100 protein-coding genes and 1 pseudogene (2 of these 101 running past the window's edge) are annotated in these 115,343 nt (G+C 36.3%); 77 read left to right on the top strand and 24 right to left on the bottom strand.

Features of this window, described 5'->3' with window-relative positions:
• From V8G61_RS04105 to rpmH, 3 genes are all read right to left on the bottom strand, one after another.
• Nucleotides 1-363, bottom strand: partial view of a T9SS type A sorting domain-containing protein gene (locus tag V8G61_RS04105; RefSeq protein WP_394874166.1) — the 5' portion only. It extends 1,824 nt beyond the left edge of the window; the window shows 363 of its 2,187 coding nt (coding positions 1-363); the start codon lies at nucleotides 361-363; its stop codon lies off the left edge, out of view.
• 135 nt (nucleotides 364-498) lie between these two features.
• Nucleotides 499-3,351 carry a carbamoyl-phosphate synthase large subunit gene (gene carB / locus V8G61_RS04100; protein ID WP_394874164.1) on the bottom strand — a complete coding sequence of 951 codons (2,853 nt, stop codon included), beginning with the start codon at nucleotides 3,349-3,351 and terminating at the stop codon, nucleotides 499-501.
• Nucleotides 3,352-3,465: 114 nt separating this feature from the next.
• Nucleotides 3,466-3,627, bottom strand: coding sequence for a 50S ribosomal protein L34 (rpmH, locus tag V8G61_RS04095; protein WP_394874163.1), 162 nt, complete (start codon nucleotides 3,625-3,627; stop codon nucleotides 3,466-3,468).
• A gap of 297 nt (nucleotides 3,628-3,924) precedes the next feature.
• Between rpmH and V8G61_RS04090 the strand changes: the two genes are divergently transcribed.
• Nucleotides 3,925-4,503: a DUF2892 domain-containing protein gene (locus tag V8G61_RS04090; protein ID WP_394874162.1), complete on the top strand. Its 579-nt coding sequence runs from the start codon at nucleotides 3,925-3,927 to the stop codon at nucleotides 4,501-4,503.
• 3 nt (nucleotides 4,504-4,506) lie between these two features.
• On the opposite strand, the gene cls is transcribed toward V8G61_RS04090, so the two are convergent.
• The 3 genes from cls to V8G61_RS04075 are packed head-to-tail and all read right to left on the bottom strand — an operon-like array spanning nucleotide 4,507 to nucleotide 7,607.
• Nucleotides 4,507-5,964, bottom strand: a complete 1,458-nt coding sequence (gene cls / locus V8G61_RS04085; RefSeq protein WP_394874161.1) for a cardiolipin synthase — start codon at nucleotides 5,962-5,964, stop codon at nucleotides 4,507-4,509.
• An 8-nt stretch (nucleotides 5,965-5,972) separates the two neighbouring features.
• The gene (locus V8G61_RS04080) at nucleotides 5,973-6,893 is read right to left on the bottom strand and encodes a lytic transglycosylase domain-containing protein (RefSeq protein WP_394874160.1); all 921 of its coding nucleotides are present in this window, start codon (nucleotides 6,891-6,893) and stop codon (nucleotides 5,973-5,975) included.
• A gap of 51 nt (nucleotides 6,894-6,944) precedes the next feature.
• Nucleotides 6,945-7,607, bottom strand: a complete 663-nt coding sequence (locus V8G61_RS04075) for an alpha/beta hydrolase (RefSeq protein ID WP_394874159.1) — start codon at nucleotides 7,605-7,607, stop codon at nucleotides 6,945-6,947.
• Between the two features lie 121 nt (nucleotides 7,608-7,728).
• Here V8G61_RS04075 and V8G61_RS04070 point away from each other — a divergent pair, with 121 nt between their 5' ends.
• Nucleotides 7,729-8,025 (top strand): N-acetyltransferase, encoded by a 297-nt coding sequence (locus V8G61_RS04070; RefSeq protein ID WP_394874158.1) that lies wholly within the window; start codon nucleotides 7,729-7,731, stop codon nucleotides 8,023-8,025.
• A gap of 62 nt (nucleotides 8,026-8,087) precedes the next feature.
• On the opposite strand, the gene V8G61_RS04065 is transcribed toward V8G61_RS04070, so the two are convergent.
• Nucleotides 8,088-8,603, bottom strand: coding sequence for a hypothetical protein (locus tag V8G61_RS04065; RefSeq protein WP_394874157.1), 516 nt, complete (start codon nucleotides 8,601-8,603; stop codon nucleotides 8,088-8,090).
• A 112-nt stretch (nucleotides 8,604-8,715) separates the two neighbouring features.
• Nucleotides 8,716-10,047 carry a tRNA (N(6)-L-threonylcarbamoyladenosine(37)-C(2))-methylthiotransferase MtaB gene (mtaB, locus tag V8G61_RS04060; RefSeq protein WP_394874156.1) on the bottom strand — a complete coding sequence of 444 codons (1,332 nt, stop codon included), beginning with the start codon at nucleotides 10,045-10,047 and terminating at the stop codon, nucleotides 8,716-8,718.
• Between the two features lie 91 nt (nucleotides 10,048-10,138).
• Here mtaB and V8G61_RS04055 point away from each other — a divergent pair, with 91 nt between their 5' ends.
• Entirely contained in the window at nucleotides 10,139-11,758 is a 1,620-nt protein-coding gene (locus tag V8G61_RS04055; protein ID WP_394874155.1) for an ABC transporter substrate-binding protein, read from the top strand.
• A gap of 47 nt (nucleotides 11,759-11,805) precedes the next feature.
• On the opposite strand, the gene V8G61_RS04050 is transcribed toward V8G61_RS04055, so the two are convergent.
• Together V8G61_RS04050 and V8G61_RS04045 are read right to left on the bottom strand one after the other, a co-directional pair.
• On the bottom strand, nucleotides 11,806-12,981 hold the full coding sequence (locus tag V8G61_RS04050) for a GlmU family protein (protein WP_394874154.1): 1,176 nt from the start codon (nucleotides 12,979-12,981) through the stop codon (nucleotides 11,806-11,808).
• Nucleotides 12,982-13,126: 145 nt separating this feature from the next.
• Nucleotides 13,127-13,378, bottom strand: coding sequence for a type B 50S ribosomal protein L31 (locus tag V8G61_RS04045; protein ID WP_394874153.1), 252 nt, complete (start codon nucleotides 13,376-13,378; stop codon nucleotides 13,127-13,129).
• Nucleotides 13,379-13,532: 154 nt separating this feature from the next.
• Here V8G61_RS04045 and V8G61_RS04040 point away from each other — a divergent pair, with 154 nt between their 5' ends.
• The 7 genes from V8G61_RS04040 to V8G61_RS04010 all read left to right on the top strand — a co-directional run bounded on the left by V8G61_RS04040 (nucleotide 13,533) and on the right by V8G61_RS04010 (nucleotide 20,528).
• Nucleotides 13,533-14,063 (top strand): DUF4199 domain-containing protein, encoded by a 531-nt coding sequence (locus V8G61_RS04040; protein ID WP_394874151.1) that lies wholly within the window; start codon nucleotides 13,533-13,535, stop codon nucleotides 14,061-14,063.
• 45 nt (nucleotides 14,064-14,108) lie between these two features.
• Nucleotides 14,109-15,056, top strand: a complete 948-nt coding sequence (locus V8G61_RS04035) for a glycosyltransferase family 2 protein (protein WP_394874150.1) — start codon at nucleotides 14,109-14,111, stop codon at nucleotides 15,054-15,056.
• A 106-nt stretch (nucleotides 15,057-15,162) separates the two neighbouring features.
• Nucleotides 15,163-16,893 (top strand): phospho-sugar mutase, encoded by a 1,731-nt coding sequence (locus tag V8G61_RS04030; RefSeq protein WP_394874149.1) that lies wholly within the window; start codon nucleotides 15,163-15,165, stop codon nucleotides 16,891-16,893.
• Nucleotides 16,893-18,722: an ABC transporter ATP-binding protein gene (locus tag V8G61_RS04025; protein WP_394874148.1), complete on the top strand. Its 1,830-nt coding sequence runs from the start codon at nucleotides 16,893-16,895 to the stop codon at nucleotides 18,720-18,722. The genes V8G61_RS04030 and V8G61_RS04025 overlap by 1 nt, the downstream gene beginning before the upstream one ends.
• Before the next feature lie 280 nt (nucleotides 18,723-19,002).
• On the top strand, nucleotides 19,003-19,545 hold the full coding sequence (locus V8G61_RS04020) for an RNA polymerase sigma factor (RefSeq protein WP_394874147.1): 543 nt from the start codon (nucleotides 19,003-19,005) through the stop codon (nucleotides 19,543-19,545).
• Nucleotides 19,546-19,575: 30 nt separating this feature from the next.
• The gene (locus V8G61_RS04015) at nucleotides 19,576-20,076 is read left to right on the top strand and encodes a hypothetical protein (RefSeq protein ID WP_394874146.1); all 501 of its coding nucleotides are present in this window, start codon (nucleotides 19,576-19,578) and stop codon (nucleotides 20,074-20,076) included.
• Between the two features lie 5 nt (nucleotides 20,077-20,081).
• Nucleotides 20,082-20,528: a hypothetical protein gene (locus V8G61_RS04010; protein WP_394874145.1), complete on the top strand. Its 447-nt coding sequence runs from the start codon at nucleotides 20,082-20,084 to the stop codon at nucleotides 20,526-20,528.
• 11 nt (nucleotides 20,529-20,539) lie between these two features.
• Here V8G61_RS04010 and V8G61_RS04005 read toward each other — a convergent pair whose 3' ends face one another.
• Nucleotides 20,540-21,583, bottom strand: a complete 1,044-nt coding sequence (locus V8G61_RS04005) for a WD40/YVTN/BNR-like repeat-containing protein (protein WP_394874144.1) — start codon at nucleotides 21,581-21,583, stop codon at nucleotides 20,540-20,542.
• Nucleotides 21,584-21,757: 174 nt separating this feature from the next.
• Here V8G61_RS04005 and V8G61_RS04000 point away from each other — a divergent pair, with 174 nt between their 5' ends.
• From V8G61_RS04000 to purL, 3 genes are all read left to right on the top strand, one after another.
• Nucleotides 21,758-22,972 carry an RsmB/NOP family class I SAM-dependent RNA methyltransferase gene (locus V8G61_RS04000; protein WP_394874143.1) on the top strand — a complete coding sequence of 405 codons (1,215 nt, stop codon included), beginning with the start codon at nucleotides 21,758-21,760 and terminating at the stop codon, nucleotides 22,970-22,972.
• 31 nt (nucleotides 22,973-23,003) lie between these two features.
• A complete protein-coding gene (locus tag V8G61_RS03995) occupies nucleotides 23,004-23,864 on the top strand; it encodes a fructosamine kinase family protein (RefSeq protein ID WP_394874142.1) in 861 nt (286 codons plus the stop codon).
• Between the two features lie 239 nt (nucleotides 23,865-24,103).
• Complete coding sequence (purL, locus tag V8G61_RS03990; protein WP_394874141.1) at nucleotides 24,104-27,760, top strand: phosphoribosylformylglycinamidine synthase; 3,657 nt, start codon at nucleotides 24,104-24,106, stop codon at nucleotides 27,758-27,760.
• Nucleotides 27,761-27,835: 75 nt separating this feature from the next.
• On the opposite strand, the gene ppdK is transcribed toward purL, so the two are convergent.
• Nucleotides 27,836-30,565 carry a pyruvate, phosphate dikinase gene (ppdK, locus tag V8G61_RS03985; protein ID WP_394874140.1) on the bottom strand — a complete coding sequence of 910 codons (2,730 nt, stop codon included), beginning with the start codon at nucleotides 30,563-30,565 and terminating at the stop codon, nucleotides 27,836-27,838.
• A gap of 218 nt (nucleotides 30,566-30,783) precedes the next feature.
• Between ppdK and V8G61_RS03980 the strand changes: the two genes are divergently transcribed.
• The 8 genes from V8G61_RS03980 to V8G61_RS03945 all read left to right on the top strand — a co-directional run bounded on the left by V8G61_RS03980 (nucleotide 30,784) and on the right by V8G61_RS03945 (nucleotide 42,477).
• Complete coding sequence (locus V8G61_RS03980) at nucleotides 30,784-32,553, top strand: AMP-dependent synthetase/ligase (RefSeq protein ID WP_394874139.1); 1,770 nt, start codon at nucleotides 30,784-30,786, stop codon at nucleotides 32,551-32,553.
• Nucleotides 32,554-32,705: 152 nt separating this feature from the next.
• Complete coding sequence (locus tag V8G61_RS03975; RefSeq protein WP_394874138.1) at nucleotides 32,706-33,098, top strand: hypothetical protein; 393 nt, start codon at nucleotides 32,706-32,708, stop codon at nucleotides 33,096-33,098.
• 136 nt (nucleotides 33,099-33,234) lie between these two features.
• Entirely contained in the window at nucleotides 33,235-33,681 is a 447-nt protein-coding gene (locus tag V8G61_RS03970) for a MarR family winged helix-turn-helix transcriptional regulator (protein WP_394874137.1), read from the top strand.
• A gap of 8 nt (nucleotides 33,682-33,689) precedes the next feature.
• Nucleotides 33,690-36,098: a 3-hydroxyacyl-CoA dehydrogenase/enoyl-CoA hydratase family protein gene (locus tag V8G61_RS03965; RefSeq protein WP_394874136.1), complete on the top strand. Its 2,409-nt coding sequence runs from the start codon at nucleotides 33,690-33,692 to the stop codon at nucleotides 36,096-36,098.
• A gap of 32 nt (nucleotides 36,099-36,130) precedes the next feature.
• Nucleotides 36,131-37,321 carry an acetyl-CoA C-acyltransferase gene (locus V8G61_RS03960; protein WP_394874135.1) on the top strand — a complete coding sequence of 397 codons (1,191 nt, stop codon included), beginning with the start codon at nucleotides 36,131-36,133 and terminating at the stop codon, nucleotides 37,319-37,321.
• A gap of 85 nt (nucleotides 37,322-37,406) precedes the next feature.
• Complete coding sequence (locus V8G61_RS03955; protein WP_394874134.1) at nucleotides 37,407-39,218, top strand: acyl-CoA dehydrogenase family protein; 1,812 nt, start codon at nucleotides 37,407-37,409, stop codon at nucleotides 39,216-39,218.
• Between the two features lie 231 nt (nucleotides 39,219-39,449).
• Entirely contained in the window at nucleotides 39,450-40,784 is a 1,335-nt protein-coding gene (locus tag V8G61_RS03950; protein WP_394874133.1) for a M28 family peptidase, read from the top strand.
• A 49-nt stretch (nucleotides 40,785-40,833) separates the two neighbouring features.
• Nucleotides 40,834-42,477 carry a M1 family metallopeptidase gene (locus V8G61_RS03945; protein WP_394874132.1) on the top strand — a complete coding sequence of 548 codons (1,644 nt, stop codon included), beginning with the start codon at nucleotides 40,834-40,836 and terminating at the stop codon, nucleotides 42,475-42,477.
• A gap of 18 nt (nucleotides 42,478-42,495) precedes the next feature.
• Here V8G61_RS03945 and V8G61_RS03940 read toward each other — a convergent pair whose 3' ends face one another.
• The 6 genes from V8G61_RS03940 to V8G61_RS03915 all read right to left on the bottom strand — a co-directional run bounded on the left by V8G61_RS03940 (nucleotide 42,496) and on the right by V8G61_RS03915 (nucleotide 50,423).
• Entirely contained in the window at nucleotides 42,496-43,377 is an 882-nt protein-coding gene (locus V8G61_RS03940; protein WP_394874131.1) for a carbohydrate kinase family protein, read from the bottom strand.
• A 9-nt stretch (nucleotides 43,378-43,386) separates the two neighbouring features.
• Nucleotides 43,387-44,667 (bottom strand): glycosyltransferase, encoded by a 1,281-nt coding sequence (locus tag V8G61_RS03935; protein ID WP_394874129.1) that lies wholly within the window; start codon nucleotides 44,665-44,667, stop codon nucleotides 43,387-43,389.
• A 15-nt stretch (nucleotides 44,668-44,682) separates the two neighbouring features.
• Nucleotides 44,683-46,770, bottom strand: coding sequence for an HAD-IIB family hydrolase (locus tag V8G61_RS03930; RefSeq protein ID WP_394874127.1), 2,088 nt, complete (start codon nucleotides 46,768-46,770; stop codon nucleotides 44,683-44,685).
• A gap of 283 nt (nucleotides 46,771-47,053) precedes the next feature.
• Entirely contained in the window at nucleotides 47,054-48,520 is a 1,467-nt protein-coding gene (locus V8G61_RS03925) for a magnesium chelatase (protein ID WP_394874126.1), read from the bottom strand.
• A gap of 18 nt (nucleotides 48,521-48,538) precedes the next feature.
• Entirely contained in the window at nucleotides 48,539-49,666 is a 1,128-nt protein-coding gene (locus V8G61_RS03920; RefSeq protein ID WP_394874125.1) for a VWA domain-containing protein, read from the bottom strand.
• A 79-nt stretch (nucleotides 49,667-49,745) separates the two neighbouring features.
• The gene (locus V8G61_RS03915; protein ID WP_394874124.1) at nucleotides 49,746-50,423 is read right to left on the bottom strand and encodes a Crp/Fnr family transcriptional regulator; all 678 of its coding nucleotides are present in this window, start codon (nucleotides 50,421-50,423) and stop codon (nucleotides 49,746-49,748) included.
• Between the two features lie 98 nt (nucleotides 50,424-50,521).
• Here V8G61_RS03915 and V8G61_RS03910 point away from each other — a divergent pair, with 98 nt between their 5' ends.
• The 12 genes from V8G61_RS03910 (at nucleotide 50,522) to V8G61_RS03855 (ending at nucleotide 64,521) form a co-directional block, all read left to right on the top strand.
• Nucleotides 50,522-52,900: a heavy metal translocating P-type ATPase gene (locus tag V8G61_RS03910; protein ID WP_394874123.1), complete on the top strand. Its 2,379-nt coding sequence runs from the start codon at nucleotides 50,522-50,524 to the stop codon at nucleotides 52,898-52,900.
• 74 nt (nucleotides 52,901-52,974) lie between these two features.
• Nucleotides 52,975-53,169 (top strand): cbb3-type cytochrome oxidase assembly protein CcoS, encoded by a 195-nt coding sequence (gene ccoS, locus V8G61_RS03905; protein ID WP_394874122.1) that lies wholly within the window; start codon nucleotides 52,975-52,977, stop codon nucleotides 53,167-53,169.
• A 2-nt stretch (nucleotides 53,170-53,171) separates the two neighbouring features.
• A complete protein-coding gene (gene ccoN / locus V8G61_RS03900; RefSeq protein WP_394874121.1) occupies nucleotides 53,172-55,367 on the top strand; it encodes a cytochrome-c oxidase, cbb3-type subunit I in 2,196 nt (731 codons plus the stop codon).
• A gap of 16 nt (nucleotides 55,368-55,383) precedes the next feature.
• On the top strand, nucleotides 55,384-55,590 hold the full coding sequence (locus tag V8G61_RS03895) for a CcoQ/FixQ family Cbb3-type cytochrome c oxidase assembly chaperone (protein WP_394874120.1): 207 nt from the start codon (nucleotides 55,384-55,386) through the stop codon (nucleotides 55,588-55,590).
• A 36-nt stretch (nucleotides 55,591-55,626) separates the two neighbouring features.
• Nucleotides 55,627-56,541, top strand: a complete 915-nt coding sequence (locus tag V8G61_RS03890; RefSeq protein ID WP_394874119.1) for a cbb3-type cytochrome c oxidase N-terminal domain-containing protein — start codon at nucleotides 55,627-55,629, stop codon at nucleotides 56,539-56,541.
• A 30-nt stretch (nucleotides 56,542-56,571) separates the two neighbouring features.
• The gene (ccoG, locus tag V8G61_RS03885) at nucleotides 56,572-57,993 is read left to right on the top strand and encodes a cytochrome c oxidase accessory protein CcoG (RefSeq protein WP_394874118.1); all 1,422 of its coding nucleotides are present in this window, start codon (nucleotides 56,572-56,574) and stop codon (nucleotides 57,991-57,993) included.
• 142 nt (nucleotides 57,994-58,135) lie between these two features.
• Nucleotides 58,136-58,582, top strand: a complete 447-nt coding sequence (locus V8G61_RS03880; protein ID WP_394874117.1) for a FixH family protein — start codon at nucleotides 58,136-58,138, stop codon at nucleotides 58,580-58,582.
• Nucleotide 58,583: 1 nt separating this feature from the next.
• Nucleotides 58,584-59,285 (top strand): sulfite exporter TauE/SafE family protein, encoded by a 702-nt coding sequence (locus V8G61_RS03875; protein WP_394874116.1) that lies wholly within the window; start codon nucleotides 58,584-58,586, stop codon nucleotides 59,283-59,285.
• Nucleotides 59,286-59,422: 137 nt separating this feature from the next.
• The gene (locus V8G61_RS03870; protein WP_394874115.1) at nucleotides 59,423-60,097 is read left to right on the top strand and encodes a TetR/AcrR family transcriptional regulator; all 675 of its coding nucleotides are present in this window, start codon (nucleotides 59,423-59,425) and stop codon (nucleotides 60,095-60,097) included.
• A 2-nt stretch (nucleotides 60,098-60,099) separates the two neighbouring features.
• Nucleotides 60,100-61,770 (top strand): peptidase domain-containing ABC transporter, encoded by a 1,671-nt coding sequence (locus V8G61_RS03865; protein ID WP_394874114.1) that lies wholly within the window; start codon nucleotides 60,100-60,102, stop codon nucleotides 61,768-61,770.
• Nucleotides 61,763-63,115 carry an HlyD family secretion protein gene (locus tag V8G61_RS03860; RefSeq protein WP_394874113.1) on the top strand — a complete coding sequence of 451 codons (1,353 nt, stop codon included), beginning with the start codon at nucleotides 61,763-61,765 and terminating at the stop codon, nucleotides 63,113-63,115. The genes V8G61_RS03865 and V8G61_RS03860 overlap by 8 nt, the downstream gene beginning before the upstream one ends.
• A gap of 2 nt (nucleotides 63,116-63,117) precedes the next feature.
• Entirely contained in the window at nucleotides 63,118-64,521 is a 1,404-nt protein-coding gene (locus V8G61_RS03855) for a TolC family protein (RefSeq protein WP_394874112.1), read from the top strand.
• Nucleotides 64,522-64,549: 28 nt separating this feature from the next.
• On the opposite strand, the gene V8G61_RS03850 is transcribed toward V8G61_RS03855, so the two are convergent.
• A complete protein-coding gene (locus V8G61_RS03850; RefSeq protein WP_394874111.1) occupies nucleotides 64,550-65,383 on the bottom strand; it encodes a universal stress protein in 834 nt (277 codons plus the stop codon).
• A 20-nt stretch (nucleotides 65,384-65,403) separates the two neighbouring features.
• Complete coding sequence (hemN, locus tag V8G61_RS03845) at nucleotides 65,404-66,768, bottom strand: oxygen-independent coproporphyrinogen III oxidase (RefSeq protein WP_394874110.1); 1,365 nt, start codon at nucleotides 66,766-66,768, stop codon at nucleotides 65,404-65,406.
• 129 nt (nucleotides 66,769-66,897) lie between these two features.
• Between hemN and V8G61_RS03840 the strand changes: the two genes are divergently transcribed.
• The 20 genes from V8G61_RS03840 (at nucleotide 66,898) to V8G61_RS03745 (ending at nucleotide 86,652) form a co-directional block, all read left to right on the top strand.
• Nucleotides 66,898-67,488, top strand: coding sequence for a superoxide dismutase family protein (locus tag V8G61_RS03840; RefSeq protein WP_394874109.1), 591 nt, complete (start codon nucleotides 66,898-66,900; stop codon nucleotides 67,486-67,488).
• Nucleotides 67,489-67,580: 92 nt separating this feature from the next.
• A complete protein-coding gene (locus V8G61_RS03835; protein WP_394874108.1) occupies nucleotides 67,581-68,111 on the top strand; it encodes an RNA polymerase sigma factor in 531 nt (176 codons plus the stop codon).
• Between the two features lie 69 nt (nucleotides 68,112-68,180).
• Nucleotides 68,181-68,981: an anti-sigma factor domain-containing protein gene (locus tag V8G61_RS03830; protein ID WP_394874107.1), complete on the top strand. Its 801-nt coding sequence runs from the start codon at nucleotides 68,181-68,183 to the stop codon at nucleotides 68,979-68,981.
• Between the two features lie 676 nt (nucleotides 68,982-69,657).
• The gene (locus V8G61_RS03825) at nucleotides 69,658-70,449 is read left to right on the top strand and encodes a DUF6090 family protein (protein ID WP_394874106.1); all 792 of its coding nucleotides are present in this window, start codon (nucleotides 69,658-69,660) and stop codon (nucleotides 70,447-70,449) included.
• A 590-nt stretch (nucleotides 70,450-71,039) separates the two neighbouring features.
• The gene (locus V8G61_RS03820; RefSeq protein WP_394874105.1) at nucleotides 71,040-72,689 is read left to right on the top strand and encodes a serine hydrolase domain-containing protein; all 1,650 of its coding nucleotides are present in this window, start codon (nucleotides 71,040-71,042) and stop codon (nucleotides 72,687-72,689) included.
• Between the two features lie 187 nt (nucleotides 72,690-72,876).
• Nucleotides 72,877-73,620 (top strand): DUF6090 family protein, encoded by a 744-nt coding sequence (locus tag V8G61_RS03815; protein WP_394874104.1) that lies wholly within the window; start codon nucleotides 72,877-72,879, stop codon nucleotides 73,618-73,620.
• A 79-nt stretch (nucleotides 73,621-73,699) separates the two neighbouring features.
• Nucleotides 73,700-74,506, top strand: a complete 807-nt coding sequence (locus V8G61_RS03810; RefSeq protein ID WP_394874103.1) for an alpha/beta fold hydrolase — start codon at nucleotides 73,700-73,702, stop codon at nucleotides 74,504-74,506.
• Nucleotides 74,507-74,697: 191 nt separating this feature from the next.
• Nucleotides 74,698-75,567, top strand: coding sequence for a helix-turn-helix domain-containing protein (locus V8G61_RS03805; RefSeq protein ID WP_394874102.1), 870 nt, complete (start codon nucleotides 74,698-74,700; stop codon nucleotides 75,565-75,567).
• 113 nt (nucleotides 75,568-75,680) lie between these two features.
• Nucleotides 75,681-76,235: an OsmC family protein gene (locus V8G61_RS03800; protein WP_394874101.1), complete on the top strand. Its 555-nt coding sequence runs from the start codon at nucleotides 75,681-75,683 to the stop codon at nucleotides 76,233-76,235.
• A gap of 391 nt (nucleotides 76,236-76,626) precedes the next feature.
• Entirely contained in the window at nucleotides 76,627-77,613 is a 987-nt protein-coding gene (locus V8G61_RS03795) for an alpha/beta fold hydrolase (RefSeq protein ID WP_394874100.1), read from the top strand.
• Between the two features lie 119 nt (nucleotides 77,614-77,732).
• The gene (locus V8G61_RS03790) at nucleotides 77,733-78,902 is read left to right on the top strand and encodes a serine hydrolase domain-containing protein (protein ID WP_394874099.1); all 1,170 of its coding nucleotides are present in this window, start codon (nucleotides 77,733-77,735) and stop codon (nucleotides 78,900-78,902) included.
• 150 nt (nucleotides 78,903-79,052) lie between these two features.
• Complete coding sequence (locus tag V8G61_RS03785; protein WP_394874098.1) at nucleotides 79,053-79,757, top strand: hypothetical protein; 705 nt, start codon at nucleotides 79,053-79,055, stop codon at nucleotides 79,755-79,757.
• Nucleotides 79,758-80,030: 273 nt separating this feature from the next.
• On the top strand, nucleotides 80,031-80,927 hold the full coding sequence (locus V8G61_RS03780; protein WP_394874097.1) for an alpha/beta fold hydrolase: 897 nt from the start codon (nucleotides 80,031-80,033) through the stop codon (nucleotides 80,925-80,927).
• Nucleotides 80,928-81,126: 199 nt separating this feature from the next.
• On the top strand, nucleotides 81,127-81,633 hold the full coding sequence (locus V8G61_RS03775) for a hypothetical protein (protein WP_394874096.1): 507 nt from the start codon (nucleotides 81,127-81,129) through the stop codon (nucleotides 81,631-81,633).
• Between the two features lie 170 nt (nucleotides 81,634-81,803).
• Nucleotides 81,804-82,568: a DUF6090 family protein gene (locus V8G61_RS03770; protein ID WP_394874095.1), complete on the top strand. Its 765-nt coding sequence runs from the start codon at nucleotides 81,804-81,806 to the stop codon at nucleotides 82,566-82,568.
• Nucleotides 82,569-82,756: 188 nt separating this feature from the next.
• The gene (locus V8G61_RS03765; RefSeq protein WP_394874094.1) at nucleotides 82,757-84,031 is read left to right on the top strand and encodes an amidohydrolase family protein; all 1,275 of its coding nucleotides are present in this window, start codon (nucleotides 82,757-82,759) and stop codon (nucleotides 84,029-84,031) included.
• Nucleotides 84,032-84,190: 159 nt separating this feature from the next.
• The gene (locus V8G61_RS03760) at nucleotides 84,191-84,691 is read left to right on the top strand and encodes a VOC family protein (RefSeq protein WP_394874093.1); all 501 of its coding nucleotides are present in this window, start codon (nucleotides 84,191-84,193) and stop codon (nucleotides 84,689-84,691) included.
• A gap of 271 nt (nucleotides 84,692-84,962) precedes the next feature.
• A complete protein-coding gene (locus V8G61_RS03755; RefSeq protein ID WP_394874092.1) occupies nucleotides 84,963-85,508 on the top strand; it encodes a DUF2975 domain-containing protein in 546 nt (181 codons plus the stop codon).
• Between the two features lie 2 nt (nucleotides 85,509-85,510).
• Nucleotides 85,511-85,717 carry a helix-turn-helix domain-containing protein gene (locus V8G61_RS03750; RefSeq protein ID WP_394874091.1) on the top strand — a complete coding sequence of 69 codons (207 nt, stop codon included), beginning with the start codon at nucleotides 85,511-85,513 and terminating at the stop codon, nucleotides 85,715-85,717.
• A gap of 164 nt (nucleotides 85,718-85,881) precedes the next feature.
• Nucleotides 85,882-86,652 carry a DUF6090 family protein gene (locus tag V8G61_RS03745; RefSeq protein WP_394874090.1) on the top strand — a complete coding sequence of 257 codons (771 nt, stop codon included), beginning with the start codon at nucleotides 85,882-85,884 and terminating at the stop codon, nucleotides 86,650-86,652.
• A 201-nt stretch (nucleotides 86,653-86,853) separates the two neighbouring features.
• Here the strand turns inward: V8G61_RS03745 and V8G61_RS03740 are convergent, their stop codons facing one another.
• Nucleotides 86,854-87,264 (bottom strand): hypothetical protein, encoded by a 411-nt coding sequence (locus tag V8G61_RS03740; protein WP_394874089.1) that lies wholly within the window; start codon nucleotides 87,262-87,264, stop codon nucleotides 86,854-86,856.
• Nucleotides 87,265-87,682: 418 nt separating this feature from the next.
• Between V8G61_RS03740 and V8G61_RS03735 the strand changes: the two are divergent.
• The 4 genes and pseudogenes from V8G61_RS03735 to V8G61_RS03720 form a co-directional block, all read left to right on the top strand.
• Nucleotides 87,683-87,793, top strand: a pseudogene (locus V8G61_RS03735) (helix-turn-helix domain-containing protein); the annotation flags it as partial.
• Between the two features lie 72 nt (nucleotides 87,794-87,865).
• Nucleotides 87,866-88,033 carry a hypothetical protein gene (locus V8G61_RS03730; RefSeq protein ID WP_394874487.1) on the top strand — a complete coding sequence of 56 codons (168 nt, stop codon included), beginning with the start codon at nucleotides 87,866-87,868 and terminating at the stop codon, nucleotides 88,031-88,033.
• Nucleotides 88,034-88,443: 410 nt separating this feature from the next.
• Nucleotides 88,444-88,788 (top strand): cupin domain-containing protein, encoded by a 345-nt coding sequence (locus V8G61_RS03725; protein ID WP_394874088.1) that lies wholly within the window; start codon nucleotides 88,444-88,446, stop codon nucleotides 88,786-88,788.
• Nucleotides 88,789-88,792: 4 nt separating this feature from the next.
• Nucleotides 88,793-89,218: a group III truncated hemoglobin gene (locus V8G61_RS03720; RefSeq protein ID WP_394874087.1), complete on the top strand. Its 426-nt coding sequence runs from the start codon at nucleotides 88,793-88,795 to the stop codon at nucleotides 89,216-89,218.
• A gap of 263 nt (nucleotides 89,219-89,481) precedes the next feature.
• On the opposite strand, the gene V8G61_RS03715 is transcribed toward V8G61_RS03720, so the two are convergent.
• Entirely contained in the window at nucleotides 89,482-89,676 is a 195-nt protein-coding gene (locus tag V8G61_RS03715; RefSeq protein ID WP_394874086.1) for a cold-shock protein, read from the bottom strand.
• A gap of 891 nt (nucleotides 89,677-90,567) precedes the next feature.
• On the opposite strand from V8G61_RS03715, the gene V8G61_RS03710 reads away from it, so the two are divergent.
• Nucleotides 90,568-91,506, top strand: coding sequence for a TerC/Alx family metal homeostasis membrane protein (locus tag V8G61_RS03710; RefSeq protein ID WP_394874085.1), 939 nt, complete (start codon nucleotides 90,568-90,570; stop codon nucleotides 91,504-91,506).
• 234 nt (nucleotides 91,507-91,740) lie between these two features.
• On the opposite strand, the gene V8G61_RS03705 is transcribed toward V8G61_RS03710, so the two are convergent.
• Nucleotides 91,741-92,301: an OsmC family protein gene (locus tag V8G61_RS03705; RefSeq protein ID WP_394874084.1), complete on the bottom strand. Its 561-nt coding sequence runs from the start codon at nucleotides 92,299-92,301 to the stop codon at nucleotides 91,741-91,743.
• A 172-nt stretch (nucleotides 92,302-92,473) separates the two neighbouring features.
• On the opposite strand from V8G61_RS03705, the gene V8G61_RS03700 reads away from it, so the two are divergent.
• The 18 genes from V8G61_RS03700 (at nucleotide 92,474) to V8G61_RS03615 (ending at nucleotide 113,567) form a co-directional block, all read left to right on the top strand.
• Nucleotides 92,474-94,381 (top strand): sigma 54-interacting transcriptional regulator, encoded by a 1,908-nt coding sequence (locus V8G61_RS03700; RefSeq protein WP_394874083.1) that lies wholly within the window; start codon nucleotides 92,474-92,476, stop codon nucleotides 94,379-94,381.
• Between the two features lie 247 nt (nucleotides 94,382-94,628).
• Nucleotides 94,629-95,384 (top strand): DUF6090 family protein, encoded by a 756-nt coding sequence (locus V8G61_RS03695; RefSeq protein ID WP_394874082.1) that lies wholly within the window; start codon nucleotides 94,629-94,631, stop codon nucleotides 95,382-95,384.
• A 191-nt stretch (nucleotides 95,385-95,575) separates the two neighbouring features.
• On the top strand, nucleotides 95,576-96,364 hold the full coding sequence (locus tag V8G61_RS03690) for a DUF6090 family protein (RefSeq protein ID WP_394874081.1): 789 nt from the start codon (nucleotides 95,576-95,578) through the stop codon (nucleotides 96,362-96,364).
• A 163-nt stretch (nucleotides 96,365-96,527) separates the two neighbouring features.
• Nucleotides 96,528-97,298: a DUF6090 family protein gene (locus V8G61_RS03685; RefSeq protein WP_394874080.1), complete on the top strand. Its 771-nt coding sequence runs from the start codon at nucleotides 96,528-96,530 to the stop codon at nucleotides 97,296-97,298.
• A 37-nt stretch (nucleotides 97,299-97,335) separates the two neighbouring features.
• Nucleotides 97,336-98,097: a DUF6090 family protein gene (locus V8G61_RS03680; RefSeq protein ID WP_394874079.1), complete on the top strand. Its 762-nt coding sequence runs from the start codon at nucleotides 97,336-97,338 to the stop codon at nucleotides 98,095-98,097.
• 53 nt (nucleotides 98,098-98,150) lie between these two features.
• Nucleotides 98,151-98,933 carry a DUF6090 family protein gene (locus V8G61_RS03675; RefSeq protein WP_394874078.1) on the top strand — a complete coding sequence of 261 codons (783 nt, stop codon included), beginning with the start codon at nucleotides 98,151-98,153 and terminating at the stop codon, nucleotides 98,931-98,933.
• A gap of 372 nt (nucleotides 98,934-99,305) precedes the next feature.
• Nucleotides 99,306-100,109, top strand: coding sequence for a hypothetical protein (locus V8G61_RS03670; protein ID WP_394874077.1), 804 nt, complete (start codon nucleotides 99,306-99,308; stop codon nucleotides 100,107-100,109).
• Between the two features lie 284 nt (nucleotides 100,110-100,393).
• Nucleotides 100,394-101,710 carry an aminotransferase class I/II-fold pyridoxal phosphate-dependent enzyme gene (locus V8G61_RS03665; protein ID WP_394874076.1) on the top strand — a complete coding sequence of 439 codons (1,317 nt, stop codon included), beginning with the start codon at nucleotides 100,394-100,396 and terminating at the stop codon, nucleotides 101,708-101,710.
• Between the two features lie 284 nt (nucleotides 101,711-101,994).
• Nucleotides 101,995-102,738: a glycosyltransferase gene (locus tag V8G61_RS03660; protein WP_394874075.1), complete on the top strand. Its 744-nt coding sequence runs from the start codon at nucleotides 101,995-101,997 to the stop codon at nucleotides 102,736-102,738.
• Nucleotides 102,725-104,122 (top strand): ArnT family glycosyltransferase, encoded by a 1,398-nt coding sequence (locus V8G61_RS03655; protein ID WP_394874074.1) that lies wholly within the window; start codon nucleotides 102,725-102,727, stop codon nucleotides 104,120-104,122. Before V8G61_RS03660 ends, V8G61_RS03655 begins: the two co-directional genes overlap by 14 nt.
• 223 nt (nucleotides 104,123-104,345) lie before the next feature.
• Complete coding sequence (locus tag V8G61_RS03650) at nucleotides 104,346-106,823, top strand: zinc-dependent metalloprotease (protein WP_394874073.1); 2,478 nt, start codon at nucleotides 104,346-104,348, stop codon at nucleotides 106,821-106,823.
• Nucleotides 106,824-107,010: 187 nt separating this feature from the next.
• Nucleotides 107,011-107,490, top strand: a complete 480-nt coding sequence (locus tag V8G61_RS03645; protein WP_394874072.1) for a cupin domain-containing protein — start codon at nucleotides 107,011-107,013, stop codon at nucleotides 107,488-107,490.
• 139 nt (nucleotides 107,491-107,629) lie between these two features.
• The gene (locus V8G61_RS03640; RefSeq protein WP_394874071.1) at nucleotides 107,630-108,124 is read left to right on the top strand and encodes a VOC family protein; all 495 of its coding nucleotides are present in this window, start codon (nucleotides 107,630-107,632) and stop codon (nucleotides 108,122-108,124) included.
• Nucleotides 108,125-108,288: 164 nt separating this feature from the next.
• Nucleotides 108,289-108,750, top strand: a complete 462-nt coding sequence (locus tag V8G61_RS03635) for a hypothetical protein (protein ID WP_394874070.1) — start codon at nucleotides 108,289-108,291, stop codon at nucleotides 108,748-108,750.
• A 129-nt stretch (nucleotides 108,751-108,879) separates the two neighbouring features.
• Nucleotides 108,880-110,583, top strand: a complete 1,704-nt coding sequence (locus tag V8G61_RS03630; RefSeq protein WP_394874069.1) for an arylsulfatase — start codon at nucleotides 108,880-108,882, stop codon at nucleotides 110,581-110,583.
• Between the two features lie 194 nt (nucleotides 110,584-110,777).
• Nucleotides 110,778-111,239: a hypothetical protein gene (locus V8G61_RS03625; RefSeq protein ID WP_394874068.1), complete on the top strand. Its 462-nt coding sequence runs from the start codon at nucleotides 110,778-110,780 to the stop codon at nucleotides 111,237-111,239.
• A 273-nt stretch (nucleotides 111,240-111,512) separates the two neighbouring features.
• Nucleotides 111,513-112,880 (top strand): alpha-amylase family glycosyl hydrolase, encoded by a 1,368-nt coding sequence (locus V8G61_RS03620; RefSeq protein ID WP_394874067.1) that lies wholly within the window; start codon nucleotides 111,513-111,515, stop codon nucleotides 112,878-112,880.
• Nucleotides 112,881-113,039: 159 nt separating this feature from the next.
• Nucleotides 113,040-113,567 (top strand): RidA family protein, encoded by a 528-nt coding sequence (locus V8G61_RS03615; protein ID WP_394874066.1) that lies wholly within the window; start codon nucleotides 113,040-113,042, stop codon nucleotides 113,565-113,567.
• A gap of 2 nt (nucleotides 113,568-113,569) precedes the next feature.
• On the opposite strand, the gene V8G61_RS03610 is transcribed toward V8G61_RS03615, so the two are convergent.
• Nucleotides 113,570-114,796: an aminotransferase class V-fold PLP-dependent enzyme gene (locus V8G61_RS03610; protein WP_394874065.1), complete on the bottom strand. Its 1,227-nt coding sequence runs from the start codon at nucleotides 114,794-114,796 to the stop codon at nucleotides 113,570-113,572.
• Nucleotides 114,797-114,991: 195 nt separating this feature from the next.
• Here V8G61_RS03610 and V8G61_RS03605 point away from each other — a divergent pair, with 195 nt between their 5' ends.
• Nucleotides 114,992-115,343, top strand: partial view of an alpha/beta fold hydrolase gene (locus V8G61_RS03605; RefSeq protein ID WP_394874064.1) — the beginning only. It continues 497 nt past the right edge of the window; 352 of the gene's 849 nt are visible here — the first part of the coding sequence; its start codon is at nucleotides 114,992-114,994; its stop codon lies off the right edge, out of view.

Raw genomic sequence — 115,343 nt, 5'->3', positions numbered from 1 at the left:
TGTATTATTTAAGATCTGTAGTCCCTTTAGAACATCATCATGTGACATATTGGATCCAACGCCTATTGGCTCACCCACATGCATAACATGTACCACTACCGGAATTTTGTATATGGTATTGGATGATAATTTTTGTTTACTAATTTTATTTATGCTTTCTCGGTTTTTGAGAAAGTGCTCCTTGTAAACCGGGTCCGAATTCATGAGACGTTCGTGAACGATGCTGGAGCCGCAGACTTCAGGAGGTAATTCCTGAGTGTTTTGATTGGAAATTATTCCTGAAAATGTGGTTTGACAATTTGCATAAAAACAAATAAAAAGGAAAATAAATAGGGTATTGAGGGTAATACTCGTAGGTTTCATGAAGTAAGGGATTTGGTTCAGCTAAGATAAAATTCTTTTTAAAAAACCCTCTAAAAAAGCGATTAAAAGACCTGAAAACCTGCGCTTTATCGAAATAATCATAAAAAAAACCGCTTTCCAGCGGCTTTTTTATTTTTATTTACTTAGGTACATTTTACGTCTAGAATATAAATCGTAAAATTCATCATCCTTCAAGCTATCTATAAACAAGATACTTTCCCCGGTACTTTTCATTTCTGGTCCTAGTTGTTTATTCACATTAGGAAACTTATTAAATGAGAATACAGGTTGTTTTATTGCGTAACCTTCGAGTTGAGGATTAAAATTGAAATCCTTAATTTTCTTTTCACCCAGCATGAGTTTAGTAGCATAATTCACATATGGTTCACCATAAGCTTTAGCAATAAACGGCACTGTTCTAGACGCTCTTGGGTTAGCCTCAATTATATATACCATATCGTCTTTTATAGCGAACTGTATATTTATTAAACCAACCGTATTTAAAGCCAAGGCAATCTTCTTGGTATGATCTTTAATTTGCTGTAAAACGAACTCACCTAGATTGAATGGTGGTAGCGTGGCATTACTGTCTCCCGAGTGAATACCGCAAGGTTCAATATGTTCCATGATACCTATAATATAAACCTCCTCACCATCACAAATAGCATCGGCTTCAGCTTCAATAGCGCCTTCCAAATAATGGTCTAACAACAATTTATTATTTGGAATTTTTTGCAGTAAATCAACTACATGCTCTTCAAGATCTTTTTTGTTGATTACAATTTTCATACCCTGACCACCCAACACGTAAGATGGTCTTACAAGAATTGGGAAGTCTAGCTTATCGGCCACAGCAAGGGCTTCGTCAGCGGTTTCTGCCGTATCGAATTGCGGGTAAGGAATATTATTTTCTTTCAATAAGGTTGAAAAACTTCCACGATCTTCAGCAAGATCTAAAGATTCGAAGCTGGTTCCTATAATTTTAACGCCATATCGTGACAATTTCTCGGCAAGCTTTAAGGCTGTTTGTCCTCCTAACTGAACAATAACGCCTTCCGGTTTTTCGTGTTTGATGATATCATAGATATGTTCCCAGAATACCGGCTCAAAGTATAATTTATCAGCAGTATCAAAATCTGTAGAAACAGTTTCTGGGTTACAGTTGATCATGATCGTTTCATAACCACATTCAGCTGCGGCTAAAACACCATGAACACAACAGTAATCAAACTCTATACCCTGTCCGATTCGGTTAGGACCCGAACCCAGAACAACAATTTTCTTTCTATTGGTAACAATACTTTCGTTTTGAGAAAACCGCTCTCCATCAGCAGTTTCCATATCACTTTCAAAAGTAGAATAATAATAAGGCGTTTTTGCTTCAAATTCAGCGGCGCAGGTATCTACCAATTTATAGACCCTGTTAACATTAAGTTCTTCTCGCTTGTTGTACACTTCACTTTCAAAACAGTCTAACATATGTGCTATCTGACGATCACCAAAACCTTTCTGTTTTGCTTCCAGTAACAATTCTTTTTCAATAGTATCAATAGTGAAGGTGGAAATTTCCTTTTCTAAGAAATATAATTCTTCAAATTGTTTTAAGAACCACATATCGATCTTGGTGATCTCATGAATTCTGGATAAAGGAATACCCATTTTTATGGCATCATGAATTATAAAAACGCGATCCCATGAAGCATAGGTTAGTTTTTCTATGATCTGATCGTAATTTTTATTTTCCTTGCCATCGGCTCCTAAACCATTTCGCTTGATCTCAAGCGATTGGGTTGCTTTGTGCAAGGCTTCCTGGAAAGAACGGCCAATGCCCATTACCTCACCAACAGATTTCATTTGTAGACCCAATTGACGATCGGATCCTTCAAATTTATCAAAATTCCAACGTGGAATCTTAACGATCACATAGTCTAAAGTAGGCTCAAATAATGCCGATGTAGATTTCGTGATCTGGTTATTTAATTCATCAAGATGATATCCTAATGCCAATTTAGAGGCCACTTTAGCAATCGGGTATCCTGTTGCTTTACTCGCCAAGGCAGAGGAACGCGATACACGCGGGTTGATCTCAATAGCAATAATATCTTCTTTTTCATCCGGAGACACTGCAAACTGAACATTACACCCTCCGGCAAAATCTCCAATACTACGCATCATATGAATTGCCATATCTCGCATGCGCTGGTAGGTTCTATCGCTTAAGGTCATTGCAGGTGCTACCGTAATGGAATCTCCTGTGTGAATCCCCATAGGATCCATGTTTTCAATGGAACATATGATTACCACATTATCATTGGAATCCCGAAGTAACTCTAACTCATATTCTTTCCATCCAATCAATGCTTTGTCAATCATAACCTCATGAATTGGTGACTCCTCCAATCCTCGGGTTAATAATTCATCAAAATCTTCTTCTCTATACACAAAAGAAGCTCCAGCCCCACCAAGTGTAAAGGACGCTCTGATAACCAAGGGGAAACCAAACCTTTGGGCAATCTCTTTACCCTTCAAATAAGATGTTGCTGTTGCCTGAGGCGCCATGGGAATGCCAATCTTGAGCATGAGTTCTCTAAACTTCTCTCGATCCTCGGTAATATTTATTGCATCGATATCTACACCAATAATTTCAACACCAAAATCTTCCCAAATACCTTTTCCATCAGCTTCAATACAGAGGTTTAGAGCTGTTTGTCCACCCATTGTTGGCAACACAGCATCAATTTGAGGATGTTCCTTCAGTATTTTTATAATGGATTTTGTAGTTAATGGTAATAAATAAACGTGGTCGGCCATAGACGGGTCGGTCATAATCGTTGCCGGATTTGAATTGATCAAAACTGTCTCGATACCATCCTCACGAAGAGATCGCAAGGCCTGAGACCCGGAATAATCGAATTCACACGCTTGTCCAATTATAATCGGACCAGAACCAATAATTAAAATAGATTTAAGTTTAGAATTTTTCGGCATTTTATTTGTTAATATAGGTTGTCGTTAAAATTGATACAAAAATAGTAATCACTAGATATAAAAAAAGGCGTTACCATTAAGTAACACCTTTATATTATCAACAATTGTTAATCATTATTTCTTATGTCTTGGATCAGATGACACAGATAATCTCTTTCTACCTTTAGCTCTTCTACGTGCTAAAACTTTTCTACCATTAGCAGAAGCCATTCTCTCTCTAAAACCATGCTTGTTTCTTCGCTTTCTTTTTGAAGGCTGAAATGTTCTTTTACTCATTATCTTATATCTTTAATATCTGAAATTTACTTTACAATATAGCTTCCCTGAAACTGTGGGCAAATATACAAAGCCTTTTTAATTTGACAAACGATATTTTAAAAATATTTTTAGATCTGTTTTACATCTCTTTTAGATGGTTTAAACACTGATTTTAATAGTGTTTTTAGGTATTGGATTCTTGATTTTCAATAGCTCTTTTTACATAAAAATTTAGTTTCTTTGCAGTGTAGAACGACGAAGTAGTGCGATTTGAGGAAGAACTGCTTCACAATTTAATAAAATTTAAGACATATTATGTACAATAAAATTTTCAAACTCATTATTGCGGTTGCTATTATAGCCTATGCTATTTACGAATTTAGTGAAGGTTTCATTGGTAATGGTATCATGTATATTTTACTATCCGGAATTTTTATATTTCTTTATTTTAAGAATGAATTCATTTTATTGGCTTTTTTGAGGCTGCGTAAACAAGATTTTGAAGGTGCTAAGAAGTGGTTAAGTAAAATAAAGAAACCAGAAACTGCTTTGGTAAAAAAACAGCAGGGCTATTATTACTATTTACATGGCATTATGGTTTCTCAAACCAACATGAATGAAGCCGAAAAATATTTCAAGCAAGCCGTTGCTCTTGGTTTAAATATGAAGCACGATATGGCTATGGCTAAACTTAACTTAGCCGGAATCGCCTTTTCCAAACGTCGCAAGCAAGAAGCCAAAATACTACTTTCAGAGGCCCAGAAGTTGGATAAACAAGGGATGCTTGCCGATCAAATCAAAATGATGAAGGAAAATATGAAACGTGCACAAATGCCAAATCAGCATTTTGGTGCCGGAGCTTCAATTAGAGCCCAAAAACGTCGTGGTAAATAATACCTAAATAAGTGTAGACCACAATCTGCAAAAAGACTCTAATAGCCTCGTTGACTTAGACCGGTTTTGGTGGGTGGTATAATCCATTTCTCTACAGTGTTTTAAATCCGTTAAAAAATCAGATTTAAAATGCGCTGCTTTATCTGGGTTATAAACCATTACATTAATTTCAAAATTTATATTGAAACTTCGGTAATCCATATTGGTGGTTCCTGTTGATGCGAAAGTATCGTCTACTACTATGGTTTTCGCATGTAAAAATCCCTTTTCATACTTATAAACCTTCACTCCTGCTCTTAGTAAGGTTTCTAAATAGGAATCGGAGGCCTTCATGACTACCCAAGAATCTGATTTTAGCGGAACCATTAAACGTACATCAATACCACTTTTTGCTGCAATCTCCATAGCCGTCATAATTTGCTCGTTAGGCACAAAATAAGGTGTCGCGATATACACATATTTTTTAGAAGTTACGATAGCAGTAAAAATGGCCTCCATAATGTTTGGCCTGTCAGAATCTGGTCCGCTAGCTGCTATTTGAAGTGCCACAAGCGGCTCTTTAACCATGTTTTCCGGGAAGAAATCCTGATAAACTTTCATATCTTCATCAGATACAAAATCCCAGGTAGTTAAAAAATGAATTTGTAATGAATTCACCGCTTCACCCTCCATACGTAAATGTGTATCCCTTAAAAAAACTTCTGAATTTTCACTATTCCTATAGTTGTCTGAAATATTGATTCCACCTACATATCCTATTTTCCCATCGATTATTGCAATTTTTCGGTGATTTCTGTAATTCATTTTTCCGGTAAACCTCGGAAAAAAAACAGGCATGAAGGGATGATGTAAAACTCCTGATTGGGATAGCCTATTTTTCATTTTTTTTGAAATTGAACTTCCCACATCATCATAAATCAATCGCACCTCTATACCATTTTCAGCTTTTAAACAAAGGATATTTAAAATTTCCTCACCAATAACATCATCTTTTATAATGTAGTATTCCAAATGAATGTGATTCTCGGCATTTTTTAAATCCGCAATTAAGGCATCAAACTTAGCTTTTCCGTTTTTTAATATCTCTAAATTATTATTTAGGGTTAATGGAAAAACGGGATTTGAGTTTAAGAACTTTGCAACGGCCTTTTGTTCGCCTAAAACATCACAAAAGTCTTCTATATCTTTTGAATTAACTTTCAGTTCCTTCTGAATGGATTTAACTACACTTTTATTTAAAATGTGCTTTTTATTGAAAATTTTATTCTTTCGATAATCTTGTCCGAATAAATAATAAACTACAATTCCTAGAAAAGGGAAAAACACCAACACAATAACATATGTTAATGTTCTATTTGGATTCGAATTCTTGAGTAAAATAGAAATAACAGCGCTAACTACTATGATGTAGTTCACAAGGAGTAATACATACCAGTAGTTTTCAATAAATAGCGCTACCATAGTTTAACTTATTGGTAGTGTCCCGGTTCTGGAATTTCAATTTCGTATAATTTTCCTGATTTGTTATTCAGATGAGGCTCGCGTAACCAAGGATTGTGAATTTTAAGAATCTTATAGTTAATCTTAAATTGGGTAGCAAATTTTGTAAAATCAGTCACTGCCGTATCTACAGGCACTTTGTAGGTAGGTACTGGTTTATACAAATCTTTTTCTCTGAAATTAAATCCGTATTTAGTAGGATTCGATAAAATTTCCTTTACCGCTAATACTCGAAATACATAACGGCCGGTTTCCTCCCCTAGCAACAAATCGTAATAACTGGAAACATTTTGTTCTTCCAAGCGCTTACTCATACCATAATTTCCGGCATTATAGGCTGCCGCGGCAAGAGTCCAGCTACCAAGATCTTCCTTAGATTTCAAAAGGTATTTACATGCCACTTCCGTAGCCTTTTCCAAATTATAACGTTCATCTACATTGTCATTAATCTCCAAACCGTTTTCTTTACCTGTTGCACTCATTATTTGCCAAACACCTCTGGCGCCGGCTGGAGATACAGCATTAGTCAAACCACTTTCAATAACAGCGAGATATTTAAAATCATTAGGAACACCATACTTTTCCAAAATGGGTTCAATAACCGGAAAATATTTATTGGCCCTTTTAAATAATAGTAGGCCATTAGACTGCCAATAGGTATTTACGAGTAGTTCCCGGTCCATGCGTTCAAAAATATCAGGATTTTCAAGCGGTGCAGGTTCTCCTGCAAAATCTAAATTTTGAGGGATCTGTAAGGCATAAACATTATAATCGTTGAATAATTTTTTCTCAAAATTCTCATCCGTAGGAGCATCTTTAAGGGCATAAATAAATAGTCCACATAAACTTAAAAGTCCTATAAAGGCAAATATTCTTTCTACAATTTTCATCACATTAAGTTTTGGTTAAAATTACTAAATAAAACGATACTAATGGCTGGTCTAATCTAAAATTATTTGTGGCAAATGCGCATTAAACCATCTGTATTTATTCAGGATCATGGTATGAGTACCCCCTGAAATAGGTAAACAACCGTTAATATATTTGATTGGGAAAACAGAATCTTTATCGCCATGAATATGAACGATATTATGAATGATATTATGATGTTCCCAATTTACCATTTTTTCAACCGCCCAATTTAAATACCGGATATCACTTACAGTTAAATATGTTTTATATAGTTCCAAGCGTTTTTTCACCCCTTTCCCTACGGCATATTTCGCCAATAAGTCAACATTACTAGCCAATTGCATAGGCAAAAGCTTATAGGCTTTGGTCGTTTTTGCGAGGATCATGTGCGGAGGGATCTCTTGAGTACATTTAACACTCGAAACAATAATCAATTTTCTTATGGATAAAAAGGGCAACATTTCCTGAACTAAAACACCCCCAAAAGACACCCCAAGCAACACAATATTTTGATGTTTAACACGATCGGACATGCGCTCAGCATAGGCCTTAAGAGACTCATTTTCAAGTGGAATAACCCATTCTAATAGGTGAATTTTGAATTGGTTTTCAGGCAATTTTATGTACTGAAATATTTTAGGACTTGCGGCCATTCCAGGCATTAAATATACGTGTATTAGTTCCTGAGACATAAGGTTTTAACTGTTAAAAGCTTTTAAATTGGTAATAATTTTTGTACTTTTGCATGGTAAATCTACTAAACTACTGTGAAAGTAGTCTATACTATTCCTTTGAAATTAAAAATTTAAACTCATGACTGAAGCTGCTGAATTAATTGATAATGAATTTTTACGTCAATTTGAACTAAAAGTTGAAGATCAATTAGCCAAAATTGAATATTCTTTACAAGAGCGAAAAATCTTTTTAACAAAGTTAGTAATCCCTGATAGTATTACCGATGAAAATTTTAAAACCAACTTTTTAAAATTGGTTTTTGAAGAAATTGAATCTCGCAATTTAAGCGTGATGCCTACCTCTCCAGCAATTGCAAAATTTGTGCGAAGTAACAGAAAATATAAACGTATGCTTCCGGTTGGAGTGCGCATATAACGTTATATGGTATAACTAATAAAGCCAAAGCCTACAACTTTGGTTTTTTTTATGCTTCGTTTTCACAATTTGGTATAAACGGCATCAACATCCTTTGTAACCACAATTTTAGACATATCAGCATCAAATACTTTTAGCTTATCCTTACGCTGAATGGTAATTTGATCACCACTGATAATGGCAGTTTCCGAACCTAATGTTATAATGTTACCATTTTTAGAATACGTTGTCGCTGCACCAATTACTCCAGGATTACAAATAATATTGGCTCTCAGGCTTTCGAGCAAACTATTCTGGCTTATTATTTCTAAACTTGGGTTGAAGGTATTGTTGAATAGCGCAATACCCGAAGAATCAAATTCAAGGATTTCATTATTTGAACAAGAAATTTCATTTAAAAGATTGTTACTAGCAACTCCGTCATTATTCATATCCAAAGCCTCTGACACATTCCAGGCAGTAAGTTGCCAAACACCGTCCATGAATTCGGCTTCTGCAGTTTTAGAATTATCTTCAGTACAAGCAAATAGTGTGGTTAGAATACAAGTAATTAAAATTACCCGAGGGAAGTTATTCATTTTGAGAGTGGTTTTAAGTCAATTGTGATTAAAGGCATTTACTTTTTGGTTAAAATGTAAAATGCTTAATTTTGTACATGGCTTTCATTAAATATTCTATATGATCAACAAATTAGCTAGATAATTGCAGTTTTGAAACAAATTCGAATCGCACCAAACCATCCGGATCTATTTCTGTGAGTTTTACATCCTGTAGGGTATTCACCAGTTCTGGATTCCAAGGTGCTTTGACCTTTACATAGTTTTCAGTAAATCCGTGAATATAGCCTTGTTTATTTTCACCCTCGAATAATACTGTAAACATATCTCCTATTTGACCTTCATAAAACGCACGACGCTTTTTTGCCGATAGACCACGGAGCATTTTACTGCGTTTGTGGCGTACTGATTTAGGAACAACACCTTCCATTTTAGCAGCTTCCGTATTATCCCGCTCGGAATAGGTAAATACGTGTAAATAGGAAATATCTAATTCATTTAAAAAATTATAGGTTTCCAGGAAATGATCTTCTGTCTCACCCGGAAACCCAACAATAACGTCTACACCAATACAGGCATGTGGCATCACCGACTTGATTTTAGCGACACGATCTTGATACAATTCCCGCATGTAGCGCCTTTTCATTTTTTTGAGTAAAGCATTACTACCAGACTGTAAAGGTATATGAAAGTGTGGCACAAATGCTCTGGAATTAGCCACCAACTCTATAGTTTCATTTTTAAGTAAGTTGGGTTCGATCGACGAGATTCTCAAACGCTCTATGCCTTCAACTTTATCCAACTCGGTTACCAGATCCAAAAAGGTGTGCTCATGTTTTTTATTTCCGAATTCTCCTTTTCCATAGTCCCCAATATTAACGCCAGTTAATACAATTTCTTTTATGTCCCGTTCAGAGATTTCTCGGGCATTTTGCAACACGTTTTCCATTGTATCACTTCGCGAAATACCCCGAGCCAGAGGAATTGTACAGTATGTACATTTATAATCACAACCATCTTGAACCTTCAAAAAGGCCCGTGTTCTATCTCCTATGGAATAAGATCCTACATAAAAATCAGCATCATCAATATCACAGGAATGAACCTCACCAAAATCATTTTTGGTAAGATCATTCAAATAGTCGGTAATTTTAAATTTTTCAGTAGCACCCAATACCAGATCAACACCATGAACATCTGCTAATTCCTGAGGTTTCAATTGGGCATAACAACCTACGGCTGCTACAAAAGCTTCTTCATTATGCTTCTGTGCTTGTTTTACAATAGTTTTAAACCGCTTATCTGCATTTTCAGTCACCGAGCAAGTATTGATCACATAAATATCTGCCTTTTCAGAAAAATCAACCCTTTCAAACCCTTCATCCTTAAAACTTCTTGCAATTGTAGAAGTCTCTGAAAAATTTAGTTTACAGCCTAAAGTATAAAACGCAACTTTTTTACTCATTTAATTTTATTTCCTGAGCTTGTATCAGGATGTATTTACAGTTATATTTACCTTTCTTTATTAGGGCTGCAAATTTACGATTATAAATGATATGATAAAACAGATTACAAAACTAATACTCAAGATATTAACTCTGACTTGCGTATTGGCCTTGTGTTATTCGTGTTCAAAAGATGTAAACAACGAACGCGAAAATCTTGTTTTTCGCTATAATGAATTTGCCAATATAAATACCTTAGACCCTGCGTTTTCTAGAACATTACAAGATAATTCAATATGCAATCAGTTGTTTAACGGATTGGTTCAATTGGACGACCAATTAAATATTCTGCCTTCTATCGCAAAGGATTGGACGATTTCAGAAAATGGCCTGGTGTATACCTTCACTTTGCGTGATGCTATATATTTTCACAAACATCCCTTGTTCGGGTCTGATTCAACGCGCGTGGTCACAGCACAGGACTTCACCTTTAGCTTCAACCGATTAAGAGATAAAAAACTGGCTGCCCCGGGAAGCTGGGTATTAAACAAGGTGGATGATTTTAAAGCTTTAAATGACAGCACATTTCAAATTAAATTAAATCAACCTTTTCCCGCCTTTCTGGGTTTACTCTCCATGAAGTATTGCTCCGTCGTACCGAAGGAAATTGTACATTATTATGGCGATGAATTTCGGTCGCATCCAATAGGTACCGGTCCTTTTAAATTTAAACGATGGGAAGAGAATATAAAGTTGGTTCTTAGACGAAATGAACTTTATTTTGAAAAGGATAATCAAGGTCGGCAATTACCTTACCTAGAGGCTGTAGCGCTCACTTTTTTACCGGATAAACAAAGTGAATTTTTACAATTTGCACAAGGTAATATTGATTACATCTCCGGTTTGGATGCCTCGTACAAAGATGAACTTTTATCTGCTGATGGTCGTTTGAGGCCACGATATGCTAAAACAGTGAACATGACCCGCGGTCCATATCTAAACTCGGAATACCTTGGGTTTTATCTGGAATCAAAAACCCCTGAAATTCAGTCGAAACTTATTCGTCAGGCAATAAATTATGGCTTCGACCGGAAAAAAATGATGATTTATTTGCGAAATGGCGTAGGAATTCCCGCGACAGGCGGATTTATTCCAAAAGGGCTTCCCGGCCACAGTGGCTCAATTGGTTACACGTATCAGCCGGAAAAAGCAAAAGCACTGGTAAAACAATTTAAAGAAGAGACAGGGATAGAAAATCCTGAAATTACACTTCAGACCTCCAGTAATTATTTAAGTTTTTGTGAATTCATTCAGCGCGAACTGGAAAAGGCTGGGCTCACTATTAATGTTAACGTTATGCCGGAATCAACATTGCGCTCTGCCCGTTCAAATGGAAAAATTGATTTGTTCAGAAGCTCCTGGGTAGCCGATTATTTAGATGCCGAAAACTACTTATCCATCTTTTATAGTAAAAACTTTACACCGGATGGTTCAAATTACTTCCATTTTAGAAATAAAGAGGTTGATAGCCTCTATAACAAGGCGTTTCTCATTAACGATATTCAGAAACGAAAATTACTGTATACCAAAATTGATTCTATTGCCATGCAAAACGCCATTATGATTCCTTTGTTCTATGATGAAGTACTTCGTTTTACACAAAAAAAAGTAAAAGGTCTGGGCATCAATCCAATAAACCTTTTAGATTTGCGCCAAGTTTACAAGGAGTAATCTTTAGAATATGACATTACGATTGTCTCGTATGTAATAAAATATATCTATCCGCGGCGATATTCCGAAGTGACTTCAAAAATATGATTAAGTATGGCACGATCCTGATCTGTAAACTCAACATTTCGTCGCGCCATGACCACCTGGCACACTTCAAAGGCTTTTTTAGTAAGATAGGTGGTAAACCCACTGCTTCCTCCCCAACTAAAGCTTGGCACAAAATTTCGAGGAAAACCACTACCGTAAATATTAGAACTCACACCAACAACGGTACCCGTATTAAACATGGTATTGATACCACATTTACTATGGTCGCCCATCATCAAGCCGCAAAATTGAAGACCTGTTTTTGCAAAACTCTGGGTTTTATAATCCCACAAACGCACAGGAGCATAATTGTTTTTAAGATTGGATGTATTGGTATCAGCGCCTAAATTGCACCATTCACCAATAACCGAATTCCCCAAAAATCCATCATGGCCTTTATTGGAATAGCCAAAAAGCACGCAATTGTTTACCTCTCCCCCTACTTTACTATGCGGACCAATGGTTGTAGGTCCGTAAATTTTTGATCCCAGTTTCAGTGTCGCATGTTCGCATAGAGCCAATGGTCCACGAATAATGGATCCCTCCATAATCTCGGCCCCTTTACCTATATAAACCGGCCCTGTGCTGGCATTAATAGTCGTAAACTCTAATTTAGCACCGGGTTCAATAAAAATATTTTCAGCTCCAATAATATTATTACTCTCAGGGATAGGTTCGGAAGTCTTGCCTTTAGTTAATAAATCAAAGTCTTCCTTTATGGCTACACCATTTTTTACAAATATATCCCAGGTGTTATCAATTTTTAATAAGGGCTCCTTGAATTCGACCACATCATAATTTGAAACTTCGAAACGTTTTTTAGGATTTTCAGTTACATAAGCCACAACCTGATCACCACTCATAATCGCCTGCCCTTTCTTAAGTGCTTTAACCCTCTTTATTAGTGGCGTATTTGGACCAAAAGCCGAATGGATCATAACATTGGTTTCGCCAGTTACCAGTGGAAATTTTTCTGATAAATAATGCTCTGTGAGTGAAGAGGTCTTAGTTTTTAAAAAAAGTTCCCATTTTTCCCGAAGAGTCAAAATACCAACACGAATATCCGCTAAAGGGCGCGTGTATGTAAATGGTAAAAGATTATCGCGAAAAGGACCGTCAAATAGGATGTAGTTCATGTGTTTTTTAAAGATAACAATTTAAACTTAGGGTATATTAAAAATAACCCGATTTAAATTCCGGTTACCAACAAAAATAGACGAATTGATTAAAATAAAAAAGCCTTTCATTTCTGAAAGGCTTCTATATAATGCTGTATTCAAATTATTTTTTGAATTTTGCGTATTTATTTTTGAATTTATCAATACGTCCGGCAGAATCTACCAATTTAGATTTCCCAGTGTAGTATGGATGTGACGTTCTAGAAATCTCCATCTTAACAAGTGGGTATTCTTCGCCATCAACTTCAATAGTTTCGTTCGTTACCGCAGTAGACTTGGTTAAGAAGATATCGTCATTCGACATATCTTTAAACGCTACTACTCTATAATTATCCGGATGTATTCCTTTTTTCATCACTTAAAAATTTTATGCGTGCTTTTTTAGAGGTGCAAATTTAAGTATTTTTTACAAATGAACAATCTTTTTTTATATTTTTTATTTAACTGATTAAATACTTCAATTTGGTATCTTTACCCACAAAACAAATGAGATTGTAAGGTCTAAAATTATGGATAAATCATTAAAAAAAGTAGCCAGCACGTACGGCTTATATTTAGGAGCTATTTTAAGTGTCATGGCAATTTTGGCATTTACCAAAAATCTGGATTTATTCTTAAAACCATGGTTTGGCCTCATTATATACGCGTTATGTCTACTTGCAGGATTTGTATCTCTTATTAAAATTAAAATATCAACAGGTGGGTATTTAACGTTTAGACATAGTTTCGCTTCCTATTTTATTGCCGTTCTTGTTGGCATAACCATGTTCACATTGGTGACTTTTATCCTTTTTAATTACGTAGACGCCGATGCCTCCAATTATTTAAAGAAAATGTCGATCGACAAAAACATTGAAGTTCTAAAAAGCATTGGTACGAGTCCTGAAAAATTGACTGAAACAAGAACTAATTTAGAGTCTGAAAATTTATTTTCTCTCGGAAATGCGATTCAAACCCTGATTATCACGTACATCATTCCTTTAAGTATTATTGGTTTGCTTGTTGCCGCAACCTTTAAGAAAAATCCGCCACAGAATTAATAATTCCTTATTTTTGAATGCGGTAACGTTTAAATTCCAAAGTCAATGAATATTTCAGTAGTCATACCACTACTTAACGAAGAAGAATCTTTAATCGAGTTACATGACTGGATCGAAGACGTTATGAAAGCACATTATCTAACCTACGAAATTATATTTATTGACGACGGAAGTACCGACAGTTCCTGGGAAATCATTTCAAAATTAGTATCAAAAAACAAAGCTGTAAAAGGCATTCGATTCACAAAAAATTTTGGTAAATCGCAGGCATTACACGCCGGTTTTGAAAAAGCCAAGGGCGACGTTGTAATTACAATGGATGCCGATTTACAAGATAATCCAAACGAAATTCCTGAACTGTTCAACATGATCACTAAGGAAAACTACGATTTGGTTTCCGGTTGGAAAAAGGTCCGTTATGACGCAGTGCTGACCAAAAACCTACCATCTAAACTATTCAATTGGGCTGCAAGAAAAACTTCGGGTGTGCATTTACATGATTTTAATTGTGGCCTGAAAGCTTACAGAAGCGACGTTGTAAAAACTATTGATGTTCATGGCGAAATGCATCGCTATATTCCTGTGCTCACTAAAAATGCCGGTTTCACCAATATTGGAGAAAAAGTGGTGCAACATCAGGCACGGAAATACGGGGTAACAAAATTTGGGATAAATCGTTTTATCTATGGTTTTCTAGACCTTATTACCATTTGGTTTATTTCCCGTTTTGCCCGGCGACCCATGCACCTTTTTGGCGCTTTGGGTGTCCTTATGTTCATTGTTGGGCTAGGGTTTTCTCTGTATCTAGGAATCGATAAATTATTTTTAAATCCGGCAGGACGTCTAATCACCCAGCGGCCACCATTCTACATTGCTCTGGTAACCATGATTATCGGAACCCAATTTTTTGTTGCCGGCTTCTTAGGGGAACTGATCCTTAGAACCAAAGAGAACAGAAAACGCTATTTGATTCAGAAAGAACTTAACTTTTGAAGAATTCGGTAGAAAATCTAATCAAATACGTTCAAAAATTTAACATGGCGAAGGCTATTCGAGACCAATTGTTTATTTTTGAATTAACAATTATTGCCAATAAATTATGATACACATTGAACCAAAAATTTTAGATCGTATAAACAGTTGGTTAACGCCAACTTTTGATGAAGAAACTCAAGAAACCATCAAAGAAAGCATTGCTAAAAACCCTAAAGACATTCAGGAAAGTTTTTATAAGGATCTGGAATTTGGCACCGGTGGTATGCGCGGAGTTATGGGCGTAGGAACCAACCGAATTAATAAATATACACTTGGCAGAAGTACGCAGGGCTTAAGTGATTATTTGCATCAGGCTATTACAAATGAAACTCCTAAAGCTGTGATCGCTTACGACTGCCGACACAACAGTAAAATCCTTGCAAAAGTGGTGGCTGATGTATTTTCGGCAAATGGCATTGAGGTATTTTTATTTGAAGATCTGCGACCAACACCGGAATTATCTTTCGCGGTAAAGCACCTGAAGTGTCATTGTGGCATCGTTCTTACTGCATCACATAACCCGCCGGAATATAACGGTTATAAAGTGTATTGGCAGGATGGCGGACAATTGGTACCACCACAAGATGGTGAGATCATAAACGTTATCAATTCAACGGATTACGCAAACATAAAATTTGAAGCCAATGAAGATCTTATCCATTACATTGGGCAGGACGTAGATCAGGCTTTTATCGAAGCATCTGTAAGTAATGGCAGTGTTGGTGCCACTCAAAACGCCAAAGACGATTTAACGATTGTGTTTACATCGCTTCATGGCACGTCCATTACGGCCGTTCCCGAAACGTTAAAGCGCGCCGGTTATAAAAATGTGCATATTGTTGAAGAACAAAAAGTTCCAGACGGTGATTTTCCAACAGTAGCTTCTCCAAACCCTGAAGAACCTGCGGCACTTAAAATGGCATTAGAACTGGCAGATAAAGTAGGTGCTGATATCGTTATAGGAACTGATCCAGATTGTGATCGTTTGGGAGTTGCCGTGCGGAATACGGATGGTAACCTTCAGTTATTGAACGGAAATCAAACCATGGTAATGATGACCGACTTCCTTTTGAAAAAATGGAAATCAGAAAATAAAATTAAGGGTAAAGAATTTATTGCGACTACTATTGTCTCAACACCCATGCTGAACCAACTAGCGGATGCCTATGGCGTTGAAAATAAAATAGTATTAACTGGGTTTAAATGGATCGCCAAATTAATTAAAGATTATCCCCAATTGGATTTTATTGGTGGTGGTGAAGAGAGTTTTGGGTACATGGTAGGCGATTTTGTGCGTGATAAAGATGCTGTAACCTCAACCCTATTAGCTTGCGAGATCGCAGCAATTACAAAATCTGAAGGAAGTTCCTTCTTTAAAGAACTTGTAACTTTATATACGAAACATGGCTTCTATAAAGAAAAATTAGTGTCCTTAACTAAAAAAGGTATTGAGGGGGCCGAAGAAATAGAACAAATGATGGTAGATGCTCGGGAAAATCCTGTTAAAACCATAAACGGTTCAAAAGTGGTGAAGATTGAAGATTACCAGTTATCAATTGCAAAGCATGCCGAAACGGGAAAAGAAACGTCTATCGAGGTACCGAAATCGAATGTGATTATTTATTACACCGCAGATGGTAGTCAGGTGGCTTTGCGCCCTAGTGGAACAGAACCAAAAATTAAGTTTTACGTAAGTGTTAATACTACTTTAGACAGTTCGGAAAACTTTAAATCAACCGAGGTAGAACTCGATAAAAAGGCCGAAGCCATTTTAAAAGACATGAACTTTATTTAATGAATCATTTTCTAAACATATTAAGGTATGCCAAACCTTATAAAAAACTGGCCTTAGGACACATTATTTCTAATGTGTTTTTTGCTTTATTTGGTGCCCTGTCCTTCGTGGCACTTATTCCTATGCTGGATATTTTATTTCAGAAAAAGGAAGCAGTTACTTCTATAACCAAACCCGTTTATACCGGATTAAGCAACTTAAAAGATTTCTATAAGGATTATTTGGCCTATCAGGTTCACTTATATGCTGAAGACGATCCGCAAAAGGCCTTGCTGCTAGTCATCGGATTAATAATAACCTTGTTCCTTTTAAAAAATATCTTTGGGTATTTGGCCAATTATTTTATGGTCTTTCTAAGGAATGGTGTGGTACGCGATTTACGAAACGCAGTATATAAAAAAACCGTAGAGTTACCCTTATCCTATTTCTCAGAACAGAAAAAAGGCGACATTATGGCACGTGTAACTAATGATGTTTCAACCTTGCAATATTCGATGTTACCCGTATTGGAGCTCATTGCTCGAGAGCCACTGGCTATAATTTTTACACTAATAGCCATGCTGATTATTAGTGCGAAACTCACCTTATTCGTCTTTATATTTATTCCACTTTCAGGAATTGTGATTTCCAGAATTGGAAAAAGTTTAAAACGAAAATCTGATCGGGTTCAAAAAGAACAAGGTACGATTCTATCTATTTTAGAAGAAACACTTAGCGGACTCCGCATCATAAAAGGATTTAATGCTCAAGAAAAATTTGACGTCAAGTTCAGAGATGCCTCAGGGCGATTTTACCACTTTTCAAACAAATTATTGAACCGTCAAAATTTAGCATCACCAATAAGCGAGGTTTTGGGTATTATCGTGATATCCATTTTACTCTGGTATGGTGGTCAATTAGTATTGATCGATAAATCCCTGGATGGTGCTTCCTTTATCGCTTACATGGGATTAGCCTATAATATTATGGTTCCGGCCAAAGCTATCTCCAGAGGTTTATATAATATTAAACAGGGTAATGCTGCCGCCGAACGTATTCAGGAAATCATCGATACACCAAACCCCCTAAAAGACCTTCCTGACGCACAGGAAAAATTGAGTTTCGATGCTGAAATTGAATTTAGAAATGTATCCTTTAAATATGAAAAAGAATACGTTTTAAAGGATTTTTCACTGACTATTCCCAAAGGAAAAACAGTGGCTTTGGTTGGACAATCCGGAAGTGGAAAATCAACTATCGCCAATCTAATAACACGATTTTATGACGTGAATGAAGGCAGTATTTTAATTGATGGTATTGACATAAGAAAATTAACCACCGCCTCTTTACGACAACAGCTTGGTATTGTAACCCAGGATGCGATTTTATTCAATGACAGTATCTCTAACAACCTTAAACTTGGTAATGACAAAGCTTCGGAAGGTGACATTATTAAGGCACTTGAGATTGCTAATGCTATGGAATTTGTATCGGTACTACCAGAAGGTATAGAGACCAATATCGGAGATTCAGGCAATAAATTGTCGGGAGGCCAGAAACAACGCCTGAGTATCGCAAGAGCTGTTCTAAAAAACCCACCGATCATGGTTTTGGATGAAGCTACCTCAGCATTGGATACTGAAAGTGAGCGTTTGGTTCAAATTGCCTTGGAAAACATGATGAAAAATAGAACATCCATCGTTATAGCGCACCGTTTATCAACCATTCAAAATGCAGATGAAATTGTTGTTTTAAATAAAGGCGAAATTGTCGAGCGCGGTAAACACAATGAACTCATTGCCAAAAAAGGCGTTTATAAAAAGCTTGTTGATATGCAGAGTTTTGAGTAGAAAATTCTGAAGTAATGAAAATAAAAAAAGGATAGAGATTTGGGTTTCTATCCTTTTTTAGTTTGTGTTAGACTTGGGGACGACTAACATTAAGTAGGTTTCTGTTACAAACATAAAGCATAAATACAATTATTACAACAAAAAGTGCATTTAATCGTTACTAAATAGCATTTCGTCGATGTTTTTTTATCTAGTTTATTGATTATTAAGACTTTAAAAATTAACTGTTTTTTAGATTAAACTTTTACTAATTTTAGCAGTCAAACCTAGAAAGAAAGTCGTGACAGACGAAACGCAATTAGTAGAACTTTTAAAATCGGATACCCAAAAAGATGAGGCCTTTAGGCTTTTGGTTTCTGATTACAAAGAACGACTGTATTGGCATATTCGAAATATCGTAAAAAGTCACGACGATGCAGACGATGTGTTACAAAACACATTTATAAAAGTGTATAAGAACATCCATAATTTTAAGGGCGATAGTAAATTATTTTCCTGGATGTATCGCATCGCTACAAACGAATCGATAACGTATATTAATAAGGAGGCGAAGCGACAGCACATATCAAATGAGGCGGTACAGCAACTTGCCATACAAAATCTGAGCGCAGACGTTTATTTTGAAGGAAGTGCCATCCAACTTAAATTACAGAAGGCCATTGCAACCTTGCCACAAAAACAACAGTTGGTGTTTAACATGAAATATTTTGAGGATTTAAAATATAAAGATATGGCTGCTATCCTGGAAACGAGTGAGGGCGCCTTGAAAGCTTCGTATCATTTAGCTGTAAAAAAAATTGAAGCCTATCTCACTGAGGATTAAACTTTTTAGAATTTTTTGAGTCTAAACTATATGATGAAAAAGAATAAATTAAATACTATTAAAAAAACAGGATTTAAAGTTCCCGAAGATTATTTTAATAATCTGGAAGAACAACTTTTAAGTGCTGCAAAACTTAGAGATAAAAATCCATCTTCAGGATTTGGTGTTCCTGATGGTTATTTTGAAACCCTCGAGGAACGCATCATGCAGCAGGTTCCCGAAGCACAGGATTCAAAAGTTATATCTTTATTCCGTAATAAATATGTACTTTATACAGCAGGTATCGCAGCATCCATTTTATTGTTGTTTAATCTCTCTATTTTTGATCATCAAACAAGCTGGGAGGATATTGATACTGAAACAGCAGAAAATTATGTGATTAACGAAAATATTGGTACCTATGAAATTGCTTCGTTATTAGAATTAGAAAATATTGATGAAACCAATTTTTTAGAACTTGATATCAAGGAAGAGCAATTGGAAACCTATTTAGAAAATAATGCCGAAATTGAAACTTTATTGATTGAATAAAATTTATGAAAATGAAAACCTACATACTCGCTTTTGGATTCCTTTTACTAGGTTTGGGTGTTATAGCGCAACCTAATCGGGATCAAATCCGGTCTTTAAAAGTAGCTTTTATTACAGAGCGTTTAAATTTAACACCAAAAGAAGCACAAGAATTTTGGCCCGTTTATAATGCCTATGATGATCGAATGGTTAAAATTAAATTCGAAGAACTGCGTGGTATTCGTCGGGCGATTAAAAAAAATGTAGAAACTGTGGACGACGTAGAAGCTAAAATTTTATTAGATAATTTAGTCAATGCTGAAAACAAGCTACATGAGCAAAAAGTTGGTTTAATTATAAGCCTTAAAAAGGTTATTTCTCCTCAAAAAATATTACTGTTGAAAATAGCCGAGGAAGATTTTAATCGTAAGCTTTTTGAACAATTTCGCAAAAAACGTGAACAACGTCCCTAGAAAAAAGCCACTTACTCTTTAAATATTAATTTTGAAATGCCTCCTTGCCCTGCTGCAAACGCTTCATGATCATTAATAAAACGTAAGGTATAAAATCCGGTATCACTTAAATGTTTCCAGGTATTTCCGGCATCAGCACTTAAATCAATACCATTAAATCCAACAACTACGAGACCCTTGCCTCCGCTGTTCGGGAAATATTGCACACAACTACGATAGCCCGGGTTTTGACCCACAGCTACAAGCTCCCAGGTTTTTCCGCCATCCCGAGTTCTTATTTTATTTTTAGAATGAGCCTCAGGGTTGGTATAGTCGCCTCCAATGGCAAATCCATTCTCAGCATCATAAAAAGCTAATGAATAAATACCCTCTGTGGGCTTCGCTTTAATTATAGGCGTATCAGATACCTGCCAGGATTGTCCCTTATCCGCTGAATAATAAATTCGGCCTGTGTTAGTAGCTACCCAGGTTTTATCACCTACTATGGCAATATTCGTATTACTCGCAGCAAAGGCACCTTCTTCAGGTAAGCCCTCAGGTAAATCTTCACAATCTAGTTTATTCCATGTGGCGCCACCGTTGCGGGTAATTATAATAGATATACATCCTCCTATACTATCACCAATAGCCATTCCTTCCTGGTCATTCCAAAAATCCATGGCATCATAAAACACACCTTGACCTTCTTCTTTATAAACCAATTCCATTCTCCCCGAATCTCCGGTTTTATACAATAAGCCAGGCGTATCGATAGACAACATAAAAAAGTCCGTTTTCGTATGTGCCACAGCTCTAAACTGAAGGGTTAAACTATCGTAGTTTTGAACTGCCGTTTGCCAAAGTTGCTTTTTGACGTCGTACAAACCATAAGCCCCATTATTCGCAGCAAAGGCTAGGTTGCCGTCATCAAGAATTTCGATGGCCCGAATACTCAATGTCGAATCCTGTAACACGGGTTCTATTTGAACCGATTTAAATTGGATGGGTTTAAATTCAGGTGATTGTTTACATGAGGCAAAAATCAGAATGAGTAATGCGGAAAGAAGATATTTCATAAAAAATATTTTTATAAAAATAGAAAAGCTATTCAAACCTAACAGTCTCTTTTATTGAAAGTTTGAATTTTATTAAATTTAAAAAAAAGGAAACCTTTCTAACCTTTTAATTAATATGCAAAAAATCAAATAATTATAAGGAAAACTGTACCTTTGCACCCTTATAAAAAAACGATGCGATTACACCGAAATTTATGCTATGCCGTAATTGATGGCCTTCTTTTAATCTTTAATGAAGGACAATATGCCGATAAGGTTATTCAGTCCCTTTTGAAGCGTGATAAACGCTGGGGATCACGAGACCGAAGTTTTGTTGCTGAAACGACTTATGATATTGTACGTTGGAAGCGCTTATATGCTGAAATTGCAGAAGTTAAAGAGCCTTTCGATCGCGATAATATTTGGCGCATGTTTGCTGTTTGGGCAACTTTAAAAGGCATCAAACTTCCGGATTGGAAATATTTTGAAAACACACCTTCCCGAAAAATCAAAGGACGCTTTGACGAATTATCTAAAATCAGGAAGTTCCGTGAATCCATTCCCGACTGGATAGATCAACTTGGGATGCAGGAATTAGGCGAAGCTGTTTGGACCAAAGAAATAGCCAAACAAAATGAACAAGCCGATGTTATCCTGCGGGTGAATACTTTAAAAACTACTAAAGAAGAGCTTCAAAACCAGTTGTTTGATGAAGGTATTGAAACTGAATTTATCAAAGGTTATGATTCAGCTTTAAAACTGAAAGAGCGCGCTAATATTTTCGTTACCAAGGCTTTTAAAGATGGCTTATTTGAAGTTCAGGATGCTTCGTCGCAATTGGTAGCGGATTTTCTGGATGTTGAACCTGGAATGCGGGTGGTAGATGCTTGCGCCGGTGCCGGCGGGAAGACCCTACATTTAGCATCGTTGATGCAAAACAAAGGACAGATCATTGCCATGGATATTTACGAGAGTAAGTTGAAAAAACTCAAGATCAGAGCGCGTCGTAATGGTGTTCATAATTTTGATATGCGTGTGATCGATTCTACCAAACCGATAAAAAAATTATACCAAAAAGCCGATCGTGTTTTGATTGACGCACCTTGTTCGGGACTAGGCGTATTACGTAGAAATCCGGATGCTAAATGGAAACTGGAACCGGAATTCATAGATCGTATTCGTGGTACACAGCAGGAAGTGTTACAACAATATTCTAGCATGGTAAAACCCGGTGGCAAACTGGTTTATGCAACTTGCTCCGTATTGCCTTCTGAAAACCAGAATCAGGTTGTGGCTTTTTTGAAAACTGAGGCCGGAGCTGACTTTAAATTTCTGAAGGACAAAAAAATACTAGCACATGAAGCTGGTTATGACGGTTTTTATATGGCTTTGATGGAGCGCACAAAATAGCGTTATTTAATATTTTTTTATCTTCATAGGTATGACAGATACCTTTAAAGCCAAACTTTCTGAAGTTCTAAACGAACCCATTAAAAACATGTCGGCCGTTCTCGGCGGAGACATCTCTGACGCCTTTAAGTTAGAAACGGCTTCAAATATCTATTTTCTAAAATGTCATAACGGTCCCGATGCATTTAGCATGTTTGAGACAGAGTCTCAAGGATTAAACCTTTTGTCAAAAACCCATAGTGTTAAAACACCTGAAGTCATTGCCTTTGATACCTTTGAAAAACTATCCTTCTTATTATTGGAATTTATTCCTTCGAAATCACCTAATTCTCAAGATTACGAGGTTTTTGGAACACAACTCGCAAACCTGCATCTAAATACTACAGATGCGTTTGGATTGGATCATGATAATAAGATTGGACGCTTAGCACAAAGTAATTCTCAACATAAAACCTGGTGTTCTTTTTATACTTATGAAAGGTTATTACCTCAACTAAATCTTGCCTTACAAAAAGGTTTATTGCAGGATCAAGACTGCCCGAGTGTCGAGCGCATGACAACCGTATTAAGCGGTTTCTTTTCAAATGTAACACCGGGATTGCTTCACGGTGATCTGTGGAGCGGAAATTTTTTGATCTCGGAAACAGGAATACCTTATTTGATAGATCCTGCAGTTTATTACGGAGACGGTTTGGTGGATATTGCTATGAGCAAACTATTTGGAGGTTTTGGTCCTGAATTTTACGACGCTTATCATGATATCATTCCTAAAGATAACGCTTACGCGGAACGTATCGATTTGTATCAGTTGTATTATTTATTGGTACATTTGAATTTGTTTGGAGCTTCGTATCGCCCGGGAGTAAAACGAATTTTATCCCGGTATTTTTAAAGTTTTAAGTTTTGATGAAGCCCGCATTAGGGATTGAACGGCCTGTTTGAGCTCCCGCAGCAGCGCGAGGAAGCGAGTAGTGAAAGCCCGACGGGCACGCCCCAAAGCGTGGCCGGAATGCCCAAAAACAGACTGTTGAAAATACTGTTAATAACAGGCGGCTGTTTACCAAAAAAAGTAGGATGAAATGGGTAAAAAAGTGTAAATTTGCACTTTAATTTAAATCAAACTTCGACCTCATGATTCATTTCTTTGGAAGTGTGACCGGAACCGTTTTTGCGGTGCAAACCACGAAAGATTTAACGCCTGAAAACATTTCGAAACTGACATGGCTTTTTGGCAACCAACCTAAAATTGAGCAAGCATCTTTGGATGCTTTTTTTGTTGGCCCCCGTAAAGCTATGATTACGCCCTGGAGTACAAATGCCGTGGAAATTACACAAAACATGGGTGTTGAAGGAATTTTGAGAATCGAGGAATTTACGGCTGTAAGTACTGATTTTGAGGCTTACGACCCTATGATCTCTGAGAAATTTAGTGGGTTAAATCAGGAATCGTTTACTATAAATATTGAACCGGAACCGATCTTGAATATTGATGATATTGCTGCGTATAATGCGCAGGAGGGTTTGTCGTTAAGTGAAGAAGAGGTTGCATATTTGGAAGGTGTTTCTGAAAAAATCGGTCGGCCGTTAACGGATTCCGAAGTATTTGGGTTTTCGCAGGTGAATAGTGAGCATTGTCGCCACAAGATCTTTAATGGAACTTTTGTGATCGATGGCGTTGAAAAACCAACCTCTCTTTTTAAACTCATTAAAGAAACGTCGAAGCAAAATCCCAACGATATTGTTTCAGCTTATAAAGATAATGTAGCCTTTATTAAAGGGCCCGTAGTAGAGCAGTTTGCACCGAAACGCGCTGACGTTCCGGATTTTTATAGAACTGAGAATTTTGAATCTGTTATCTCGCTGAAAGCGGAAACACATAATTTCCCTACCACAGTGGAACCTTTTAACGGGGCGGCTACTGGATCAGGTGGTGAGATCAGAGACCGTTTGGCCGGTGGTAAAGGATCGATTCCTTTGGCGGGAACGGCCGTGTATATGACATCCTACTCGCGATTGGAAGAAAATCGTCCCTGGGAACAAGCTATGGCGGAACGCCCATGGTTGTACCAAACACCCATGGATATCTTGATAAAAGCTTCTAATGGCGCGTCAGACTTTGGGAATAAATTTGGGCAACCCTTGATTTGTGGCTCAGTATTAACCTTTGAACATGAGGAGGATGCTAGAAAACTTGGTTTTGATAAAGTGATCATGCAGGCCGGCGGAATAGGTTACGGCAAAACGAGTCAGGCAATTAAAGGTGAACCGCAACCCGGTGATAAAATAGTGATCCTTGGTGGTGAGAATTACCGTATTGGAATGGGTGGTGCTGCAGTATCTTCGGCTGATACAGGAGAATTTGCTTCGGGCATTGAATTGAATGCTGTGCAACGATCTAATCCGGAAATGCAAAAACGTGCTGCTAACGCGGTGCGCGGGATGGTGGAAAGTGAGGAAAACTTTATTGTTTCTATTCATGACCATGGTGCCGGAGGCCACCTCAACTGTTTATCGGAACTGGTGGAAGATACCGGCGGAAATATTGATCTGGATAAATTACCGGTGGGTGACCCTACCCTCTCGGATAAAGAAATAATTGGTAACGAATCACAGGAACGTATGGGGCTTGTGATCTCGGAGAAACATATTGCAACCTTAAAAACCATAGCCGAACGGGAACGCTCCCCGATGTACACGGTTGGTGACGTAACGGGTGATCAGCGTTTTACATTCAAATCGAAATCCAAAGGTAATACCCCTATGGACCTCGCCCTTGATGACATGTTTGGAAGCTCGCCAAAAACGATCATGAACGATGTTAGTGTGAATCGTAAATACAAGGATGTAAGTTACGATTCTAAAAATTTCATGAACTATTTACATCAGGTTTTACAGTTGGAAGCCGTGGCTTGTAAAGATTGGCTAACTAACAAAGTTGACCGCTGTGTTGGAGGTAAAGTCGCGAAACAACAATGTGCTGGCCCTTTACAATTACCACTTAACAATGTTGGTGTGATGGCCTTGGATTTTAAAGGCACAGAAGGTATCGCAACCACTATTGGACACTCCCCGGTCTCTGGACTTATTAATCCGGTAGCGGGAAGTCGAAACAGTATTACAGAGGCTCTAACGAATATAATTTGGGCACCATTAAAGGATGGGTTAAAATCAGTATCGCTATCTGCTAACTGGATGTGGCCCTGTAAAAATGAAGGTGAAGATGCACGACTTTACCAAGCCGTTGAAGCCATTTCGGAGTTTGCCATTGGTTTAGGCATTAATGTCCCCACCGGAAAGGATTCTCTTTCCATGAAACAGAAATATCCTAACGAAGAAGTGATCGCTCCGGGAACGGTTATCATTTCTGCTGCCGCACATTGTGATGCTATTACAAAAATAGTTGAGCCTGTTTTCAAAAAGAATGGTGGACCTATCTATTATATCAATATCTCACAGGACGATTTTAAATTGGGCGGTAGTTCATTTGCTCAAATTACGAACAAAATTGGTGCTGATGCACCCTCTGTAATAAATGCAGATTACGTAAAAAAGGTATTTAACACCTTGCAAGGTTTGATCCGAAACGATCTTATTTTAGCTGGACATGATGTGGCCTCGGGCGGATTAATTACAAGCCTTTTGGAGTTGTGTTTTGCAGACAACAACCTGGGAGCAGATCTTGATCTAAGCGCCCTCAATGAATCAGACAATTTTAAATTATTATTTGCTGAAAATGCAGGAATCGTTTTCCAAGCGAAAGATGCCAGTGTTGAAACTGTTTTAACCGAGGCTTCTATTTCCTTTATAAATATTGGAGAAGTAACAACTTCGAATAGCTTAAAAATTATAAACGGTAAGGATCATTTTGACTTCCCTGTTTCAGAATTACGAGATGTCTGGTACAAGACCTCTTTCTTATTAGACCAAAAGCAAACGTCAAACGGATTAGCTGAAGCGCGATTCAACAATTACAAAGAACAACCGTTAGTATACGAATTCCCAAAACAATTTACTGGTGAATTCAAACCTTTTGAAGGCAAACGCCCTAAAGCTGCTATTTTAAGAGAAAAAGGATCAAACTCAGAGCGTGAAATGGCTAATGCCATGTATTTAGCCGGGTTCGATGTGAAAGATGTCCACATGACCGATTTGATCTCTGGTCGTGAAACCTTGGAGGATATTCAATTTTTAGGAGCCGTTGGCGGGTTCAGTAATTCCGATGTTTTAGGCTCTGCCAAAGGTTGGGCCGGTGCTATTAAATACAATGAGAAAGCCAACAAGGCCATTAAACAATTCTTTGAACGCACAGACACCCTTTCCGTGGGCATTTGTAATGGCTGCCAGTTGTTCATGGAATTGGAAGAAATCAATCCTGAACATGAGATTCATGGTAAAATGGTTCATAACGATTCAAAAAAACACGAAAGCACTTTTACCTCTGTAAAAGTTCAGGAAAATAATTCTATAATGTTGTCGACTTTAGCTGGTAGCACTCTAGGGGTTTGGATATCACATGGTGAAGGGAAGTTCAAATTACCGCATGCAGAAGACCAATATCATATTGTAGCTAAGTACAGTTATGATGCTTATCCGCATAATCCTAATGGTTCAGATTACAACACAGCCATGCTTTGTGATAAAACTGGCAGGCATTTAGTCACCATGCCACATATTGAACGGTCGACCTTCCCCTGGAACTGGGCACATTACCCGGATAACAAGAAAGATTCAGTTTCTCCTTGGCTGGAAGCATTTATTAATGCACGCCTTTGGATCGAAAAACACTAATTACACAAAATTGATGATAAAAAAATCCCCGGGAACCTTACGGTCCTCAGGGATTTTACATTTAAAATAAAAATATTAATACTTGGCTTTTATGGCTGCCTGGGCCGCTACTAATCGAGCTATAGGGACACGGTAAGGAGAACAACTTACATAATCTAAACCACTGTTATAGAAAAATTCTACTGAACTTGGTTCACCACCATGCTCGCCACAAACCCCTACTTTTAGTTTGGGTTTAGAACTTCTACCGCGCTCGGTTCCTAGTTTTACTAATTGACCTACACCTTCCTGATCCAGTACTTCAAAAGGATCGGCTTTCAAAATACCTTTTTCAATATAAATCGGTAAAAATTTACCGGCATCATCACGAGAATATCCAAAAGTCATTTGTGTTAGATCATTTGTTCCAAAAGAGAAGAAATCGGCTTTTTCGGCTATTAAATCAGCCATCAACGTAGCTCTGGGCACTTCAATCATGGTCCCCACTGAAAATTCAATTTTGTCATTTCGTTCTTTAAAAACAGCTTCCGCAGTATCCCGAATAATCCGGTCCTGAGCTTCAAATTCAGCAAGCGTTCCAACGAGAGGAACCATAATTTCAGGTCTACTGGTAATACCACGCTCTTTTAAGTTCAGTGCCGCTTCAATAATGGCCCGGGTTTGCATTTCGGTAATTTCCGGATAGGTGTTTCCTAAGCGACAACCTCTATGCCCTAACATCGGATTGAACTCTGCCAGTTCAGCGACTTTATTTTTAACAGCCTGAAGCGATATGTGCATATCGTCAGCAAGCTCCTTTTGGGTGGCTAACTCGTGAGGCACGAACTCATGTAATGGAGGATCTAACAACCGGATGGTAACAGGCAGGCCTTGCATCGCTTCAAAAATTCCTTCAAAGTCAGAACGTTGCATGGGCAGTAATTCATTCAAGGCTGCTATTCTTCCCTTAACAGTATCGGCCAGTATCATTTCACGCATCGCTTTGATACGGTCTATCTCAAAGAACATGTGCTCGGTACGTGTAAGACCAATACCCTCAGCACCAAAACTACGGGCTATTTTAGCATCATTAGGTGTGTCAGCGTTGGTTCTTACCTGCATATCACGATATTTATCCGCCAGTTTCATTATGATCGCAAATTCACCACTCAATTCGGGTTCCTTAGTAGCTACTTTGCCTTCAATAATATTACCGGTAGAGCCATTTAGAGAGATCCAATCACCTTCATGATACTCATGACCATTTACGGTAAGTGTTCTGGCTTTGTAATTTATTTTAAGGGCACCAGCTCCTGAAATACAACATTTACCCATACCACGCGCTACTACTGCCGCATGTGATGTCATTCCCCCTCGTGCTGTTAAAATACCCTTGGCAACATGCATCCCTTCAAGGTCTTCCGGAGAAGTTTCGATACGCACCAAAATACTATTCTTAAACTTGTTAGCTTCATCAGCAAAGAATACAATCTTACCGGTTGCGGCGCCCGGTGAGGCAGGTAAACCCTGAGCAATTACATTTGCTGTTTTCAAGGCTTTGGGATCAAATATAGGATGTAATAACTCATCGAGTTTATTGGCTTCAATCCGCAGCAAAGCTTCCTTATCATCAATTAAACCTTCATTCATAAGATCCACCGCTATTTTTACCATAGCCGCTCCGGTACGTTTACCATTACGTGTTTGTAAGATCCAAAGTTTCCCATCCTGAATAGTGAACTCCATGTCCTGCATATCGCGGTAATGGTTTTCCAGCTTTTTCTGAATACCATCAAGTTCTTTATAAAGTTCAGGCATAACCTCCTCAAGAGAAGGATAGGTTTCGGCCCGTTCTTCTTCATCGACTTTGGCCAATTCGGCCCAGCGTATAGATCCTAATTTTGTAATTTGTTGGGGTGTTCTAACACCGGATACGACGTCTTCACCTTGAGCATTCATGAGATATTCCCCATTGAAAACATTCTCACCTGTTCCAGCATCACGGGTAAAACAAACTCCTGTGGCAGAGGTATCGCCCATATTACCAAACACCATGGCTTGCACGTTTACAGCTGTACCCCAATCTGATGGGTACCCATTCATGGTTCTATAATATACGGCGCGATCTCCATTCCAACTATTAAAAACAGCTATAACGGCACCCCAAAGTTGATCCCATGGATTTGTTGGAAAATCATGTCCGGTACGTTTTTTTACAGCATCTTTAAAATCATAAACCAAATCTTTTAGGTCCTGAATAGTAAATTCTGTATCTAATGAAATACCACGTTTTTCTTTAAGGTGTTCCATGATCTCTTCGAAAGGATCGATATCGTCCTTGGAGGCGGGCTTCATTCCTAAAACTACCCCACCATACATTTGTATAAAACGGCGGTAAGAATCCCATGCAAATTTTGGATTCCCCGTTTTTTCAACCAAACCTAATACAGCTTCATCATTGAGTCCCAAATTTAAAACTGTATCCATCATCCCAGGCATGGATACCCGCGCTCCGGAACGCACTGAAAGCAATAAGGGATTCTCTTTGCTTCCAAATTCAGTTCCCATGGAAGTTTCAATTGTTTTAATAGACTGCTCTACATCTGATTTAATCATGTCTATAACAGCTTCTTTCCCTAAGCTATTGTAGGCGGTACAAACTTCTGTTGTAATTGTAAAACCGGGTGGCACAGGAATTCCCAAGGCACTCATTTCAGCCAAATTAGCACCTTTACCCCCAAGCAAATTCTTCATTTGTCGATTGCCATCGGCAGTTTTATTCCCAAAATTGTAAACCCTTGCCTTTACGTCTTCTATAATGTTCATAATTCTGATATTTAAAATATTATAAACATAAAATTAGGGACTAAAAACGGCCTATTGTATGACTTAAATCATATTCCACATTTTTTTAAGAAGCATTATTTTTTTCAATATTCTTAAATGTAGTCGTCAAAATTTCGTTTTTATCACTTTTAAGTCATGTTATTTGAAAATCTCATTAAATTTCATACTTTGCGATGTAAAATTTGTTCCAAAAGAAAATGATAGAAATAAAGCGGATTTTTGACTTTCCATATTACCTTAAAGAAACCTATAATTTAGAGAAAGCCTTTTCCACAAAATATGGCGGTGAATGGTTATCTATTTCAACAGAAGAATACATCGATAAAGCTAATGCGATGAGCCGCGGTCTTTTAAAGCTCGGTGTTAAACCGAATGATAAAATTGCCGTGATCTCCACCAACAATAGAACAGAATGGAATATACTTGATATCGGAGTACTACAATTGGGTGCTCAAAATGTTCCGATTTACCCTACCATTTCTGCTGAAGATTATGAATATATCCTGAACCATTCCGAGTCGGTATATTGCTTTATTTCCGATAAGGAAGTGTTAGAAAAGGTCAATGAAATAAAATCCAACACAAATGTTAAAAAGGTTTTTACTTTTGATTTTATTCCAGGTGAAGCGCATTGGGAAGAGGTTTTAAAAATAGGTGAGGATACTTCAAATCAAGAAGAGGTAGAAACCTTAAAAAAATCCGTTAAACCTGAAGATCTTGCAACGCTCATTTACACCTCTGGAACGACAGGAAAACCAAAAGGTGTCATGCTTTCGCACAACAACCTTGTGTCGAACGTTATCGACAGTGAGAAACGTGTTCCTTTTGAGAAAGGAAAATCAAGAGCTTTGAGCTTTCTACCGATTTGTCATGTATTCGAACGTATGATCCTGTATCTCTATCAATATTGTGGTGTTGAAATCCATTTTGCAGAATCAATTGAACAAATGAGTTTTAATATTGGTGAGGTAAAACCTACTGTAATGACAGCCGTTCCTCGACTATATGAAAAAGTTTATGAAAAAATCATAGCAAAAGGTGCAGCTTTGAGCGGTATTAAAAAAGGTTTGTTTTTTTGGGCTGTAAATCTTGGACTTAAGTATGAACCCTATGGTCAAAATGGGAGTTGGTATGAGTTTCAATTAAAAATAGCACGAAAACTCATTTTTAGTAAATGGAAAGCTGGACTTGGTGGTAAATTAGACCTGATGGTTTCCGGGAGTGCTGCGTTACAACCTCGTTTAACACGGATTTTTGCTGCCGCTGAAATGCCTATTATGGAAGGCTATGGGCTTACTGAAACCTCACCTGTAATTTCGGTAAACGATATGCGTAATGGCGGTTTCAGAATTGGAACCGTGGGTCGAGTTATCGATCATGTTGAAGTGAAAATTGCTGAGGATGGTGAAATATTATGCAAAGGCCCTAATGTAATGATGGGTTATTATAAGGACCCTGAAAAAACGGCTGAAGTAATGACCGGTGATTATTTTCATACAGGAGATATTGGTGAAATCGATGCTGATGGATTTTTAAAAATTACGGACCGTAAAAAGGAAATGTTCAAAACCTCAGGTGGAAAATATGTGGCTCCGGCACTCATCGAAAATCAATTTAAACAGTCCCGATTCATAGAGCAAATCATGGTTATTGGAGAAGGGGAAAAAATGCCCGCAGCCTTAATTCAATTAAATTTTGAATTTGTAAAAGAATGGGCAAAACGTCATGACATAGTTTTTCAATCCGATGCTGAAATGGTTCAAAATGAGACTTTACTAGAACGCATTCAGGAAGAAATTGATACGGCTAATAAAAAATTTGGCAAATGGGAACAAATTAAAAAGTTTGAGATCACTCCGGATATTTGGTCCATTGAGGGCGGACACCTTACGCCTACTATGAAATTACGACGCCGTGTTATTAAGGAGATATATCAAGATCTTATCGACAAAATTTATCGCTCCTAAGCAGCCTGACAAGATAAGTGGTCAATTTGAAGAATTAGGATATTATCAATATATATTTATATATTTTTGAATAATGCATTTTTTAGGTTAAAATATTATATAATTCGTATATTTTTAATACTTTTATTATATACAAACCAATAACTAAAAAAATGAACACAAAAAACTTATTATTAGCAGGTATTGTCGGAGCCATTGTAAATTTCTTTTTAGGATGGCTTTTTTACGGAATCATTTTTACAGATTCATTCTCGCAACCTGATCCAGGTGCACAACCTATGGTAATGATATTCCTGGGCTGCTTAACCGGATCGCTTTTCATAGCTTATATTTTTACAAAATGGGCTCAAATTAGTACCGGAGGTACAGGTTTTAAAGCTGGTGCAATAATTGGGTTATTCATGGGACTACAATTTAATTTCTTTAACCTCATGGATGCATCAAATTCCATTCAAACCGCAGCTCTTGATGTGGTTATTACCATTGTATTAGTTGCTATTGTTGGCGCAGTCATTGGTGCAACACTAGGAAAATTGGAGTCTTAAATATTGCATTAATTTATAAACTTCAAAGTCACGTTTTTTGAGCGTGACTTTTTTTGTGCTATTAGCACTAATTTATGAAAATTTATTATGCGTGCATAATAAATTTTCATATATTTGAATGAACCAAAATTGAACTATGAAAGAACGCACAATAGATTATATATTAAGAACCACATGGTTGACGGTTCAAAAAATGTATAATGAAGAAGCTTCTAAATTCGATAGCACTATGGCCACAGGGTTTACCTTATTAAGCATTGATCCTGAAAAAGGAACACCCTCTACTGCATTAGGACCTAAAATGGGTATGGAAGCAACAAGTCTATCCAGAATCCTTAAAAGTATGGAAGCTCGCGGTTTAATAAAAAGGCACCCAAACCCTGAAGATGGCCGTGGCGTAATCATTACCCTAACGGAATTTGGGCTTGAAAAACGAGCCTACTCCAAGGACCGCGTTCTTACATTCAACGAAACCATAAAGCAAAATGTATCAGCTGAAAAACTTCAAAATTTTTACGAAGTAGCCGATCTCATTACTTATATGGTCACTAATAAAAAAATATTCACTCAAAACGATAAGTAGTTTATACAATGAGCAAAAGACGCATTAAAAAAGTAGCCGTAATTGGTTCAGGAATAATGGGAAGTGGCATTGCCTGTCATTTCGCAAATATTGGTGTTGAAGTTTTATTACTCGACATAGTTCCAAAAGAACTCAATGACGCTGAAAAGAAAAGAGGCTTAACGCTTGAAGATAAATCTGTTAGAAACCGATTGGTTAACGATTCCTTACAACAGGCATTAAAATCGAAACCGTCCCCTATTTATCACCAAAAATTTGCAGACCGAATTACCACAGGTAACATGGAGGATGATATCTCCAAGGTGGCGAATGTTGATTGGATTATTGAGGTTGTGGTTGAGCGCTTGGACATAAAGAAACAAGTGTTTGAAAAACTTGATAAATACCGTACTCCGGGAACTCTTATAACTAGTAATACATCAGGTATTCCAATAAAGTTTATGAGCGAAGGTCGTAATGAGGATTTCCAAAAGCATTTCTGTGGTACGCACTTCTTCAATCCGGCACGATACCTCAATTTATTTGAAATTATTCCCGGACCTAAAACCAGTCAGGATACCCTTGACTTCCTAAATGGCTACGGGGAACAGTTCCTAGGTAAAACTGCAGTAGTCGCTAAAGATACACCGGCTTTTATCGGTAACCGTATTGGAATTTTCAGTATTATGAGTTTATTCCATGCGGTAAAGGCCATGGATTTAACCATTGAAGAGGTTGATAAATTAACCGGACTTGTAATTGGCCGACCAAAATCGGCTACATTCCGTACCGTAGATGTGGTAGGTTTAGATACTTTGGTACACGTTGCTAATGGTATTGCTGACAACTGCAAAGAAGATGAGCGACTGGAACTGTTCAAGCTTCCTGACTTTATCAACACCATGATGGATAACAAATGGCTCGGAAGTAAAACAGGACAAGGTTTTTATAAAAAGGTGGTGGACGACGACGGTAAAAAAGAGATTTTATCTCTGGACCTCAACACCATGGAATACCGTAAAAACAAGCGTGCTAAATTTGACACGCTTGAAAAGACAAAACCTATCGATAAGGTTATCGATCGTTTTGAAGTTTTAATTAACGGTAAAGATAAAGCAGGCGAATTTTACAGAAAGACCTTTGGAGCACTATTCGCATACGTGTCACACCGTATTCCTGAAATTACAGATGATCTTTATAAAATTGATGACGCCATGAAAGCCGGCTTCGGCTGGGAACATGGACCATTCCAAATTTGGGATGCTATTGGTGTTGAAAAAGGTCTGGAGCTTATAAAAGCTGAGAATTTTGAGGTCGCTTCCTGGGTTTCAGATATGTTAGATTCTGGAGTTTCTTCATTCTACACGGTTAAAGATGGCGCCACCTATGCTTATGATATTCCGACTAAAAAGCATGAAAAAGTACCTGGTCAGGATGCCTTTATAATTTTGGACAATATCAGGAAATCAAAAGAAGTCTTTAAAAACACAGGTGTGGTCGTTGAAGATCTTGGTGATGGTATATTAAATTGCGAATTCCAATCTAAAATGAATACGATTGGAGGTGATGTTCTTGCTGGATTAAACAAAGCCATAGATCTGGCTGAAAAAGATTTTGAAGGTTTGGTAATTGGAAATCAAGCTTCTAATTTCTCTGTTGGGGCAAACATTGGAATGATATTTATGATGGCTGTTGAACAAGAATATGAAGAGTTGAATGGCGCTATAAAATACTTCCAGGATACCATGATGCGTATGCGCTACTCTGCCATTCCAACAGTCTCTGCGCCGCACGGTATGTCCCTAGGTGGTGCTTGTGAATTATCCATGCACGCCGATAAAGTTGTTGCTGCTGCTGAAACCTATATGGGACTTGTAGAGTTTGGTGTTGGGGTAATCCCTGGTGGTGGTGGCTCAAAAGAAATGGCATTACGCGCTGCAGATACTTTCCGTAAAGGAGATGTAGAATTGAACACTTTACAAGAATACTTCTTAACCATCGGAATGGCGAAAGTATCCACATCTGCTTATGAGGCTTTCGATCTGGGTGTTCTTCAAAAAGGAAAAGATATTGTTGTGGTGAACAAGCATCGCCAAATTGCAACGGCAAAAGCACATGCCAGACTTATGGCCGATGCAGGATATACACAACCCGTAAAACGAAAAGATGTAAAAGTACTTGGCAAACAAGCTTTAGGTATGTTCCTGGTGGGAACAGATTCGATGGAAGCCAGTCATTATATTAGTGAGCACGATCATAAAATTGCCAACAAATTGGCATACGTTATGGCCGGAGGCGACCTCTCAGAACCAACAGAGGTTTCCGAACAATATTTATTGGATTTGGAACGTGAGGCATTTTTAAGTTTATGTACGGAGCGCAAAACTTTAGAACGCATCCAGCACATGCTAAAAACAGGAAAACCACTTCGAAACTAAAAACTAAAGCTTAAAGTAAAAAGACTAAAAAAATGAGACAAGCATATATAGTAAAAGCATATAGAACAGCTGTTGGAAAGGCCCCAAGGGGAGTTTTCCGATTTAAAAGAGCGGATGAGCTCGGCGCCGAAACCATTCAATATATGATGAAGGAATTGCCAAATCTTGATGTAAAACGCATTGATGATGTGATTGTTGGTAATGCTATGCCAGAGGGTTCACAAGGCTTGAATATGGCGCGATTTATTTCGTTGATCGGTTTAAACAGTATCGATGTTCCCGGTGTAACGGTTAACCGATTTTGTTCATCAGGTATCGAAACTATAGGTATTGCCACTGCTAAAATTCAAGCCGGTATGGCCGATTGTATTATTGCTGGAGGTTCGGAAAGTATGAGTTCTGTTCCTATGACCGGATTTAAACCGGAGTTGAATTATAATACTGTAAAAGCAGGACACGAAGATTATTACTGGGGTATGGGCAACACTGCTGAAGCTGTAGCTAATCAATTTAAGGTATCCCGGGAGGCTCAGGACGAGTTTGCCTATAATTCACATATGAAAGCCTTAAAAGCTCAGGCTGAAAATCGTTTTCAAGATCAAATTGTCCCGATTGAAGTTGAACAAACTTACATCGATGAAAATGGCAAAAAAGCAACCAAAACCTATACCGTGACTAAAGATGAAGGTCCTCGTAAAGGAACCAGCATTGAAGCTTTAGCGAAATTACGACCGGTTTTTGCCGCGGGTGGTAGTGTGACAGCCGGAAACTCCTCTCAAACAAGTGACGGTGCTGCCTTTGTTATGGTGATGAGTGAGGCTATGGTAAAAGAATTAAATCTGGAGCCTATAGCAAGACTGGTGAATTACGCGGCAGTTGGTGTTGAACCACGTATCATGGGTATTGGACCTGTAAAAGCTATTCCAAAAGCCTTAGATCTGGCTGGTTTAAAACAAAAGGACCTCGATTTGATCGAACTGAATGAAGCTTTCGCTTCACAATCAGTAGCCGTTATTCGGGAATTGGATCTCAATCCGAATATTGTCAATGTGAATGGTGGTGCTATTGCACTCGGGCATCCACTTGGCTGCACCGGAGCGAAACTTTCCGTGCAATTATTTGACGAAATGCGTAAACGCAAAATGAAAGGAAAATATGGTGCCGTAACCATGTGTGTGGGTACCGGTCAGGGTGCATGCGGTATTTTTGAGTTTTTAAACTAAAAATTAATTACAATACAATTTGAGAAATAGTTCTGGCGATTTTGTCCAGATTCTTAATTCTTGATACTTTAAATCTAATAGAACAATGGAAACAACAGAGAAAGATATTTTACGCGGGGGTCAATTCCTGGTAAAGGAAACCAAATGTGAAGACGTTTTTACCCCTGAGGATTTCAATGAAGATCAACTCATGATGAAAGAAGCGGTAACTGAATTTGTGGACCGTGAGATCTGGCCGAAAAAGCCTGAATTTGAAAAGAAAGATTACGCATTAACAGAAAGCTGTATGCGAAAGGCTGGCGAACTTGGATTTTTAGGTGTTGCGGTGCCCGAAGCTTATGGTGGTATGGGTTTAGGCTTTGTAGATACCATGTTAGTATGTGATTATATCTCTGGAGCTACAGGATCTTTCAGCACGGCTTTTGGTGCACATACCGGAATTGGTACGATGCCCATCACCCTATACGGTACCGAGGAGCAAAAGAAGAAATACGTTCCTAAATTAGCAACAGGAGAATGGTTTGGTGCTTATTGTTTAACAGAGCCTAGCGCCGGTAGTGACGCCAACTCTGGGAAAACAAAAGCGGTATTATCCGAAGATGGTAAAAGTTATAAGATCACCGGGCAAAAAATGTGGATCTCCAATGCCGGATTTTGTAGTTTGATGATCGTGTTTGCTCGAATTGAAGATGACAAGAACATTACCGGTTTCATAGTAGAATACGATCCTGAAAACCCAAACGGAATTACCATGGGTGAAGAAGAACACAAATTAGGAATCAGGGCCTCCTCTACCCGTCAGGTGTTTTTTAATGAAACAGTTGTTCCAGTTGAAAATATGTTATCAGAACGTGGCAACGGTTTTAAAATTGCCATGAATGCCCTTAATGTCGGTCGAATCAAATTGGCAGCGGCATGCTTAGATGCACAACGTAGAACAACTTCAGTTTCCGTTAATTATGCTAACGAACGTATTCAATTTAATACGCCTATTGCAAAATTCGGAGCTATACGACAAAAAATTGCGGAAATGGCTACCAATTGCTGGGTGGGTGAATCAGCTTGCTACCGCGCGGCCAAAAATATTGAAGACCGTATCGAAATAAGAAAAAATAATGATAAAGATTCTGAACAACAAGCAGAACTTAAAGGTGTTGAAGAATATGCCATTGAGTGTTCCATATTAAAAGTTGCTGTTTCGGAGCATACTCAAAATTGTACGGATGAAGGAATTCAAATATTTGGTGGCATGGGCTTTTCTGAAGACACGCCAATTGAATCAGCATGGCGTGATGCTCGTATTGCCAGAATTTATGAAGGGACTAACGAAATCAATCGTATGCTATGTATTGGTATGTTAATCAAAAAGGCCATGAAGGGGCACGTCGATCTATTAACACCAGCACAAGCTGTGGCGGAAGAGCTTACCGGTATTCCGTCGTTTGAAACACCTGATTATTCAGAATTATTTTCAGAGGAGAAGAATATCATTAAAAATCTTAAAAAATTATTTTTAATGGTTTCTGGAGCTGCTTTGAAAAAATATGGTGAGGAGATTGAAAAGCAACAACAATTGATGTTGGCGGCTTCCGATATCTTAATTCAGATCTATTTGGCAGAATCAGCTATTTTGCGCGCTGAAAAAATGGCTAAAAAAGACGGTGAAGATGCTGCAAAAGCTCAAATTGCCATGGCTAAACTAAATTTATTTCATGCCATAGATGTGATTGAAACCGCTGGTAAACATTCTATTATTTCCTTCTCTACAGGAGATGAACAAAAAATGATGTTAATGGGCTTGAAACGCTATATAAAATACGTGAACATGCCAAACATCATTGAACTTCGCAATACAATTGCGAGTAAAGTGATTTCTGAAAACAAATATTGCTTCTAAATTACGAGTAACTAGACTAACTCTAAAAAAGGCGTCTCGAACTTTCAGTTCTGAGGCGTTTTTTTATGGTATTTAAATTCATACACCATATTAACAAACTCTTAACTTGCTTTTTTTTATTTTAGACAAAAATTTGATTGATGAAAGCCCATAATGGGCATTTAAAAAAATGAATAATACCAACCTCCATCATTAAAATAGTACTTCTATGGTTGGTGAAATTAAAAAAATATGAAAAAGTTAATCTCCCTTGCACTAATATGTTTTACTGCAGCAATTTACGCACAAAACGATCAAAAAATTTACAACATCATTGATGCCGTTTCTGAAGACCGTATTCAAAATGATATTCAAACACTTGTTAATTTTGGAACCCGAAACACCTTTAGTGATACTATATCCGATACACGTGGTATAGGTGCAGCACGACGCTGGATAAAATCTGAATTTGATGTTATTTCGAAGAGCTGCGATAATTGCTTGGATGTTTTTTATCAAAAAGATTGGGTTACCAAAGAAGGTAACAATCGGGTACCACATGATGCTTGGGTAGTAAACGTTGTTGCCGTTCAAAAAGGAGCCAAATACCCTAATCGTTATATTATCATGAGTGGCGATATTGATTCGCGAGCCAGCGATACTATGGATTTCACTACGGATGCTCCGGGCGCTAACGACAATGCTTCTGGAATGGCTGGAACTATTGAAGCCGCCCGAGTCCTTTCAAAATATAAATTCGAGAACAGTATTATATATACCGGGCTTTCCGGCGAAGAGCAAGGTCTTTTCGGTGGTGCTGGTCTGGCTGCCTATGCGAAAGAAAAAGGTTGGGAAATCATCGGTGTTTTTAATAACGATATGATTGGAAATATTAAAGGGGTTGACGGTATTATTGACAATCGTACTTTTCGAATTTTTTCGGAACCCGTTCCACCAACTGAAACCGAGCGTCAAAGAGTTATGCGGAGATTTTATGGTGGTGAGGTTGACGGTATTTCAAGACAATTGGCACGCTACGTTCATAAAAATGTAAAGAAGTATATGCCTGAAATGAATCCAATGATGGTCTATCGCTTGGACCGGTTTGGTCGTGGCGGGCATCATCGATCATTCAATGATTTAGGCTTTGCCGGAATTCGTATTATGGAAGCCCATGAAGATTATACTCACCAGCACCAGGATATTCGTATAGAAAATGGTATAAAATATGGCGATGTTATCGAGGGTGTTAATTTCGGTTATGCAAAAAAATTGACCGCCGTAAATGCCATCAATTTAGCGAGCATTGCCTGGGCCCCACCTTCACCTGAAAATGTAGCTATTGGAGGTATCGTTGAACCGTCAGTAAAACTAAAATGGGATAAAGTTGAAGGTGCAAAAGGATACAAAATTTACTGGCGTGACACGACTTCTCCCACCTGGGATAATAGTCGGTATGTTGGCGATATAACTGAATTTAAATTAGATGGGATTATTATTGATAATTTCTTTTTTGGGGTTGCTGCAGTTGGAGAGAATGGCTTCGAAAGTGTAGTAGTGTTTCCCAACAAGGTATTTCGAGATTGACAATTAGTCAATATCCATTTTTTTCTTATTTTTAAGAAAATACAAAAAAATGAAAAAACAGTTCCTTATAGCTCTTTTAATAATTTTAAGTGCCTTACCTATGCGGGCACAGTTACTTTCATCGGAAGAAATGAGGTTTACACATCAAGATACTTTAAGAGGGAGTATTACTCCAGAGCGCGCTTGGTGGGATTTAACATACTACCACCTTGATATAGAGGTTAAACCCGATGAAAAATTTATTTCAGGAAAGAACACAGTTCAATATAAAGTTTTACAATCTGAGTCGGTAATGCAGATCGATTTACAGGCACCGTTGAAAATAACCAAAGTTATTCAGGACAATCAGGAACTTACATTTAAGGACGAAGGCAATGCGCATTTTATTTATTTGAAAGAACCTCAAAAAATTGGTGCTGTTAATAGTCTGGATGTCTATTATGAAGGGAATCCAAAAGAAGCTGTCAGACCGCCTTGGGACGGCGGCGTAACATGGGACCAGGATAAGGACGGTAATCATTTTATAGCTACTTCTTGTCAAGGATTAGGCGCAAGTGTTTGGTGGCCTTGTAAAGACCATATGTATGATGAAGTGGATAGTATGCTAATCAGTGTTAATGTTCCAAAAAACCTCATGGATGTTTCAAACGGTCGTTTACGTAGTATTGAGCAATATGGTGATACAAAAACATACAATTGGTTTGTTAAAAATCCAATCAATAATTATGGAGTAAATATTAATATTGCCAATTATGTGGAGTTCTCGGAGGTTTACGATGGTATATCAGGTAATCTAACCATGGATTATTATGTACTACCCTATAATTTAGAAAAGGCTAAAGAACAATTTAAGGATGCTCCTAAAATGATGAAGGCGTTCGAATATTGGTTCGGACCTTATCCTTTTTATGGAGATGGTTTTAAACTTGTGGAAGCACCTTATTTAGGTATGGAACACCAAAGTTCGGTAACCTATGGCAATCAATATATTAATGGTTTCAAGGGTCGTGATTTATCAGGATCGGGTTGGGGCCTCAAATTCGATTATATTATTATTCATGAATCTGGTCACGAATGGTTTGCCAATAATATTACTTACAAGGATATTGCAGATATGTGGATCCATGAAAGCTTCACTACTTATTCCGAAAGTTTATTCGTGGAATATTATTATGGTAAAAAAGCGGCTTCTGAATATGTCATTGGCATGCGAAACTCCATTAAGAATGATAAGCCGATAATAGGGAATTATGATGTTAATAATGAAGGTTCTGGTGACATGTACTACAAAGGTAGTAATATGCTACACACCCTAAGACAGGTTATTAACGATGATGAAAACTGGCGCGATATTTTAAGAGGGTTAAACCGAGAATTCTATCATCAAACAGTAACCACTAAACAAATAGAAAATTATATCAGTGAACAGGCAGGTATGGATCTAAAACCTTTCTTTGATCAGTATTTGCGAGATACTCGCATTCCAATTTTACTTTACATAACTATGGACAACACTTTAAAATTCCGTTGGTCTAATGTTGTGGATGGCTTTAAAATGCCTATAAAGGTGAGTGTTAATGGTAAATGGGTTTGGTTAGATCCAGAAATAACCTGGAAATCTATAGAATTGGATACACCTAATCCAAGTATAAAAGTGGATCAGAATTTTTATGTCAGTTCTGAAAGGCTTTAAAAAGCTATAAGAATGTATTCAGGGATGCATGAAATTCTGAATCGTTTGTGCGCTCAGCTCGGGATTCGCACCTTCACTTTTTGCAACCAAAGCTCCTACGGCACAGGCGATATCTAAAGCCTTTTGAGGAGATTCATTTTGCACTAGTTTACTAATCAAGGTTCCTAAAAAGGAATCTCCTGCGCCTACTGTATCGGCCACGACTACTTTATAACCGCTGTTATAATATAATTTATTCTCAAAAAGCAACACAGCCCCAAATGGTCCTTTTGTTACACAAAGCTGTTTTGTACTGGTTTTATCTGCTATGAAATTTAGATTTTGCTCTAAGGAGTTGAATTTAGACCCCATAAATTCACTGACCTCATACAGTTCTTCATCATTTAATTTAATGAAATCGGCTCGCTCCATTAGCTTTAACAGTGTTTCAGTGTTATAATGTGGTGGCCTCAAATTAAGATCGAGGACTTTAAATTTGGCATGGTCCAAAAGTTTGAAAAGGGTTTGTTTGGAAACAGCATCTCTGGTAGCTAAACTCCCAAAAATAAATGCATCGGAAGCTTTTACCAGTGTTTCTGAGGTTTCAGTGATTTCAATATTATCCCAGGCACTGGGATAGGCTATCGTATATGTTGCAGAACCTTTTTCATTAAGAGATACCTGTACCTCTCCCGTTTTATAGGAATCGGAAGTTTGAATCGCCTCGGTATTCACGGCATGATTTTTTAAAAAATTTAAAATCTTTGCGCCTGAGTCATCCTTCCCTACAGCACTGATTATGCTCACATGATTACCAAACTGGCTTGCCCGGATAGCCACATTCAAGGGTGCGCCTCCAATTTTCTTTTGATCTGGAAACACATCCCATAAAATTTCACCGAAACAAACAATACGTGACATAATTCAAATTTAGCTAAATAAATTTGATTCCATCGTACGTTGATTAATGGAACTTTTGAATACCTGCAACATTCGTTTTGCAATACCAGTCCACCCAAAATTACGGCGTGCGAAACGGGCACCTTCAACAGAAAGTTCATTACGCATTTTCGGATACAATAAAGGCATGGCTAGCATAGCCCCAAATTCTTTCGGACGATGAGGATCGGCAAACAAAGCCTGATTTCCAAAATCGATCAGATCGTATAATCCACCGTGAACCGTAACAACACTAGGAGTTCCACAGGCCATAGCCTCAATAGCTACCATACCAAATGGCTCATAACGAGAAGGCATAGCAAAAATATTAGCGGATCGGTATACATTGGCGAGATCATCGTCGGCGATATAATTTTTCCAAATAATTTTATCCATTACGCCCAGTTCCTTCGCTAATTCCTTCAATTTTTTCACACCTTCATCATCCTGATCTGATCTACCACTACCAATAGCCGCTACCAGACGTGCTTCGGGACATAGATCAAACACGGTTGGCAACGATTTGATAAGTAAATCATATCCTTTATTGTGGGCCATTCTACCTAAGGTTAAAATATCTGTAGGTTGAATATCATATTTCGATCGCATTTTATCATTCTCCTTCGTCGGAACCGGAAAAAAGCGGTTTTCATCAATACCCGGCGGAATCATGCTACAGTTCTTTGGCAAAACATCGTACTGCTTGGTTAAGAGATCGACCTGCGGAATAGTAGTAGCAATAACATGGTTACACATTTGGTACACAAAATATTCCTTTCGGATACGTTCTTTGAAACGGTATTTTTGCTCCATTTCTTTTTCATCCATATCACTTCCCATAGTGTGTTGCTTCCACCAGCCTACAGAATGCGGTGTATGTACATGAGAAACGCCTAATTCTTCAGCAATTTTTTGTCCGGCCCAACCGGCATCCCAGTAATGAGAATAAACAACATCATATTTTTTTCCTTCTTTTTTGATCGCCGCCAAACAGTTGGTTACAAACTTTTTTAAATGGTCATGCATATCCTCCTTTCGGATAAACTTTTTGCCACCGAATGGAATACGCCATACACTGTAATTTTCATCCACGTGGTCATATTCGGGCTGGTCTTCAAAACGTCTGGTTACTAAATCTACTTTTTTTCCAAGCCTACTAAAGCGTTCTGCGAGCTCCAAAACGTAAACTACCTGCCCTCCTGTATCGGGCTTTCCTAATTCTGGATTTGCTCCCACATAACCATGCAGGGAGATCATTAATATAGATTTCATAATTTAAAATATTAGTTACTTTTTTGTTATTCCAAGGTCATGACAAGCAGATATATACTGTGCTGCCGACCAAGCCTGATAGGATTTTCCCATCGGTTTTCCTGTTTTACCATGTGCCCATTCCGTGAATTCCCATTCGTCGGTCATACCTTCTTTATTGATCAAGGCCAGTTTATAAAGTTCTGACACAGCCACATCTCTAAAGCCAAGCTTATTTATAAACTTCACCCAATAGCCGCCAACAAAAGGCCAAATTCCTCCATTGTGATAATGATCAGGAAGATTCAATAAATTAACCGTATAATAAGGGCGCCAATCCGGATCTCCAGGGCTCACCACCGGATACACGTTGGCAACAGGATACGGATCGTTTACCCCAACACCCAACATAAACTTAAAGGTTTGATGTGCTTTTTCTGAATCAACCGTACCATGTAAAAAGGCCAGAATATTACCTAGAATATCACAACGCCAACTAAAATCAAATGGTGTTGTTTGCGCAATTAAATAAGACGTATCTCCAAGTGTAAATTGCTTTTCGGCAAAGGAAACTGATTGAAATAATTGCTGCTGTGTCGTTGGCCAAAAATTCTGTAATATTTCTTTTTTGATCACCTGCGACCATCTGATATATTCTCCCGCCTGCTCATGGTCACCTAGCATTTCCATCATTCTACCAAAGCATACATTAGCGCGATACCAAATAATTTCATCGTAAAGAATGTTATAACTTCTACCAAAAAGGTCCGTCCAGTCACCCGCTTCAGGAATTTCAAGTAAAGCATCATTATTACTATCATGTGCACCGAGCCATTGCATGGTTTTCTTAATATTTTCAATATGCGCTCTTAAAAACTCAATATCTTTAGTAACATGTACATATTCATAAAACGCAATAATCACCCAGATTCCACTATCAATAGAACAAATTCCACCGACACCGGAATAGTCAGCTACATTATCTTTGATCTGAACATTTGAAGGAATCTGACCGTTTCGTGAAATATGCTCAACCAGAGTGAGCAAGGTTTGCCTTTGGCATTTATGTATTTCCTCATCTCCAACAAGTGGAAGAGAACCTATCACGGTAATGGCGCCATCTCTGGCCCAAACACTATGATAATTTTGATCGGTTCCTTTGGTTATATTATCTTGGATAGAACAGGCTGAAAACCCTAAAGGGGTGATATTCTTTTTTAGAGCTACAATGGCTTTTTTATAGCCTTTCCGAATGAGCTTTATTTTTTCATCTTCATCTTCAGTCGCTAAGATTTCGCGTTCCTTTTTGATAAAGAATTCGTCTTTATGATCTTCATTTCTGGCAATCATAGCATCTTTGGGCAAAATCTTATAATAGACCAAGCCTTCAATAACCCCATCTCCATGAACAGATTCTGCATGATAAATTTGACGGTATTTGGTATACTTATAAAGTTCTTCATGCGCATTTGCCACGACAATACCTTTTACGTTTTCTACATCGAACATAGCAGAATCGTTACCGCTATCACCGGCTACCAGAGTATGATGCGAGTCTATATCCAGTTTCTGCAATAACCATTGCAGCGCATTTCCTTTATTGGCCCATTTTGGTAAAATATCTAAATATTGCTCCCCCGAATAAACCACATTGATATGCATTCCGGCTTTTTTAAATTCCTTTTCGATCTCATCGATCAAAGCTTCAGGAGCGTCATAAAAGAAATAACTACGCTTGTAAGCATGTTGAAATTTTAATGGCTGCTCACTTATCGGGTGATCTATCTCTTTAATAATGTTTTCGACTGCCTTAAGATCCCAGCCGTCATCGAGGATCTCATTGAATTCTTTTACAGTCTGCTTTTTATTATAATCGTAGATTAACGTCCCTACCCCAGCGATTATATAATCAGGTTCGGGCAACGTACCTTTTTCTATTAAACCCAGAACATCATCCAATAAACGCCCCGTGTTATAGGTAAGCAAGATGTTGTGTTCTGGTTTATATTGGGTCCAAACTTTTGGAAAATTACTTTTATGGGTGTGAAAATTTATAAGCGTATTATCGATATCAAATGAAAGAAGCTTAATATCCGGTACATTATCATCTTCGGTGTTACTCATAAATATGTTTTTAATTTAAAATAAGTTCTTTAAAATAACCTTATGGTTTTCCAAAATATAGCTTTTCCAGTACTAATATGCAAGAAATAAACAGGTATTCTGACCGTAATTTGGAATGTACCAACCAAAAAGCGGCTCAATACGAATATTAAAAATTAGCCACATGATTTTTGCCATATCAATAATGGAAAAACCTCCCCTATTTTAATTTTCAATGGAAAATATTCTCAAAAAACAGGTTAATTTTAATAAAAAAAGAGAGGCTTTTTACCTCTCTTTTCATTTAAATATCATTGATAAAACTTCCATAGGGATCTTTAAATTGTAACCCCTCGGAAAATCTAAATTTACTTAGAAGTTTAAACTCAACCAGAGCCCAAAGCACAAATTCTTTTACAAAATAACTATCCTGTTTGCTCAATTTTGGCTGATGCTTTCCTAGAAGATCATCTAGAGGAGAAATAGCGTCTAAGCGACTTTTATACTCCTTATCTCTCAGATCATCAAATAATTCAAAACCATCCTTCTGATTAAAAAACCACGAAACGATATCGTCGTAAGGACTTTCTTCATCCTGCTTCTGAAGTTTTTCAATTTTCGGAAAGAACTCCATAAAAAGACTCTTAACAGCTTCGCCTATCAATTTATAAGCTACCTCTGCTGCACCTTCTTGCTCCCCTTCATAAACCAACTCTACCTTACCTGTTATCGCTGGAATAATACCCAGGAAATCACTTAATCGCAACATGGTAATCTTATCACCGGATAAAAGTGCTCTACGCTCTGCGGTACTCAAAAGATTTTCTAAGGCAGTAATGCTCAATCTAGCACTCACACCACTTTTTGCATCTATAAATTCGTTTTCTCGCGCCTCAAAGACAATTTGTTCCAATAAATCCCGTGCCAGATCAGGTACCATCACAGTGTTCTTTTGTCCTTCAACCACGCGTGCCTCCTGCTCAGTGATCGCCCGAGCGGTTTCAATATCTTCAGGATAATGTGTTAGTATCTGAGATCCAATACGGTCTTTTAAAGGCGTTACGATACTACCTCTATTGGTATAATCTTCCGGGTTTGCGGTGAACACGAATTGCATATCCAAAGGCAAACGCACTTTAAAACCGCGAATCTGAATATCGCCTTCTTGTAATATATTAAATAAGGCCACCTGGATTCGCGCCTGCAGATCTGGTAACTCGTTAATAACAAAAATACAGCGATTAGCACGCGGGATCATACCGTAATGGATCACCCTGTCGTCGGCATAACTCAACTTTAAATTTGCTGCTTTTATAGGGTCCACATCTCCAATAATATCAGCTACAGTAACATCGGGTGTTGCCAGCTTTTCAGCAAAACGCTCAGTGCGGTGGAGCCAGGTAATTGGTGTATCGTCACCTTTTTCTTTTATTAATTCTTTAGCATAGCGTGAAATGGGGTTGAAAGGATCATCGTTAACCTCTGAACCTTCCACCACAGGAATATACTCATCCAATAAATTAACCATCAAATGGGCTAATCGGGTTTTGGCCTGACCCCGCAGGCCTAATAAATTAATGTTATGACGGGACAAAATAGCTCGTTCTAGCTCCGGTATAACCGTATTCTCATAGCCATAGATCCCTTCAAAAGTAGTTTCCTTCTGCTTTATTTTTTCAATAAGGTTATCACGTAATTCATCCTTTATCGATTTACTTTGGTATTCAAACTTTTTTAAATGTCCAAGTGTTTTAACTAACTCTAAATTCATATCGTTTTTTTTCGGGTACTAGCCTTTTATTCTTTTTTTTCTGTTCTTTTCGTAATCTTCAAATATCATTTCGCCCAATCCTTGTAATCCAGTGTAAAATGCTTTTCCTTGATTCGCATGACTAAACTCCCTGATAAATTGCATCAGATAAGGATCTTGAGCAATCATAAACGTCGTGATTGGAATGTGTAATCGTCTGGCCTGTTGCGCCATAGCGTAACACTTGTTCACAATATGCCGATCTAAGCCATTCGGGTTTTTATAATACTCACCGTTGGGTAAACGCATACAGCTGGGTTTCCCATCGGTAATCATAAATATTTGCTTGTTGGTATTTCGTTTTCTGCGCAACAGATCCATGGCCAATTCTAAACCAGCTACAGTATTTGTATGGTAAGGTCCTACTTTTAAATAGGGCAAATCTTTTATTTCAATCTGCCAAGCATCATTACCAAATACTAAAATATCCAGCGTATCCTTGGGATATCGCGTAGTGATCAACTCAGCCAGGGCCATCGCTACTTTTTTGGCAGGTGTGATACGATCTTCACCATACAAGATCATACTATGACTGATATCGATCATAAGCACGGTACTCATTTGAGATTTGTGAAGCGTTTCTTCTACTACCAGATCATCTTCAGTTAAACTGAAATCACCAATACCATGATTAATTTGAGCATTACGCAGGCTTTCAGTCATGGAAACCTTATCCAGAGCATCACCAAATTGATAGGCTCTGAAATCGCCGGTATGTTCATCACCTAAACCGGGGCTTTTACTTTTATGATTTCCTTGTCCACTGCGCTTGATCTTACCAAATATCTGATCTAAAGCCTGTTGCCTGATAGCACGTTCCGTTTTGGCTGTTATTGCCAACGAACCATTTCCATCAATATCAATTTCTTCTCTCAGATATCCTTTCTTTTTAAGATCTTCTATAAAGTCATCGATTGAATAATCGGGTGTGGTTAATTCGTATTCCTTATCCAATTCTCGTAACCAATCGATAGCCTCATCAAAATCGCCAGAAGTGTGTGTGATAAGTTCTTTAAAAACTTCGAAAAGTTTATCGAATGGAGATTTTTCAGGTGCCTCATATTTCTTAAACACAAAGCCCTTTTTACTAAAATTCTTTTTTATCATAGCCGTATAAAATTAATACTTTTTACGCTTGTAAAAAACAATGGCTAATTAGATTTTCTTATAGTGAAATTGTAGTTACTTACTCAACGCGATTGAGACCATTGAGATTTTCAATTTTAATATGCTTCCCTACGGTAGAAATCAAGCCTTCTTTTTTAAATTGAGACAGAACACGGATAGCAGATTCAGTAGCCGTACCTACAATATTCGCAAAATCCTCACGAGACAATAATACACTTAATGTTCCATCGGAATTAACACCGAAACTATTATGGATATGAATTAGAGTTTCGGCCAAACGCTTTCGCACAGATTTCTGAGCCATATTTACAATAATATCATCGGCTTCTTTAAGGTCTAGTGCCATATCCTTGAGGACGTCAAAAGAGAATTTTGGATTATTCTGAAGATCGGCTATAATTTCGCTTTTTGGAATAAAACATACTTCCATATCGTTCAAAGCTGTCGCCTGTAAATTGGAAGTTTCATCCGAAATCAGGGAGCGCTGTCCTAAAAGCTGGCCTTTAACCACCATTTTCACAATTTGATCTTTACCATTTTCACTCAGCTTAGATAATTTACAAACACCATCCTTAATGCAATAAACACCATTTACACTATCACCTTCTTCGAAAATAACCGTCCCTTTTTTTATGATTTGAGACGTTTTGCAATTGGATATTCGCATTAACTCATCTTTAGTTAGAGACTTTAAAGAATTGAATTGTTTAATAATACATTGTTCGCACTTACCCATAGTTTGATTTTAAGGTAAAAATACATAAAACATGATAATTATCATATAAAAAAGCCACTGGATTTTCGAGTTTTGTCCGGTAAGAACTTTTTATTAAAATGTCGAAAAGAACCTGCTATCATTGCGGATTAAACTTTACTACTCCCGCCTTTAAGCTTGAGGATAAATCCTTTTGCTGTAACGGTTGCAGAACTGTATATAGTTTATTAAAAGATCACGACCTCAGCTGTTATTATGATTTACAGGAAACTCCCGGTGCTAAGCCTAAAACGAGTTTAGAACAGTTCCATTTTCTGGATAATCCCAAGATCGTTGAACAACTTTTAGAGTTTCAGGATGACACAGTACACATTATAACCCTTTTTATCCCGCATATTCATTGCAGTTCCTGTATTTGGGTCCTTGAAAATTTTAATAAGTTACATCCTGCAGTTAGCGGTGCTACAGTGAATTTTGGAAAGAAGACCCTGCGCTTTTCGTACAATCCTAAAAAGGCCTCCTTAAAGGAATTAGTGGAATTGCTAAGCCGGATTGGATACGAACCTCTTATTCGCCTTAACGATTATGATCAGGAGAATAAAAAGATAGACCGCTCTATTATTTACAAATTGGGTATCGCCGGTTTTGCCTTCGGAAATATCATGTTCCTGTCGTTTCCTGAATATTTTCAAGTGGGTGAATTCTGGTTGGAACAGTACAAAATCCTTTTTAGGTGGCTCATGTTCTTTTTTACCTTACCGGTAGTATTTTATGCCGCAAACGACTATTTTATTTCAGCGTGTAAGGGTCTTCGCTCCCGTATTTTAAATATTGATGTACCCATCGCTCTGGGCATTTCGGTATTGTTCCTGAGAAGTACGTTCGATATTATTTTCAATGCGGGTTCTGGTTTTTTTGATAGCTTGAGCGGTCTGGTTTTCTTCTTATTGCTCGGGAAATTATTTCAACAAAAAACATATAGTTTTCTCTCTTTTGAACGCGATTACAAATCATATTTCCCCATCGGAATAACAAAACTTACAGCCAAGAATAAAGAGGTGTCCATTCCGGTTCACGATATCAAAAAGGGCGATAGACTCTTAATTCGAAATGAAGAACTGATTCCTGTGGACTGTGAACTTATAGAGGGTCATACCAAAATTGATTATAGTTTTGTAACGGGAGAGTCAAAACTCATTTCTAAAAATGAAGGCGACCAATTATTTGCTGGTGGTAAACCACTGGGAGGAAGCATTGAAGTTAAGGTATTAAATAGTTTAAGCCAGAGTTATCTCACCCAACTTTGGGATCAGGACGTCTTCAACCGTGATAAGGCCTCGGGGTTTACTAATATTACCAATCGGATCAGCAAACACTTTACCTGGGCAATTTTAAGTATCGCTGTAGTGGCTAGCCTGATCTGGCTTTTTATTAATCCCGGAATGGCCTTGAATGTTTTTACTGCCGTTCTTATTATCGCCTGTCCTTGTGCCATTGCTCTGGCCGCACCGTTTACTTTTGGGAACATACTGCGTATTTTAGGGAAAAAGAAATTCTATCTTAAAAACGCTTCAGTTATTGAGCAACTGGCTCAGATAAACACTATTATTTTCGATAAAACGGGAACACTCACCTCTCCCAAAGAATCTAAAATTCAATACGAGGGCATTCCTTTAAATGCTTCCGAAAAGGTCCTTTTGAAGAGTTCCTTACGCCAATCAAATCATCCATTGAGTCGGTCGTTATATCAACTCTTGAGATCGAATGGTATTATGCCTTTGGATGATTATGAAGAAATTACAGGAAAAGGTATTGAGGCTCAGGCCAACAAACAGTATTTAAAAATAGGTTCGGCTGACTTCGTAGGCTTACGCCAAAGTGAAAAAACGACATTGAATACGACCGTTCATATCAGATCGAACCATAGATACAAAGGGCAGTTCACCTTTTACAATAAATACAGAAAAGGTATTTCTAAATTGTTCAATCACCTGAAAAAGCAATATGATCTCGTTGTTCTTTCCGGAGATAATGCCGGAGAGGAATCCAATTTAAAAAAATTACTTCCGGCTAAAACAAAATTGGTTTTTAACCAATCACCACAAGATAAACTGGAATACATTAAACACCATCAATCTGAAGGAGCACGTGTGTTAATGATTGGAGACGGTTTAAATGATGCCGGTGCTTTAGCACAAAGCGATGTGGGTATTGCTATTTCCGAGCACGTCAATGTATTTTCGCCGGCTTGCGATGCCATTCTAGACGCTTCAGTCTTACATAAACTAAATGATTACATCAATCTATCCAAAGCCTCGGTTAGGCTTGTGAAATGGAGTTTCCTGCTCTCTTTGATCTATAATCTGGTGGGGCTTTATTTTGCTGTTACGGGACAATTAGCCCCTGTTATTGCGGCTATATTAATGCCTCTAAGTTCTATTAGTATAGTGGTTTTCACCACTATTGGTTCTAATGTATTAGGCAAAAAACTGAATTAACTTTTAAACATGATAAAAGTCATCTTTTTTGCGCGAGGTGGCTTGTAATTTTGGTCCATAACATATTTACACCTATGAGCGTCATTTATATTCTATTAAGCATCAGTATCGCCGTGGCTATACTCTTTTTTGCAGCGTTTATCATAGCGGTTAAAAAAGGACAGTACGATGATAGTTACACCCCATCCGTTCGAATGCTGTTTGAAGATGAGCTCGTAAAAAAACCATCTTCAGAAAAAACTCAATCTAAAAAAGTAAAACAACACTAACTATGGAAATGCAACAATTTCATTACGATAATAAAATCGTAAAAAACTTTCTATTTGCCACAATGGTGTGGGGTATTGTAGGAATGCTGGTCGGTTTATTACTGGCTTTTCTATTTCTGTTTCCAAACTTAACGGATGGAATCTCATGGCTCAGTTTTGGTCGTTTACGTCCTTTGCATACCAATGCCGTGATTTTTGCTTTTGTTGGAAACGCCATATTTGCAGGCGTTTATTATTCTACCCAGCGTCTACTAAAATCCCGTATGTTCAGTGATGCTTTAAGTAAAATTAATTTCTGGGGTTGGCAGCTTATAATTGTTAGTGCCGCCATAACCCTGCCTTTAGGGTATACAACATCCAAGGAATATGCCGAATTAGAATGGCCGATTGATATTGCCATAGCTCTGGTTTGGGTGATTTTTGGATGGAACCTCATCGGTACTATTTTCAAACGGCGTCAGCGCCATTTATATGTAGCGATCTGGTTTTATATTGCCACATTTGTAACCGTAGCCGTGCTGCATATTTTCAATAGTTTAGAACTCCCTGTAACGGGCTTAAAGAGTTACTCGGTTTATGCCGGCGTTCAGGATGCTTTGGTGCAATGGTGGTACGGTCATAATGCGGTTGCTTTCTTTTTAACTACGCCATTTTTAGGATTGATGTACTATTTTGTTCCAAAAGCGGCCAACCGTCCTATTTACTCCTACCGATTATCGATAGTTCACTTTTGGTCTTTGATATTTATTTATATCTGGGCCGGACCACACCACTTATTATATACAGCCCTTCCGGAATGGGCACAAAATTTAGGCGTTGCCTTTTCAGTTATGCTTTTAATGCCTTCCTGGGGTGGTATGATCAACGGATTATTAACACTTCGTGGTGCTTGGGATAAAGTACGTACAGATCCTGTTTTAAAATTTATGGTAGTCGCTATTACCGGTTATGGTATGGCCACATTCGAAGGTCCTACCCTTTCCTTAAAAAACGTAAATGCCATTGCCCATTTTACCGACTGGGTTATTGCCCATGTTCATGTTGGTGCCTTGGCCTGGAATGGCTTTTTAACCTTCGGAATGGTTTATTATCTGATACCTCGTTTGTTCAAAACAAAATTATATTCCACAGGGCTGGCTAACCTGCACTTTTGGATTGGCACATTAGGCATAATTATATATGCCCTGCCTATGTATGTTGCCGGATTTACACAAGCCAGTATGTGGAAACAATTTAATCCTGATGGAACATTAACCTATGGTAACTTTTTAGAGACCGTAACAGAAATTATCCCCATGTACTGGATGCGTGCCATTGGAGGCACCCTGTTTATCACCGGTATGTTGATCATGGTTTATAATGTAGTGGTAACCATGAAAAAAGGTCAACAGGTGGAAGACGAGCTAGCGGAAGCACCTGCTTTGGAACGCGTGAGTAAAAAACGTACGTCTAAAGAAACCTGGCACAGTTGGTTAGAGCGCAAACCTATACAGCTCACTATTTTAGCTACAGTAGTTATACTTATTGGTGGTGTCGTTCAAATTATGCCCACCTTGTTAGTAAAATCGAATATCCCAACCATAGCAAGTGTAAAACCTTATACTCCTTTAGAACTCGAGGGACGGGATATTTATATTCGCGAAGGCTGTGTGGGCTGTCACTCACAAATGATACGCCCCTTTAGGAGTGAAGTAGAACGCTATGGTGAATACTCCAAAGCCGGTGAATATGTTTATGACCATCCTTTCTTGTGGGGAAGTAAACGCACCGGACCGGATCTTCATCGAATTGGTGGAAAATACTCTGATATCTGGCACTTTAATCATTTTTACGATCCCCAAAGTATTTCGAGCGGATCAATCATGCCACGTTATCCGTGGTTGATCTCAGGAAGCTCTAGCGTGCTGGATAAAACCAATACAAAAGCAAAAATGCGCGCCATGGTAGCACTGGGTGTACCTTATTCTGAAGAAGAAATCTCGAACGCCAACCTAAGTATGGATGAACAAGGTGCCCAAATTGAAGCCAACCTTTACACCGATCCTGATTTCGCAAAGGTTTATGAGGCCAATAAAAAAAGTGCGGCAGAAAAAAAGGTGCCTTTTGTAGAAATGAAAGATCGTGAGGTCGTGGCATTAATTGCCTATTTACAGCGCCTAGGTACTGATATACATGTAGAAAAAACAGCCGATAACTAATTTAAAAACTAAGACCATGCTCAAGTTTGTTAAAAATCATATGGATAGTATTACAGGAATAGAGATCTATCCGATCATATCGCTTCTTATTTTCTTCATCTTTTTTGTGGTGCTTTTCTGGTGGGTATTTACTGCTAAGAAAGCCTATATCAAAAAGGTAAGTCGGTTACCATTGGAGGAACCAAATGACCTTGAAAATAGAAATTCAGAGCCTCTATTCTAATTAAAAACATTTAAAAAACATTAAAACAATAAGCAAATGAAAGACTTAATTCCATCATGGATACGCGTACCGGTCCTGTTCTTTATCATTTTCGGTATTGTAGAATACAGTATAGATACAGGTAGTGATAAACCAGCCTTTCTAGCCTACCCTATGGTATCTCTATTCTTGCTACTGGTATTATTGATACTTATAGCCATAGAGGGTATTCTGTATGCCATGGAGAACATCATGCTTAAAAAATTGGATGCCGAAAAACGAGCTGCTTTTTTAGCTGCCAAAAACAAGTCCTTTAAGTTCACCTGGTTTAAAAATATTTACAAAAAGCTTATCGCACAGAAACCGATTGAGGAAGAACACGAAATTATTTTAGACCATGATTACGATGGAATCAAAGAATTGGATAATAGCTTACCACCATGGTGGCTATATGGTTTTTATTTAACCGTTATTTTCGCAGCGATATACTTATTACGATACCACGTCTTTGATGGCAAAAACCAATATGAGGCATTTGAAACGGAGATGGCAGAAGCCAAAGAAGCCATAGCCGAGTACAAAAAAACAGCCAAAAACCTGGTAGACATCAATACTGTAACCCAACTTACGGATGCCTCGGATCTGGCAGCCGGAAAGAAAATTTTTGAATTAAACTGTGTGCCCTGTCACATGACTGATGGTGGTGGTGGTATTGGTCCCAATTTAACCGATAAATACTGGATCATGGGAGGTAGTATAAAGTATATTTTTAAAACCATTTCTGAAGGAGGGCGATCGGGAAAAGGAATGATCTCGTGGAAACAGCAGTTGAAACCTTTAGAAATTGCTCAGGTGTCCAGTTATGTTTTAACACTGCAAGGTACCACTCCAGCCAACCCAAAAGCTCCGGAAGGCGATCTCTGGGAAGAACCAACAGTAACTAACGACGAAAACCAAGAATCAACGAATTAAAATAAAAAACCATTAAAATAAGGAAGACTTGTGGAGACCGATGAAAAAGAACGATTTAGAGATTCGATTGGAACGGTTACCAGCTCCGGAAAACGCGCTTGGATATACCCTAAGAAACCGGATGGCAAATGGTATACATATCGTAAATGGGTTAGTTATGGTTTGCTGGCTTTCCTGTTTTTGGCACCTTTTGTTAAAGTAAACGGGAATCAGTTCTTACTGTTCAACGTTCTGGAGCGTCGATTCCACATTTTCGGATTTCCATTCTGGCCTCAGGATTTTCACTTGTTTGTGATCTCGATGATCATTGGGGTGGTTTTTGTAACCCTGTTCACGGTTGCTTTCGGGCGCTTATTTTGTGGTTGGGTTTGCCCACAGACCATATTTATGGAAATGGTTTTTCGGCGTATTGAATATTGGATCGAAGGCGACAGAGGCCACCAAATAAGTTTAGCCAAACAAGCTTGGAATGCGGAAAAGATCATAAAAAAAGGTTTGAAGTTGATTATTTTTTTGTTGATATCCTTTTGGATCGCCAATGTATTTCTGGCATACCTCATCGGGAGCGATAAATTGCTGGAATATGTAACAGATGGGCCTTCTGAACATTTAGGAACTTTAATCCCTCTAGGCATTTTTACCGGGGTATTTTATTTTGTGTTCGCCTGGTTTCGGGAGCAGGTTTGTGTTATTGCTTGTCCTTATGGCAGGTTACAGGGTGTATTATTGGATGAAGAATCAATTGTGGTGGCCTACGATCACAAACGTGGTGAAAGGGATAAAGGCCGGAAAAAATTTAAAAAAAATGAGGATCGTGAAACTTTGGGTTATGGCGATTGCATTGATTGTTTTCAGTGTGTACATGTTTGCCCTACCGGTATTGATATCAGGAACGGAACGCAAATGGAGTGTGTGAATTGCACCGCATGCATTGACGCGTGCAATCAAATAATGCGTGGCGTTAATTTACCTGAAGGCCTGATACGTTATGCCAGTGAGACTCAAATTAGCAAAAAAAAGCCGTTCCGGTTAACAGGCCGTATGAAAGGTTATATTGGGGTTTTGTTCATTTTAACCGGGATGCTTACCGGTATGTTGTTTTTACGAAACGATGTGGAAGCTACCGTGCTTCGCCTACCCGGGCAGTTATATGAGCACAAAGCAGATAATATGATCAGTAACGTTTTTACATATAAACTGATAAATAAAACAACCAAGGATATTAGTAACGTTCGTTTAAAATTGATCAACAGTCCGGGAACTTTAAAACGGGTAGCTACGCATGATACTTTAACCATTCCTAAACAAGGTATTGCAGAGGGCACCTTTTTTGTGGATATTGACAATGCGGTATTGAAAGCCGACCGAAATACGATTAAAATTGGCGTTTACGAGGGTGATAAATTAATTGAAACGGCTAAGGCTAATTTCGTAGGACCGAGGCGATTTTAAAGACCGCATTAGGGATAGAGGCTTTGTTGAAGCGCCTTGAAAAGCGCGACTGCCGATAGCCCGACCCGACAGGGGAATGCCCAAATAAAACATAGTATGAACATGGCCCAAAATTGAATTTGGGTCCTAAAAAATTAGAAAAATGAAATGGAATTGGGGTACCGGAATTGTCCTGGCTTTTGTTGGATTTATGAGCTTTATACTTTATTTTATTGTGAACGTTATGGTGGATAAAACCTATGATTACGACCTTGTCACAGAGGATTATTACAAAGAAGAATTGATGTATCAGGAGTCGATAAATAAATTGCAAAACGCGGAAAATCTAGCTGAAAACATTCGGTTTGAACACAAAGCCGAGGGGCTGGTAATTTATTTTCCTGAAAACCTGAAAACTGAGGTTATTACGGGACAGGTGCTCCTATACAGGCCTTCGAACAAAGGTTTGGATTTTAAAGTTCCTTTGGTGCTTTCGGGACATCGTTTAGTGATTCCGGATGCGAAGATTGTTGCAGGACGCTGGGACCTAACGGTAGACTGGAATTATGACGGCACGGAATATTTATTCAAACAATCTTTAATTTATTGAGATGATATTTGCGGCATTTTTATTTGGATTTGTGGGGAGTTTGCACTGTGTTGGCATGTGTGGGCCAATTGCGTTCTTACTTCCTGTTGATCGAAAAAATTCGTACAAGAAAATAGCCCAAATTAGCTTATATCACCTGGGGCGACTAATATCTTACGCTAGTATGGGACTGCTTTTCGGTTGGTTGGGAAGCGGGTTTTACTTATTTGGTTTTCAGCAACAATTATCGATTGCCATAGGTGTGTTGATGTTGGTGGCGATCCTTTGGCCGAGACAACAATATTTTAAAACGCACCTCACCAATCCGTTGTATAAACTGATATCAAAAGTGAAATCAGGTTTAGGTATGGCCCTTAAAAAGAAAACAGCAGACACCTTTTTTACGATCGGTATTTTAAACGGGTTGTTGCCCTGTGGCCTGGTGTATATGGCTGTTTTTGCCGCTATTGCTAGCGGTGATGCGTGGCAGGGCGCCCTATATATGGCCCTTTTTGGTTTGGGCACCTTACCATTAATGACCATGGCTATTTATCTAAGTAGTATAATATCGACTTCTTTACGACAAAATATTCAGCGTTTGATCCCTATTTTCGTAGGCCTTATTGCAATTCTATTTATTATTAGAGGTCTTGGCTTGGGAATTCCTTATCTCTCCCCTGCCCCTATACAGGAGATGACTACCGCACATATGAATTGCCATTAATCCTTGTATTTAAAGGGATTTACGCCTTATTAACCCAACCTTCTGATATTAATTTTGTTAAATTTTTATAAAAAATAATAGTTTAGTTTGCTTATTTAATAGTAATACTATTATATTTGCGCTCAAAATTATTAAAAATGAATAATTTACTTTCAAATTTAAAAATTTCAGTACCAGAGAAGATCTATGTAAAAGATCCGGAGTCTTCTGATTTGGGTAGACGCATCGTTGAACACAGCATTATTTTGATCAACGAGATTGGCTTTGACGCCTTTACCTTTAAGAAATTAGGAGAATTGATTGGCTCGAATGAAAGTTCTATTTACCGTTATTTTGAAAGTAAACACAAGTTACTCTTGTATCTATCCTCATGGTATTGGGCCTGGATAGAGTATCAATTGGTTATGGAAACCTACAGTCTTTCAGACCCTAAAGCGAAGATGAAAAAAGCTGTTGAAATCGTATCGCGTACTACTGAGGAAGATTCTAAATTTTCGCATATCAACGAGGTTTTACTCAATCAGATCATTATCAATGAAAATTCAAAATCCTTTTTAACCAAAAAAGTTGATCAGGAAAATAAAGATGGATACTTCATTATTTACAAACGTATTGTGCAACGCTTGAGAGATATCTTTTTGCAGGTTAATCCTGATTATCCATTTCCTTCCAGTCTTGCCAATACGGTAATAGATGGCAGTTTACATCAGCATTTCTTTAAAGATCATTTCGCGTCTTTAACAGATTGTAACAACGATACAACACTAACAGAATTTTACATCAATCTTGTCACTAAAACCCTAAAAATTTAACTATGCCCGTACCTACAATGAGTCCCTGGAAACGTTTGATCGGATTGATCGAACTTGAAAAGCGGGACGTTCTTCAAATCATTTACTATGCTGTTTTTGCCGGAGTTGTTGCTCTTACGCTTCCTTTGGGAATTCAGGCCATTATAAATTTGATTCAAGGCGCTCAAATCTCAACCTCATGGGTGGTTTTGGTGATTTTGGTAACGATTGGGGTGATCTTCTCAGGGGTCTTACAATTGATGCAGCTCCGCATTATTGAAACCTTGCAGCAGCGTATCTTTTTACGCTCGTCCTTTGAGCTCACTTATCGATTTCCAAAAATAAAAATGGCGGAGTTACGAAATTATTATCCGCCGGAATTAGCTAACCGCTTTTTCGATACGCTAGCCATTCAGAAAGGCTTGTCTAAAATACTAATTGATGTGCCAACGGCAGTATTACAAATTATATTCGCCTTGACCCTATTGGCATTTTATCACCCTTTCTTTATCATATTCGGATTGTTGTTGCTAACGCTCATCTTCGTGGTTTTTAAGTTTACGGCCAAACGTGGATTAGAAACCAGTTTAAAGGAATCGAAAAACAAATATAAAGTAGCTCATTGGATCGAGGAGATTGCACGTACGGTGATCAGTTTTAAACTATCCGGAAAAACCCATTTAGGGCTTCAAAAAAATGATGCACTGGTAAATGAATATATAAAAGCCAGAGAGAGTCACTTCAAGGTTCTTATGCTCCAGTTCATTCAAATGATCAGTTTTAAAGTGATCGTTACTGCCAGTTTATTGTTAATTGGTGGTGCTCTGGTATTAAATCAGGAAATGAATATTGGTCAGTTTGTGGCCGCAGAGATTATTATTTTATTGGTCATTGCCTCAGTAGAAAAACTTATTTTAGGATTAGAGTCCTTTTATGATGTATTGACCTCATTAGAAAAAATTGGAGAAATTCTGGATAAAGAACTGGAGAGCCAAGAAGGCGATAAAAGTACCATAAATGGCGCGCTCAATCTAACTTTAGACAAGGTGAGTTATGAGGTTCCTGATCGTCCTAATCCTATTATCAACAAGTTATCACTAACGGTAAATAACAAAACCAGATTATTGGTATTAGGAGAAAGCGGCTCAGGTAAATCGACGCTATTACGACTAATTGGTGGGGTTATAGAGGCCACTTCAGGCCATATCTATGTCAATAATTTGTCCATGACAGGTGTTAATTTAAACTACTACCGGTCACAATTAGGATTATCTCTAACGGAAGAAACCCCGTTTGAGGGCAGTATCAGGGAAAATTTAACCTTTGGTGACAATGACATTACCAATGATACCATTTTTAATGTATTGGATAAAGTTGGTTTAAACGATTTTATAAAAGAACAACCGAAGGGCCTGGAAACCATTCTTTATCCAGATGGTAAACAAATGTCGCATACGGTTTCGAAAAAATTAGTTTTAGCGCGTGCTATCCTGAAGCAACCAAAATTATTAATCCTTGAGGATGCTTTAGATCGTTTCAACCCCAAAGAAACTGAGAAAATTATTGATTATTTAACACACAAAGATCGTCCTTGGGGTCTAATCGTGGTGAGTGGAAGTGAAAGTTGGAGTAAAAAATGTTCTGAATCTATAGTGTTGAATAATGGTAAACTTAAAATGAACGGAAATGCTTAATATTTCAAATAACAAAGTGGGTGATCATATTGATTTAACGATGTTTAAATCGAGCAAACCTGTTTTTAATAAAAATTATTACAAACATTTCAATAGGTTTTTAATGGCTGTGGCCGGCATAGGGGTTATTATATTATTCTTACCCTGGACCCAAAATATAACGGGCCGTGGTTTGGTAACAACATTAAAACCGAACCAGCGACCTCAGACCATCCAATCTCAGATCCCGGGGCGCATTGAGGCCTGGTATGTGCAAGAAGGTGATTTCGTGAAAACCGGTGATACTATTTTAAGGATCTCTGAAGTAAAAAGTGAATATTTTGATAGCCAATTAGTTGAGCGCACGAATCAGCAGATCAAATCGAAAAGTTCCGCCATGTCTGCCTATCAATCGAAGGTGGAAGCTTTGAATCGTCAGATCTCGGCCTTATCGCAAGAGCAGCGCCTAAAATTTGCCCAAACAAAGAATAAGCTTCAGCAAGCGCGTCTTAAATTAAAAAGTGACAGCATTGCTCTGGAAGCAGCAAAAACAAATATTGCCATTGCCGAAAGGCAGTACGAACGTGTTGAAACACTTGAAAAGGAAGGCTTAAAAGCCGTTAAAGATGTTGAAGAGAAACGCCTGAAATTACAAGAAACACAAGCAAAATTAATATCCAATGAGAACAACTATTTAGCCAGCCAAAATGAGGTGATAAATGCAGAGATTGAACTCTCAAGAATTAGTCAGTCCTACGTAGATAAAATCTCTAAAGCACAGAGCGACATGTTTACGGCGCAATCTAATCAGTTTGATACCGAGGCACAGGTGAGCAAACTTGAAAATGATTACACCAATTATAAGATGCGTCAAAACCTGCTCTATGTCACAGCACCTCAAGACGGTTTCATTAACAAGGCCCTTCGCGGCGGTATTGGAGTTACCTTCAAAGCCGGAGAAGAACTGGTAGGCATCATGCCTTCAAATTACGATTTGGCCGTTGAAACCTTTATCAAGCCCATCGATCTGCCACTAATTCACCCTGGTGAAAAAGTTCGCGTGCAGTTCGATGGTTGGCCGGCTATTGTTTTTAGTGGATGGCCTAATGTATCTTACGGTACCTATGGCGCTACCGTTGTTGCTATAGAAAGGTTTATCAGTGACAATGGAAAATATCGCGTCCTTTTGGCGCCCGATACGAGTGACCATGAGTGGCCGGAAGCGATCCGTGTAGGGTCGGGAGCCCGCACCATTGCCTTATTGGAAGATGTTCCGATCTGGTTCGAACTTTGGCGACAAATCAACAGTTTTCCCCCGAATTATTATCAGCCCAATTCACAACCAATAGCTGAAAAAAAACAATAACTATGAAGTATGTTTTAATAAGCCTACTCTTATTTACCAGCACTTTAGGATTTGCGCAGGATAGTACCAAGGTATTAAGCCTCGCTGAGTATCTGGGGTATGTGAAAACCTATCACCCTGTAGTAAAACAGGCCCGTTTGATAACCAGTGAAAGCGAAGCCCAACTGATGGCCTCCCGAGGTGCTTTCGACCCAAAATTAGAGGTTGATTTTGCAAATAAAGAATTTAAGGGAAGTAATTATTACAATCAGCTCAATGCTGCATTTAAAATTCCTACCTGGTATGGCATTGAGCTAAAAGCGGCCTACGAGGCCAATGACGGCCTTTATTTGAATCCAGAAAATACGGTTCCGGATGATGGTTTGTACAGTGTGGGAGTGTCCGTTTCGCTGGCTCGAGACCTCCTCATTAATAAGCGCATGGCTCTATTGAAGCAGGCCCGACTTTTTGTAAAGCAGGCTAAAGCAGAACAGCAGTTACAGGTCAACCAAATTTTGTATGAGGCCACTCTAAGTTATTTCAAATGGCTTCAAAGTTATAATGAGAAGCGGGTGTATGAAGCATTTTTAGAAAACGCTCAATTCCGCTTCGACGGTATCAAAAGAAGCTATGAAAGCGGTGAGTTACCCGCCATTGACACCTTGGAAGCCCGAATTACTTTAAATACACGAAAACTCGATCTGGAAAAATCCCGAATAACCTATATAAAATCAAGCTTGGCTTTATCGAATTTCTTATGGTTGAATGATAATACACCCATTGAATTGCGGGATCAGGTGATTCCAGATGTTCAGACCGGTGAAGCCATTGATAATGTATTGAATACCTCTGAACTTGATCTTGAAAACTTAGATTTAAGTTTACACCCGAAGCTCCAGGCCCTGGATTTTAAATTACAAGGTTTGAACTTAGAACGGAAATTAAAAATGAATAACCTCCTACCTCAGGTCGACCTGCAATATCAGTTTCTATCTGAAACACCCGAATTGGCCTCGTCTTTCAATACAGCCAATTATAAAGGTGGTTTGCAGATCAATTTCCCTTTATTCCTGAGGAAAGAACGTGGTGATCTGCGTCTGGCTAATCTCAAAATGCAGGATACCAGATTTGACATTCAGGTAAAACAGGTTAGTCTTAAGAATAAGATCGATGCCTTAAACCAGGAGTTGGCATCCTATGTGGATCAAACGAATTATACCAATGTGATCGTTGCCGATTATCAAACCATGCTACAAGCTGAGGAGCGTAAATTCTTTTTAGGTGAAAGCGCATTATTCCTGGTAAATACCAGGGAATCCAGACTTATTGATGCGAAGTTGAAAGCCATTGCTTTGGAAACCTTATATTACAATACCAAGGCTGCCCTATTTAATGTTTTGGCGCTTCCGGAAACGAACATACCTTAACGTAAAAAACTTATTAAGTTTGGCGTTATCACATTTTAAATGTGATCACTGGTAAGGTAGCATGATTGGCTAAATCTTCACTAATACTGCCTTCGAAGAAATGGGCTAGACCTTTTCTGCCATGGGTTGGAACGGCAATAAGATCGGCTCCAATTTTATTAGCGAAATTCAAAATGCCATCTTCAATGGTGTAATCATTAACGTAGAACACCTGATCTAATTTATCGAGATTACCTTCAGCCTTTTCAAAAAACTCCACTGCCTTTTTTTCAATTTCAGCAGAACTCCTAAATTGCTCGTTTGGAAGATTTACATGCACAAAATAAGGTTTTGCTCCAAGTGATTTAATCAGCATTAAAGCTTTGTGATACACTTCAATACTTTCAATACTAAAATCAGTAGCATACACAACATCATCAAAGGAAATGTCGCTCAACCTTTGTTTAACAACCAATACGGGAACCTCGGCATTACGTACCACTCGTTCTGTGTTGGACCCTACAAAAAACTCTCTAACACCACTGGTGCCATGAGAACCCATCACGATAAGGTTGGCATTGTTTTCCGAAGCAACATCATTGACTTCACTAAACACTTTGAAATGCTTTACTATGGGAGTCACTTGAATATCTTTTAAATAATCTTTTTCCAGAAATTCTTCAAATTTCTGCTCTGCCAACTGTAAGAAGAAGGCAGCTTTCTGATTTTGCAAATTATCTGAAGCCGTAAACATGACATCGGACATTTCCAACATGTGTAAAACCAATAATTCGGCCTGATACTTTTCTGCAAGTTTGGCTGCGGTTTCCAAGGCAAATTCTGAATGTTCAGAAAAATCAATTGGTACAATAATTTTTTTCATTTTTTCTTTTGTCTTTTTAGTTAAACGGTCATAGAAAACAACTTGGTTTCAGGCTGTTTGCGTTGCAATAACATATCAAAAGCCATACAAATATTTCGAATAAATGGCCTTCCTTTCGTGGTTACTTCAATAGCATTAGCAGTGGTTTTTATCAATCCGTCCTGTTCCAGTACTTCTAAACGAGCCATTACCTCGGGAAGTGCTTCGAACCACCCTGATCGCTCAGACCAACGTGTCTTAAAGGTACACATTAAATTTAATATATGTTTTCTGATCACCAGATCTTCTTCATTTAAAATATGACCTCTGTATACCGGAAAAACACCATTATTTACCAGATGGATGTATTCTTCAATCCCTTTTACATTCTGAGCAAAAGAATACCAACTATCACTAATAGATGAGGCTCCCAAGCCAACCATAAGTTTTGTTTTTACTTCGGTATAACCCATAAAATTACGATGCAAGGCATTTGCTTCAAAAGCATTAAACAGGGTGTCATTAGGGAGCGCAAAATGATCCATGCCAATATCACCATACCCGGCTGATATTAATCCGTTTTTTCCTGCTTTGTATTGTTCCAGTTTTTCAGCCACCGAAGGCAGATCCGATTCACTAAAACCTCGCTGACCATTGCCTTTTATCCAAGGTACATGGGCATAACTGTAGAAAGCAATGCGATCGGGTTTTAATACTTTCGTTATTTCAATGGTTTCCTGAACGTGTTTCAGCGTTTGATGTGGTAACCCGAAAATAAGATCGTGACCTACTGATGTGTAACCCATATCACGAGCCATTTTAGTAACTGCCGCCACCTGATCAAAGGGCTGTATCCGGTGAATAGCCTTTTGCACCGTTTCATTATAATCCTGAACACCAAAACTTACCCGACGGAAACCGAGATCATACAAGGTTCGCAAATGTACTTCCGTGGTATTATTTGGATGGCCTTCAAAGCTGAACTCATGATGCTCTGCGACTTCGGCCCGTTTAAGAATTCCGTTTATGAGGTATTGCAAATTTTCAGGGCTGAAAAATGTTGGTGTTCCTCCACCAATATGCAAGGATGTGATCAAAGGTTTTTTGGGTAACAGATTCAAGTATAACTCCCATTCTCTTAAAATAGAATGAATATAGGGACGTTCCACCTTGTGATTTTTGGTGATGCGTTTATGACAACCACAAAAAGTACATAAACTTTCGCAAAATGGTAAATGTATATACAAGCCGATCCCTTCTTCAGGACCTGATTCCCGATAGGTCTTCAATACAGAGGTTTTCCAATCTTTTAAAGAAAAGGCATCAACATTCCAGTAAGGAACCGTTGGATAACTGGTATAACGGGGTCCGGGAACATTGTACTTATTCACTAGGGTGTAACACATAAAATGATATTTTCATTTTCAAAAGTATCGCATTGGGTTTGGAAAAAACATGACATATGTCATACAGGATATTTGCAATTGGTTTAGTAAAAGCGTAACTTTCGATTAAATCAAAATAAAAACTTTAACATGAAAAAAATTGTATTAATAGCCATCCTTGCAAGCCTTAGTTTTACCGGTTGTAAGAATAAGAAAGAAGATAAAACAGATACTCCCATGACTGAAACACCCATGATGGAGGAAGCTGAAACAACGATGGCCTCTATAACCGTGAAAGCGACTCTGAATGCTAAAAGTGAGAGTAATGTAAGCGGAATGGTTGTATTTGAAGAATCTAACGGCGTTGTAAATATGACTGCGGAAATGAGTGGCCTGGAACCAGGAGTTCATGCGATCCATTTACATGAATCCTCTGATTGCTCTTCCGCCGACGGAACATCTGCCGGAGGGCACTGGAACCCTACCGCACAACCACATGGTAAATGGGGCGATGCCGCCGGTTTCCACAAGGGCGATATTGGTAATTTTACGGCCGATGCCGATGGTAATGCTACGGTAACCTTTTCTACGGATGAGTGGTGTATTGATTGTGATGATGCCACCAAGAATATTATTGGAAAAGGTGTAATCGTTCATGCCGGTGCTGATGATTTCACTTCACAACCCTCCGGTGCTGCCGGAGCTCGTGTGAGTTGTGCAGGTATCATTGAAGCAGAATAATTTTAGAACTTATTACAAATAATTTAAAGCTACTGCAATTGCAGTAGCTTTTTGTTTTTTTATTTAGTATTTTCGAAACCAAATTAGCCTCCATGGATTTAGAACAACTGGTAGTAAGATTCCAGAACAAAGACGAAAAAGCCTTTGAAACCCTTTACAATATGTACAGCGAAAGCATGCATGGCGTTATTTTTAATATCGTAAGGGAACATGATATTGCAGAAGAAGTGATGCAGGACGTGTTCATTAAGGCCTGGCACAAGGCAGACAGTTATAGTGCCAATAAGGGTCGGTTTTTTACTTGGTTATTAAATATTGCCCGGAACGCTGCCATTGACAAAACGCGCTCCAAAAGCTTTAAAAAGAAAAAGCAAAACCTCAACGCCGATTTTTTCGTAGATATCATTGAAACGCCTGACAGCCTGGACAAATCGACAGATGCTATTGGGATAGCCAAATTTGTAAAGAAGCTGGCCGAAAAATGTAAAGCCGTTATTGAGCTTTTATATTTTAAAGGATTTACGCAACAAGAAGCCTCCGAGGCTTTGGACATGCCTATAGGCACAATAAAAACCAGAAACAGGAACTGTATTCAGGAACTAAGAAGCATGGTTTTAGAATAAATTAAATGTATGAAGGATGTTAGATCCTGAAATAAAAAAAGAAATAAAAAAATTTGATAGTACCCTAATATGGATGTAAACGCTTACATAGACTCAGGAATTTTGGAACTTTATGTTGCCGGAGCCCTTTCCGATGCGGAAAATGAGGCTGTTTATGCCATGATGCAAAAACATCCGGAGGTACTTCAGGAGGTTTTGCAGATCGAAGCGGCAGTTATGAAGCTTACCGCAGCAGCCTCGCAAAAAGATACCACCACCATGTGGACCGGCATTAAAAACGGCATTAAAGAGGGTGAAGCTCCGAAAGTGATTACGATAGGAAGATCGCGATATAACTGGGTGACCTATACCGGATGGGCAGCCTCCATAGTACTTGCAGCCGGTTTGTTATGGACCTTGAACCAGAACCAGGATCTGAAATCGGATATCAAAATGGTGGAAACACAGCAATCGGAATTGGAATTCCAAATAGAAAGATCTCGCAACAGTCTGGAAGAGACCAAAACTTTATTATCGGTATTACGTGATTCTGATATCATGCAAGTTCCTTTAGAAGGCCAGGGCGATTTTAACAATACTTATGCTAAAGTGTATTGGGACAAGAACAGCGAGCGCGTTTTTATTGATGCGCAAGGCTTACCAGACCCGCCACGTGGTAAGGTGTATCAGGTATGGTCATTAAAATTGAGTCCGCTTACCCCTACCAGTTTAGGAACAATCGATCAGTTTACTGATGATCCGAACAAGATCTTCGAGCTGAACAACCCAAACCAGTCTGAGGCCTTTGGAATTACGCTGGAGCCTGCGGGTGGTAGTGAAAGCCCAACGATGGACCAATTGTATACTTTGGGTGTTGTAAAAGCCACGTAGTAGAAGGACTTAAAAAAATATATAGAACCTCCAAGCTTTTAGTTTGGAGGTTTTTTGTTGGATTTTTCGCAATGCGGGATCGGATAAAGATCACTAAAAGTTCCTCTTATCCGGGGAATAAGTCCCAAAAAGGTTTATTTTAGTGAACATATAATAAGTTGTAAAACATACCCAAGTGACATTGAATATTTTGAACACTAACTTTAAAAGAAAACCCATTTCATTATATATTGACTTTATTTTGTTTGGTGAATTATCAAATTGAAATATTTAATGTAATAATTAGAATGAAGAAATTACTAACCAATTTTATTTCAGAAAATCCATTTTATTCTGGTTGTATTTTTCTCTTCCTAGGAATATCTTTTTTACTTTATAAGTTTTTCAATAAAAAGGGTTATAAAATGAAGGATTTTAACGATTATAACATCGCAGATTGGGGGTTATTAGTAAGCTCTTGGGGATTAACTATAATGCTAATTATTTTAGGATTCCTTATGATTAACAAATAAAAAACGTTTTACAACAACGCGTATAATTCATTGCTTAGGTTCTCGGCTATCGGAAAATCCTGCGGATTTTCCTACGGTTGGTTTTTATTTACTAAATTGGTTACCTAAACCCGCAACAAACCATACACGAAACGTTGTGCTTCATTATAACCAACTAATAACCAATGATAAAATTCTTTAGAAAAATTCGTTACGAACTTATGGGAGAAAACAAAACTGGAAGGTATTTTAAATACGCAATTGGCGAAATAGTTCTTGTTGTTATTGGAATTTTGATTGCTTTGAGTATAAATAATTGGAATGAGAGTAGAAAGCAAAATATAAAAGAAATAGAAATTCTAACAAGTATTCAAGAATCATTAAAACGGGATAAAATTGAATTAGAAAGTGTTATTCCTTCTAATAACAGAATAAGAAACTCTATAGATGTGCTATTAAATTATATGGAGAAAAATTTACCCTATCAAGATTCACTGAGTTACCATTTCTTTAATTCAACTACCACTTGGGTTGCCAATTTCCAGAAGAGTGCTTTCGAAACCTTAAAATCTGAAGGTATCAACTTAATTTCCAATAACGATTTAAGAAAAGACATTGTTGAATATTATGATGCCGGTATTGAATCTTCAAAATGGCAATCTGAAACGTATAGAAATGTCGTAATAAATGCCTTTGAAAATGTATTCAATAACAGATTTGAGAGCTTTTGGCATTCAAATTATGATGAATTGATGCAAAAGAGATTGAAGGGGGAAGATGTGAATCCAGTAGATGTTAAAGGACAAATGGTTCCAAATGATTTTGAATCCCTAAAAAAAGACAAAGAATACCTATATTTCTTAAGGAGTCTTAAAAATATAAATAGTTGGCATATGGATAGAACGCTTAATTTGACCGTCATTTCTGTAGAAAAATTAATTAAAGCCATTGATTCTGAATTGGAGCATTTAAAATAAATAAAAAACAACGAAAGCACAACAATGTAAAACCGCAATTGCGGCGGATTCAACTACGTACGAATCCACTCGGAATTGCTAAAGTCCGTGCTAAACCGAAAATTAACGCATATTAACCCGTAACTGACGGTTATACGAGACTGTTATATGCAACCATGACCCGTCCTGAATAAAGGCTACATAATTTTAAACATTATGTACAAAAATGACAAGATCATCAGACGGTATTCAGAACCTTTTAAACAAGCTTATTCATACATATTTGTATGAATATTTATATAAAAGAATATGTATATGTATTCTTTTGTTTTAATTTACATACTTATATGTATAAAATATTAACAGATGAGAAACAAGAAAAGAGTATATCATAGCATTAAGAAAAGCTGACAATGGAAATATAAAACCATTAATAAAATTTGCAGAAAACTAAAGCCGACACCGTATATAATTTATTGCTAGTTCTAGCCTACTTACGAAAATCCTCGCGGATTTTCTATTCGGTTTGTATTTGCTAAATTACGTGCTTAAAACACGAAACAAACCATATACAAACACGTTGTGCGTAATTAAAATAAAATCATAATACCATGAAATCATCATTTTTTTTAGCTATGAGATGCCTTCTAACCCTAATAGTATTCATTACGGGCTCAACCCTTCTTATTGCTCAAAATATTCCAACAAACCTGGAAAAGAAGATTGATAGTTTATTCGATGGATACAATGAAAAACCAAGCCCGGGAATAGCAATAGGTATAATGCTAAATGATGAAATTCTACTTTCTAAAGGCTATGGTTTAGCAAATCTAGAACATAAAATTCCTATCTCAAGCTCAACCTCATTTAATATTGCTTCAGCATCCAAACAATTTACGGCTTATGCGATTGCGAAACTAGAGAATGAAGGCAAACTTTCTTTTGAAGATGATATTCGCAAATATTTACCTAAACTACATGCCTTTGAGGAAACGATTACAATTGATAATTTACTTTTCCACACATCAGGAATTCGTGGTGTTCATATTTTGAGAGGATATATTGAAGGCAAAATAGAAGTTAGAAAAATAATAAGCCAATCAGAATTACTAAAAATTATATACAATCAACGAGAATTGAATTTTAAACCAGGTACTGCTACAATGTATAGCAATTCTGGCTATATCCTCCTAAGTGAAATAGTGGAGAAGGTGTTTGGAATCACTTTTGCCGATTATCTGAAACAAAATATTTTCGCTCCTTTAGGCATGGATAATACGGTTTTGGTGGATAGTTACGAACAAATAATTCCAAAAAGAGCAGAGCCTTATCGAAAGGAAAATAATGAATACCTGAGAACCGAGGGTATGCTGTGGGAAGATTATGGCAACTCTGGGATTTATTCAACAATTGAAGATTTATTCAAATGGCAAAGACACATTCATAAACAAACGTATATGCTACGTTTTGACCCTAATAATAACCCTAGTTTCGCCATGGGATTAATGTTAAACAGGGATACTGATGGCGAATTAGATGAAATATTTCATTTTGGTAGTGTGCCAGGGTATAAAACGATTGTTAAGTATTATCCAAAAATAAATTTGGATGTCATCACTGTATCAAATTTAGATAACAACAGAACTGATCTCATGGCAATAGAGTCCATTAAAAATATATTTTTTGATCATAAAGAGGACGTTGCATCATCCGAAAAAATAGAAGTACCATTAGAATATCTAAGGCAATTTGAAGGCACTTATTTAATTATGGGTGATAATGCTATTATTTCGATAGAAGGCAAAAACCTAATGGCTCAAACACCTATGGGTAAGATTACACTTCAGCCTATAGGGCCAAATGAATTTTTAATGGAAGGAACGAAAAATACTATGGTATTTGATAAATCTCTCGATTTTTTTACGCTAAAATCACCCGGTGGAGAATTGAAGGCATCACGTATTGAAGAAGACGAACCAGAACCAAATTATGAAACGTCTTTAGATAGTTTTATCGGTAATTACAAATCTCCAGAGTTGGATATATTAAACAGTATTGAATTAATTAGAAATGTGTTAGAAATTACAACAGCTTCAAACCAAAAAATTCAGCTAAATAGAACAGGAGAAAAGACCTTCGATGGAGTTGAATCTTATTACTATAACAAGTTAGTATTTGAAGTAGAGAATGGCAAAATTAACGCATTTCGAGTAACTGACGAGTTAGGATGGGTTCAGAATTTATTATTCGAGAAACAATAAGAGTACCCTTTTGTGAACTATTAAAAACTACGCACAACAATGGCTATAAGTAATTGCTTGCTCTCGTCACTTCTGAAAAATCCGAGAGGATTTTCAGTTTGGTTTGAATTTGCTAAATTTAACGACTAAACCACCTAACTACTCATAGCCGAGACCGTTGTGCTTCATTAAGACCAATCAATAACCAATGATAAAGTTCTTTAGAAAAATCAGGCAAAAAATGCTAACTGAAAACAAATTCAATAAGTATTTACTTTATGCAATTGGGGAAATTATACTTGTGGTTATTGGAATTTTAATAGCATTACAAATTAATAATTGGAATGAACAGAGAAAGGTAAACACTAAAGAATATCTAATCCTAAATGAGTTTCTTAATTCAATCAATAAGGACTTAAAGGCATATGAAAATGGTATAATTCCAAGAATAGAAAGAAAAAAATCTGGGCTAGATAGTCTTCAAAGGTATGTTTTTCACAAAAAAACAATTAACGATTTACTTTTTTTAGATTTTTATTCCTATTTAAGTATTGACACTCGCTTGCGATTCGATAATGGGCCGTTTGAAGCTTTAAAATCAACTGGTTTAGATGTAATAAGGAATGATTCTTTAAGAAAAGCAATTAATAATGCTTACTCTTCCAGATTACCTAACTCTACCTATTTTTCCGATCGATTAAATGAGAGAAACGAATCCAAAATATCTAAATTCCAATACAAGTTTTTAAAGTTAAAGCGAGTGTATCATAATGATGGAAGGGAACACATGCATTTTGACCTAAAAGTCGAAGATATTCTAAATAATCAAGATTTTCTTTGGGCTTTTGATTTAGAACGTCAAAAGTATGAAGAGTATGAAAAAAGATTAAAATCAATTAAAACTACTTTATTAGAATTAAAAACAATGATAGAAAAGGAAATAGAAAAATAACGAAAGCACAACAATGCGTATAGAGCATACCCTTCGGAATAAGCACCAAACACGAGACCGTTAGCCACAATCATGAAAAATGAGAATATATAAATTAATATTAATAGTCATTTTATGCTTAATCTCTTGTAAATCACAAGAAGAAAGGAAGAAACATTTCATTTCATTTGACGGAACAAATATTGCGTATTCTGATAATGGCAATGGCGAAGTTGTTTTACTGATTCATGGTTTTATAGTCGATGGAAATTGGAATTGGGGAAAATCCGAATTAAAAAAACAACTGATTGAACAAGGCTACAGAGTTATTATACCAGATTTAAGAGGTAATGGAGATTCTGATAAACCACAAAATGAAGATGCCTATAAAAATAATGCGGAAGTGAAGGATTTAATAGCTCTTGTTGACCATTTAGAAGCCAACAACTATTTCGCCGTTGGATACTCGAGAGGTGCAATTGTACTTGCAAACTTACTTACTAAAGATAAACGAATTACCAAAGCTGTTTTTGGAGGAATGAGCATTGGATTTACGAATCCAAATTGGGACAGGAGAATTGAATTTGGAAATGTTTTTTCTGGACGTACTGAACCGAATGAGATGACTACAGGAGCCGTAAATTTTGCACAAAATCTCGATGTGAACTTTAAAATAATGGGCTATTTACAGGACTATCAACCTGAAACAACTGCTGCTGAACTTAATAATATTGAGGTAGAGACTTTGGTAATTTGTGGAGATGAGGATTTAGATAATGGAAATCCGAAAGAATTACAAGAACAATTACCGAATAGTAAATTGAGTCTCGTTAATGGAGACCATATGAGTACACCTTTTTCAAAGGACTTCGCCGAATCGATTATTGAATTTCTTAATGAAAAATAACAGGGGATAACACCGCGTATAATTAATTGCTAGGTCACTGCTGACTTACGAACATTCCTTCGGAATATTCTATCTGCGATTTATTTGCTAAATTAAGTGCTTAACTACGCAGCTAACCATGCACGAGAACGTTGGCAACAAGCTGAAAATAAAGTTACATTCAATTGAAAAATATTTAATAAATTTAATTCATGGGATTAGAATTACATGATTTCTTCATTAAGTATCCGACAGAAAATAAACTTATTGGGGATGACTATCTATTTATAGAATACAAATGTCCATTAGAATCTGAAAAGGCTAAAATGTGGACAGACACACCTTTTCTTGTTTATGTGGTAAGCGGTAAAAAAGACTGGACATCTGTGGATAAAACTCACACTATTGAAGCTGGGGAAGCTCTTTTTTTTAAGAGAGGTCTGTACAGCACCAAACAATATTTTGACGAAGCATATTGCACTGTTGTATTTTTTATAACTGAAGATTTTATAAGAAAGTTCATGATTACTAATGAAATGATGTTTAAATCTAAGAATAACGTTCCTTCGGAAACCTATATATATGACATTGCCGTTACAGATTCTCTTAAGGCTTTATTTCTTTCAGTGTTCAGCTATTTGAAACTTGGCAGCAAAATACCTAGAGATTTGGTGGAGATGAAATTTAATGAGCTCTTCTTTAATTTAGTTATGAATCCTGTTAACAAAGACCTGCTCACATATTTTGATTCTTTAAAACGCATTGAAAAAGTAAATATTGAAACAATCATGAAAAAAAACTTCTATTTTGACCTTAAATTAGAAGAATTTGCTCGACTTTGCGGAAGAAGTTTATCTACTTTTAAACGTGATTTTCAGGACTATTTTAAAGAAACTCCCGGAAAATGGTTAAATTCAAAACGATTGGAGTACGCTAGAACTCTTTTAGAAAATCCTGAATTAAACATAAACGACATCTGTTATGAGAGTGGTTTTAAGAACATATCTCATTTTAACAGCAGCTTTAAAAATCGCTTTAAATACCCTCCTAATAAATATAGAAAGCTTATTCTAAAGCATTAATAACTAAGTTTCCCCCATTTGAACTTTAGAACAAAAAAATTGAACTTTTATGAAAATAATAGGATATGAACGTGCACTAAATTTGTCCTATTAATAATTAAAAACAATTTATAATGGAAACTTTAACAAACACACTCAACGGATTTAGTTTAGAAGGAATCAATCACGTAGTAGGAGCTATCAAGGAAAACCCAGCAATAGCAAAATTTGAATTAAGAGCCACAAACAAATGGCTTACTGGAGGGCATAACAGAAGCACCATTCAAGGGTTTTATGGAGCTTGTCAGGAAGATACTTCTCGTGAAATACCTTTTGTTTATGACAATGATGAACCTTCTATTCTATTAGGAACAAATAACGGAGCTAACCCAGCAGAAGTTATACTCCATGGTTTACTTGGCTGTATGACAACCTCAATGGTATTATTGGCTTCAGCTCGTGGGATTGAGATAAAAGGAATATCATCTCGAGTAGAAGGAGATTTCGACCTTCAAGGCTTTTTAGGTTTAGATCCATCTATTGAAAAAGGAAGTCAACAAATCAGAGTATCATTTGAAATAGAAGGTGTATCTGAAGAACAAAAAAAGGAATTATTATTATTAAGTAAGCAATCACCTGTTTATAACACAATATTAAATCCTACAGATATAAGTGTTTCAATCAATTAGTGAAGTATCCCTGTTACCAGAAATAAAATCTCAAAACATTTTGTTTTGAGATTTTATTTTATCCATATTTTAGTAAATCGCTTATTGAATAAAACAAAAAATGATAAGCAGAACAATAGAAAGCCTGTTGCCAACACCGACTATACTTTATTGCTTCTGACTATCCTTCCGGAAAGTCCATGCAAATTTACTATCTTCGATTTACGACGGAAAGAATCCTGCTGATTTTTCCGCAACCAAACTTAAGAAGTGTATAATTCATTATTTTGGCTAGTGCTTATCACGAAAATTCCTTAGGAATTTTTACTGCCAAGTAATTGTTTACTAAATTAGTTGCTGCACATGCAACTAACCTTACACCAAAAGTTGTAGCACATTAAAACCAAACGTAATGAAGAAAATCATTTTCTTTACAATATGTTTACTATTTGATTTAACAATTTCATATAGTCAGGAATCCCTTCCTTATGAATCTAAAATCGCAGATTTAGGTGAAATCCAAATGGAATACATGGATTATGGTGGAGATGGACCGGCATTGATTATGATTCAGGATTTTCATAATTATTATGAAGGTCCGTACAAAAATCCCAATAGTCCAATGTTAGGATTTAACAAAAGTCTTTCCAAAGAGTTTCACGTAATTGAACCTTTAAGAAGAGGATACGGCAAAAGTACAGACACCAAATGGGGATATGATGTTGCTACTCTTTCTGAAGATCTAATTCTTTTTATGAAGACTTTAAATATAGAAAAAGCCTTTTTGTATGGTCGATATCCAGGTAACCAAGAAATGACCTGGCTTGCTGAATACTATCCAGAAAAAATAATAGGACTTATCTATTACAATAATCCTTTAATAACAGTCGGTTGTACCGACCCCGAAGTATTAGAACATGCGGAAAACACACAAATTTTTTCTCCTGATTTCAATAAAGAAAAACTAAAACGTGTTATTCTATCTAGGTCAATGTGGCGTCCTACATTTTTAACTGATACCCTAAAAAGAATTAGCATTCCAACAATACGCTTTATAAATCCTGATTTAGAAAGTACAACACTTATGCTTTGGTCTTTAGAAACTGGTGACTTAAAACTTATGAGTGAAGAAGATTGGCCGGATAGGAAAGAAGAACAGCAATACATAAAAGAGTTATTACAGGATACTGTGCGATATAAGCGGCTTCATCAAAAACTTATAGATTGTAATCCTTCAGAGGCTCTAGAAAAAGGAATGAAGCAAACTTTCGGTAAAAATTTGATTACAAAAATTGAACCCGAACAATATAAGGATAAATCTAATCTGTTAATTTTCAATTCCTACTTGCAATGGCAATTGGAGAATATAATAGATTTTAAGAAGGAAATAGAAAATTAAAACGTGCTACAACAATGGTTATAAGTAATTGCTTGTTCTCGCCTACTTTGGAAATTAAATTGCTAAACCACGCAGCTACTCATAGCCGAGACCGTTAGCAAGAATTAAAACTAAATATTATGAGAAACTTAATTTGGTCAATTTTACTATTAATTTTAGTATTTGCATGTAAAGAAAATAGATCAGAGCAAGTCCAAACATCCATTGATTCAACTGAAACACAAATTCCAACTACTACTCCTTCAGAAATCGGAATTGATTCAATTCTTCTCAATAATTTAACAACCAAAATAAAAAAACAAGAATATCCGAATATTCATAGTCTACTAATTGCTAAAAACGGGAAACTTTTCTATGAACAGTACTTCAAAGGCGAAGACCAAATTTGGGGACGTAATATTGGTAACGTTCAATTTACCGATACGACATTACACGATATTCGTAGTATTACAAAAAGTATAGTTTCAGCCTGTATTGGCATTGCCATCGAGAAAGGGTATATAAAAAGTGTTAAACAAAAGATTTCTGATTTTTTCCCCGAAATGAAAAGAACGTTTAGTGAAGAAAAATCAAATTGGACAATAGAGAACTTTTTAACTATGACAACGGGATTATCTTGGAATGAAGATGTTCCCTACAATAATCCAGAAAATAACGAGACCAAAATGTCCTCAAGTGAAGATCCGGTTAACTATGTATTAATCCAGCCATTAGAGATTAAATCAGGTACATCATTCAATTATAATGGTGGAGCTACTCAAGTATTGGCGGAAATTATTGTGAGGTCATCAAAGACCCCATTGGATACGTTTGTAAAAAAGCATTTATTCGACCCTTTGGGAATCAACAAATTTGAATGGACCAAATATTCTGCTTGGAATGGTTCAGATACTTTTGCAGCAGCTTCTGGCTTGCGGTTAACATCACAAGATTTATTGAAATTTGGTTTGCTTTATAGAAATAATGGCACTTGGAATGGTAGGCAAATAATACCCTCTCATTGGGTACAGGAATCTTTCTCTGAAAAAATCAACTTTCCGAGTACAGTTGCAGATGGAAATGACGCGTATGGATATCAATTTTGGATGTGGCTAGATGACATTTCTAATAATGAATTTAAGATGATAGCAGCTATTGGAAATGGAGGACAAAATATCTATTTTGATTTGAAAAATGATATTATAGTAGTAACTACAGCTGGAAATTATAATAATTGGAATATTAAAAATGACCCATATGCACTTTTACGAAATGAGATATATCCTATAATATCAAATCATAAAAATTAACTCTCGTTAACTGAGTATATATCCTATGGCTTGGCTAGTCATCACATAGAAAATCTTAGGGTTTGTCCAAAGTTGATTTTCACCTGTTAAGGTTCGTGCCAAGATACGCCATAGCTCATATACAAAAACTTTAGCGGCAATTTCTTATTCATGAAAAAATCATTCTTTTTTATTACAAGCATTCTGATGACCATCATAGTTTTGATTGGTTTTTCACCTTCATTCTTATTGCGTCCCTTATTCACTTATGAAGAATTACCAATAGCCTATATCATTCATGGTACGATAAATCTAATTTGGTTTGTAGGATTAATTTATCAGACTTATATGATAGCCAAAGGCAAAATAATAAACCATAGAAAAATGGGGTATAAAATCTTTGGCTGGGTAATTCTTATGCTTCTTTCTAATTTATACATTATCTATTTGACCGCCATACGGTATCATGCTGGAGAACTTTCCCTTCAGGCTGCTTCAGGAGTAACAGTCGGTAACATGATTGGATTGCTATTCTCAATAATTATCATTTCATTGGCGTTTACTTATAGAAATAAGACTAAAGTTCATAAACGCCTTATTTTCATTTTTTCCATCGGCTTATTAGGATTTGCAACAGACCGAATAGGTAGGAACATAATTCCTTTAACTGATCAAACGATCATTAATGGATTAGTTATGTCAGTAATAATTCGAAACCTGTTTTACATAGGCTTAATAATCTATGACATAAAAAAGCTTAAGAAACCTCATTACCTAACAATCATTGGAATACTACTACCGTTTATTAATTTGGCTATAATCTTTTTATTGCTGCAAAACGGGTTTGGTGAAAAATTTCTAGATCTTTTTAATTAAAAAAAGTCACTAACAACGGCTATAATCCATTGCTTAGATTCTCACTTTCCGAAAAATCCTTCGGATTTTCCTATGGTTTGGTTTTATTTGCTAAATTGACTTCTTAAACGCTCAACAAACCATACTTATTCTCGTTGTAGCACATTAATACCAAAATTAATAATGCATACTAAATTTTCATTTTCGTTCTTATTCCTATTTACTCTATCTATAATGTTTGGACAGGATTCGATTCCTTATAAATCAAAAATCGCCCATTTAAATAACATGCAAATGGAGTACAAGGATTTTGGTGGTGAAGGTCCTCCGTTAATCGTGATTCAAGGAGCTCACAATTACTTTGATCAAAGTTCATCAAGCCCGTATTGGCAACATGAAAAAAAGTCCTTTATTGAATTTTATACTAAGTTAGCGGAACATAATAAAGTACTTGCTCCTTTAAAACGCGGTTTCGGAAGAACAAGCCCACAGTTGGAAGAAGATAATGTCCAAACTGCAACTGAGGAATTGATTTTATTGATGGATAAACTGGAAATTGAGAAGGCCTTCTTTCTAGGTCGAGATGTTCCAGCTCAAAATATGCTCTATTTGGCAGAGCACTTTCCTGATAGAGTTTTAGGGCTTATATTTATTCAACCTGTTTTTGTGCGTACTGAAATTAAAGATGACGCGACTAAGGATTTTGTTTACCACAATTATTCACAATCTTATAAAGCTTCTGAGTATAAAGAATTTAAATTTAAATTATCCCAACAAGCTTACAGACCACAAATTTATAAAGACAGTACTCTTAGTATTAATATTCCTGCCTTACTTTTCTACCATGCAAAATATAGTGAAGAAACTCTTGAAATGCGAAGATTGGAAAGATTTATTAGCTGGGTTGAAAGCACTAAAAAGATTGAATGGAACAAAGAATATAGTTCTCCTGAAAGAGCTCACTTTTTTGAAAAGCTCTCAAAGGATAAAAAAAGAATGTATCATATCAGGGACTATCTAGTGGATAATAATCCTATTCCAAAAATGAATGCATCGTTGAAAAGAGCCTTTGGAAACAATTTAGTTGTATTTAATGAAAGTCTATTACAAGTTAATGATGTGAGAACAGCATTGTTGAATGTTTCTTATCCAGTAATTAAGGCCTTCTTGTTTATGACATCGGAAGAATAAACCTGCTACAACATCGGCTATAATTCAGCGTGGCGATAATGCAAAACCGAAAAGTAAAAAATATATTTAAACTGATTTCATTACTGAATAGTCCTGCAGACGATTTCACGACGAAATCATAGCTCAACCGTTACCTGCAAGCGGAAAAAATAGAAATAATTTTTTAATTTTAATATATACAACCAAAAATTAACTAATTATGAAAAACAAATTGAGTTTTGTCGTTTTAACCTTATTGTTCTTTTCTTCAATAAATGCACAAGACGGGTTTAGAATAGAGATAGGTGTCGGACCAACAATAGGGGACTCGCGAGAATACTTCTCATTAACTCTTCAAGGAAATTTTTACTATTTATGGAATGTGTCTGAAAAAATAAACATTGGACCAACAATAGGCGCCTTAGTATTTTTAGGAGAAGGAAATAATATAAATGGATCCAACAGTGCCTTTGGATCAATTCCGGATGTATACCTTCCTATTGCCGTTGCTGGTCGAATAGATATTATAAAAGCACTTTCATTCGGTACGGATATTGGATATGGATTAAGTGCAAATGCATTTGATAGCGGGGGTGGATTTTATTTTAGGCCAATCTTAACTTATAATCTGAAAGAGAAATTTGCGCTTATTGGTTCTTTTGCAAGCATTATTGAAGGTGATGGAAATGCTTCAACAATTAATTTTGGAATTAACTTCGGACTTTAAAGAAAAAACCAGTAGGTAACATCGGCTATAATTCATTGCTTCAGATTTTCCAATCGGAAAATCCTTTCACTTTAATTATATTTGGCCTATGGCGTGACAATCCTGTGGGTTTTTCCGCAACTAAATCATAGCCATACAGGTTGTGATTCATTATTACAAACCGCTATCCAATGATAAAATTCTTTAGAAAAATTAGACAAGACTTACTTTCAAAAGGAAAAACTGGGAAGTATTTTAAATACGCTATTGGAGAAATAGTTCTTGTAGTCATTGGTATCTTGATTGCTCTTTATATAAATAATATTAGAGAAAATCTACTTCAAAAACATTATACCATTGGTGTTTTTGAACAAATACGAAAAGATTTAGTGAATGATACTTTACAATTAAGTATTGATTTCAAGAAAATAAAACATACCAATGAACTAATTATTGATATACTTGAAAATAATGTTCCTGACTCATTTTATTCTAATATAAATGTTTATAACTATGATAGTGAGGTATTTATGCCGTTTAGGAGCTTGGCGACAGATTTTATAAACTTTCAACCAAATAATAAAGGTTATGATTTGCTTAAAACACTTAATAATAAAGAGTTGGTAAATGACTCTTTAACAAACAGCATTTTGAGTTATTATTCACAACTAAACACCGAGCTACCGGAATATAATAAAGTAACGGTAGAACTCTCAAAACGGAATATCCAAGAATACAAACAATACGTTTGGTTTGAAAACTGGGCAATAGGAAAGTATGACTATAATTTTATTGAATATTTAAAAGATAATGAAGATAATAGAAAACGACTTGCGGAATTTTACACCTATAATTCAGTTAATGAAAATTATTGGAAAAGGCTAAAACAAAGTTCTGGAAATCTTATAAATTTAATTGATAATCGAATAAAAGATCCTAAAAGATTAATTAAATAACGAAAACACAACATCGTATTAAATTAATTGCTTGTGCAAGCCTAAATACGAAAATCCTCGCGGATTTTCTATTCAGTTGGTTTTTGCTAATTTAGGTTGTTTACACAACGCAGCTAATCTTATACAAACACGTTATATGCTTTAATGAGCTATAATGAATAATAAGTATACAATTTAAAATATTTTATATGAAACATTTCTTATTATTAATCCTACTTTTAACGACTACTTTTTCGGTTCAAGCACAATACAAATTACTAAAAGCAGATTCATACCTTGATGTTAGAACTGGAAAATTAATCACTCCAGCAGATCTGCTCATCGAAGATGGATTGATAAAATCCGTTAATCCAAAGGTGATCCCTGAAGACACAGAAATAATAGAATTGAAGGGCAAAGTGCTTTTACCTGGGCTTATGGACATGCATGTTCATTTGGATATTGACTTTGAAGGAAACTGGGATTATATCTATAAAGAAAGTTCAAGCCAAGGCACGATAAGGGCAATTATTAATGCGAAAAAAACATTATTAGCAGGGTTTACAACGGTTAGAAACATTGGACAGTTGCATATTACGCGAGAGCTTATTGACGTGGCAATTGCAGATGCATCTGATAAAGGCTTAATCATTGCACCAAGAGTAATCCCATCAGGGCATATGATCTCTATAAATGGTGGACATGGAGATATTTCTCTGGGCTTATCCGAAGGGCTCATTGAATTAGGACCCAAGGATGGAATTGTTAATGGTAAATATGATGCCATTGAAGCAGTTCGATATCAGATTAAGCATGGTGCAAAATTTATAAAGATACATGCAACGGCTGGTGTGCTTTCCATGGAAGATGCAGTTGGAGCACAACAATTAAGTTATGAAGAAATGAAAACTATAGTAGACGAAGCTTCGAGACATCATATTAAAGTTGCTGCTCACGCCCATGGCACCGAAGGTATTATTGCAGCACTTAACGCAGGTGTTTATTCTATTGAGCATGGTTCCTTCTTAGATGATGAAGGTATTCGCTTAATGAAAGAAAAAGGAGTGTATTTAGTTCCTACGACCGGACTTTCGAATGTAGTAAATGAACTGGTTGATAAAATGCATCCTGTTATGGCTGCCAAAGCAAAATACGTTTTACCACTCGCCAAAGATAACCTAAGAAAAGCCATAAAATCAGATGTGAAAATAGCATTTGGTACAGATACACCGGTTATTCCACATGGCCAAAATGCAATTGAATTTTCAGCTTTAATAGCCTGCGGAATGAGTTCGATAGAAGCTATTCAAACAGCCACTATAAATGCTGCAAATATGCTAGGACTTCATGACAGAGGGGAATTAAAAGTAGGCTTACTTGCTGATATTATTGCTGTTAATTCTAACCCTATTAATGACATTAAAACTTTAGAAAGTGTAAAGTTTGTTATGAAGGATGGCGTTGTATATAAAAATGAAAAATAAAAGGAGCATATAACAATGGCTTTAAGTAATTGCTTCTTCTCACCTACTTCTGAAAGCCCTAGAGGATTTTCAGATTGGTGCATACTTGATATATTAAGTATTAACCCACGCAACTACTCCTAGCAGAGACGTTGGATACAATTCACCAAATAATTCATTATGAAAAATATTTATACATTTATCGCATTAGCAATAATTTTAACTTCATGCGAATCCAAGGAACCTCTATCTCCCAGATTTAACCATGTGTTTCTAGTAGTGTCGGATATGGAAAGGTCTGTCGAGTTTTATACTAAAGCATTCGATCTTAAAGTGACTAATGACAACGTAAAACATCTTGTTTGGACTTACGAAGATGGAACTCAAAAAGAAGTTGAAACCAATATTGTTTTTCTTAAATTTCCAGGACAGGACTTTGTTTTTGAATTGAAAGAGGTAGATAAAATGGAGGCTATTGATAATTTTGCTTTATTCCAGCATGTTGGAATTGATGTTAAAGATATCGATAAAGCACTGGAAAAAGCCCTAAACGCAGGTGCGGAAATAATTAGTCCAATTCGATTGGTCCAAACTCATGGACTTGAATTGAAACATGTATTTCTGAAAGGACCAGACGGAGAACGTATTGAATTGGATCAAATAATTTCGGGTGAATTTTAAGAAAAATACTATGCTCAACGAGGTGTAAAAATAATTGCTTGGATGTGGCCTTCTCAGAAAATTTGCAGGATTTTCCTTTGGTTCCTTCCATTTTTAGTAAGTTAGTTACTTGCACACACAACTATCCTTACACAAAAACATTGTAAGTAATTTGTCCAAAAATTTAACTATTTGAATATCAATAAAATATAATTTTATTTATTCTTTTTTAATGTTTTTTTATTGTTTTACAATAATTTATTATAGTTTCGCAATAATAAATTAATTCAACATGAATAACAAAACAAAAAAAACAGACAAAGGAATAAAAGCCTTTAACACGATTTACATGATCGGAATTGTTTTCGCGGGAACAAAACTGATTGATTATTTGCAATGGACTTTTCAACTCATCAAAAAATGGCACTTACCAGATGACCCTTTTTTCTCAAAGGTTAATATCATTAACAGTGACGTGCAAATATCTATTACAGCTTATTTGATTTTTGCTATTGCTTATGTAATCATATTTGGATTTATTTTTTTAGGTCTTTACCAATTGAATACAACAACAAAATTATTCGCAGAAAAGAAGATTTTTCAAAAAGAAGTCAGTTCAGCTTTTAAGAAAGCTGGAAAATCATTTCTTACTTTCGCTTTTGGAACTCTAATTATCGATATTGCTTTTACAGCTTGGGCACGAACTTCCAGTAAAGTAATTGACCTTTTATCAACTGAACTCTTAGTATTTCTAATTTTGGGTTATTTAATGTTCTTTTTAGCGGATATTTTTAAAGAAGGTATAACTCTACAAGAGGAAAATGAATTAACAGTTTGATTATGGCCATAATAGTTAATTTAGATGTCATGCTTGCCAAAAGAAAAATGCAATCGAAAGAATTGGTTGAAATTCTCGGAATCACACCGGCAAACCTTTCAATTTTAAAAACTGGTAAAGCAAAAGCAATTAGGTTTACGACACTTGAAGCTATTTGTGAAGCGTTGGAATGTCAACCTGGAGATATTTTAGAATATAAAGAAGAATAAAAAACTATATACAACAATGGCTCTAAGTAATTGCTTGCCTCTCCTACTTTAGAAAATTCTGAGGGTTTTCCTACGGTTCGGTTTTATTTGCTAAATTGGTTACCTAAACACGCAACAAACCATACTCGAAACAGTTGTGCTTCTTTATGACCAACCACTAACCAATGATAAAATTCTTTAGAAAAATTAGACAACAGTTACTAACTGAAAATAAGTTCAATAAATATCTGATTTATGCCATAGGTGAGATCATTCTTGTTGTAATAGGTATTCTTATAGCCATCCAGCTTGACGATTTCAACGAAGATAGAAAAGAACGTAAAAGGGAAATATCCTTTCTTCAAAAACTGAAAGATGATATCAATTTGGATATCCAAGATTTAACATCGACAGATTCCATTTTAACACTGTATCAATCCAATCAAGAAGAAGCATTGGAACTATTACTTAACACAAAATCAGTACAAGACCTTATAACCCTTGATTCCCTGATTGATTACAATTGGAATAATATAGAAGTAAATAGAAAGACTTATGATGAAATGCTTAATACTACCGGCATTTATATCATTGAGAGCAGAGACTTACTAAATCATTTAAGTGATTATTATGCTTTAATAGAAAAGTATCAACATTTCATGAAAGAGATTATTGAGGACTCACGGGAATATATCAAAACCCCTAAATTAAGTCCCTTCGTTTTTATACGAAAGCACTACAGAAATCCATCGTTCGATATAAATAGACTTGATACCAGTTGGATTAGAAATTATAATTCACCTACTTATTTAGCTTTGTCCAATTTCTATAGTCATGTGATGGGCGCTGTTAATGGGAATAAGCAACGTTATATCAAACAAATACTAAAAAACAGCCATGAATTAATAGATGAAATTGAACAGGAATTAAGGAAAATAAATAGTTTTAATAAATAACGAAGTCTCACACAACAATAGCCATAAATAATTGCTTTTACCCGCCTATTTCTGAAAATCCTTGTGGATTCTTAGTTTGGTTTACTTGCTAAGTTAACCGCTAAACCACGAGAAAACTCATAGCCAAGATCGTTGTAGCAAATTTTACCCCGTCTTGAATAAAGGTTCCTTATTTAAAGAATTAAGAGAGAAACAAAAGTTCTAAAATGAAAACGATATAGAAAGGCCTGAAAACTTATATTCATTATTAAGCCCAACTGCCCCATTTTGCAATTGGATTTTAGCTTGGCTTTTATGTTTACGCCCAGCTGCAAAAAGAGGTATACTAACAAGAGAAGTAGCAAATCCAACTCCAGCCAAAACAAGACCTTCGGATGTATCATCAAAAATGTTTTCTGAAACATTAATTGCAAGACCACTAATGAGCATTAATGATCCACCTCCTAAAGTTATCCATGCAGCTGTTTTATTTGATTTCATTTTGTTTATATGAAAATCATATTGCTCTTGTGGTGATTGATTTTTTTCTTGAGACAAAACTTGTCCCTCAGACGTATAATTAAATCCCAATAAAAATATCAGGATTATTGTGATTACTCTAATCGTTTTCATAATGGCTGGTTTTAATATTTAATTTTAAAAATATTGTCTTTGATAAATAACACTCATAAATATAATAAAATTTAACTTGCTACGACATGTATAAGATTCATTTCTAGGTTCTTACATCTCCGAAACATCCAGCAGACTTTCCTTCGGTTCAATTTTATTTGCTGAATTGGTTAACTAAATGCGCATCAAACCATATACAAACACGTTAGCGGCAATTTGAATAAACATTTTTACATCAAAAATCATGATTTAATAACATAATAAACCAAATGTCTCCGCAAATAAAACATTACTAATTTTTGGTAAGGTTTACGATTGAAGATAATTTTACTTCAAATTTCTATTTAAATGGATAGCCTAGATTTCGAAAAAGAATTCATTCGAATAAGAAAAACTAAAGGGTTAACCCAGTCTGAGGTTGCGGAAAAAATGCTACATAACAATACGTACCATTCAGAGAATTGAATCTGGCACTGTTAAACCAAGAAGTTCTACAATTAAATTTATCTCTAAAGCCTTAGGAGTAGATTTTTACGAATTACCAAATCAAAATTCAAATTTGAAAAACCATTTAAAATTATGGAATTTAAAAACTAATACCATGGTAAAAGTATCAATCTTTGCTACTTCAATTCTAATTATTTTTTTTCTTTCTGTTACTGCATTTAACAAACAAAACCTAGAAACAAATAATCAAAAGGCAAACTTAAAAACTGAACGTAAAATAAAGACTCCTATAGACGAAAATGATGTTATTGGGAAGTTTTGAGAAATTCATAAAGATTGGGCTTTAGTAAAAAAGGAAATCAATTCGGATTTATAAATATGAAAGTGAAATTGTTGTTCCTATCGAATTCAACGTAATTGGAGTCTTTGGTGAAATTGGTAGAGATTTAGCTTTAATAATGAAAGATAACAAGTTTGGCTTCTAAATTTAGATGGAAAAGAAATTGTTCTTTGTAAATATAATATTATGGAAGTCAAAGGATTAATAGCAATTGATTTAATATTTAATAAGTAACCAAACATAGCTAAGTGTAAAATTCCTTGCTTGGTTGTAGCCTTCTCAGAAAATCCGCAGGATTTCCCTCTAGTTCTTTCCATTTTTAGTAAGTTAGTTGCTCGCCCACACAACTATCCTTAGTCAAACTCGTTATATATAAGCATAAAAGAACAAAAATGGAAATTAAATCATTTAGTGAAAATCAAGATTACAATGATAATCGAATTGTTACTCAGGTTATTTTGGAGACTTCGTTTTCAAAGGAAATTAGAATCCTATTAAAGAATGGACAAACAATGAAAAAGCACAAAGCCCCATTCCCTATAATTGTTCATATTCTAGAAGGAAAAATAGATTTTGGGGTAGAAGAAGAAATAAAATCGCTTAAAAGAGGAGACGCTATCAGTTTGGATGCTAATATTTATCACGATTTGATAGCAAAAGAAGACAGCATTGTTCGATTGACGCTTTCCAAACTCGATGATGTATTACGGGTAGAAAAAGTAGCTGATAAATCCTAATTAAATGAAGACAATTGATAATCGCGAAGACATTGGTAAACTTGTACATACATTTTATGCCAAAATCCGAGATAATGAACTATTAGGTCCAATTTTTAACAGCCATATTTCAGAAGAACAATGGCCAGAGCATCTTGAAAAATTAACGGATTTTTGGGAAACTAATTTATTTGGCACAGCAAAGTTTAAAGGAAACCCTTCCGCAAAACACATAAACGTAGATAAAAACATGAACCATTCCATAGAACAAACTCATTTTGGAGTTTGGCTTCAACTTTGGTTTGACACAATCGACCAACTTTTCGAAGGAGAAATAGCTCTTAAAGCGAAGCAGTCCGCACGTAAAATGTCGACAGGACAATTCTTAACCATATGGAATAATAGACCCGAAAACAAAAAGTCAGCAGATAACAATATAATTAAAAAATAGATGAATTAGAACTAAACCCAAGATCTTTAACCTGAAACAAAGTTTTTGCCTATCCGAAATTTTTAGTGCTTCCTAATCGCCTATTTTTAAGATATAAGACCGGTCCCCACAAGCTGATTACATGAGTCGTACTTAAATAAATTGGGTTTTAACCAATCTGGTTATTATAAAAATTATTTTCATTCATAAAAAAAAAGACCGCTTAAATAAAACGGTCTTCTTCTAACAAATTTTTATCTTTTAAGGATAAATATTTTTGTGAATTAATCTATAACTTGTACGTTAATAGCATTTAATCCTTTTCTTCCTTGTTCAGTATCATACTGTACTTTGTCGTCTTCTCTAATTTCATCCGTTAAACCAGAATTATGTACGAAAATCTCTTCGCCTGTTTCTGATGATTTAATAAATCCGAATCCTTTTGAATTGTTGAAAAATTTTACTGTGCCTTCTTGCATCTTTACTTAATTTTAAATTATTAATTGTTTTTTCTCAATAAAAACATCCTAGTTAAAAAAAGCATACTAAAGAATAATAATTAGACTGAAAAAACAATCTATTAACTTAATAACACTATTGAAAAAGTAATTGTAAAAATAAAATTCGAAAGAAGAGAATAACTCGTAATAACTAATTGTACTATATACTACCTTAAAATTCTATAGGTATATTTTATTGAGCTGCAAATGTAGACTATTAATTTAACGCTACCTAATTTTTTGATTTAATAGTTAATGTAAAGCGTTTTATTTTAATGTCCAGATTTCTAAATGTTAAATATAGAATTCAATAAAATTTAAAACTAACGAAATAAAAGCCAGTGGGTTGCACAGTGTAAAATTTACTCCTGAGCTCCTGCATTTCCGGAGAATCCTGCATATTTTCCTAAGGTTTGTTTCAAATTACTAAATTGATTTCCAAAACATCTGCCTACGTTAGGCAGGCGCAACAAACCATACACAAAACGTTAGCATTAATTTGATTCAAACCTCCAATGAAACAACAAATATTAGTAGACAAAGTAATCAATACTGGACATTCAATAATAATCGTTCTTGTAAAGATTATTATATTTGGGCTTCCTGGAATTGTAATGTACATATTTCATCAAAAATTAATCCCAAATTGGATAAGTGGCCGAATCGACAAAGTGGATTAAAGCAACTGCTTGTTTTCATATAATTATTCAAATTATGATGTTTAATGCGTTTATCAAAAATGGAATTGACGGAACTGAAAAAATCGTTATTTTAATCGTTTCAATCGCAATTTGGTTTCCGATAATCAAGAAATGGGAAAAAGAAAACACTATTACCAAAAAAGTATAAAAAGAACGACTCAAGAAAAATATGGCACAAATGAAACCTTGGATTATTCTTATATCATATGTGATAATCCTTTTGATTATTGATTTTTTTATCCTTCACAAAAAGAATCAAGTTAATTCCATAAAAAAAGCATTTTACGAGACTATTTTCTTTGTCTCTAATGCACTAATATTCACCGCTTTGATTTATTGGTTTTATGACAATAATCTTGTCGATAACATTACCAATCTTAAACCCACACAGGCAGTAGTTAAATATCTTACTGGATATTTAATTGAATTATCATTAAGTGTCGATAACCTATTTGTAATTGCAGTCATATTTACATCATTCAAAATACCAATAAAGTATCAACATAATTTACTTTTTCTTGGCATTTTAGGAGCCATAGTATTTCGTGGTATATTGATTGGGATTGGGATTGTGCTTATTAACAAAATACACGGAATGAGTATTGTTTTTGGATTGCTTTTGCTTTTTACAGCACTAAAAATGCTTAAAAAAGAAGCCGAACATAAGGAAATAGAACAGCCCAAAGGAATAGCTAAATATTTTAGATTTAATAAAGAACTGCATGGTGGAAAGTATATTACCAAAATTAATGGGAAAACTGTTTTTACCGCACTGTTTGGGGCATTGATTACTATTGAATTTACTGATCTACTGTTTGCATTAGATAGTATTCCGGCGATATTTGCCGTAACCACAGACCCATTTATTGTATATAGCTCAAATATATTTGCTATAATGGGATTAAGATCATTATACTTTTTCTTATCGAATATGTTAGAGAAATTTACTTATCTAAAATATAGTGTGTTCTCTATTTTGGTTTTTGTCTCCATAAAATTAATGACCGCAAATTGGTTTGATATTCCTGAATGGTTTTCACTTTTATTCATAGGAATTTCTCTTGCAATCGGGGTTTATATATCGACAATAAAAGTTGAAACAGATTAAAGCAAGTTGCCGGGAACGTTATTGATTAAATGTTTGATTCGAGCCATTTCTGAAAATCCTGCGGTTAGGTTTTAACTGTCTACCGGCAGGTACGTTTGCTAAATTAGATAATTAAACATGAAACAAACGATTCATCAACCGTAACACATTTGCAGAAGACAAATTAAAAAGAAATAATAAAGGCCCTTTTGGGCCTTTATTATTTAAGACACGTTACAAAGTGAAATACTTCTTTTACACATTAAGTGATAAGGATACTGGAACTTTGTTTGTAACAATGTCAAAAACAGGTGACATATATGCAAAGGAGATTAATTTTTGCTTTTCTTCCTCCGTAAGGTTTCCTTCAATCTTGAAGTTCACTTTGATATTTTGATATCCATTTCTTACGGATTCATCCAATCCTAAAAAACCTTGAACATCAAGATCGCCTTCTAAACTGGACTCAACATGATCCACAGAAATTCCATTGGCTGCTGCATGAAGCATCATGGTGGTGGTCATACAACCTGCCAAACCGTGAAGAATAAATTCTACAGGGTTGGCACCTTCATTGTTTCCCAATAAAATTGGCGGTTCGCTGTTGTCAAAAACAAATGGTTCTTGTCTGGTTTCGTCTTCTTGACAAGCACCGTAAAAATCTTGAATAGTACTTCTGTTGTGTCCTCCAGAAATCCATTTGTTTCTGCCTCTAAACTTAAATTTTGCAATTTCAGGGTTAGATTGAATAGCCCCAACGGTATCCATAATATCTTGAGATTTGAATCCGTTTACTGTTTTTTCTAATGTTTCCATTTTTAAAATATTTTATTGGTTTATAATATCTACAAATAAGCACTTCTTATGCCTAATTTATAAATTATTGATTATCAGAATTTTAAAATATTTATCATTAAATAATATTGCCGATATTTCGTCATAATTCAATTTTTAGGTAACTTAATTTCGTCAATTATTATTTTTCATCATGCAACAACCAAAAAGAACACCAGCAATAATTGCTTTAAAACAAATTGTAGAAAGCACCTCTCAATTTACTGGGAAAGAATTTTTTAAAGCGCTAGTAAAGGACTTAGCTGAAATTTTGGATGTCTATGGCGTTTGGGTCACAGAATACTGGGAGGAGCAAAATAAATTAAATGCCTTAGCTTTTTGGTTGGAGGGAGCATATGTTGATAAATATGAGTATTCAGTGCCTAACACCCCTTGTGAGCCCGTTTTAAATGCGCACGACATTTGTCATATACCGAGTAAAGTAATTGACCTCTACCCAAAAGATCCTGATCTTAAGCCATTAGGGGCTGTTAGTTATATGGGCATCTCCTTAAGAGATATTGATGGGAAAATACTGGGTCATTTGGCTTTATTAGATAATAAACCCATGCCCGAAATCCCTGAAGTATTTGCGATTTTTAAAATTTTTGCTTCAAGAGCAGCGGCAGAATTGAGACGTGAAATAATTCAAAAAAAAGTCATTGAAAGTGAATCTAAATTAAATAGGTTAGTTAATGGCACAACAGATGCGATCATTGAATTCAATTCAGAAATGAAAATCACTCAAGCTAATGATGCCGCTAATCAGCTATTCGAAATTAAAGACCATAAATTTTTAGGAACAAATGTTAAGAATCTATTTGATTCTCAATCATTCACCACCTTTGAATCATCGATCCTTAATTACAACAATTTATGTGAAACAAATGGCTCTCTAAATTTCAAAGAACCTCTTGTATGTCTCAATTGTAAAGGCGAGTCCTTTCCCTCCAAAATTAATATATCCTCCTACCTCTTTGAAAATCATTTGTACTATGCATTGTACATAAGAAACATAAAGGATGAAGTTTCGAGGAATATAAAAATCAAAGAGTTAAATGCTGAAACCGCTATGCTTAAGGAGAAGGTAAATGCACAACAATTCAATTATATTATTGGTGACAGCGAGCCTATCAAGAAATGTCTTGAACTGGTAATTCAGGTGGCTCGTACAAATGCCAATGTATTGATTCTTGGTGAAACTGGCACAGGAAAAGAATTATTCGCAAAAGCGGTACATGAGTCAAGTAATAGAAGTTCGAAACCTATGGTAACTTTAAATTGTGCTGCACTACCTGCTGAATTGATAGAAAGTGAACTCTTTGGACATGTTAAAGGGGCTTTTACTGGAGCATTAACATCTAGAGAAGGCCGGTTTTCGTTAGCAGATCAAGGAAGCATTTTTCTTGATGAAATAGCTGAACTCCCACTGCCATTACAAGCCAAGCTACTACGAGTAATTCAAGAAGGTACTTTCGAGCCTGTTGGAAGTTCAGAAACCAAAAAAGTGGATGTTAGAATAATTGCAGCCACCCATAGAAATCTTCATAAACAGATTGAAGAGGGTAAATTTAGAGAAGATCTCTTTTACAGACTTAATGTTTTTCCTATCAATATACCACCTTTAAGAGAAAGAGGACATGACATTAGCCTTATTGCTAATGCCTTTTTCGAAAAATTTTCAAAAAACAAAGCACTATCCGTAATGCCATTAACTAAACGGGATTTAAATAAACTATCGTTATATCATTGGCCAGGAAATGTTAGAGAGCTTCAAAATATTATTGAGCGAGGCATTATCACTTCCACGGATGGAAATTTTAATCTTGATTCCATTTTACCTAATTCAGAAAATAAAACCCCTGAAAAATCTAATAGTCCCAACATACTTACCATAGATGATATTATGGAAATAGAAAAAAATAATATTATAAAAGCTTTAAATCTTACAAACTGGAGAATTTCAGGTGAAGGCGGTGCTGCGCAATTACTAAATCTTCCTAGAACAACCTTAACTTCTAAAATTAAAAAATTTGGGATAAAGCAGGTTGCTATTGGATAACCTGATTATTCAAATGAAGCTTCAGTGTTTTTTATAACTGAATGACAACTTCATGGTGCAGTTCTGATAAAACAACTCTTAATCAAAAACAAAATAGTTGCTAAAGCAAGCTTACTTACCAAATCCATCACGGACTATCTCGAACCTCCGCCAGTCAGGTTCGGTTTATTTTGTTAAATTAGTTGCATTAACACGCTACTATCCTTACCCATAAACACTTTATAACATGGTGACCAACCAATAACCAATGATAAAATTTTTTAGAAAAATTAGGCAAAATTTGATCTCAGAAGGGAAAACCTTAAGTTATTTAAAATATGCGATTGGCGAAATCGTTCTTGTAATGATTGGAATCTTACTGGCGTTACAGGTTAATAATTGGAATGAAAACAGAAAAGATAATATAAGAGAGGTTACAAACCTTAAAAACCTGAAATCCGAATTAGAAATTTCACTCGAAGAATTAAAATCAGATTACAATAGCACAAAAATATTTCATAATTCCGCGTTGAAAATCCAAAATTGGATCAGAAAAAAGACACCTATTTCTGATTCCATGTATAGAGATTTCTTTTTAAGTTATCAATTCACTCATTTTTTCCCTAAAACTTCAACATATGAAACTTTCAAAAATGGTAATTTAGAATTGATTCAATCTGATTCATTAAAAATTCTCATAACTGATATTTACGAGGCCGGTTATAAACGAATACTATTAAAAACGAATACACCAAAAAATACGGCCATGCATCTTTTCTATCAAGACAATTTTAGAATTACATCTGATGTTAAATCAAGAGCAAATGATAATTTGGCTGAAATAAAATATTCCTACAAAGCAATCCCAAATGACTATGAATCTTTAATAAAAAATCCTAAATATGAATCCATTATTTCTGAAGCCATAATGGACAGGAAAATTCAAATTCGAGATTTTGAATTTACGCTAGGACTTGTACAGAAAGGAATTAATCAAATTGATGCGTATTTAAAAACTAAATAGTAGTTAAAAAATTACAACAGTGAAACAATGCCTGTAAGTATTGCCGCTGTGCCCTCCTACTTCCAAAAGCCCTATGAAATTTTCTACTGGCCTGCAGGTAGGCAGTTTAGGTTTTTATTTACTAAATTAGGTTTTTTAATAAGTTATCTAGACACGACCTGTTTTCCTACAATATAACCAACCACTAGCAAATGATAAAATTTTTTAGAAAAATTAGACAAAGACTGCTGACTGAAAATAAATTCAGTAAATATCTTATCTACGCCATTGGAGAAATTATTTTAGTCGTTATCGGGATCCTCATTGCTTTAAGCATTAACAATTGGAATGAAGAAAGAAAGGAAAGTCTTATCGAAAAAAACTATCTCAGAAGATTACTTGTGGATCTTGAGAATGATTATAAAACGCTCTCTTTTTCAAAAGGTCTTTCTAACGAACGAATCAATCAAGTCAATATATTATCTAATGTTGTTAAAAACCAATCACAGTCCAATGAAAATTCCATTCTAATTATTGAAAGTATTGAAAAAGTAAGTTGGCGTTCTTATTTACCTCTTTCAAAAATAGTTTACAATGAGTTATTAAATTCGGGTAATATGTCTCTAATTCAATCAGAGTATTTGAGAAATTTATTATCAAACTATTATGAAGATGCTGATCATTGGGAGATGATATTAAATTTAGAAGATGCTCAAAAAATGTTTAGTCATGAAACTGCTGGATTATTATCCATTGAAATTTTAACGGCAATAGAAAATTCTTCATCTCTTAGAAATTCGAATCCAACTAATGCATTAGATTTTAATTTGGAAGAAATTGAATTTGATCGAATTGTTAAGGAATTTTCAACGAAAACTGAAGCCATTAAATGGTTACCACATATTTACCATTACCACCTTCTTGCAAATAAGGTGATAACAAATTTATCTGCTAGTAATGAAAAAATAAAAAAAATTGTCCAAGCGGAGCTGAATAAATAACGAGAGGCTAACAATGCCTATTAGTAATTGCTTGTTTACGCTTATTTCTGAAAATTTTCTAAGAATTTTCTGCCGTTTGGTTTTATTTACTAACTTCGGTTTTTTACCGCCCCACAAACTACACACAAACTATTAGCCTTCATTTTAACCAACCACCAAATTAATGATAACGTTTTTTAGAAAAGTCAGGCAACATCTTCTCATTGAAAATAAGTTTACCAAATATTTAATTTATGCCATAGGAGAGATCATTCTTGTGGTTATTGGAATTTTGATTGCTTTACAAATCAACAACACCAATGAGATAAAAAAACAAAGAACCAAAGAAATTCAATTTTTAAAAAATCTAAGAGCCGATTTAATCCTTGAAGACAGCGAACTGGATCGGTATATCGAAATTCGGAAAAGCATGGTAAATTCTGCTCAAATCATCCTTGAACATTTTAATGGTAAGCCGGTGGAAAACATTCAACTATTTAATTACCACAATTTTAATGTAGAAATATGGCAAGCCTTCCAGAGAATTAATAACACCTTCCTGGAACTAGTGAATTCAGGTAATTTAACTCTAATTTCAAATGATAGTATAAAAAACGGACTACTGAATTTAGATTTGATATATAAAAAGATCCTAACGGATAGAGATCACTTACAACACGATTACGAACAATATCTCTATAGGCCGTTCTTTGAATATGTTGACCTAAGTCCACTTGCTCAAAGTTATGGATACTACGCAGCTAATGGCGCGTTTAATAAAGATTTAGAACTTTCCAGAGAAGAATTAGACGGACTTTTGAAGAACAATATTTTTAAAAATGGGTTCGTACTTTCGATATTTACAAATTCAATAATATTAGGTGACTACCAAAAAATGAAAGATCTAAATCAAAAATTGATGCTTCTAATTGATAAAGAAATTACGAAAGGCTAACAAGTTGCTCTACAATCTTTTAACCAACCAATAACCCATGATAACATCCTTTCGTAAAATAAGACAAAAACTGCTCTCTGAAAATCTGCCGGCCGGGCGTAAAGGCAAATTTAGTAAGTACCTTCTCTATGCCATTGGCGAAATTGTTCTTGTGGTCATTGGGATTCTAATAGCTCTTTCAATAAATAATTGGAATGAAAAAAATAAACTTGAATCCAAAAAGCAAGACTATTATTTACAGTTATTGGACGATTTAAAAAAAGATGAAACAGCTACAAAACAAACCATTATAAAATTTGACAATTATCTTAAAGAATTTCAGAATTACACAAATACTTATGAATCAGATGTTTTAACACCTCCTAAAGTATATGAAATGATATCTAAACTTCCTGTACTTTCAACACGAATAACATTTAATACAAGTACTTTGGAATCTCTTCAAAGTAGTGGTGATATTGGATTAATGCCTTCCAAGATAAGAAACAGGTTGATTGACCTAAAACGTGAACAAGATCTTACAATTAAACACGCTGATTACACGGACGATGGTAAGAATGGGATCATCCAAAACCTGAACCCCTTATTGGGCTCCACGACTCTACCTGATAGACTTAAAAACCAGCCTGAATTAAGTGAATTTTTTAATATTGATGAGAATTTAAAAGAGCTGATTCTAGTTTATGAGGGCGTGCATCGATGGAAAAGTATATCTGAACAGCAATCTAAAATTAGATTAGAAAATGTGTTGAAGGAAATGGATACTATTGTTGCCCTCATTAATAAGGAATTAAAGTAATAACGAATTTACAAAAAACGTATTTTTAAATTATTGTGAGTAAGCGCTAACCCATGATAACATTCTTTCGTAAAATAAGACAAAAACTGCTCTCTGAAAATCTGCCTGCCGGGCTTACAGGTAAATTCAGTAAGTACCTTCTCTATGCCATTGGCGAAATTGTGCTTGTGGTCATTGGGATTTTAATCGCCTTACAAATCAATAATTGGAATGAGGACCGAAAAAACAGCATAGAAGAAATAGGCATTCTTGAAAGTTTAAACAAAAATTTAATTCTGGCTAAAAAACAATCAGAAAATCTTGTTTCCGCTGAAAAGAAATCAAAGGGTATTTTATTATTAGTTCTTGGTATAGACAGTTTAAATTCAAATGTGGATAGGATTATTATTTCAGATAAACTTTTCAAAGATGCCTTTTGGAATTTGGAAAATGACATCCCTGTAATAAATACATATACCGATCTTAAAAACACGAATAAATTGGGACTCATAAAAAGTCAGGAAATTAAAGAAAAATTCACAAGCTTAGAAGTGAATTTAAATGAATTAAAAGGGATGCTGGACGACAGATTAAATGTTCAACAAATCCGAATAGATGAAGTCGCAGAAAATGAAATCAATTTTATTCCTCTAGTCAAATCCTCAATTCCGGGAATTAATATTGAAAATGAAAAACAGAATAATTACAATCAGATTCTTGAAAAACAAAGAATAAGAAATTTACTAGGTATTAAATTGAATATGACGCAGGACGTCATGAACTACAGAGAGAATTTAGATCAAGACATCAAAGAATTAATAATCCTTATTGAATCGGAATTAGACCAACGCAAATAATAAAAGTTCTCACCATTTTAATTAGCTTGATGACCTAAATCTATTTGTTAAAAGCATATAAATAAAATTAAAACATCGACAAACTGAAAAAAAAATTACTTTTTTGCCTGCAATAATTGAATCATAAATTCGGTTCAATTATCTTTGACTTATACGGCCTGAAGATTATTAAATCTGAGGTCCATCCCACCAATTGCTTAAGGAGATATTTCAGCTAAACCAAATAGCCTAAATACTCCTTAGAAAACCACCATTATTTATTGAAACAAAAATCGGTTATAGTTTGTATTGGCTATAATCACAAATAATGAATTGACTGATATTACTATTGGTATTCATTACACGCATTGAACAAACTTTAAATCAAATAAAATGAAACAATTAAAAAATTTCCAAACATTTTTTATCCTTATGCTGGCTTTTAGCATGTTTAGTCAAGAGGACTTGAGAGAAAACAGACATGAGTTTAAATATAGTATAGAATTGGAAGAATGTACTTTTGATGGTACCCTAGTGTCCCCTTCGAATAAACAAGTCATGAATCAAGGTTGGAAATTTAGAATAAGAAATATTATCAACAATGGTAAAGAATATGTCATACAAGTTTCAAAATTCACTTCTGGCAAGCCCGACGCAGAAGCACAAAATAAACTTACATACAAAAAGAGTTTAACAGAAGACATTTACTTTAAATTAACCTCTGACCAATATTCTGATTTCGCAGAAGAGTATAAGAAGAAAGGTAGTTTTGTGGTCGGTGCATCAACAACATTAATAAAGATTAGACCGGGAAATGGAGAAGATGGTGACGAAGCTATTTATTCTGAATTTGGAAATGACTTTAACATTGGTGTTACAGCCGGTTGGCGAATTACTGACTGGAAAAGAGATGTATCGATTTCCTTAGTTGGCGGTATTGCGTTTTCATCTATTAAAGTCACGCCACAAACAACAAAAGACTTTATAGACTCTGAATCAACTCAAAGCTCTATTACCTTTAGTACCGGAGCGATTTTTGAAATTCAGAAATTTCAAATAAGTACATTTCTCGGAATTGATACCATGTCTGGTGAAATTGGCAGAAATTGGATTTATAGAAATAGACCTTGGATTGGACTAGGGTTTGGATATGAAATATTTAAACCAAAAGCAAGTCCAGAAAACAAAAGACCATAAATTAAGGTCATACTTTTCTTGCCCTTGGAACTATCAATGCTTTATTGTATGAAACCGACACTAATGTTACACCACGAGTGGTTGGGGTCTATAATACACTCGGCGGCGGAAGGGAAACCATCAACGGTTTTATTTCTTCTATTCTCCAAAAACCAAAAGAACTCATGGTTGAGTGATTAAATTTATTTTTGGTTTATATTTCAAATTGTACTTTTTCAAAAACCCGAAAACTATCCTTTTACTTATCTTAGTGCTAAAAGCAACGGAGATAACTTCGGCTTTTAATGTACTTAATTACTATGAATTTAAAATACCCAAGCCTTTCAGAACGAGGAAATGCTCTGGCCAGCAATCCTGCCCGGATTGATTTAGAACTATTTATGGAGGCCAATGAAAACTTGTATCATCCTGAAAAAAATCCTGACGGTGCATTTCCCCTTAATGTGGCCGAAAATCAGTTATCTGCTACAGAGATTAAAAATAAACTGACCACTATTTTCCAGAAACAACAAATCCCTGATTGGGTTATGGTGTATACGAGTGCTTTGGGCCATCCTGAGGTTAGAGCTACAATCGCAAAATTCATGTCAGAGCATTTATGCCATTGCCCTATAGCTCCGGAAAATTTAGGACTAGCTGCCGGAGCCGCAGCCGTTATCGAGACCAGTACATTTTTATTGGCCAACGCTGGAGATATTGTGGTAATACCTGCACCCTCCTACCCTATGTATACAAAGGATATTGGGGTTAAAAGTCATCTGGAACGCTACGACTTGCAAACACATTTTGATATTCATGAACTTGGAACTACCGGCCCCGTAACTACGACTTTATTAGATAAGGTTTTGGACGAATTGAAGGCAAACTCCAAAACCTTTAAAATTTTATTGATCACAGCACCAGATAATCCTACCGGGTGCCGCTATACCGAAAAGCAGCTTAAAACACTTTCTGAATGGTGTACCAAACATCATATTCATATGGTAGTAAATGAAATTTATGGTCTTTCGCTTATTAACGAACAAGAAACTGATAAAGAAATATTCTGTTCATTCGCTAAAATAATGCAACGAGCACAAAGCGATTATCTCCATTTGTGGTATGGGTTTTCCAAGGACTTTGCCATGTCTGGCATACGCATTGGTGTAGCGCACTCCTTGAACGAAGCTTTTTTAAAAGGTCTGGACAATGTGAATGTTCCGCATATGGTATCAAATTTAGCCCAGTGGGGAATTGCGGAACTTTTGAAAGACAACACTTTTGTGAAAAGCTACATTAACGAAAATAAAAAACGTTTATTCCAAAGCTATACACTGGCAACTAAAACTTTGGAAAACCTCGAAGTCCCCTATGTTCCGGCTAAAGGCAGTTTTTTTATATGGGCCGATTTTTCAAAATACCTAAAAAATAATACGGACGAGGGTGAAACGCAGTTATGGCTCGATATATATAATAACACAGGAGTATTATTAACCCCAGGGAAAGGATTCCAACATCAGAAAAAAGGTCTTTTTCGCATCGTATTTACTGCAGTGCCTTATAAGCATTTGGATGTTGCTATGGCCCGAATGTATAATTACCTTTCTGAAAGAAGAATTTAAAGATTACAATGAACAAACTTTAAAGAATATCAACAGTAAACCACTTAACTAGATTCAAAAAAATCAAATAAATTTTATGGAAAAGGCAGGGCTTAGGGCAGTAAAAAATGATCAAAATAGAGCTAAAAACTCTAGATAATACCAATTAACTACATTTAATTCCCTAGATTTTTTACAAAAAGTCAAAACCTATGTTTGCTTTTGTTAATTTAGCAACCAATTGGCAGAAGCTATTAATTACATTAAATTAAAACCTCAGCAGCAGAGCAGCATAGCGCATATAAATGATCGAACCATTACTCATTATAATTCCTTGCTATAACGAATACAATAAGCTGGATGTAGATGCGTATTTACATTTTCTTAATGAGAATAAAGGGTGTAACATTTTATTTTCTAATGATGGATCAACCGATGGCACGCTAAACCTGTTACAATCGATTCGTAACAAATTTCCTGAACGCGTCTCCATTTTTTCTAAAAAAGTCAACCAAGGTAAGGCTGAAGCAGTACGTTCAGCCGTGAAACACAGTTTTAATACTGACGAAGCTTATGAAAAAATCGCTTATTTAGATGCAGATCTCTCAGTTTCTTTAGAAGAATGTATAGCCATATCAGAATATGTGAAAGGCAATATTTTGGTGGCCTTTGGCTCCAGAATTAAAAAAATAGACACTAATATTGAACGTAAAAAGTACCGGCATTATATAGGCCGGGTTATTGCTACCGCAATTTCATACATTATAAAAATCCCAATCTACGACACCCAATGTGGTTGTAAAGTTTTTGAAGCCGGATTGGCAAAAACCATATTTGAAGAAAAATTTATTTCCAAATGGTTATTTGATGTTGAATTGTTTTGCCGAATTATTGAAACGTATTCAAGAAGTAAAATACTTAAAGTATCCAGAGAAATTCCGCTTAAGCGATGGAAAGATACTAATGAATCTAAAGTAAAACTGACCTATTTCTTTCGTATTTGGATAGATTTACTGAAAATTAATAACCGTTATAATGAAAAAAATTGATGACAAACTATTTTTCGTAGTTGCTATCATCTTCCTCCTAGTTATCAGGCTATTTTTAAATGCCTATATACCCCTCATGGATAAAACCGAGGCACGGTATGGCGAAATTGCTAGGATCATGGCCGAGACTGGAAACTGGATCACACCGCAAATAGATTATAACACCCCGTTCTGGGCAAAACCACCACTTTCCACTTGGCTTTCAGCACTTTCAATGAAGTTATTTGGGGTAAATGAATTTGCGCTACGATTTCCGGCTTTTTTATTATCGATAGGCATCATAGCCGTTCTAAAGAACTACGTAAAAGATCATAAGCACTTTTTCATTGTTGCATTTATTTTATTGACCATTCCTGAATTTTTATTACACGCTGGGGTCGTTTCTACCGATACTGCATTGGCCTTTTGCGTGTCCATGATATTCTTGAGTTTTTGGAAATTTATAAATAACGATTCCGGCCAGTTTTGGAAATATCTCATCTTTGTTTTTGTTGGAATTGGCATTCTAGCGAAAGGACCAATTGTGATCATATTAACCGCCCCACCTATTTTTATCTGGGCCTTATACTATGGCAAATTGCTTCAAGCTCTTAAAAAAATGCCGTGGATAATCGGTATGGTATTAGTCTTGATCATCGCCGGACCGTGGTTCTTGCTGGCTGAAGAAAAAACACCTGGCTTTTTGGATTATTTTTTCGTGGGTGAGCATTACAAACGCTTTTTCGATTCGAGCTGGAAAGGTGATAAATACGGCTTTCCAAAACAGCAGCCACTTGGCATAATCTGGGCCTTTTTATTGGCTTTTGCTTTCCCATGGGTTGAGATTTTGATTGCTAAACTGTGGAACAGAAAAAGGCAGGTTCTAAAAGATTCCTGGACGGTTTATCTACTGCTTTGGTTATTATGGACACCTTTCTTTTTCACCTTCTCAAAAAGTTTGATCCACACCTATATTTTACCGGTTATGGTTCCAATAGCACTATTACTTCAACACTATTGGGAAAGCTTTAAAAACAAGAAAACCATTCTGGGATTAAGTTTAGTTTTACCCATAGCGATCATCGGCGCAACCGTTTTTAGTCTGGTTGGAAATAATCTTGAAAACCTAAGTAAAACGGATAAATATATTTTAAAACACCGTGACCCGGCCATTACAGATCTTTATTATTTGGATGGAAAAAGCTATTCTAGTCAATTTTATTCAGCAGGAAAAATAAAAGAGATCTCAGAGAAGGAGGTTTTAATACAAATAGAAAAAGAACGACCGTTTGAGATCATCATTGAAAAAAAATATTTAAAGGACCGCGATAAAGTTTTCATTAACAAATTAAGACGATTGGCTGAAAATAGAAACAACATACTTTATGTATATCAACCCAATTAAATTTAACGCTGGTAATTAGCTTAGTGGACTCCTATAAATAGCAACAATCACAATAGCTCTTAATCCAATGTTTTAAATTCCTATTAATTGCTCTCATTAAAAAGTTAAATAAATACTAAATTCCTCATTTAAGGTATTTTGGATTACAAGGAATCCGTAATTTCACATCGACTAACTCTAAAAAATAATTGTTTTGAAAAAGATTTCCCTAAGATCTATGTTCATGGCATTCCTTTTTTTGGTCTTATCGTGCGCGACAACCAAAAAAGCGGATAGCTCAAAAGCGGCAAATGCCTCGAAGGCAACTCCAACAGCCGGAATTAAAAAACCTGGAAAAGACGGCATCAAGCCCTTTAGCCAGGTAATCACTAAAAATGCAAAGACGGACTCCGGACTTTTCACCATTCACAAAATAGATGATGAATATTTCTATGAAATACCCGACTCGCTATTCGATCGTGAAATGCTGATGGTAACCCGAATTGCTAAAACTGCCAGTGGTATTGGTTTTGGTGGGGGTAAACAAGACGAAAAGGTATTGCGTTGGCAAAAAAAGGATAAGATGGTGCTGCTCCGCGTAGTATCTCATAACGTCGTTGCTTCAGACTCCTTACCCATTCACGAAGCTGTCGTAAACTCCAATTTTGAACCTGTATTATTTACTTTCCCGATCAAAGCGATTGGCAAAGATTCTACGAGTACCGTTATTGACGCTACCCCGTTATTTACCAAGGATGTTAAACCCTTTGGATTCCCCGTAAGACAACGAAAAAACTACAAAGTTTCGCGTTTGGAAAACGATCTGTCGTATATAGAAACGATTAAAAGTTATCCGCTTAACATTGAATCCAGACATGTAAAAACATATGCCGCAGGAGAGCCCCCTTCGAATTCTGATACTGGAAATATTTCCTTAATGATGAGTAATTCCATGATTCTTTTACCTAAAACACCTATGAAAAGACGCATGTTCGATCAGCGTGTTGGTTGGTTTACGACCTCTCAAACCGATTATGGATTGGAGGCTCAGGAAAGCAAGACCATCCAGTATTTAGACCGTTGGCGCTTGGAGGTTAAAGATGAGGATCTCGAAAAATTTAAACGAGGTGAATTGGTTGAACCTAAAAAACCAATAGTGTATTACATAGACAGAGCGACACCAAAGAAATGGCGAAAATACATTAAAGAGGGTATTGAGGATTGGCAAGTTGCCTTTGAAGCTGCCGGATTTAAAAATGCGATACTTGCTAAAGATCCACCAACCGAAGAAGAAGATCCCGACTGGTCGCCTGAAGATATCCGTTATTCAGTGGTGCGCTATTTAGCTTCTCCCATTCCCAATGCTAATGGTCCACATGTGAGTGACCCAAGAAGTGGCGAAATTTTGGAAAGTGATATTAACTGGTATCACAATGTTATGACATTACTTAGAAACTGGTTCTTTGTGCAAACATCAGCGATCAATCCGGAAGCGCAACGCGTTGAATTTAGAGATGAAATCATGGGGCGCTTAATACGCTTTGTTTCCTCACATGAGGTTGGTCATACTTTAGGCTTACCACATAACATGGGGAGTTCGGCGGCTTATCCGGTAGATAGTTTACGGAGTGCCACCTTTACCAAAAAATTTGGTACAGCACCTTCGATCATGGATTACGCACGATTTAATTATGTTGCCCAACCAGGTGATAAAGATGTGGCTTTAATGCCTAATATTGGTGTCTATGATAAATATGCTATTAGATGGGGATACAGACCCATCCCTGAAGCTAAAACGGCTGACGATGAAAAGGAAATTCTGGATGACTGGATTTTAGAACACGCAGGCGATCCATTATACCGTTTTGGAAGACAACAAAGCGGCGGTGTTATCGATCCGAGTTCTCAAACTGAAGACCTCGGTGATGATGCTATGAAAGCTAGTCTTTACGGAATTGCTAATCTTAAGCTAATCGTTCCGAATTTAATTTCCTGGACGGCCGAAGATGGTAAAAATTATGACGATCTAGAAACCATGTACGAACAAGTTCTAGGACAATTCAATCGTTACATGGGTCATGTAACAGCTAATATTGGTGGCGTTTATGAGAATTATAAGACCTACGATCAGGAAGGTGCAGTGTACACGCATGTTAACAAGGAAAAACAAAAAGAAGCCATGGCATTTTTACAAACTCAATTGTTTGAAACGCCGGATTGGCTTATTGACGAAAACATTTTCAACAAAATTGAAAGTGCCGGACATGTAGAGCGTATTCGTGAATATCAAGTAAGAACATTAAACAATTTACTTGATTTTGGAAGAATGGCTCGAATGAGCGAAAATGAAACCATCAATAGGCAAAATGCTTATAGCTTACTTAACATGATGCAGGAGCTTCGCTCAGGTGTTTGGAGTGAATTAAATTCAGGAAAATCAATCGATTTATACCGACGTAATCTTCAACGTGCTTATTTAGAAAGAATGTCTTATTTAATGACTGAAGAACAACGGGAGCTTTCGTCTCGCTTTAGAAGATATTCAACAAGAACTAATGTTGATGTTAATCAGTCTGATATCAGAGCTATTACACGAGCTGAATTAAAAACTCTAGAACGCTCTATCAGAGCAGGTTTAAACCGAACTTCGAATACCATGACGCGTATTCATTTACAAGATGCTTTGGAAAGGATTGATACTATTTTAAATCCTGAAGCATAATATAAATTATTATTGAAACATAAAAGCGCTCTCATCGAGCGCTTTTTTTTATTCTACTCAAGGTGTTGCTTCATAAAAAAACACATAGGGCCTTATGATTTCTAAGTTTTTAATTTAAAATAAGTTTAGGTTTTCTAGTTTACCTTTTATTTAATCACTATATTAAAGCTCTAAAAACCAATTAATTATGAAATTTTTAATCAACAACCTTACGAGAAAAATCATGTGTTTTATGATTTTATTGGCCCTTTCCCCTTTGGGATTTTCTCAAAGCGATGACAATTCAATTACCGAAGACTCTTTTAGCACCTCTGCAGACAACCCTGATTTAGAGTGGTTACCGGCACCGGAAACATTCCCGGGATGTTCATTAACAGTACTACATGGCGATATTGGAGAACCCCGGTTGGATTTCTTTTTTAAAATGGAGCCCAAAACGGTAGCGGTAAAACATATTCACAATTCAGCCGAACGCATGATCCTGGTTGCAGGAGAATTAGAGGTTCAATATGATGGTGAAGATCCAGTAGTTTTAAAATCGGGGCATTATGCCTATGGTCCGGCAAAAAAGCCTCATAAAGCAAAATGCCTAAGTGAAGAACCTTGTGTTCTATTTGTTGCCATGAATGAACCATTCAGTGTAGCGCCTATCACAAAAATAGATTAAGTAAAAGGATTGTTCACAAAATAAAATTCAGTGTCTAAATTAGATTAAAATCAATTGAGTTAGCTAATCAATCTTAGACACTGAATTAATATTTGGAATTAATAAAGTTCTTATTTTGAATATTAATTAAATTGTTAAAATGAAAAATATCACGACCCCTTACCTTGCTCTGGTCGCTTTCTTGATACTCCCAAAATTCTATGCCCAAAATAGTGACGCCAATATGCCGTCAGAAGCTTTAGCAACAACCTACAATTTAACATTGCAACATACCACAGTGGTGGTTAGTAACTTTAAAGAAAGTCAAAAATTTTATAAGGATATTTTAGGACTAGTCGAAATTGAAACCAATTTCCTTCCTGAAAATCAAATGTTCCTCGCATTAGGAAATAATTTAGAACTTCATGTTGGTGAAGTACCTGGGGTAGAAATTAACCCAAGTAATTTTAATCACTTTGCCATTTCTTCAAATAATTTGGACGCTTATTTACAACATTTGGAAAAGAACGGTATATTTCATTATAATTTGGGCGGCACAAATAAAGGGTTTATTCAAACAAGACCGGATGGTGTGAGACAAACATTCATTCAAGACCCGGATGGTTATTGGATCGAGATCAATGATAAAAACTAATATTCTTCTACAAAGACTACTACCAGGTGTTTTTTAGTTTAAATTTAAAAAGATGTACAACTGACCTACATCATTGAGTAAACAATTTTAAATGAATACTTTCAGGAATAAATCCTATTCCTCAGAACAAATATGTTATTGAGGAAGAGCTAATTCCTGTAGTCATGAAAAAATCAATTTACCTCATACCCTTTATTTTTATAATATTTACATGTAGCAAAAGTGATCCGGTTACCAATACTACCTCCCAAACATTTTTAGAGAAATATGCTGGAACCGTTTGGACCACCAGTGATGATGACGTAACGACCTATATTCGATTTGTAAACAATATGAATCACCCGATAGAGTATTGGATCGATGCCAATGAATGTTTTTATTATTTATTGGAGGAATTCTTTGAAAATGATGCTATCACACAGAACCTGAATGATACCATAGAGTTTACATATACCGAAAACGATGGGGATATTGTATATGTCGACATTATAACCGTAACTGTCTCCGGTAACACGATGGTGGCCGCTTACGAATATTACGAAGATGACACTTTATATGAATCAGGTTCTATTATCTTCATTAAATCCTCAGAAAAAGTAGATGACTTTATACTCTGTGACGACTAATTGATTCGGTATTATACCAAAAATTAAAACCGGCTTGGTTTCATAAAAAAATAGTACCTTTTAAAATCTAATTTTAGCATTTAATTAGATCATTATCAGCCGTACTAAAAATTAAAAACCACCAAGCGCATGACTTTTATATATTTCAATAAGTCCCCAAAATCTATTGCTAAAAATTTTAGAGTTCAATTTTTAAAATTTCTTTACCCCTCTTTTATTTTCATCTGCACTGGTGCAATAATATCCTGCTCAAACAAAACCAAAGATCAGTCTATTCAAATTAGGCCTAATATCCTTTTAATTGTTGCTGATGATCTTGGCTATGCCGATCTGGGATGTTTTGGTGGGCTCGTTGAAACTCCTAATATCGACCAATTGGCTTCTCGAGGCATTCGCTTTAGTAGATTTCATACTTCGCCATTGTGTGCACCAACCCGATCTATGCTGCTTTCCGGAAACGACAACCATATTGCCGGCATGGGGCTTATGGGTTATCGGAGTAATACAGTAGGCTATGAGGGACGGCTAACAAATCGCATTGCAACGGTACCTGAGGTTCTTAAATTGGCTGGTTACCATACCTATATGGCAGGGAAATGGCACCTTGGTACCGACTCGATATCCAATCCTGCTAAAAAAGGTTTCGAACGTTCATTTGTTAACTTACTTGGCGCAGGTAATCATTACGATGATCAAGGCTTGTTCTCTGATTTTCCAAAAACACCTTACACGGAAGACGGTAAACCTGCCCATTGGAACAATGGCGATTATTCCACCGACTTTTTTACGGATAAACTTATTGAATATATCGATTCAAATCAGAATGATAATAAACCGTTTTTTGCATTTGCTGCCTATACCTCGCCGCATTGGCCCTTGCAAGTAGATGAGAAATATTGGAAGAAATATGAAGGTAAATTCGATGCTGGTTACGAGGCCTTGAAAAAAGCTAATTTAGAAACTTTGAAAAAAGCAGGCATAGTCCCGGAAGACGCTGTTCTTCCACCGAATAGCAGTCGTGTTAAACCATGGGATTCGCTATCGGAAGATCAAAAAATGATGGAACGCCGAAAGATGGAATTATATGCTGGGATGGTGGATAATCTGGATTTTAATATCGGACGCCTCGTAGAACATTTAAAATCAATTGGCGCCTTTGAAAACACATTGATCGTGGTCCTGTCAGATAATGGTGCCGCGGCTGAAGATTTCTATTATCATGACTATTTTAGCCCATTTTTGAAAGAACATTTTAATGACGATTACGCTCATATGGGTGAACCAAATTCATTTATTTCTTACGGCCCACAATGGGCAGAGGCTGGTTCTGCACCTTTTAAATATTTTAAGGGAGTTACAACAGAAGGCGGTATTAACACCCCAATGATTATGGCTGGCCCCGGTGTTGCATTACAGAATAAAATTGAAGATTGCCTTGTCACCGTGATGGATTTGGCACCAACCTTTTACGATCTGGCAAAAACAAGTTACCCCGATAGTATCAATGGAAAAGGGATTTATCCACTTAAAGGAATTTCTTTGGTACCCCTCGTTTCTGGTAGTTCCAAGGACGTACACGGACCAGATTATGTTTTTGGTCTGGAGCACAGTAATATGAGTATGATCCGAAAAGGAAGTTGGAAAATAACAAACTTAAGTCGCCCTTTTGTTGAAGATAGTTTTAAGCTATATAATTTAAAGCAGGATCTGGCAGAAATTCATGACCAGAAAAAATTGCATCCCGAAAAATATAAGGAACTTATTGAAGAGTGGAAAACCTTTAAAAAAGATATGCTGATTCAAATACCTCTTTTGCATGACGAGGAGTTCTAACAATTCAAGAATAATACATGCAAAAGTTACCTATTGACCTTCCATTATTCCGATGTAAAAAATAGTCTCAAGCTCATTTCATTTAATTATAAACAACTGATGAAAATCATTGAGTGTAAATTTCAAATAAGGTATCTTATCGTACATCAATATATTTTGACCTCAACGGTCGAAATATATTTAATTTAACAGTCATGAAAAATTTAATTTACTTATTAATTTTAAGTCTTTTAAATTATAATTGTAGGCAGCAAGTCTATGATGAGAACCCTTTCGAAACTACTTTTTTAAACTTAAACGACAATACTGTCTGGGCGAATAAGTTTGAAAATTCAGTGACGTACTACCGGTTTATAAATGATATGAACCGTCCGCTGGAATACTGGGTAAAAGACACAGATTGTTACCAATATTTTCTGGACTCTTTTGAGAATGATGACGTGATCACCTTAAATTCAAAAGACACTTTTGAGATTACGATCAAGAATGATGCGGAAGATATTGAGTATATTGAGAAAATAACACTCACCGACGCAGGTAATGTGATTAAAGCTTTAATTCGATATTATGAGAATGGTGATTTGTACGACCAAGGAACTATTGAATTTTCGAAATCAGATCTAGACGTTAGTAGTCTTAAATTGTGCGAAGATTAATGAATTTGATAAAATAATTATAGGAAAGGAAATCTAAAAGAACTTAGATTTCCTTTTTTTTGAACTATTGTACTCTTGAAAAAGAACTTTTTAATACATTCTTGTAAAACAACAGGCATCATAGTTTATCTAAATCGAAGAAACCTTTAGGGTCAGGTCTTTTTAAAAAAAAATCTTATATTTAAGTCTCTTCAAAACTTGAAAACTGTAACCAATAATTTTTTATTTAAAACAGATTTATAAGGTTTTGAGACGCTAACTAAATGAGATCATATGAAATTTACACTGCTTTATATTTTGGCATTTCTCCTTATCACCAATTGTCAGGATAATAACAAAACTGAAGTACAAAAACCTGAAACCAAAACGGTTGAAAAAACTTTCCCCGAAAAGCTAGCAGATGCGACTATTTATGAGGTTAATATTAGGCAATACACCCCCGAAGGAACCTTTAAATCTTTTGAAAAACATCTCCCCAGACTTCATAAACTTGGTGTAAAAGTTCTTTGGCTTATGCCCATACACCCTATCAGTGAAAAAAACAGAAAAGGGCCCTTAGGAAGTTATTATGCTCCTCAAGATTATACGGATGTAAATCCTGAATTTGGAACTCTAGAAGATTTTAAGCATTTATTACAAAAGGCTCATGACATGGGATTTTATTTGATTTTGGATTGGGTCCCTAATCACACGGGGCGCGACCATAAATGGATAAAAGAACATCCGGAGTTTTATATCCATGATGAGAATGGAGATATTACCTACGAAGCTATGAGTCCGACAGATGTTTGGTGGGATACGGCGCTCTTGGATCACAAAAATCCTGAAACCCGACAAGCTATGATTCAGGCGATGCGTTTTTGGGTCGATCTTGGTATAGATGGTTTCAGGCTGGACCATGGTTGTGGTGATAAAATACCCTTGTACCTTTGGGAAGAAGCCAGAGCGACGTTAGACCCCTTACGAGATTTATTCTGGCTTGCCGAATGTGGTCATGAAACCTTTATTCTTGATGGCAGCTATGCCGACGAGCTTGAAGTAGAAATGCGCGCAATTGCCGCAGGAGAAGCATCTGCAGATGTTCTTTTAGACTGGATTAATAAGGACATGTTTAAGAACGGCAGAACGGCATATCGTATGACCTACACCTCCAACCATGATTTAAATTCATGGAATGGTACCGTATTCGAAAGGTTTGGTGATAAAAATAAGGCCTTTGCTGCATTTGTTTTTACAGCTTACGGATTCCCTTTGATCCTTGGAGGACAAGAAGTAGGCATGGCAAAGCGTCTCAAGTTTTTTGAAAAAGATACCATGAACTGGACCGATCCTAAAGGCATGGAGCCTTTTTACCAATCTTTGGTAAAATTGAGAAAGGATAATCCGGCACTTTGGGCAGGCGACGCAGGTGGCTTTCCCTCCTCTATTGAGGATAACAAAAATGTGGTAGGCTTTATTCGCGAAATAAAAGGGAACAAGGTTATTGGGCTTTTTAATTTTTCAGATGAGGATCAATCGGTTATAATTACCAACAAAGATGCTTACGGCACTTATTCCGATTATTTTACAGGAATGACCTTCTCGATTAATGAGAAACCCTTCGAATTAGAAGCCGATCAGTATCTCGTGTTTAGTGATTAATGAAAAGGGCTTAGCCTAAAAGCTTTTCAAATATTTTTAAAAACCTTACAAATAATATCACTATCTTGAAACAGCCAAGATTTTTATTACAAACATCTTGGCTTTCTAGTATTGAAGAAAATAAAATTGTATTTAATTCATAATTAACCAAAAAACAACATGATTAAACCAACCAACCACCGATTTATACAGGTAACCATCCTGACTCTATTCCTTTTTTCATTAAGCCTTCAAAGTTGTAAAGAAAAAGAGGCCACCTCTGAAAATACCATAACTCAGGAAATTGAAGTTCCTGCCGAAACTCCTGAATATTTTCTGCTCCGGCCAGAGGTTGAAAAAGCCTACGGATATTCACATGCTGTTAAAATAGGTAATGACATCAAAGTTTCTGGTGCTGTAAGTATGGATGATGAAGGAAATCCCACTGCGATTGGAGATCTGGAACAACAAATGAAAAATTGTTATGCCGATCTGGAAAAGGTTTTAGCACATTTTGACTGTACTTTTGACGATGTTGTTGTTGAAAATGTATTCACTACAAACATGCCCTTATTTCTTGAAAAGGCCGCTTATCGCAATGAGATTTACACCAAACATTTCCCAACAGGCACGTGGTTAGGCGTTAAGGAACTGGCATTACCGGAATTTATGATAGAGATCGAATTAGAGGTTCACAAATCAGAATAAACCTAAAGAGCAGATTTTAATCCCGCTATCAATTGATTAATATCGGCCATACTGGTGTAATGTAAAAAAGATATCCGAAGCACGCCCGGCTGCGTGGGTACCTCCATATCATTTAGTGGCCTTACAGCATAAAAATGACCCTTACCCAACATTAATTTATGTTCAGTTAAGGCCTCATAAAATGTATCTAAGGATTTGTTTTTGGGAAGTATTGAAATTATTGGAGCACGACCTTCTGCCCTTTCAGGACCAACGATATGCAAATCATTTCGAGACCTTAAGAAATTCATTAAATGTGTCAATAGTTCGTGCTCGTGATCATGAAATAATTTATTTACGGCCCGATTCCTTTCAGCGGGTATAGCGGGGGTTTCAAAATGGTGTTCGTAAATGGCATCAAAATAGTCTATCACCCCACTAGCTGCGGCAATCTGAGCATGATCGGGACCAGCAGGTGTGAGCATACTTCGCGTTACGCCATCTTTAAAAAAATGTGATTGATTTTCCATCCGACCAATCAGATCCTTATCCACATACATTAAACCTAAATGGGGGCCAAAAGTTTTATATAAGGAAAATAAATAAATATCTGTTCCTAGAGCCTTTAAGTCCGGAAACCCATGAGGCGCATAACCAACACCGTCAACAATAGATAGCGCTCCATGATGATGTGCCAGTTCACTTATTTCTTTAACAGGGTTTATATGTCCGATCACATTAGAGCAATGCGGAAAAGCGACCATTTTAGTACGCCCGGAAAATAATAATTTCAATTCGTTAATATCCAAAATTCCGGTATCTTGATTCACGTGCCATTCGATCACTTTTATCCCGCGATCTCCTAATCTGCGCCAGGCCCCGGCATTAGCTTCATGATCCTGGCAGGACACGATAATTTCATCACCTTCTTCCCACATCGGTCGCATAGCATGGGCTAAAACGTAGATATTTTGTGTGGTTGATGGTCCAAAATGAATTTCAGATTCATCAACATTCAAATAATCTGCAAAACGCTTATAGGAATCTTCCATAAGTTGTCCCGCTTTCATAGAAGCCGGATAAGGATAATTCACCTGCACCTTATTCTTCATATAAAAATCAGTTAACCGCTGTATGGTTTGTTGGCACGGATATGATCCACCAGCATTTTCAAAAAACGCCCAACCTTCTAGAGAGGGTTCTTTAAAGGCGGGAAATTGCGAACGAACATATGGAATATCTAAGGTCATAATACGTGAAGTAATAATTTGTTTTATCAGCAAGATACCAATTCAATTATATATTACAAAAGGCTTTAAATGATTCATTTTTTAAAATTTTACCTTTGAATTTTGTTATCTTGTAGTATTGAGTAATCGCTGTTGTAACGAGCGTAATTTTACAACCTGTTGGAACTGAATAAAAAAGAATACCTACCCTTGATTATGGAAGCAATAATTAAAATAAATTTAGATGGTTTGGTTTTCGATTGTCACACTTCAGGTGATAAAAAAGATCCAATGATATTATTTTTACATGGCTTTCCGGAAACTGCTTTTATGTGGAAACCTTTAATGAAAGCGTTTGCCCAAAAGGGCTATTACTGTGTGGCACCGAATCAAAGAGGTTATAGTGGAGGCGCCTGCCCTAAAGGTAAAAAGCATTACAGGATTGATTCTCTGGTTGCCGATGTTCTAGGTTTTGCTAAGGCTTTGAACAAATCTCAATTTCACCTCGTGGGGCACGACTGGGGTGCGGTTATCGGCTGGAATGTTGTTTATCATTATCCGGATAAAA

It is taken from the genome of Gaetbulibacter sp. M240 (genome assembly GCF_043876815.1).
In the GTDB taxonomy this organism is placed as follows: domain Bacteria; phylum Bacteroidota; class Bacteroidia; order Flavobacteriales; family Flavobacteriaceae; genus Gaetbulibacter_A.
The sequence above is the reverse complement of the archived record's forward strand: the minus strand, read 5'-3'. Positions and strand labels throughout refer to the sequence as shown.

Excerpts from the sequence above, each read along its gene's own strand:
- V8G61_RS03865 (WP_394874114.1), top strand. The coding sequence starts at position 60,100 with ATGCCCGTACCTACAATGAGTCCCTGGAAACGTTTGATCGGATTGATC.
- V8G61_RS03705 (WP_394874084.1), bottom strand. The coding sequence starts at position 92,301 with ATGGAAACATTAGAAAAAACAGTAAACGGATTCAAATCTCAAGATATT.
- V8G61_RS03915 (WP_394874124.1), bottom strand. The coding sequence starts at position 50,423 with ATGGGTAAGTGCGAACAATGTATTATTAAACAATTCAATTCTTTAAAG.
- V8G61_RS03935 (WP_394874129.1), bottom strand. The coding sequence starts at position 44,667 with ATGAAATCTATATTAATGATCTCCCTGCATGGTTATGTGGGAGCAAAT.
- V8G61_RS03965 (WP_394874136.1), top strand. The coding sequence starts at position 33,690 with ATGAGCAAAAGACGCATTAAAAAAGTAGCCGTAATTGGTTCAGGAATA.
- V8G61_RS04030 (WP_394874149.1), top strand. The coding sequence starts at position 15,163 with ATGATACACATTGAACCAAAAATTTTAGATCGTATAAACAGTTGGTTA.
- V8G61_RS03910 (WP_394874123.1), top strand. The coding sequence starts at position 50,522 with ATGTCGAAAAGAACCTGCTATCATTGCGGATTAAACTTTACTACTCCC.
- V8G61_RS03780 (WP_394874097.1), top strand. The coding sequence starts at position 80,031 with ATGGAGTACAAGGATTTTGGTGGTGAAGGTCCTCCGTTAATCGTGATT.
- V8G61_RS04005 (WP_394874144.1), bottom strand. The coding sequence starts at position 21,583 with ATGAAATATCTTCTTTCCGCATTACTCATTCTGATTTTTGCCTCATGT.
- V8G61_RS04080 (WP_394874160.1), bottom strand. The coding sequence starts at position 6,893 with ATGAAAATTGTAGAAAGAATATTTGCCTTTATAGGACTTTTAAGTTTA.
- V8G61_RS03725 (WP_394874088.1), top strand. The coding sequence starts at position 88,444 with ATGGAAATTAAATCATTTAGTGAAAATCAAGATTACAATGATAATCGA.
- V8G61_RS03970 (WP_394874137.1), top strand. The coding sequence starts at position 33,235 with ATGAAAGAACGCACAATAGATTATATATTAAGAACCACATGGTTGACG.
- V8G61_RS03610 (WP_394874065.1), bottom strand. The coding sequence starts at position 114,796 with ATGACCTTAGATATTCCATATGTTCGTTCGCAATTTCCCGCCTTTAAA.
- ccoN (WP_394874121.1), top strand. The coding sequence starts at position 53,172 with ATGGAAATGCAACAATTTCATTACGATAATAAAATCGTAAAAAACTTT.
- V8G61_RS03655 (WP_394874074.1), top strand. The coding sequence starts at position 102,725 with ATGAAAAAAATTGATGACAAACTATTTTTCGTAGTTGCTATCATCTTC.
- V8G61_RS03820 (WP_394874105.1), top strand. The coding sequence starts at position 71,040 with ATGAAATCATCATTTTTTTTAGCTATGAGATGCCTTCTAACCCTAATA.
- V8G61_RS03870 (WP_394874115.1), top strand. The coding sequence starts at position 59,423 with ATGAATAATTTACTTTCAAATTTAAAAATTTCAGTACCAGAGAAGATC.
- V8G61_RS03800 (WP_394874101.1), top strand. The coding sequence starts at position 75,681 with ATGGAAACTTTAACAAACACACTCAACGGATTTAGTTTAGAAGGAATC.
- ppdK (WP_394874140.1), bottom strand. The coding sequence starts at position 30,565 with ATGAACATTATAGAAGACGTAAAGGCAAGGGTTTACAATTTTGGGAAT.
- V8G61_RS03625 (WP_394874068.1), top strand. The coding sequence starts at position 110,778 with ATGAAAAATTTAATTTACTTATTAATTTTAAGTCTTTTAAATTATAAT.
- V8G61_RS03920 (WP_394874125.1), bottom strand. The coding sequence starts at position 49,666 with ATGATAAAAAAGAATTTTAGTAAAAAGGGCTTTGTGTTTAAGAAATAT.
- V8G61_RS03795 (WP_394874100.1), top strand. The coding sequence starts at position 76,627 with ATGAAGAAAATCATTTTCTTTACAATATGTTTACTATTTGATTTAACA.
- V8G61_RS03695 (WP_394874082.1), top strand. The coding sequence starts at position 94,629 with ATGATAAAATTTTTTAGAAAAATTAGGCAAAATTTGATCTCAGAAGGG.
- V8G61_RS04065 (WP_394874157.1), bottom strand. The coding sequence starts at position 8,603 with ATGAATAACTTCCCTCGGGTAATTTTAATTACTTGTATTCTAACCACA.
- V8G61_RS03955 (WP_394874134.1), top strand. The coding sequence starts at position 37,407 with ATGGAAACAACAGAGAAAGATATTTTACGCGGGGGTCAATTCCTGGTA.
- hemN (WP_394874110.1), bottom strand. The coding sequence starts at position 66,768 with ATGTGTTACACCCTAGTGAATAAGTACAATGTTCCCGGACCCCGTTAT.
- V8G61_RS03980 (WP_394874139.1), top strand. The coding sequence starts at position 30,784 with ATGATAGAAATAAAGCGGATTTTTGACTTTCCATATTACCTTAAAGAA.
- V8G61_RS03950 (WP_394874133.1), top strand. The coding sequence starts at position 39,450 with ATGAAAAAGTTAATCTCCCTTGCACTAATATGTTTTACTGCAGCAATT.
- V8G61_RS03700 (WP_394874083.1), top strand. The coding sequence starts at position 92,474 with ATGCAACAACCAAAAAGAACACCAGCAATAATTGCTTTAAAACAAATT.
- V8G61_RS04070 (WP_394874158.1), top strand. The coding sequence starts at position 7,729 with ATGACTGAAGCTGCTGAATTAATTGATAATGAATTTTTACGTCAATTT.
- V8G61_RS03650 (WP_394874073.1), top strand. The coding sequence starts at position 104,346 with ATGGCATTCCTTTTTTTGGTCTTATCGTGCGCGACAACCAAAAAAGCG.
- V8G61_RS03730 (WP_394874487.1), top strand. The coding sequence starts at position 87,866 with ATGGTAAAAGTATCAATCTTTGCTACTTCAATTCTAATTATTTTTTTT.
- V8G61_RS03645 (WP_394874072.1), top strand. The coding sequence starts at position 107,011 with ATGAAATTTTTAATCAACAACCTTACGAGAAAAATCATGTGTTTTATG.
- V8G61_RS03770 (WP_394874095.1), top strand. The coding sequence starts at position 81,804 with ATGATAAAATTCTTTAGAAAAATTAGACAAGACTTACTTTCAAAAGGA.
- V8G61_RS03930 (WP_394874127.1), bottom strand. The coding sequence starts at position 46,770 with ATGAGTAACACCGAAGATGATAATGTACCGGATATTAAGCTTCTTTCA.
- V8G61_RS03755 (WP_394874092.1), top strand. The coding sequence starts at position 84,963 with ATGAATAACAAAACAAAAAAAACAGACAAAGGAATAAAAGCCTTTAAC.
- V8G61_RS03630 (WP_394874069.1), top strand. The coding sequence starts at position 108,880 with ATGACTTTTATATATTTCAATAAGTCCCCAAAATCTATTGCTAAAAAT.
- V8G61_RS03640 (WP_394874071.1), top strand. The coding sequence starts at position 107,630 with ATGAAAAATATCACGACCCCTTACCTTGCTCTGGTCGCTTTCTTGATA.
- V8G61_RS03890 (WP_394874119.1), top strand. The coding sequence starts at position 55,627 with ATGAAAGACTTAATTCCATCATGGATACGCGTACCGGTCCTGTTCTTT.
- V8G61_RS03945 (WP_394874132.1), top strand. The coding sequence starts at position 40,834 with ATGAAAAAACAGTTCCTTATAGCTCTTTTAATAATTTTAAGTGCCTTA.
- V8G61_RS03860 (WP_394874113.1), top strand. The coding sequence starts at position 61,763 with ATGCTTAATATTTCAAATAACAAAGTGGGTGATCATATTGATTTAACG.
- V8G61_RS03660 (WP_394874075.1), top strand. The coding sequence starts at position 101,995 with ATGATCGAACCATTACTCATTATAATTCCTTGCTATAACGAATACAAT.
- V8G61_RS03960 (WP_394874135.1), top strand. The coding sequence starts at position 36,131 with ATGAGACAAGCATATATAGTAAAAGCATATAGAACAGCTGTTGGAAAG.
- V8G61_RS03805 (WP_394874102.1), top strand. The coding sequence starts at position 74,698 with ATGGGATTAGAATTACATGATTTCTTCATTAAGTATCCGACAGAAAAT.
- V8G61_RS03790 (WP_394874099.1), top strand. The coding sequence starts at position 77,733 with ATGAGAAACTTAATTTGGTCAATTTTACTATTAATTTTAGTATTTGCA.
- V8G61_RS03835 (WP_394874108.1), top strand. The coding sequence starts at position 67,581 with ATGGATTTAGAACAACTGGTAGTAAGATTCCAGAACAAAGACGAAAAA.
- V8G61_RS03765 (WP_394874094.1), top strand. The coding sequence starts at position 82,757 with ATGAAACATTTCTTATTATTAATCCTACTTTTAACGACTACTTTTTCG.
- V8G61_RS03880 (WP_394874117.1), top strand. The coding sequence starts at position 58,136 with ATGAAATGGAATTGGGGTACCGGAATTGTCCTGGCTTTTGTTGGATTT.
- V8G61_RS03720 (WP_394874087.1), top strand. The coding sequence starts at position 88,793 with ATGAAGACAATTGATAATCGCGAAGACATTGGTAAACTTGTACATACA.
- cls (WP_394874161.1), bottom strand. The coding sequence starts at position 5,964 with ATGGTAGCGCTATTTATTGAAAACTACTGGTATGTATTACTCCTTGTG.
- V8G61_RS03810 (WP_394874103.1), top strand. The coding sequence starts at position 73,700 with ATGAGAATATATAAATTAATATTAATAGTCATTTTATGCTTAATCTCT.
- V8G61_RS03760 (WP_394874093.1), top strand. The coding sequence starts at position 84,191 with ATGAAAAATATTTATACATTTATCGCATTAGCAATAATTTTAACTTCA.
- V8G61_RS03715 (WP_394874086.1), bottom strand. The coding sequence starts at position 89,676 with ATGCAAGAAGGCACAGTAAAATTTTTCAACAATTCAAAAGGATTCGGA.
- rpmH (WP_394874163.1), bottom strand. The coding sequence starts at position 3,627 with ATGAGTAAAAGAACATTTCAGCCTTCAAAAAGAAAGCGAAGAAACAAG.
- V8G61_RS03825 (WP_394874106.1), top strand. The coding sequence starts at position 69,658 with ATGATAAAATTCTTTAGAAAAATTCGTTACGAACTTATGGGAGAAAAC.
- V8G61_RS03675 (WP_394874078.1), top strand. The coding sequence starts at position 98,151 with ATGATAACATTCTTTCGTAAAATAAGACAAAAACTGCTCTCTGAAAAT.
- V8G61_RS04040 (WP_394874151.1), top strand. The coding sequence starts at position 13,533 with ATGGATAAATCATTAAAAAAAGTAGCCAGCACGTACGGCTTATATTTA.
- V8G61_RS03710 (WP_394874085.1), top strand. The coding sequence starts at position 90,568 with ATGGCACAAATGAAACCTTGGATTATTCTTATATCATATGTGATAATC.
- V8G61_RS03740 (WP_394874089.1), bottom strand. The coding sequence starts at position 87,264 with ATGAAAACGATTAGAGTAATCACAATAATCCTGATATTTTTATTGGGA.
- V8G61_RS03690 (WP_394874081.1), top strand. The coding sequence starts at position 95,576 with ATGATAAAATTTTTTAGAAAAATTAGACAAAGACTGCTGACTGAAAAT.
- V8G61_RS03685 (WP_394874080.1), top strand. The coding sequence starts at position 96,528 with ATGATAACGTTTTTTAGAAAAGTCAGGCAACATCTTCTCATTGAAAAT.
- V8G61_RS03875 (WP_394874116.1), top strand. The coding sequence starts at position 58,584 with ATGATATTTGCGGCATTTTTATTTGGATTTGTGGGGAGTTTGCACTGT.
- V8G61_RS03855 (WP_394874112.1), top strand. The coding sequence starts at position 63,118 with ATGAAGTATGTTTTAATAAGCCTACTCTTATTTACCAGCACTTTAGGA.
- V8G61_RS03670 (WP_394874077.1), top strand. The coding sequence starts at position 99,306 with ATGAAACAATTAAAAAATTTCCAAACATTTTTTATCCTTATGCTGGCT.
- V8G61_RS04045 (WP_394874153.1), bottom strand. The coding sequence starts at position 13,378 with ATGAAAAAAGGAATACATCCGGATAATTATAGAGTAGTAGCGTTTAAA.
- ccoS (WP_394874122.1), top strand. The coding sequence starts at position 52,975 with ATGAGCGTCATTTATATTCTATTAAGCATCAGTATCGCCGTGGCTATA.
- purL (WP_394874141.1), top strand. The coding sequence starts at position 24,104 with ATGATTCATTTCTTTGGAAGTGTGACCGGAACCGTTTTTGCGGTGCAA.
- V8G61_RS03895 (WP_394874120.1), top strand. The coding sequence starts at position 55,384 with ATGCTCAAGTTTGTTAAAAATCATATGGATAGTATTACAGGAATAGAG.
- V8G61_RS03975 (WP_394874138.1), top strand. The coding sequence starts at position 32,706 with ATGAACACAAAAAACTTATTATTAGCAGGTATTGTCGGAGCCATTGTA.
- V8G61_RS03615 (WP_394874066.1), top strand. The coding sequence starts at position 113,040 with ATGATTAAACCAACCAACCACCGATTTATACAGGTAACCATCCTGACT.
- V8G61_RS04055 (WP_394874155.1), top strand. The coding sequence starts at position 10,139 with ATGATAAAACAGATTACAAAACTAATACTCAAGATATTAACTCTGACT.
- V8G61_RS03840 (WP_394874109.1), top strand. The coding sequence starts at position 66,898 with ATGAAAAAAATTGTATTAATAGCCATCCTTGCAAGCCTTAGTTTTACC.
- V8G61_RS04050 (WP_394874154.1), bottom strand. The coding sequence starts at position 12,981 with ATGAACTACATCCTATTTGACGGTCCTTTTCGCGATAATCTTTTACCA.
- V8G61_RS04025 (WP_394874148.1), top strand. The coding sequence starts at position 16,893 with ATGAATCATTTTCTAAACATATTAAGGTATGCCAAACCTTATAAAAAA.
- V8G61_RS03830 (WP_394874107.1), top strand. The coding sequence starts at position 68,181 with ATGGATGTAAACGCTTACATAGACTCAGGAATTTTGGAACTTTATGTT.
- V8G61_RS03750 (WP_394874091.1), top strand. The coding sequence starts at position 85,511 with ATGGCCATAATAGTTAATTTAGATGTCATGCTTGCCAAAAGAAAAATG.
- V8G61_RS03785 (WP_394874098.1), top strand. The coding sequence starts at position 79,053 with ATGAAAAAATCATTCTTTTTTATTACAAGCATTCTGATGACCATCATA.
- V8G61_RS03925 (WP_394874126.1), bottom strand. The coding sequence starts at position 48,520 with ATGAATTTAGAGTTAGTTAAAACACTTGGACATTTAAAAAAGTTTGAA.
- V8G61_RS03635 (WP_394874070.1), top strand. The coding sequence starts at position 108,289 with ATGAAAAAATCAATTTACCTCATACCCTTTATTTTTATAATATTTACA.
- V8G61_RS03745 (WP_394874090.1), top strand. The coding sequence starts at position 85,882 with ATGATAAAATTCTTTAGAAAAATTAGACAACAGTTACTAACTGAAAAT.
- V8G61_RS04035 (WP_394874150.1), top strand. The coding sequence starts at position 14,109 with ATGAATATTTCAGTAGTCATACCACTACTTAACGAAGAAGAATCTTTA.
- carB (WP_394874164.1), bottom strand. The coding sequence starts at position 3,351 with ATGCCGAAAAATTCTAAACTTAAATCTATTTTAATTATTGGTTCTGGT.
- mtaB (WP_394874156.1), bottom strand. The coding sequence starts at position 10,047 with ATGAGTAAAAAAGTTGCGTTTTATACTTTAGGCTGTAAACTAAATTTT.
- V8G61_RS03850 (WP_394874111.1), bottom strand. The coding sequence starts at position 65,383 with ATGAAAAAAATTATTGTACCAATTGATTTTTCTGAACATTCAGAATTT.
- V8G61_RS04015 (WP_394874146.1), top strand. The coding sequence starts at position 19,576 with ATGATGAAAAAGAATAAATTAAATACTATTAAAAAAACAGGATTTAAA.
- V8G61_RS04090 (WP_394874162.1), top strand. The coding sequence starts at position 3,925 with ATGTACAATAAAATTTTCAAACTCATTATTGCGGTTGCTATTATAGCC.
- V8G61_RS03940 (WP_394874131.1), bottom strand. The coding sequence starts at position 43,377 with ATGTCACGTATTGTTTGTTTCGGTGAAATTTTATGGGATGTGTTTCCA.
- V8G61_RS03620 (WP_394874067.1), top strand. The coding sequence starts at position 111,513 with ATGAAATTTACACTGCTTTATATTTTGGCATTTCTCCTTATCACCAAT.
- V8G61_RS03665 (WP_394874076.1), top strand. The coding sequence starts at position 100,394 with ATGTACTTAATTACTATGAATTTAAAATACCCAAGCCTTTCAGAACGA.
- V8G61_RS04000 (WP_394874143.1), top strand. The coding sequence starts at position 21,758 with ATGCGATTACACCGAAATTTATGCTATGCCGTAATTGATGGCCTTCTT.
- V8G61_RS03775 (WP_394874096.1), top strand. The coding sequence starts at position 81,127 with ATGAAAAACAAATTGAGTTTTGTCGTTTTAACCTTATTGTTCTTTTCT.
- V8G61_RS03680 (WP_394874079.1), top strand. The coding sequence starts at position 97,336 with ATGATAACATCCTTTCGTAAAATAAGACAAAAACTGCTCTCTGAAAAT.
- V8G61_RS04075 (WP_394874159.1), bottom strand. The coding sequence starts at position 7,607 with ATGTCTCAGGAACTAATACACGTATATTTAATGCCTGGAATGGCCGCA.
- V8G61_RS03995 (WP_394874142.1), top strand. The coding sequence starts at position 23,004 with ATGACAGATACCTTTAAAGCCAAACTTTCTGAAGTTCTAAACGAACCC.
- V8G61_RS03815 (WP_394874104.1), top strand. The coding sequence starts at position 72,877 with ATGATAAAGTTCTTTAGAAAAATCAGGCAAAAAATGCTAACTGAAAAC.
- V8G61_RS04010 (WP_394874145.1), top strand. The coding sequence starts at position 20,082 with ATGAAAATGAAAACCTACATACTCGCTTTTGGATTCCTTTTACTAGGT.